Source organism: Streptomyces sp. NPDC002144, assembly GCF_053593695.1.
Genome location: NZ_JBSFDB010000016.1, coordinates 1 through 114001, shown reverse-complemented (window position 1 = coordinate 114001; position 114001 = coordinate 1). Strand labels below are relative to the sequence as shown.

Sequence of the window (114001 nt, the reverse complement as noted above, 5' to 3'; positions counted from 1 at the left end):
GACTGAGGAGCCGCCATGCCGCACCACCCCGCCGGAATGTCCCGCCGTGCCGTCACCAGGGCAGCGGCCGTCACGGGACTGGCCGCCCTGTTCGGCGTCACGGCCACCACCGGACGTGCCCGGGCCGCGACCCAGGTGGGGCCGCGCACCTTCGACGTGTCCGTCTCCTCCGCCGCGCTCGGCCGCAGCGCGCCGGTCCGGCTGATCCTGCCGTCGGACTTCGCCACGCAGACCACCCGGACCTACCCCGTCCTGTACCTCCTGCACGGCGCCCACGACGACTACACGTCCTGGACGCGGGAGACGGACATCGTGGCGTTCACCGAGGGCCGTGAGCTGATCGTGGCCATGCCGGACGCGGGCCCCACCGGCATCCCGAGTGTCTGGCGCAGCGGTCCGGACTACGAGACCTTCCAGTTGCAGGAGGTTCCGGCCATGCTGGCCCGCGACTACCGGGCGTCCGGCGTGCGGGCCGTCGCGGGTGTCTCCACCGGGGGTTACGGGGCGATGGCGCACGCGGCCCGGCATCCGGGCGCGTTCAAAGCGGCCGCCTCCTACAGCGGCATCCTGGACACCACGGCGATCGGTGTGCCGCCCCTGGTGGACGCGATCGTGGCCCGCGAGAACCTGACGCCGGGCTCGCTGTGGGGCAATCCGATCCTCGACGCGCTGGTCTGGCGCGACTTCAATCCGCGCGCCCGCGCCACCGGGCTGCGCGGCACACCGCTGTACGTGTCGCAGGGCAGCGGTGTCGCGGGCGGAGGAGTGGGGGACTGGCTGCCCCAGGCGCTGGAGAGCCTGCTGTGGCCCTCGGCGCACCTGTTCACCAACGCCCTCGCCCTGCTGGGCATCCCGGTCACCGCGCACTACTACGCGGGAGGAGGGCACAGCTGGGCCTACTGGAAGGCGGAGTTCGCCGCCTCGTGGCCGATGCTCGCCGGTGCGCTGGGGGTTCCGGAGTGATGTCGGCGCAGCCGGGGCACGGAACGGAGCGCAGGGGACGCCCGTCCAACGGGCGCCCCTCTCGTCCCACGGGCAACGGCCCGTGGGTGAGCCGTCTCCGGGTGAAAGGAGTGTCCGTCGTGGCCGTCCCCACACCCCGCGGCGTTCCCACCGACCCCGCCACCACCCAGGTTCCGCCCGAACTGGCCGAGTTGCTGCGCGCCCAGCTGGAGCACGTCGCCGACGAGGTGGAGGAGGAGGTCCGCAGACAGGTCCCCGAGTACGCGCGTCCCGCCGACGGCGCCTACCGGGAGAACCTCCGGGCCGGGGTCGTGCAGGCCCTGACCCTCTTCGTCGACCACATCGCCGACCCGCGCGGACAGGGAGCGGCGATCGCGGCGACGTACTACGAACTCGGGCGCGGGGAGGCGCTGGAGGGCCGCAGCCTGGACGCGCTGCAGTCCGCGTTACGGGTCGGCGGCCTGCACGCCTGGCGGCTGATGGGACGTACGGCGGAGCAACTCGGGCTGGACTCGACGGTGGTGGCCGCGCTGGGCGAACTGGCGTTCCGTACCGTGCACGAGGTCGCCGAGGCGGCCGCCGCCGGGTACTCCGAGGCGCAGTTGCGCAGCACGCACGAGCTGGAGCGGCGGCGCAGGCGGCTGCTCGATCTGCTGCTCGGCGAGGGGCCGGTGGCCCTGGAGGCCGTGCAGGACCTGGCGCACGGGGCACGCTGGCGGGTGCCCGCGCGGGTCGCGGTGGTGGCGCTGGCGGCCACGGCGGAGCCGTACCCGGCGGATCAGCCGCCGGTGATGCCGGGGGCGCTGGCGGACATGGAGGCCCGGCCGCCGCGGGTGCTCGTGCCCGACCCGGAGGGCTCCGGCCGGTTCGGCGGCCGGTCCTTCGTCCTGGGCCTGCGCGGACGCCCGGCGGCGATCGGGCCGACGGTCGCGGTGACCGAGGCCGCGCAGTCGCTGCGCTGGGCGACACGGGCGCTGGGGCTGATGGGCCGCGGGGTGTTGCCCCGGCAGGGCGTGGTGCGCTGCGCCGACCATCTCTCGACGCTGCTGCTGCACGCCGACGAGCCGCTGCTCGCCCAACTGGAGGCGCAGGCCCTGGCCCCGCTGGAGGCCGCGTCCGAGGGGCAGCGCCCGCGTCTCGCCGAGACCCTGCTGGCCTGGCTCCTCAGCGGCAGCAACGTCCCGGACGTGGCCGCCCGCCTCCACGTCCATCCTCAGACGGTCCGCTACCGTCTGCGCCAGTTGGAGAAGCTCTTCGGGGACGCCCTGCACGACCCCGACACCCGCCTCGATCTGATCGTCGCCCTGCGTTCGGCGGCCACCGGCTCCCGGCTTTCCGCGGCGGACTCACCTCAGAACAAAAACGGCGCGCATTCCTGAATTACCGTCCATAACACCTCGCCAGAAAACGCGAATACCTTCGGGATCGTCCTTTTCCCCAGGCGCTGCACGCGCCCGACCCGCAAAGGATCCCCATGCGTATTCGCTTGTGTCTCGCCGCGCTCTCGTTGGCCGGCGGGGCCGGACTGGCCACTCTCTCGCAGCCTGCGGCTTCCGCTGCCACCTGCTCGGACATCGACGTCGTGGCGGCTCGCGGCACCTTCGAACCGGGCACGCTCGGGCTGATCGTCGGCGACCCGGTGTACTCCGCACTGCAGAAGAAACTGACGGGCAAAAGCCTCTCCAGCTATGCGGTGAATTACCCGGCCGACCTTTCCCCGACATCGGCCGCCCAGGGAAACGCCGATCTGGTGAACCATGTCGACGCGCAGGCCGCCGCCTGCCCGAATCAGCGTTTCGTTCTTGTCGGCTATTCGCAGGGCGCGAACGTCGTCGACAACTCGATCGGCATCAGCAGCGCCGGAGCGGTGGTCGGCAGTCCCATCGTGGCGACCCTCCCCGCAGCGGTCGAGCCGCGAGTCGCCGCGGTGCTCCTGTTCGGCAACCCGATCCGGGCCCTCGGCAAGAGCGTCACCGGCACCTACCAGAGCCGCACCATCGACTTCTGCGCCAAGGGCGACCCCATCTGTGAGAACGGCGGCGGCGACGTCCTGGCCCACCTCGGCTACACCGCCGACGCGGACGCGGCGGCCGACTTCGCCGCGGGCAAGGTCTGAGCGAGGGCGACCAAGCGCCGATCGGCCCGGGAGGTTCTCCTCCCGGGCCGATCGGGTGTGTGTTTTTCGGGGGGGATCTCTACCGGGGATCCGCGGCGAAACCCGCGAGGCTGGTGGAGACCACCTCGGGCCTGCCGTCGTTCTGCACGGGCGCCGCGGTCAGCACGTCGAGGTGCTGGTAGCCGGGGGCGACCACCGGGTGCAGGCCGGCCGGGACGCGGCCCGCGAGGAGCCCGTCGCCGGCGAGGACGGTGAGCGTCGGGTTCGCCTTCAACCCGTCGGGGTGCACGACGAGTTGCTCGATCTGCGGGGAGCCGGCGAGCTCGATGTCGGTGACCAGCTTGGTGGGGAAGTACTGCTCGGTGAAGTCCAGCGGCTGCTCGGCCAGACTGCGGGCCAGCTCCCGGATGTCGGTGACCTCCTTGGAGGCGCTGGTGAAGGGGGTGCCGTCGGCGGAGCGGTGTCCGGGGTCGTCCGCGGCGCCGACACGGTCGTAGTCGCGCCAGGTGTACAGCGGTCCGTGCGGCTCGGCGGGAATGGCCTTGTACTCGACGCCGAACAGCTGCGGCTGCGACGAACTGCCGTTGGCGGCCGGGAAGTTCTTGTCCGTGATCGGCCCGCCGTCGAAGAAGCCGACGCTGCTCTGCAGGAACGCCAGCGGTACGGAGTTGTCGTCCAGCAGCGCGCCGAGCACGGCGTCGTTGGTGAGCCGGAAGTCCTTCACGGCCGGTGAGCCGGTGAGGAAGGTGGCGGTGTCCTTGGAGAACAGGAAGCGGTTGGTGGCTTCGATGTTGACGTTGGACGGCAGAGAGGAGGGCAGGTCCGCCTCCGCGTCGGGGGCCTTCACCGCGCCCAGTCCGGCGATGCCGAGCAGGGTCATGGTCTCGGGGTTGAGGAGCACGGGCGCGGACAGCGAGCGGGGCAGCACCCCGCTGTCGAGTCCGGCCTGCACGGCGGTGTAACCGATGCCGACGTCGGGCAGGTTGGTGTCGCCGGGCACGCTGCCGCTGAGGTCGGCGAGGGACGTGGAGATCGTGGTGTCGAGGGCGAAGTACCCGGCGCACTGGTTCTGTCCGGCGTCCGCCGTGGTCGCCGGATCGCCATCGAAGTCGGCGGCCGCGAAGTAGCCGGTGATCACCCCGCCCAGGGAGTGCCCGCCGCACAGCACCTTGCGCCCCCGCAGCGTCCGGTCGGGCAGCTCGGCGGTGAGCAGGTCGTACTCGTCCCGCACGGTCTGCCGGATGCCGAGGCTGGCCAGCCACCCCAGCCGGCCGTTGCCGACGTACCCGGCGAAGGTGCGGCCGGCGACCTGCTTGCCGCGGTAGTAGTAGTCGACGGCCGTGTGCTCGTCGCCGGAGGCGATGCCCGTCCGGTCCTCCAGACAGTTCGAGCGGCGGTCCAGGGCCCAGAACTCGATGTGCCGGCTCTCTTCCGCGGCCCGTGCGACGGTGTCGCGGGCGACGCTGTCGAACGCTCCGGCACCCTCAAGGATGCCCGGCTGGGCGACCAGGATCCGGTCCGCGTCGGCCGGCTGGCTCGGCCCGTCGGCGGAGCGGTAGCGCAGGTACGACAGCCAGTCGCAGGCCTCCGGGTGGGCCCCGAACGACTGCGGCAGCGGCACCTTCACCCGCACCACCGTCTCCACGACACCGTCGGCCGGGTGCGTCGACGCCACGGCCGTCTCGGTCCGGGCCGCGCCGTCCCCCTGGGCCCGCGGGGCCGCGGCGGTGAGCGCGCCCGCGGTCAGCAGCGCCGCCAGCGCGGCGCCGCGCCATGTCCTTCCTGTTCTCCGACTCGTCTTCATAGCCGGACCGTAGGACCGCGACACCCACGCGATCCGGAAGTGCTCACAACAACGCAGCACGCGACGCCCCACTTGTCACCGGCACGCAGCGAGCCGGATCCTTCTGAACGATCTAGGCGTCCTCGACCACCGCCATGACCGGCGTGCCGAGCTCGACGGTGCGGCTGACGGTGCACAGGCGGTCGTGGGAGACGCCGACCGCCCGGGGCAGGATCGCGCGGGCCCGGTCGCCCAAGGCGCCGTCCGGGAAGGTGACCGAGAATCTGACCTCGAGGTCGGTCATCCGGTTGCCCAGCTCGTCGCCGACCTTGTTGCCGCTCACGGTGACGGTGAAGGCCTCGGGCTCCGCATGCCGGCTGGTGGCGACGTCCACGTCGACCGCCGTGCAGCCGCCGAGCGCGGCGAGCAGCAGCTCGACGGGGGTGAAGTCCGTACCGTCCCCGGTACCGAAGTCGATCGTGGCGCCGTGGGCGTTCGTCGCGGTGAACCGGCCGGGACCGGTGCGCTCGACGGTGACGGCGCGCAGAGAGCCCTCGCTCATGGACCAACCAATCTCTCGGAGTCTTTCGACCCCGTCATGCTCTCCGCAGCGACCGGCCCGGTTCAAACAGCCACGGCGTCGGACGGCTACACACCGTCGGCCGCCGCGGCGCTCGGGGCCTGGGTGCCCGTGGTGCCGAAGCGGATGCCCTTGGCCTCCTTGCCGACGGCGCTCAGCACGACCACCGCGGCCAGCGCGGGGACCACGGTCCACGCGATCGCCGGCGGATAGCCGTGCCGCTCGGCGATGGCCTCCTGGATGGGCAGGTTGAGGGCGGCGATGAGATTGCCGAGCTGGTAGGTGACACCGGGGTAGAAGCCGCGGATCGCGTCGGGGCTCATCTCGGTCAGATGCGCGGGGATGACGCCCCAGGCCCCCTGGACGCAGACCTGCATCAGGAAGGAGGAGAGCATCAGCCAGCCGACGGTGGTGGACAGCACGAAGAAGGGCACGACGACCAGGCCCCCGGTCGCCGCGATCATGATCGTACGGCGGCGTCCCAGCTGCTCGGACAGGGCGCCGAGCAGGGAGCCCCCGATGATGGCGCCGACGTTGTAGACGATCGCGATGGCGATGGAGGTGTCCGCGGACAGGCCGAGGCCCTTCTTCACGAAGGTCGGATAGACGTCCTGGGTGCCGTGCGACATCCAGTTGAAGGCGGTCATCAGCGCGACCAGGTACACGAAGCGCTTCAGCACCGCCGGGTTCCTGAAGACCTGGTGGGCGGGGGTGCGGTTGACGGCGACGCTCTTCTCCCACACCTCGCTCTCCTCCACCCGGGTGCGCACCCAGAGGGCGACCAGGGCGGGCACCAGGCTGAAGGCGAACAACCCCCGCCAGCCGAAGGCGGGTTCGATGCCGAGGAAGGCCACGGCGGCGAGCAGATAGCCCAGCGAGTAGCCGCTCTGCAGCAGCCCCGACCAGAATCCGCGCCGCTCCGCCGGGATCTTCTCCATGGCGAGCGCCGCGCCCAGGCCCCACTCGCCGCCCATGCCGATGCCGTACAGCAGGCGCAGTACCAGCAGCACGGCGTAGTTGGGGGCGAAGGCGCAGGCGAAGCCGACGACCGAGTAGAAGACGACGTCGACCATGAGCGGCAGCCGGCGGCCCCGGCGGTCGGCCCACAGGCCGAAGAGGAAGGCACCGACCGGCCGCATCACCAGCGTGGCGGTGGTCAGGAACGCCATGTCGGTGAGGGAGACGTCGAAATCGTCGGCGATCTCGCTGTAGACGAGGACCACCAGGAAGTAGTCGAAGGCGTCCATCGCCCAGCCCAGGTAGGCGGCGACGAAGGCGTTGCGCTGATCCCTGGTGAGACCTGTTGCCTGTTCCCGGACGGTCTTCAGCATGCCGGTCCTTCCCACGGCTCCGCGGGTCAGGCTAGGTGGGGGTGAATGGGCGGGCAATGCAAGAACCGGCAAAACAAGCGCCACGATCGCCTCGGGCATCACCGCACCAACGGGACTGACCCGACGTCAACAAACAAACAGGTCAAGGTGATTGGGCCCGATGATGCACATGATCCGCGCCTGGGAGAATAACGTGGACGCCGACGACCGGCGTTCGACCATCCGTGGTTCCACCATCCCGTACCCACAGGAGCGTCCATGGCTGAGCAGGCGGAGAACTCCGAGCGAGAGCCGTTGCCCAAGATCGACACCTCTGTGCCGCAGTCGGCCCGGATCTGGAACTACTGGCTGGGAGGGAAGGACAACTACGAAGTCGACCGGGTGGCCGGTGACGCGTTCCGGGAGATCTTCCCCGGTATCGAGACCGGTGCCCGCGCCGCCCGTTACTTCCTCGCCCGCGCCGTCCGCCACCTGGCCGGCGAGGAGGGCGTCCGCCAGTTCCTGGACATAGGAACCGGACTGCCCAACGTGGACAACACCCACCAGATCGCCCAGCGGGTGGCCCCGGAGTCCCGGATCGTCTACGTCGACAACGACCCGCTGGTCCTGGCCCACGCGCGGGCCCTGCTCACCAGCACCCCGGAGGGCGTCACCAACTACGTCGACGCCGACCTGCGCGATCCGGAGACGATCCTGCGGGAGGCCGCGAAGACGCTGGACTTCGACAAGCCGGTCGCCCTCATGCTGATGGGCATCCTGGGCCATGTCGAGGACCACGACAAGGCGTGCTCGATCGTCCGCCGGCTGGTGGCCGGGCTGCCGTCGGGCAGCTTTCTGGTGCAGTACGACAGCACCGACACCAGCAAGGCCTACCTCGAGGCGATCCAGCAGTACAACGAGGGCGGATCGATCCCCTACATCCTCCGCAGCCCCGAGCAGATCGCCCGCTACTTCGACGGCCTGGAACTGCTCGAACCGGGCGTGGCCTCGTGTTCGCGCTGGCGCCCCGACGACGGCGCCTGGGGTCTGCCCGCGGAGGTGCACCAGTACGGCGGTGTCGCCCGCAAGCCCTGACGGCCGAGGCGCCCGCCGGGTCAGGTCTCCTGGAGGATGCGGTGGAGGATCGTCGGGGTCTCGTCCGGCGATTCGGCCTCCACCACCAGGCGGTTCATGGCGTCCCAGTAGCACTCGACGTCGGCGGGCCGGTCGGGATAGAGCGCGGTGGCGAGTCGTTCGAGGTGGACCACGTCGGGCAACTCGCTGCCGGGCAGCCGCACGATGGTCATGGGACCGCTCTCCGCGGAGTGACCGCCGGCGAGGAACGGCAGGACCTGTACGGAGACCCGCGGGTGCCCGCACATCTCGATGAGATGCCTGAGCTGGGCGCGCATCGTGGGCAGGCCGCCCACCGGGCGGCGCAGCGCCGCCTCGTCGATGACGGCCCAGAGCCGGGTCGCCGACCGGCCGTCGAGGATCCGCTGCCGGGTCATCCGTAAGGCGAGGTGCCGGTCGATCTCGCCCTCGGAGGCGTCCGCGTGGGCGAGCCGGATGGCGGCACGGGCGTAGTCGCGGGTCTGCAACAGGGCCGGGACGCGCTGGACTTCGTAGCAGCGGATGAGGGCCGCCGCCTGCTCCGCCGCGAGGTAGGCCTGCGACCAGGCGGGCACCACGTCGTGGTAGTCCTGCCACAACGCGGGAGTGTTGGCCGCCTCGGCCAGTGTCAGCAGGGTGGCTCGCTCCGCCTCGTCCGTGACGCCGTAGAGGGTGAGCAGATCGGCCACGTCGCGCAGCTTGAACCCGTGCCGCCCGGCCTCCATCCGGCTGATCTTCGACCGGGAGCCGCGGATGACCTGCCCCGCCTCCTCTCGGGAGACACCCCGCCCCTCCCGCAGCCTCCGCAGCCGCGCCCCCAGGAGCAGTCTCGGCACCATGGGCCCGGCGGACGGACCACCCAGAACCCCCGTGACGGACGGTGTGCTTGCGGTCTCTTCGACGCCCATGGGCATGCTCCTCGCGGTGAACTCCACCATCGTAGGGCCCGGTTGACACCAGGACCCGGCTTCACCGAACCGACATGGCTCGATTCCGGCGAACGTTCACGGCGCCCCGTCGCCCCACCTCCGGAACCCTCCACCGCGGGCGCCCCGGTCCGACTCAAACCGCCTAAAATGGGATAAGCACTCCACGGATGATCGAGGTCAGCGTGTCGGCCAACGGTATGGCATCGATCTCGTACCCGCTCGGCGCCGCGGGTGTCGGCGAGGCGCCCGAACGCGACGACGCGTTGGTCAGGGCCGTGATCCATGCCGTGGAGGTCACCGGAGCACACACCGGAAGCGTGTTCCTGCTCTCCGGCGACCATCGCTCGCTCATGGTGGCCGCGTCCTGCGGGTCACCGCCCTCCCTGCTCACCGGGTGGCGTCGGATCCCGGTGAGCAGCCGTATACCGGTGGCGGAGGCGTACCGCTCCGGGCGCATGGTCCACCTGGCCGGCGCGGAGGAGACGATGCGGCGCTTCCCCCAGCTCTCGATCGCCCTGCCCTACCCGTTCGGCTCCGCGTCGGTCCCCGTACGGGCGGGCGGGCGCACCTTCGGTGCCATCGCCGTGGTGTGGACGGCCAAGCGGGACGGGACGGGCCTGTCGAGGGCGCAGCGCCGGCAGCTGCGCGCCACCGCCGACCGGCTGGGCACCGCCCTCGCCGGGCTGCGGGCCCATGGCGGACTCGGTGAGTACGACGAGCGGGCCGCCCCGGTACTGGTCCCGCTGCCGTCCGCCCCGATGATCCGGGTGGGCCTGTTCGACTGGAATCTCGGCACCGGTGCCCTCACCGCCGACGACGAACTGTGCGCGATCCTCGGGATCGAGCCCCGCGAGTTCGACGGGCAGGCGGCCACGCTGGCGGCCCGTGTCGAGCCGGCGGATCTGCCCGGTTTCCGCTCCGCCGCCCGTGCAGCGGTCGAGGAGGGGCACGTACTGGCGCACGGGCTGCGCATCCTGGACGGCCGTGGTGGGCACCGCGTCATCGAGCTGTGGGGCCGGGTGCCGGAGAGCCCCGACGACCCGGATGCCTCGTGCCACCTGGTCGGCGCCGTGCTCGACTCCGGGAGCGGCATGGCCGCCGTCGCGGCGATCGAGCGGCTCGCGGACGGTTTCTTCGCGCTCTCTCCGGACGGACGCATCGCCTACGCCAACCACAGCCTGGAGGAACTGCTGCGGGTCCGCCAGGACGAACTCCTCGGCCGGCGCCCCTGGGACGTCCTGCCCTGGCTGGCCGATCCCGTGTACGAGGACCGCTACCGGGCCGCCGTCGTCTCCCAGCAGCCGGTCTCCTTCCTGGTCCGCCGCCCACCGGACGAGTGGCTGGTCTTCTCCCTCCACCCGGGCGCCCAGGGCATGACGGGATGGGCCTCACGCGTGCGACAGCCCGTACCGGCCGGCACCGGACCCGGTACACCGGTCACCGAGGAGGTACCGCCCATCTCGCCGGCGGCTCCGCCCGCGGTCCCCCGCCTGGGTGCCCTCTACCGGGTGCTCTCGCTGGGCAGCGCCCTCACCGAGGCGGTCACCGCGCACGAGGTGTTCGATGCCGTCGCCGATCAGCTGCTGCCCGCTTTCGGCGGCCAGAAGCTGGCGATCGCCGTGGTCGAGGAGCGGCGCCTGCACCTGCTCGCCCAGCGCGGCTACTCGAAACGCTTCCTCGCCCGGTTCGAGGGCACCCCGCTGCACGCCCGGCTGCCCGTGACGGACGCGCTGACCTCCGGCGCCCCGCTCTTCGTCGAGTCCCGGGAGCAGCTGCGCGCCATGTACCCCGGGATCATGGTGGGCCACACCAACTCCTGGGCGTTCCTTCCGTTGATCGCCTCGAACCGCCCGGTGGGCGGCTGCATGCTCGGCTTCGACGACGTCCACCGGTTCCCCGACGAGGAGCGCGGCGTCCTCACCGCACTGGGCGGCCTGATCGGCCAGGCCCTGGAACGCGCCAGGCTCTACGACGCCGAATTCGCCCTCGCCCGCGGCCTGCAGGACGCGCTGCTGCCGCACCGGCTGCCCTCCGTGCCGGGTCTGCGCGTCACCGGACGCTACCTTCCGGGCACCCGGGGGATGGAGATCGGCGGCGACTGGTACGACGTCATCCCGACCGGCGACGACGTCTCACTGATCGTCGGGGACGTCGAGGGGCACAACGTCCCCGCCGCGGCCGCCATGGGCCAACTGCGCAGCGCCATGCGGGCCTTCGTCGCCGCAGGTCACCGACCGGGCGAGGTCGTCGCCGGCACCAACCGGCTCCACATGGACCTCGACCCGGCGCTCCTCGCCAGCTGCTGCTACGCCCGGCTCCATCCCCGCTCGGGGACGGTGCGCATCGTCCGCGCGGGCCATCTCCCGCCCCTGCTGCGCCTGTCCGACGGCCACACCAGGATCCTGGACGTGCCCGGCGGCCCACTGCTCGGCATCGACGCGGCGGCACACTTCCCGGAATCGGAGCTGCGTCTGGCTCCCGGGTCGGTCCTCGCCCTGTACACGGACGGGTTGATCGAGAGGCGCGACTCGGACATCGGCTCCGACGTCGAGCGGCTCCGGGCGTCGCTGGCCCGTCTGGGCGGGGGCCGCCTGGACGATCTGGCGGACGGGTTGCTGCGGGACGCCTGCCAGGTCCTCCCCGACCGGGCGGACGACATCGCCCTCCTGCTCACCGAGTACGCACCGCCGCGTTGACCGGTCCCCGCCGCCACCGTCACCTGCCCCAGATCTTCCGGTACGCCTCCCGGTATCCCACCGGATCCCAGCTCGTGGCGCCCTGACTGTTGTCCGCCGTGCTGATGTGGACGGGGGCGACATAACCACTGGCCGGTCGGCCCGAGAAGGCGCGGTTGAACTCGTCGACGATCTGCCAGCCCTGCAGGGACAGCGGCTCGGGCACGGTGGCCGCCTGATACTGCCCGCTGTTGATGCGCTCGAACGCGGAGGGGTCCCCGTCGCCCGCGCCGATGTTGAAGGGCGGCCCTGCGCCGTTCTTGCCGGCCGCGCGGAAGGCCGGGGCGGCGTCGGCGAAGTACAGGTCGTTGATGGCCACCGAGTGGGTCCATCTGCCCTGGAAGCGGGAGAGGAGTGAGGAGATCTCCCGGGGCGTGCGGCTGCTCGCGTCCGGGAGCGGGATGTTCTCGTACGCCAGCAGCCGCACGCCCGCGCAGGTGGCCAGCTCCTTCCTGATCAGGTCGGACTTGTACTTGGCGAAGGGGATGGAGGCGTCGGTGAAGACCACGGCCCCGGCGGTGCCGTGGGAACTCGCGATGACCCACTGCCCACTGGCTCTGGCGACGTCCTCGACCTTGGTGGTGACGTTGGTGAAGAGCCTGGGGCGCCGGCTGGGGCCGGGGGCGGCGACCGCGTGCCAGCCGACGAGCGGGATGCCCGCCGCATTCGCGCGCGCCACCTGCTGCGAGGTCGAGCCGGGGTCGAAGCCCCCGATGACGATGCCCGAGGGCCTGACGTCGACGGCCTCGCTCATCGCCGCCTGGATGCCGGCGGGGGTGCCGCCGCCGTCGATCACCCGGACGTCCCAGCCGATGACCCGTGCGGCCTTCCGCACGCCGTCCGCGGCGCCCGCGACTCCGGGATTGGTCATGGTCTGGGCGACGTAGACGATGGTCCTGCCGGCCACGGCGGTGGGGCCGCGGGTCGGTCCGTTCCAGGGGATGTCGGTCCGCTCCGCCCGGCTGACGGCTGCCCGGGCCCTGGCCTGGACCGTGGGGCAGCCGCTCGGGCCCGAGGCGGAGTGCGCCGGGCCGCCCGACGAGCCGCGTTCACAGCCGGCCAGCACGACGACCGCGGCCGCCAGAGCGATGGCGGTGGACCGCGCGTTGCGGACGGTGGGGGTGGTGTTGCGGTTGCGGTTGCGGTGCACGGAAGTTCCTTGCCGAGGATTCCGCCCGGGCCCGACGGCGGTGCCCGTGGCGTGGGTCATGGAGGGCTGCCCGGTGGGCCGTCTTCCTGCGCCACGGCCGGCGAGTCGCGGGCGACGACCGCGCCGGTGCGCAGCCGGCGACGGGCGGAGTAACCGGCCAGCCCGACGGCGAGGAGCAGCGTGCCGCCGTAGAACAGCGGGACCGTCCAGAAATCACCGCCCATCTGGGCGATGCCGGTGAGACCGACGGCGAGGACGGCGACGGCGACGAGGGTGCCGAGGGCGTTGGGGCGGCCGGGTTTGATGGCGGTGGAGCCGAGGAGGGCGCCGACGAATGCGGGCAGCAGGTAGTCGAGGCCGACGCTCGGATTGCCGATCTCCTGCTGGGCCGCGAGCAGCACGCCGGCGAAGCCGACGATCAGCCCCGACGCGGCGAAGGCGAAGACGGTGTATCTGCGGGTCGGGATGCCGACCAGGTCGGCGGCGCGCGGGTTCGACCCGACGACGTACAGGTACCTGCCGACCGGCAGCCGCTCCAGAACCAGCCAGAGGGCGGCCGCGAGGGCGAGAACGTAGAAGGCGGGAACCGGCAGGCCGAGGAACCTGGAGTCGTAGAGGTCGGTGAAGGCGGGCGGGAGTCCCTGCGGGCCGGGGACGATCCGGCTGCCGCCGGTGATCCAGCCGGTCACCGCGTACATCATGCTGCCGGTTCCGAGGGTGGCGATGAACGAGTCGATCCGTCCGAATTCGACGACGACACCGTTGAGGACGCCCACGACGCCGCCTCCGGCGATCACCGTGAGGCAGGCGAGCGGCCAGGGCCACCCGTCGCCCACGACGAGCTGCATCACCATGACGTGCGCCAGGCCGAGACCGTAGCCGATGGAGAGGTCGAACGCGCCGGTCACGATGGGGACCATGGCGGCGAGCGCGAGGACGGCCGGGATCGACTGGTTGGACAGGATCGAGTCGACGGTGTCCCGCGTGGGAAAGGTGCGGGGCAGGGTGAGGGAGAAGATCAGGAAGAGCAGGGCGGTGAGGGCCAGGAGGCCGTAGGCGCCGACGAGTTGCCCGCTCCGCCCGTGCGGTCGGGCCGGTCGCCTAGGTGGACCCGGGCGACGCCGCCGTGGCGGGGGCGCGGACGGAAGGGGGGCGCCGGTCACGAGGTCGCCGTGGTTCCGGAGGAGGGCAGGGCCGACGCCGCCCTGGTGAGCTCGCTGACCGTGAGAGCCGAACCGGTCAGCTCGGCCGTCACGGATCCGCGGACGAAGACCAGAGCGCGTCGGCACACGCCGGCGACCTCCTCGAAGTCGCTGGAGACGAGGAGGACCGCGAGACCGGCTGCGCGGGCCTCGTCGAGCAGGCGGTGGATCGCGGCCTTGGCACCGATGTCCACGCTCGCCGTCGGGTCCTCGAGGATCAGCAGGCGCAGACCCAGCCGCAGCCACCGGCCGATCATGACCTTCTGCTGGTTCCCCCCGGACAGGGTGGCGATGGCGGCCTCGCTGTCACGGGGACGCACCGAGAAGCGTTCGATCAGCGCGCCGGCCTCGGCGCGTTCGCGGCGGGGGCTGATCCAGCGCGGCGCCGACAGGCCTCCCGCGCGAGGATTGGCCAGGAGGTTCTCCCGTACGGTCAGCCCGGCGAGGCAGCCCTCCCGCTGTCTGTCGCCGGGCACGAGGGCGACGCCGTGCCCGACGGCCTGAGCGACCGTACGGGGACGGTACGGGCGACCGCCGAGGAGGGCCCGTCCGGCGAGGAGGGGGCGGCTGCCCGCGAGGGCTCGGGCGAGGTCCATGTGTCCGGCGCCCGTGAGTCCCACCAGGCCGAGCACTTCCCCCTGTCCGAGCTCCAGCGCGACCGGTCCCGTGGCGGCGGTGCGCACCCCCTCCAGGGTCAGCACGGCCGCGCCGCCCGGCGGGGCGGTGAAGGGGTGGTGGCCGGCCGGTTCCCCGCCGGTGATGTCGCGCACCAGGCGGGCGGGACCGTGGCTCGCCGACGAGCCGTGGCTGACCAGGCGTCCGTCGCGCAGCACGGCGACGGTGTCGGCGACCTCGTACACCTCGTCCAGGCGATGGGTGACGTAGAGGATGGCGTGGCCCCGCTCGCGCAGGGTGTGCAGGACGTGGAACAGCCGGGCGCAGTCCGCGGCGGGCAGGCGGGCGGTCGGCTCGTCGAGGACGATGAGTTCCGCCCGTGCCGCCAGGGCTCGTGCCACGGCGACGAGCGATCGCTCGGCCGGGGCGAGGCCGGCGATCGGCGCGTCGGGGTCGAGATGCCCGGCGACGACCCGCAGGGCCTCGGCGCAGTGCTCCCGGGTGCGCCGCCAGGAGATCAGTCCGGCGCGGCGCGGGTACCCGGCGGTCAGGGCGATGTTCTCGGCCACCGTCATCCAGTCCACCAGGCCGAGGTCCTGGTGGATGAAGGACATGTGCCGGGAGGCGGCGTGGGTTCCGAGCGGGTGACCGGCCACGGTGACCCGCCCCGAGTCGGCGTGGTGGACGCCGGCGAGCACCTTGATGAGGGTGGACTTCCCCGCGCCGTTGGGACCGAGGAGCGCGAGGACGCTGCCGGCGTGGACATCGAGGTCGACCCCGGCGAGCGCGACGGTCGCCCCGAAGCGCTTGGTGAGTCCGCGGACACGGACCAGAGGTTCCGCCCCGTGGGGCGGAACCGCGGGCGCAGAGGTGTCGTGGGCCTCGTGCACGGACCTCTCCGGGGTTGGACCTGGTGTGCTCTGCCCGATGTGCATCAGTGATATTAGCCGCACATACCAGATATTTTCCGATACCTTGCCCGGTCTGTGACCCCAACGGAGCACTCGATCGCCGGGCGGGGCTCATGGCCCGTCGAGCCCGCATTCGGCCCAGATGACCTTGCCCTGCCGGGTGTAGCGCGTGCCCCAGCTCCGTGTCAGCTGCGCGACGAGGAACAGGCCGCGGCCCCCCTCGTCGGTGCCGGCCGCCTGCCTCAGGTGCGGGGCGGTGTTGCTGGTGTCGGAGACCTCGCAGATCAGGGAGCGGTCGTGGAGCAGACGTACCCGGATCGGCCCGGCACCGTGCCGGATCGCGTTGGTGACCAGCTCGCTGAGCACCAGTTCGGCGGCGAACGCGGCCTCGTCGAGTCCCCAGTCGGCCAGTTGCCGAGTGGCGGCAGCACGGACGTCGCTGACCCGGGCCGGATCCGCGGGCAGGTCCCAGGTGGCGATCCGTCGGGGATCCAGGGCGTGGGTGCGGGCGACGAGCACGGCGATGTCGTCGTAGGGATGGGCGGGGGCCACGGTGTCGAGCACCGCCTCGCAGGTCTCGTCGGGCGTGCCCGCCGCCCGGGCCAGGGTGGCGCGCAGCTCTTCGAGGACCACGTCGACGTCGCGGTGCCGGTCCTCGATGAGCCCGTCGGTGTAGAGGACCACCTGGCTGTTCTCGGGGAGCTCGAACTCGGTGGCTTCGAACGGCAGGCCGCCGAGACCGAGCGGGGGCCCGGCGGGCAGGTCGGGGAACCACACGGTGCCGTCGGGCCGGACCAGAGCGGGCGGAGGATGGCCGGCGCGGGCCATGGTGCACTGCTGTGTGGTCGGGTCGTAGACGGCGTAGAGACAGGTCGCGCCGATGATGCCCGCGTCCACCGCGCGGGGGTCCTCGCGGTCCAGGCGTGCCACGAGTCTGTCGAGGTGGGTGAGGACCTCGTCCGGGGGGAAGTCGAGTTCGGCGAAACTGCGGGCGGCGGTGCGCAGCCGCCCCATGGTGGCGGCCGAGAGCATTCCGTGGCCGACGACGTCACCGACGAAGAGCCCGACCCGGGTGCCGGACAGGGGTATGACGTCGTACCAGTCCCCTCCGACGTCGGATTCGGCGGGCAGGTAGCGGTGGGCGACCTCGACGGCGTCCTGGTCCGGCACCATCTGCGGGAGCAGGCTGCGCTGCAGGGCCAGGACCATGGTGCGTTCGCGGGTGTAGCGCCGGGCGTTGTCGATGGACAGCGCGGCACGGGCGGCCAGTTCCTGGGCCAGCGACCGGTCGTCGTCCCCGAACGGCGGCGAGCCCTGCGCGCGGTAGAGGCCGGCCACGCCCAGCACGACGCCGCGGGCGACCAGGGGCACCGCGATGAGGGAGTGGACGTGGCTCAGCAGCTGAGCGGAGTGCTCCGCGTCCTGCGTGAGCCAGCCCGCGGCGGCCTTCAGGTCCGGTTCCAGCACGGCCCGGCCGCTCGCCAGACAGTGCGACTGCGGCATCGCCGGACCGTAGTCGATCTGCTTGCCGACCGGCTGGAAGGGAGCGTCGTCACGGATGCCGTGGACCACCGTCCGGCGCAGGTCGCTGCGGGGATCGGCGGACTCCTCGCCGCGCAGCACGGCCTCGGGCAGGTCGACGGTGACGAAGTCGGCCAGGTGGGGCACGGCCGCCTCGGCGAGTTCCCGGGCGGTACCGCGCACGTCCAGCGTGGTGCCGATACGGACACCGGCCTCGGACAGCAGTTCCAGACGGCGGCGCGCGGCGAGGGCGTACGTCCCCACGTGCGGCTCCCCCACCATCACGAGGCCTCTCGCCGCGGGCGTGGGGCCGGAGTTCACGTCCGTCGTGCCGTCACGGCCCGTGACGCCCTCGACGCCCACGGCCATGGGCCCGTGCGCCGTGCCGGCGAGAAGCCCCGACGACGCGGGTGCGGACGGCCGCGCGGGCGCCACGGCGGGAACGGCCGCGGAGCGCGGGAGGGACGTCGCGACGGCGGTCTCGGCAGAGAGGCCCAGCGGCTCGTGGATCTGACGCGGGAGGGCGAGGGGCGCACGCGGTGAGGGACCGGGGAGAACGGCTTCGATGACGAAGCCCTCCACTCCGGAGGCACTCGTCACCGGCCGGCTCACGAGCGTGACCCGACCGCCGTCGGGCAGGGGCACGTCGACACAGGCCCGCTGCGCCCGGGCGATCAGCTCGGCGGCCTTCTCCATGACGATTCCCCGGTCGCGGGGCCTCATCTCCACGGCCAGTTCCCGTATCCCGACGCGGTGCCGTGTGCCCGCGGCAGCCTGCGCCCCGCTGTCCTGGTACGCCTGCAGCAGGGCACGCTCACGCGCGGAACTCTGCGCCAGCAACCCCCGCTCGATGGTCTCGGCCGCCTTGCGGATCACGGCGTCCAGCGCCGGGTTCTCGACGCTGCGCGGATATCCCAGGCACAGGACGCCCTCGATGCGGCCACTGAGCGGGTCGCGGACGGGCAGCGCGCGACAGGCACTTGCCTGGGAGCGCTCGGCGAAGTGCTCGGCGCCGTAGACCCGGATGGGCCGGCGCTCCGCCAGGGCGAGACCGATGCCGTTGGTGCCGGCGACCTGCTCGGCGAAGACGAATCCGGGGACGCTCTGGATGGGCGGAAGGGCTCTGGCCAGGGACGCCTCTCCGAAACGGCGCATCAGCACCGTCCCGTCGGCATCGGCGAGGGAGATGTTCATCGCGCTGCCGGCGAACGTCGCCTGCAGCCGGTCGAGCACCGGAGCGGCCGCGCGGACGATCCGTCCGTCCGGCTCGAAGTCCTCCCGGAAGGGAAGGTCGGTCTGGTCCGGCGACAGCCCCAGCAGCCGGCAGCGCCGCCAGGAAGCCAGGATCGACGCGCGCACCCCCGTGTCGACCGGCTCACCCTGCAGGAAGCGCTCACGGAAACCGGCGGGCCCCGTGCCGCCTGACGCACGCCCTGTCGGTATCGGATCTCCGCCGGACCGAACCACGCTCCGCCTCACTCGCGCCTTCGACAGTCGGATCTTCCGACATGTCGGATATGGACGAGGATACGAGCATCGGAAGCGCGCGTCACTGTGCGCTGAGCGCTCCGCTGGAAGTGCCGCGCTGTGCCGTCGGTCGTCTGCGGCACCGTCGTGGCCGGTCGCGCAGTTCCCCGCGCCCCTTGAGGGGCGCTACCGAACCGCTGCGGACTTCACCGTGTCCGCTTGGGTCCCGCCCACACCGACCGGACCTGATCGGTTCAGAGGACCGCGACCGGGTTGACGGGCGAGCCCGTCCCGCCCGGGACGTTCAGCGGCGCCACGACGAGCAGGAAGTCGTGCCGGCCCGCCTTCGCGGTCGCGGCGGAGAGCGCTTCCAGGTCGAGGTTGTCCAGCAGCGGCACCCCCATGGCGGCGACGGCCAGGGCATGGACCGGCGAGTGCACACCGTCCACGGGGGAGGGCCGTACGTCACTGTCGCCGTCCCCGCCGAGCAGCGCGATGCCGCGCTCGGCCAGCAGCGGCACGGCGTCCACATGAAAGCCCGCGCTGGCCGTGTCCGGGTCCCAGGCACCGAGTTCCTCGCGGCGCCGGACGTGTCCGGAGCGCAGCAGTACCGCGTCGCCCTCGCCGATCGTCACACCGAGCGCCTGCTCCGCGGCGAGGATGTCCTCGGCGTGCACCGCTCGCCCCGGCTCCAGCCAGCGGGTTCTGAGGACGGCGGGCAGATCGAGGAGGACCCCCCTCGTGACGAGGGGTCCGAGCGCCGACACCGCGCCGAAGCGGGCGCCCGCGGCATCGACGACCTCGTGCGCCGTGCGGCCGTCGTACAGCCGCCCCCGGTAGGCGACGTGGCACAGGGCGTCGAGATGGCTGATGCCCTTGCCGTGGTAGTCGGCGGCGATGAAGTCCTTGTGGGTGGAGGGTTCCGGCGCCTCCACGTCACCGAGATCGGTCATGTGGTGCAGCGCGGGCTTGCGGTTGTCGGGGCCGGGCCGGGTGTTCCAGGGCAGCCCCAGCGGGACGACCGTGCCCGTCCCCACCCGCGCCGCGGCCCGCAGCACGTGGTCCGGGGTGACCCGGTTGAAGGCGCCGCGGTCGGCCGGGGACCAGCGGCCCCACGTGCGGAGCGCATCGAAGAGTGCGTCGAACTCCCGACGGGAGACGGCGGGCCCGTCGCCGGAACCTGGACTCATCCGGCCCTCCTTGATCACTGGGCGGTCAGGAGCCCCCGAGGAAGGACAGGCGCACCTTCCGCTGAGAATTGTCCCTGTTCGTGTCCACCAGGCACACCGACTGCCAGGTCCCCAGCTCCAGCTCCCCGCCCACCACCGGCAGCGTCGCGTGCGGCGGCACGAAAGCCGGCAACACGTGGTCCCGGCCGTGCCCGGGGCTGCCGTGGCGGTGCTGCCAGCGGTCGTCGGCCGGGAGGAGGGTGTGGAGGGCGGCGAGGAGGTCGTCGTCGCTGCCCGCCCCCGTCTCGATGACGGCGATTCCGGCGGTCGCGTGCGGCACGAAGATGTTGAGCAGGCCGTCACGGCCTGCGGCCGCCTCCCGCAGGAAGGCCTCGCAGTCGCGGGTCAGGTCGACCACCCTCTCCGTGGAGCCGGTGGTGATGTTCAGGACTCGGGTGGTGAAGGCATCCGACATGACCCCATCCTGACCCCTGCGCCGGGTTTCACACGTGCGTCACGGCCCGCCCGCCGCACGCGGACGGGAAGATCCACGGCCTGCCCACCGTTAGTGGAAACGTGAACAACACGCGCGAGGTCGAGGTAGTCGTCATAGGCGCCGGTCAGGCGGGTCTGTCCAGCGCCTATCACCTGCGCCGCACCGGTTTCGAGCCGGAGCGCGACTTCGTGGTCCTCGACCACTCCCCCGGCCCGGGCGGCGCCTGGCAGTTCCGCTGGCCCTCCCTGACCTACGGCAAGGTCCACGGCATGCACTCCCTGCCCGGCATGGAGCTGACGGACGCCGACCCCGAGCGGCCCTCGTCCGAGGTGATCGCCGAGTACTTCGCCACCTACGAGCGCACCTTCGACCTGCGCGTACGGCGGCCCGTAGATGTCCGTGCCGTGCGGGAGGGGGACGGCGGGCGGCTGCTCGTCGAGACCTCGGACGGCACCTGGTCGACCCGGGCGCTGATCAACGCCACCGGCACCTGGGACCGGCCGTTCTGGCCGCGCTATCGCGGCCAGGAGACCTTCCGGGGGCGGCAGTTGCACACCGCGCAGTACCCCGGGCCCGAGGCGTTCGCGGGTCAGCGGGTGGTCGTGGTGGGCGGGGGTGCCTCCGGTACGCAGCACCTGCTGGAGATCGCCCGGTACGCGGCCGCCACCACCTGGGTCACCCGGCGCCCGCCCGTCTACCACGAGGGCCCCTTCAGCGAGGAGTACGGCCGGGCGGCCGTCGCGCTGGTGGAGGAACGGGTGCGGCAGGGACTGCCGCCGCAGAGCGTCGTGACCGTGACCGGACTGCCGCTCAACGACGCGATCCGGCAGGGCATCGAGGACGGGATCCTCGACCGGCGGCCCATGTTCGACCGGATCACCCCCGACGGCGTGGAGTGGACCGACGGGCGGCGCGTCGACGCCGACGTCATCCTGTGGGCCACCGGCTTCCGGGCGGCCATCGACCATCTCGCGCCGCTGCGGCTGCGCGAGCCCGGCGGCGGGATCCGTGTCGACGGCACCCGCGCGGTCACCGATCCGCGCATCCACCTGGTCGGCTACGGCCCGTCGGCCAGCACCATCGGCGCCAACCGGGCCGGCCGGGCGGCCGTACGGGACATCAGGCGCCTGCTGGCCACGCGGCCGGCCGAGCCGGTCGCCGCGTGAGCCACCGCCGGGTCACTTGGCCGGGCTCGCGCTCTTCTGGTTGGCGTTGAACTCGGCGACGTTGCGCTGGTGCTGGGCGAAGTCGGCGGTGAACCGGGTGTCGCCCGGCTTCACGGTGACGAAGTACAGCCAGTCCCCCGGCGGCGGGTTGATCGCGGCGCGCATCGCGTCCTCGCCCGGGTTGTCGATCGGCGTGGGCGGCAGGCCCATGCGCTGGTACGAGTTGTAGGGGCTGTCGATGCGCGTGTCGCCGGCGCTGGTCCTGAGCGAGGCGCGGTTGAGGGCGTAGTTGACGGTGGAGTCCATCTGCAGCGGCATCCCGTGTTCCAGCCGGTTGAAGATGACCCGTGCCACCTTGCCCATGTCCGCCTTCGAGGCGGCCTCGGCCTGCACGATGCTCGCGATGGTGACCGCCTGGTACACGTTCATGGCGTTGCGCTGGGCGCCGGCCGCGACCGGGGCGCCGTTGAACTTCTTGTTCGCGGTGTCGACCATGTACGCCAGCAGGGACTCGGGGGTCGCCTTCCTGCCGTTGCTCTCCAGCGGATACGTCGCCGGGAAGAGATAGCCCTCCGGGTTGCCGTCGGCGTCGTTCGGCAGCTTCAGGCCGGCCTTGGCGATCGACCTCCTGGTACTGCCGGCGGGCAGCGCCAGGGCCTTGTCGACGGCGTCGTAGACCTGCCCCGCGCGCCAGCCCTCCGGGATGACCAGGGACGTCGGCCTGGCGTGCTGCTCCCTCTCCAGGGTCAGCAGCGGCACCGCCACGGCGGTGCCGGCCACGACGGCTCCGGTCGCGATGAGGGCGAACCGGCCCCTGCGCGTCAGTCGAATCGCGCTCCGAGTGCTCGGTGGCGGAGTGTTCTGGTCCATGCGGGCACGGTAACCCGCATATCGTCATAAACCCGGCATATTTTCAGCTTGTCGGTTCCAGTTGGGCATCCCGGCGTACGAGGGCCGCGTACCGCCCGTCGCGCTCCAGGAGTTCCTCGTGCGTGCCCCGCTCGGCCACCCGCCCGGAGTCGAGGACCACGATCTGGTCGGCACCCCGGATGGTGGACAGGCGGTGGGCGATGGTGAGCGTGGTGCGGTTGGCCGAGAGGGCGTCGATGGCGTCCTGGACGGCCGCCTCGGTACGGGTGTCCAGGGCGCTGGTCGCCTCGTCGAGGATGAGGACCGGCGGGTCGCGCAGGATGGTGCGGGCGATGGCCAGGCGCTGCTTCTCACCTCCGGAGAAGCGGTGGCCGCGCTCGCCGACGACCGTGTCGTAGCCGTCGGGCAGGGACGCGATGTGCTCGTGGATCTGGGCCGCCCTGGCCGCCGCCTCGAGTTCCGCGTCGGTGGCGTCCGGCTTGGCGAAGCGCAGGTTCTCGGCGACCGAGGCGTGGAAGAGGTACGTCTCCTGGGAGACGACGCCGACCGCACGGGCGAGGGTGTCGAAGTCGAGGTCGCGGACGTCGACGCCGTCGAGGGTGACTCGGCCGCCGGTGACGTCGTAGAGGCGCGGGACGAGATAGCCGAGCGTCGATTTTCCGGCGCCGGTCGGACCGACGACGGCGAGGCTGCTGCCGGCCGGGACGGTGACGTCGATGCCGTCGAGGATGGGCCCGCCCTTGTCGTCGTAGCGGAACTCGACGTCCTCGAAGCGGACCTCGCCCTTGATCTGGTCGAGGTGCACCGGGTTCTCGCGCTCGGTGATGTCGATGGGCAGGTCGAGGTACTCGAAGATGCGCTGGAAGAGCGCGAGCGAGGTCTGGATCTGGACACCGGTCGCCAGCAGGCTCACGGCCGGGCGGAACAGGCCCTGCTGGAGCGAGACGAAGGCGACGATCGTGCCGATGGAGACCTTGGGGCCGCCGAGTTGCAGGGCCATGCCCGCCGTCCAGTAGATGATCGCCGGCATGGCGGCCATGACGATGGTGATGACGGCCATCCGCCAGCGCCCGGCCATGTTGGAGCGCACCTCGAGGTCGACCAGCCCCTCGGACTCCTCGGCGAAGGACTTGGTCAGCGAGTCGGAACGGCCCATGGTGCGCCCGAGCAGGATCCCGCTGACGGAGAGCGACTCGGTGACGGTCGCGGCCATCGCGGCCATCTGCTTCTGGCGCTGGGTGGTGATCTTCTTGCGTTCGTTGCCGACACGGCGGCTGATCCACACGAACACCGGGAGCAGCAGGAGGGAGACGACGGTCAGCCGCCAGTCGAGGGCGATCATCGCGACGATGGTGGCGACCACGCTGGTCAGGTTGGAGACCAGGGAGGTGGCGGTGGAGGTGACGGTGGCCTGCATGCCACCGATGTCGTTGGCGATGCGGGACTGGACCTCACCGGTGCGGGTGCGGGTGAAGAACGCCAGCGACATACGCTGCAGACGGCCGTAGACCGCGGTGCGCAGGTCGTGCATGACGCGCTGGCCGACGGTGGTCGAGATCAGGGTCTGCAGCACACCGAAGACGCTGGTGAGGACCGCGCTGACGATCATGCCGAGCGCGAGCAGGCTGAGCAGTCCGGTGCGGCCCTGGGGGATGGCGACGTCCAGGGTCTCCTTGAGGAGGAAGGGCGTGGCCACGGACACCAGGGACGCGGCACCGACCAGCAGTCCGACGACCCCGAGGCGGCCGCGGTAGGGACGGAAGAGCTTCAGGATGCGGCGCACCTGCCGGGGCTGCTGCTTGGCGTCGGCCGGCGGTGTCCAACTGGGTTGGCGATCGGGATGCAATGGACTCCTACGGGAGTGGGACGACGAAGACTGGCGGAGCTTAGCTCATTGTTACCTATACTCACAATGAATGTCGTCCTGATATTGTTCCCGTATGACCACGCCCGATCCAGACGGCCTGCTCGCCGAGCAGTTGCTGCGGTTCACCCGCCGTGTGCACCGCATCCAGAAGCGGCACATCGAGCAGTGCGGCCTGGGGGTCACCCCGGCCCAGTCCCGGCTGTTGCGCACCCTGGCGCACTACGGCTCACCGCCGCGCATGGCCGATCTCGCCGAGCGCCTGGAAGTGGTCCCGCGGGCCGTGACCTCCCTGGTCGACGGACTGGAGGCGAACGGCAAGGTGCGCCGGGTGCCGGATCCGACGAATCGCCGGGTGATCCGGATCGAACTCACGGACGAGGGCCGCAAGGCGCTGAGCGAGGTACGGAGCGCTCGGCGCGCGGCCGCGGCGGAGATTCTGGCGCCGTTGAGCGATGAGCAGCGGGAGGTTCTGGGCGTATTGCTGGACACGTTGGTGGGCGGGGGGACGGAGTCGGGGGCGCGCTGCGGGTAGGTCGCACCCCTGAAGGTGGGTCCACCGGTCCGATCCAACGGGGCACGGGGAACTGCGCGAACAGCCCCCACACACCCGCAGCCGCCCACGAATCAGAACCCACCGAGCTACCGGGCGACAGAACCCTGCCGCTCCGGGGTCTCCACCTCGACGGCCACCTCCACGGCCGTCTCCCCGCCCAGCACCCGCCTCGCCCGCTCCAGATCCAGCGCCCCCTCCCAGCGGGACACGGCGAACACCGCGACGCAGTTGCCGAGCAGGTTCGTGACGACCCGCATCGAGTCCATGATCCGGTCCACGCCCAGCAGCAGCGCCACCGCCCCCGCGGGGATCGCCCCCAGCGAGGAAGCCGTCGCGGACAGCGCGAGGAAGGCGGAGCCGGGGATGCCCGCCATGCCTTTGCTGGTCAGCATCAGCACCAGGACCACGGTGATCTGCTGCCCCACCCCGAGGTCGACGCCCACCGCCTGCGCGATGAACAGCGTGCCGATGGAGAGGTAGAGCGAGGCGCCGTCGAGGTTGAAGGAGTACCCGGTGGGCAGCACCAGCCCCACCGCGTCGTCCCGTGCCCCGGCTGCGCGCAGCTTCTGCATCACGCGCGGCATCACGGACTCCGTGGACGCCGTACCGAGGGCGAGCAGCATCTCCTCACGGATGTAGCGCAGGAACTTCCACAGGCTCAGCCCGGTGACGATCCGCAGGGCGACGGCCAGCAGCACGATGAACAGCGCGGCGGCGACGTAGCACAGGACGATCAGCTTGGCGTACGTCTCGATCACGCCCAGCCCGTACTGGCCGATCAGGACGGCCATCGCGCCGAACACCGCGATCGGGGCCAGCCGCATCACGAAGCCGACGACCGCGAAGATGATCTCCTGCGCCTGTTCGACGGCGGGCAGCACCTGCGGCACCTTCGTGTGCCCGAGGTGCAGCAGCGCGGCGCCCACCAGACAGGCCAGGACGAGGACTTGGAGCAGGGAGTTCTCGGCGAAGGCGCCGATGAAACTGGTCGGCAGCGCGTTCAGGACGAACTCCGTGGTCGACGGCAGCGCACCGCCGCCGGTCTTCGCGTCGACCGCCTTCGCACTGAGCGTGGCCGGGTCCACGTGCATCCCGGCACCGGGCTGCACGACATTGGCCGCGAGCAGCCCGATGAGCAGGGCGAACGTGCTCGCCACCTCGAACCAGACCAGCGCCTTCAGGCCGATCCGGCCGAACGCCTTGAGGTCACCGGCCTTGGCGATGCCGACGACGACCACACAGAACACGAGCGGGGAGATGATCGTCTTGATGAGCCGCGTGAAACCGTCGCCGAGGGGCTGCAGATCGGCGGCGAAGCCGGGCCACAGCCTCCCGACGACGATTCCGAGCACGAGCGCGCAGAGGACCTGCGCGAACAGAGAGGTACGCAGTATGTGTGCGACGCGTCGTGGGGCGGACGTGACGGACGACGGCACGGGCACTCCTTGTGGGGGGACGTCAACCTCGCAGCAGCCGGAGAGACTTCTGCGATACGGAAAGCGGCTTCCGTGACGATCACTTTCGGGGCGCCGTTGATCCCGTCAGAAACCTCCGTGTTGCGCACACGTAAATCCCGTCCCATGTGACCCATCGCACACACTCGGCTCAGCAGCGCGAGCGGTCCTCCGTGAGCACCCCCTGAACGGTCGTCAGGGAGCGGTCGTAGCACCCTCCGGCCCCGTACAGCCGGTACCGCTCGCTCGTCGTGCCGACCGCGTGCCGCTGGTCGCGTGGAACCCCGGTCGTGTACGTGGCGTCACCGCTGACCGTGTCGTCCAGTCGCGACCAGCCGGTGCGCCGGCCGCCCCGCGTCTGGCTCACCGCAGCCCTGTCGCCGAGGGTCAGCACGGTGCGCAGCCGGGCGTCGTCGCCGATCGTGGTCGAGCCGTCCATCGTGTACGTCCGGTGCGAGGCCGTCGTCACGGCCGGTCCGCGCCCGTCGACGGTGACGGACTCGTCGTCGGTCCAGGTGGCGTCGAGGCCGTCGACGTTCTCGCCGTCGGTCCAGCGGTGCACGGAGGTGTTGGCCAGTGCGCGGCGGACGGTGGTCGTCACCCGGCCGTGCGAGGTGTCGACATATCCGGAGACGGTCAGCGCGTGGCCGGCCACGGTGTCCACCCGTTCCGGCGAACCGGCGGTGTAGGTGGAGGAGTTCGTGAGGGTCCCCGACCGGTTCTCGATCAGCTTGCCCGTCACCTGCGCCCTCTTGGCGTCCTGCCACACCAGCACATTGACCGGTGCGCTCCAGCCGCTCTGCCCCTCGGGCACGCCCACGACCGAGACCTCGAGCTTGTGCGGACGGCCGTCGTCGAGAAGGCCGGCGAAGGGGGTGAGGTCGTACTCGATCGGCTTGACGTCGAAGGCGCGGGGGCCCGGAATCACGTACCAGAGGAAGGGGTTGGACCAGCCTCCGGTCCACACGTGCGGGAACGGCGCGGCGATTCCGGCCAGTTGGCCGTCGACCTTGATCCGGACCTCCCGGTAGGGGCCGCCGTCGGCCTGGCAGGAGTACGGCGCCTTGTCGGGCACCGCCAGGTACCAGAACTCCTCGCAGCCGCCGCCCGATCCGGTGGCGTAGACCTCGGCGAGGACGCGTTCGCTGTTGCGCGGGGTGGTGAGGGTGTTGCCGTCGCCGAGGGTGAGGACCTTGTCGGGGGTCGCGGCGGCGGTCGGTCTCCCGGCGTAGAAGGTGAGCGTGACCTTGACGTCGATCACGCCGGTGTAGGTGTCGTCGACGACGTTCCCGATGAGCATCTCGACGTCCTGGCTGCGGCGGAAGGTGTCGCTGTACCGCGTGACGTCCTTCTCCACGGACCAGGCGATGCCGTCGGGCGAGGGCTCGGGGGTGGAGGTACGGAGGATCTCGACGCCGCCGACGTGCAGATAGCCGAGCCGGTCGTACTGCCGCCCCTTGACCTTGCCCTCGAGGCGCAGCACGACCTTGCTCCAGCGGTCGCCGCAGCCCGAGGGCGGGGTGTAGGTGCCCTTGTAGGGGGTGAAGTCCCGGAACTGCGCCTCGGCGAGGGTGACCTGGCAGGACGTGCCGTGCGGCTTCGCCACGGGCGGGGCCGCGGTGACCGGGTCGTGCCAGTCGGTGCCGAACTCGGCGGGTACGTCGGCGGACTGGGCCGGCCCCGCCCCGAGGAGGACACTCGCCAGGAGGGTGGCCCAGGCGAGCATGAACATGACGATCCGTCTCTTCATGGCCGGTGTTCTACGGCGAGTCACCCCCTTATGGCAATGAGGCCTCAGGCCTCCGTCAGCAGGAGGACCGGAGCTCCTCCGGGCGGAAAACCGTTTGCCAGCGCCCACGCTGCGAGGCGAACCTGTCACGGTTTGCTGCCGCCGCGAGCGGTTCCCTCCACCCCCCTGACACGAGCCACCGGGACGTCAGTCGTCATGCAGATTCAAGACCTTCCCTATCCCGATCCCGGCGTTCCGGACGCGCGTTCGGGTCCCCGATTCCTGTGGTGGCTGGGCCGCAATCAGCTGGGCGGACAGGTCAAGTCGCTCGCCTGGGGGCTGTTGCACTTCGTGGCGGTCTCCGGGCTGCCGTTCTGCGTGGGCCTGAGTGTGCAGGCCGTGGTGGACCGTTCCGGCACCCGGCTGGCCCTGACGGGCGGGCTGCTGGCGCTGTGCGGTTTCTGCATCGCGCTGGGCGACACCTTCCTGCACCGCACGGCCGTCACCAACTGGATCACCGCCGCCGCCCGGGTGCAGCAACTGCTCGCCCGCAAGGCTGCCGTGCTGGGCTCCGCGCTGACCCGGCGCGTGGCGGCCGGTGAGGTCGTGGCCGTCTCCACCGGTGACGTGGAGAAGATCGGCTGGTTCGTGGAGGCGGTCTCCCGGTTCACCGCGGCGGCCCTCACCGTGGTCGTGGTCTGCGTCGCCCTCGTCCTCTACCAGCCGGCGCTCGGCGTGGTCGTCGCCGTGGGCGTACCGGTGGTGGCGCTGGCCGTGCTGCCGCTGCTGCCCCGGGCCACCCGGCGGGCCGACTTCCAGCGCGAGAAGGCCGGCCGCGCCACCGAGCTGGCCTCGGACACGGTCGCCGGCCTGCGCGTACTGCGCGGCATCGGCGGCGAGGACCTGTTCCTCGACCGCTACCGCCGTGCCTCCCAGGAGGTCCGCCACGCCGCCGTGCGCAGCGCCCGCATGTGGTCCCTGATCGCCGCCGTCCAGGTCCTGCTGCCGGGCGTGCTGATGATCGTCGTGGTCTGGTACGGCGTCCATCTGGCCCAGCAGGGGCGCATCACCATCGGCGAACTGGTCACCGTCTACAGCTCGGTGATGGTGCTGAGCTATCCGCTCCAGCACTTCCACGAGATCGCCATGGCCTACTCCTTCTCGCGCCCCTCGGCCAAGCGGGCCGCGCGGGTGCTGTCGCTGGAGCGGGCCACGGACACCGAGGGCGTGCGCGGGGCCGACGTGCCGAGCGGGGATCTGTACGACCCCGCGACCGGTCTGCTGGCCCCCGCCGGCCGGCTCACCGCGGTGGTGTGCGGCGACCCGGACGCGGCGGGCCTGCTCGCCGAACGGCTGGGCGGCCACCCGGCGGACCAGGCCACGTCCGTCCTGCTGGGCGGGGTGCCCCTCGACGAGCTGCCGCTGGACACGGCCCGCACGGCCGTCCTCGTCCAGGACAAGGACCCGGTCCTGCTGTCCGGTTCGCTGCGCGAACTGCTCGACGTGCCCGCCTCGGGGAACGTCAGCGCCCAGGACGCGCTGGCGGCCGCGCAGTGCGAGGACGTGCTGGAGGCGCTGGCCCAGGCGTCGCTGGACGCAGAGGACCCCATGGACACGCGGATCACCGAGCGCGGACGGTCGCTGTCCGGCGGGCAGCGGCAGCGGCTCGCGCTGGCCCGGTCGCTGATCACCGACCCGGAGGTGCTGGTGCTGGACGAGCCGACCTCGGCCGTCGACTCGCACACCGAGGCACGGATCGCGCAGGGCGTACGCGGGCTGCGGGAGGGGCGCACGACCGTGGTGTTCACCTCCTCGCCGCTGCTGCTGGACCACGCCGACCGGGTCGTGCTGGTGCACGAGGGCCAGGTCATGGCGGTCGGCGTGCACCGCGAACTGGTGCACGACGAGCCCCGCTACCGGGCCGTGGTGACCCGGGAGACCGACGAAGAGGCCGTGCTGAGCGGCGTACTGAAGGAACTCGAAGAGATCGAGGAGACAGCATGATCGGCGTGGCGCCACCGGCCTACGACCCGGCGGCCCCGAAGACGGCGAACACCCTGCCGATCGGCGCCCCCGCGACCGTACGCGCGTATGTGGCCGAGCTGTTCCGCCGGCACCGGCGTGCCTTCCTGGTCCTGATCGGCGTCAACACGGCGTCCGTCATGGCCTCGTTGGTGGGCCCGTGGCTGCTCGGCGACCTCGTGCAGCGGGTGTCGGACGGCGCGCGGGAGCTTCATCTCCCGCTCGTCCTGTCGCTGTTCGCGCTGGCGCTGGCGGTCCAGGCGGTGTTCGTGCGCGAGGTGCGGCTGCGCGGGGCGATGCTCGGCGAACGGATGCTGGCCGACCTGCGCGAGGACTTCCTCGTCCGGTCGGTCGGACTGCCCCCGGGTGTCCTGGAACGGGCCGGAACCGGCGATCTGCTGTCCCGGATCACCACCGACATCGACCGGCTGGCCAACGCGATGCGCGAGGCCGTACCGCAGCTGGCGATCGGCGTGGTGTGGGTGGTACTGCTGCTCGGCGGTCTCGTGATCACGGTGCCGCCGCTGGCTCCGGCCGTACTGGTCGCCGTGCCGCTGCTGGTGGCCGGCTGTCGCTGGTACTACAAGCGGGCACCGTCCGCCTACCGCTCCGAGGCGGCGGGATACGCCGCCGTGGCCGCCGCCCTCGCCGAGACCGTGGACGCCGGACGCACCGTCGAGGCCCACCGCCTCGGCGACCGCCGGATCGAGCTGTCGGAGCGCCGGGTCAGGGAGTGGACGGCCTGGGAGCGCTACACGCTGTGGCTGCGCTCGGTCCTCTTCCCGGTCATCAACCTCACCCACGCCACCGTGCTCGGCTCGGTGCTGATGATCGGCGGCGTGTTCGTGCTCCGGGGCTGGATCGAGGTCGGCCAGCTGACGACGGGCGCCCTGATCGCCCAGATGCTCGTGGACCCGGTCAATCTCATCCTGCGCTGGTACGACGAGCTGCAGGTGGCCCAGGTGTCGCTGGCCCGGCTGGTGGGTGTGCGGGACATCGAACCGGGCGCCGGGGACGAGTCCCTGGCACCCGACGGACGCGACGTGCGCGCCGAGCGGGTGCACTTCGGCTACCGCGAGGGCGTCGACGTGCTGCGCCAGGTCTCCCTGGAGGTCGCCCCGGGCACCCGGCTGGCGCTGGTCGGCCCCTCGGGCGCGGGCAAGTCCACTCTGGGCCGGCTGCTCGCCGGGATCTATGCACCCCGGGACGGCCGCATCACCCTCGGCGGCGCGGAACTGTCCCGGATGCCCGCCGAACGCGTCCGCTCGCATGTGGCCCTGGTCAACCAGGAGCACCACGTCTTCGTGGGCTCTCTGCGCGACAACCTGCTGCTCGCGCGGACCGACGCGGTGGACGCCGAGCTGTGGGCGGCCCTCGGGGCGGTCGACGCCGACGGCTGGGCGCGGGCTCTGGACGACGGCCTGGACACCGAGGTCGGCTCCGGCGGGACCGCGCTCACCCCGGCGCAGGCCCAGCAGATCGCGCTGGCCCGGCTGGTGCTGGCCGACCCGCACACGCTGGTCCTCGACGAGGCGACCTCGCTGCTGGACCCGCGAGCGGCACGTCACCTCGAACGCTCCCTCGCCCGGGTCCTCGACGGCCGCACCGTCGTCGCCATCGCCCACCGCCTGCACACCGCCCACGACGCCGATGTCATCGCCGTCGTGGAGAACGGCCGCATCAGCGAACTGGGCAGCCACGACGACCTGGTCGCAGCCGAGGGCGCGTACGCGGCACTGTGGCACTCCTGGCACGGGTGATCCGGGGAGCGCGGGACCGAGTGGGCCGGGAGACGCGGGTTCGGGTGGGCCGGGAGGCACGGGTTCGGGTGGGCCCGAAGCCGCGGGGCCGGGAGCGCGGAGGCGCGAGCCCGGAAGCCCGGAGGCGCGAGCCCGGAGGCCCGAGCCCGGAAGCCCGGAGGCCCGAGCCCGGAGGCGCGAGGCCGGGAGGCCGGAGGCGCGAGGCCGGGAGGCCGGTGCGGCGCAGGGGTGAGGTGGGGAGCGCGGGAGCGGGCGGGCCGGGGCCGCCCCGGACCGGCGCACGGGTGAGCCGGGGAGGCGCGGGGATCGAGTGGGCTCATGGGCGCACCGGTGAGCCGGGAGACGCCGGAGCGGAGTGGGCCCATGGGGCGCACCGGTGAGCCCGCGCCCGTCGGCACGGACCCGACCCGGCCACCGGCGTGCAGGCCCACGGGCCTTCCTCACGGTCCCCGGCGTCTCCTCGCCCCGTGCCGTTGCGCGGTGCCGAACGGGGGTGGAAGTCTGGATACCGGCACCGGCTCGGGGAGTGCCCGGGGACCGTGGACGCGTCCCCGGCACGGCCTGTGCTCCGCGCCCGGTGGCGACACCCGGCGTGGTGAGGGCCGGTCCCCACCACCTGGAGGTACCCGTGAACAGCGCCGACGGATGGGGAGACGACGTCTACCAGCCCGACGGAGACGACCAGCGTGAGGACACGGGGCTGCTCGACTCCGAGGACACCCTGGAGTACGACGGTGTGGGAGACCCCCTCGACCGCGGCTGGTCCCCTCCGGAGCGGCCCTGGGCCGTGGAGCACCTCGGTGTGACGGCCGCCGAACGGCGGGTCGGGGAGACGCTGGACCAACGGCTCGCCGAGGAACTGCCCGACCTCACCAACAGCGAGGGCGACGGTCTGGGCGACTGCGACGGCACCGACGGGGAACTCCTGGACAACGAGGTCGGCGCGGTCCGCTCCGGCCGGCTCGTGGCCCCCGACGAGGGCGCGCACGAGGACGAGGAGAGCGCGCTGGTCGCCACCGACGTGGGCATCGACGGCGCGGCGGCCTCCGCCGAGGAAGCCGCCATGCACATCGTCGACGAGGACGCGCTGTCCGGCTGATCCACCTTTACCGCTGACGGCAAGGAGCAGGCATGCAGCAGGACAAGCACCCCGACTACCACCCCGTCGTCTTCCGCGACCGCGCCGCCGGCTACGCCTTCCTCACCCGGTCCACCGCGAGCAGCGACCAGACCATCGAGTGGGACGACGGCGAGACCTACCCGGTGGTGGACGTGGAGATCTCCTCGGAGAGCCACCCCTTCTACACCGGCAAGGCCCGCACCGTGGACTCGGAGGGCCGCATCGCCCAGTTCGAACGCCGCTACGGCTCGGGCGCGGGCCAGGGGACCTGAGCGGGGCCGGGCTGCTGGGGGACGGCCGCTGCGGCGGAGGGAGCCTGGGCGGAGGGCGCCTTCTTCTACATCCCGCTCGCCGTGATGGGCCGCCCGTCGGCCGGGGTGTCCCCGGCCCAGCAGTGGAGGCGCCGACCGGGTCGGCCGGGCTGGGGCCGGTTTTCGGGGCCCGCTCAGATGAAGTTCAGTGCCGCCGCGCAGCCCACCCCGCCCAGCAGCATGAACGCCGGCATCAGCACCTTCAGCTCGACCCAGCTGCCCGCCCGGAACCGCATGATCTTGGGCGGGCCCACGGGGTACCAGCGCTTGCGGCCCACCGGGATCGGCCACAGGATCGGGCAGCCGGAGACGGTCAGCGCGTCGCCGATGTCGTGCACTATCGCCCCCAGCACGATCGGCAGCCCCAGCCACAGGTACTGCTGGCCCGGCTGCGTGAACAGCCAGTCCGAGCCGTTGCCCGGCTTGTCCAGTATCCCGGCGAGGATCCAGGCGCTGGTCCCCGCCAGCAGCCACACCAGGACATCGCTGCTGGAGCCGCGGGCCGCCCGCCACAGCAGGCCCTCGATGGCCAGCACCATGTGGACGAAGAGGATGGCGAGGACCGCCCAACGGCCACCCGTCACGGCCGCGGCCGCCGTACCCCCACCGATCAGGACGGCCCACAGCCAGGTGTGAGTGAGCGTGCGGTGGCCGCCGGACCGGCGCGGGTCGCCCTGCTTCCTCGTCGCCTTGTAGACGGCGTAGGAGAGCTTGTCGACGATCTCGCACAGCCCGCGCGAGAGCGGACCGAACGCCCTGGAGATGGTGGCCGCCTTGTGGTCGAGGTCCGGGGCGAGGGCCGCTCCGGCGCAGATCAGGGCACCGACCAGGAGGACCGGCCAGGGCATCGGGTGTCCCGCCGCGGCGGCCGCGGCACCGACGCCGAGCCAGGCCGCGGCCCCCGACAGTGAGTGTGCTGGTCCCATCATGGCCGTTCCCCGCCCCATTCCTCGTGTACCGCTGTCCAGTTGACCGGGTGCGCTGACGCTCCGTCGGCGACACAGCGTACTGGTCGTGATCTTCGACCTCGCATCCGATTCCCCTATGGAGGAGGACGCCAGGCAAGATGGGTCCGTGACACTCATCGATCAGCTTCCTTCGACCGCCGACCCCGACGCCCTCTACGAAGCCTTCGACTCGTGGGCCCAGGAGCGCGGTCTGACGCTCTACCCCCACCAGGAGGAGGCGCTGATCGAGGTGGTCTCCGGCGCGAACGTGATCGTGTCGACACCCACCGGCTCCGGCAAGAGCATGATCGCGGCGGGTGCCCACTTCGCCGCGCTGGCCCGCGACGAGGTCACCTTCTACACGGCGCCGATCAAGGCGCTGGTCTCGGAGAAGTTCTTCGAGCTGTGCAAGATGTTCGGCACCGAGAACGTGGGCATGCTGACCGGCGACGCGTCCGTCAACGCCGACGCACCCGTCATCTGCTGCACCGCCGAGGTGCTGGCGTCGATCGCGCTGCGCGACGGCAAGGACGCGGACGTCGGCCAGGTGGTCATGGACGAGTTCCACTTCTACGCGGAGGGCGACCGCGGCTGGGCCTGGCAGATCCCGATCCTGGAACTCCCCCAGGCGCAGTTCATCCTGATGTCGGCGACGCTCGGCGACGTGTCCTTCTTCGAGAAGGACCTCACGCGCCGCACCGGCCGCCCCACGTCGGTGGTCCGCTCGGCCACCCGCCCGGTGCCCCTCTCCTACGAGTACCGGCTCACCCCGCTCACCGAGACCCTCACCGATCTGCTGGAGACCAGGCAGGCGCCGGTCTACATCGTGCACTTCACGCAGGCCCAGGCCGTGGAGCGGGCGCAGGCGCTGATGAGCATCAACATGTGCTCGAAGGAGGAGAAGGAGCAGATCGCCGAGCTGATCGGCAACTTCCGCTTCACCACCAAGTTCGGCCGCAACCTCTCCCGCTACGTCCGACACGGCATCGGCGTCCACCACGCCGGCATGCTGCCCAAGTACCGGCGCCTGGTGGAGAAGCTCGCGCAGGCCGGCCTGCTGAAGGTCATCTGCGGTACCGACACCCTCGGCGTGGGCGTCAACGTCCCCATCCGCACCGTGCTCTTCACGGCGCTGACCAAGTACGACGGCAACCGGGTGCGCACGCTGCGGGCGCGCGAGTTCCACCAGATCGCGGGCCGGGCCGGGCGGGCGGGCTTCGACACGGCGGGCTTCGTCGTCGCGCAGGCGCCCGAGCACGTCATCGAGAACGAGAAGGCCCTCGCGAAGGCGGGCGACGACCCGAAGAAGCGTCGCAAGGTCGTGCGCAAGAAGGCGCCGGAGGGCTTCGTCGGGTGGACGGAGAACACCTTCGAGAAGCTCATCGCCTCCGAGCCGGAGCCGCTGACCTCGCGGTTCCGGGTGACGCACACGATGCTGCTGTCGGTGATCGCCCGCCCGGGCAACGCCTTCGAGGCGATGCGGCATCTGCTGGAGGACAACCACGAGCCGCGCAAGCAGCAGCTGCGGCACATCCGCCGGGCCATCGCGATCTACCGCTCGCTGCTGGACGGCGGCATCGTCGAGAAGCTCGACACGCCGGACGCCAGCGGCCGCATCGTCCGTCTCACCGTGGACCTTCAGCAGGACTTCGCGCTCAACCAGCCGCTGTCCACCTTCGCGCTCGCCGCGTTCGAACTCCTCGACCCCGAGTCGCCGTCCTACGCCCTGGACATGGTCTCCGTGGTCGAGTCGACGCTGGACGACCCCCGGCAGATCCTCGTCGCCCAGCTCAACAAGGCGAAGGGCGAGGCCGTGGCCGCGATGAAGGCGGACGGCGTCGAGTACGAGGAGCGCATGGAGCGCCTCCAGGACATCAGCTACCCCAAGCCCCTGGAGGAACTGCTCTTCCACGCGTACAACACGTACCGCAAGAGCCATCCGTGGGTCGGTGACCATCCGCTGTCGCCGAAGTCCGTCATCCGCGACATGTACGAACGGGCGCTGTCCTTCACGGAGTTGGTGTCCTTCTACGAGCTGGCCCGCACCGAGGGCATCGTGCTGCGCTACCTCGCCAGCGCCTACAAGGCCCTCGACCACAACATCCCCGACGACCTGAAGTCCGAGGACCTGCAGGACCTCATCGAGTGGCTCGGCGAGACGGTCCGCCAGGTCGACTCCAGCCTGCTGGACGAGTGGGAGCAGCTGGCGAACCCGGAGGAGATGACCGCCGAGGAGGCCCAGGAGAAGGCGGACGAGGTCAAGCCCGTCACCGCCAACGCGCGTGCCTTCCGCGTCCTGGTCCGCAACGCCCTGTTCCGCCGCGTCGAGCTCGCCGCCCTGGACCAGGTGGAGGAGCTGGGCGAGATGGACGCCGACTCCGGCTGGGACGCGGAGGCGTGGGGCGAGGCGATGGACAAGTACTGGGACGAGTACGACGACCTCGGCACCGGCCCCGACGCCCGCGGCCCGAAACTGCTGGTGATCCAGGAGGAGCCGCAGAACGGTCTGTGGCGGGTCCGGCAGATCTTCGACGACCCGAACGACGACCACGACTGGGGCATCAGCGCGGAGATCGACCTCGCGGCCTCCGACGCGGAGGGCCGTGCGGTCGTCCGTGTCACCGACGTCGGACAGCTGTGAGCCAAGGAGCGACGCACCCATGACGAACCCGGCCGAGAGACTGGTGGACCTGCTCGACCTGGAGCAGATCGAGGTCAACATCTTCCGTGGCCTGAGCCCCCACGAGTCCCTGCAACGGGTCTTCGGCGGCCAGGTGGCGGGCCAGGCGCTGGTCGCCGCCGCCCGCACCACGGACGGCGACCGCCCTGTGCACTCGCTGCACGCGTACTTCCTGCGCCCGGGGCGGCCGGGCGTGCCGATCGTGTACCAGGTCGAGCGGGTCCGCGACGGCAGGTCGTTCACCACGCGCCGGGTCACCGCCGTGCAGCAGGGCCGCACGATCTTCAATCTCACCGCCTCCTTTCACAAGCCTGAGGAAGGTCCCTTCGAGCACCAGCTGCCGCCGGCCCGCAAGGTCCCGGACCCGGAGTCCCTGCCGACGGTCGTGCAGGAGATCCAGGAGCATCACGGCGCGCTGCCGGAGCAGTTGGAGCGAATGGCGCGCCGTCAGCCCTTCGACATCCGCTACGTGGACCGTCTGCGCTGGACCCCGGAGGAGATCAAGGAAGCCGAGCCGCGCAGTGCCGTGTGGATGCGCGCGGTCGGACCGCTGGGCGACGACCCGGTGGTGCACACCTGCGCGCTGACCTACGCCAGCGACATGACCCTGCTGGACGCCGTGCGCATCCCGGTCCAGCCCCTGTGGGGTCCGCGGAGCTTCGACATCGCGTCGCTGGACCACGCCATGTGGTTCCACCGGCCGTTCCGCGCGGACGAGTGGTTCCTGTACGACCAGGAGTCGCCGATCATGACGGGCGGCCGGGGCCTGGCCCGTGGGCGGATCTACGACGTGGAGGGACGCCTGCTGGTGTCCGTGGTCCAGGAGGGCCTGTTCCGGCCGCTGTAGGTCAGGGGTTTCTGCGGCGCAGCCAGCCGAGCAGCCCCCGGAAGCGCTCGCCGGCGTCGACAGTGGGCGGGGCCGGCTCCGCCGACGCTGGTACTCGGTGCATCCGTTCCTCCCGCGTCTGGGGAGCCGGCCGCGTCGGTTCCTCTGCCGCTGCGGGCGTCGGCCTCGGCTCCTCCGCGGCCGTCTGCGCCTGCCGGGGCCGTGGTGCCGGGTGCTGTGTGCGGGCGATGTCCAGTGCGTGCGCGAGGTCGGCGCGGAACCAGCCGATCTCGTCCGGTTCGTCGGCCTTGAGGATCCGCTCGGCGAGCTCCGCGGTGGGTGAGCCGGGGGCGCCGTAGGACACGGGCTTGGGCAGGAACCGGCTCAAGTGGGCGTGCTCGTACGGGTCCTTGACGATGTCCGCGACCTGGACGGGGTCGAGCAGCGAGGCCACCGCCGCCGCCCTGGCCCAGGGGTGGCCCGCGGCCTGCCGGGTCAGGAACCCGAGCCGGCGACCGCGCCAGTTGCGCCGCCGCGCGTCCATGCCCTCCTCCAGCTTCTGGCGCAGATCGGCATGCGTACGGCCGCTCAGGAGGGGCGTGTTGTCCTCGTCGGCCGCGAACTGCCGTAGCTCGTCGGCCAGATAGAGCCAGACCACGGCCCGATAGCGATTGAGGTAGAAGCGCACCGGCACGATCATGCCCAGCCGGGCGAGCCGGGTGAACCTGCCGGTGGAGACCTCCAGCAGAGCCGCGGCCGCCGTGGTGCCGACGACCTCGACGCGTTTCAGCAGTGTCTCGGGAAATTCGTCCTGGGCACGCAGCCGGTCGATCTCGGCGCGGGTGACGCGCCGTCCGCCCCCGCCCTCGTCGGGGACGGTACGGACGAGTCCGAGATCGGCCGCGAGGTCGAACTCGCCTCGTTTCAGCCCCAGTTCCCGCGCGGCGCGGCTGGGTGTGTACGCCTGGGCGGTCGATGGCGTGACGATGTTGCCCGACATGATCTCTCCCCCGTGGAGTAGGCGGCCGCCGCCGTTCGTGCGGCCTGGGAAAAACCGTAGCCGCTGGGGCGGATCTCGTGGCGGGCCTGTGGATAACTCCACGGGAGAGGGAGAATCAGCAGGTCAGGCGTCTGGGAACGGGGATCGGTCGGGCTGTCGGGCCTCCACGTCGAGGTGTTCGCCTACGCGGTTGACGAGCAGGGTCATCTCGTAGGCGATCTGCCCGATGTCGGCCTCCGCGGCGCTGAGGACGCACAGACAGCTGCCGGTCCCGGCGGCGGTGACGAACAGCACCGCGTCGTCGAACTCGACCATCGTCTGCCGTACTCTGCCCGCGCCGAAGTGGCGTCCCGAGCCCTTGGCCAGGCTGTGCAGCCCGGACGAGACGGCGGCGAGATGCTCGGCGTCCTCGCGCCGCAGGCCCGTGCTCGCTCCCGTCACCAGCCCGTCGTTGGACAGGACCAGCGCATGTCGCACATGTTCGACGCGCTCGGTCAGGTCGTCCAGCAGCCAGCCAAGTGTCTGGTTCTGCGCCATGTTCCGGATCTCCCCGTGTGACGACTCCCCCTGGCCGGAGGATCTCTCGTCAGCCTTCCCCACCATTGCGCCCGCGGGCAAGGAGGATGGGGGCATGGCACAGAAGATGACCGATGAGGAATGGCGGGCGTTCGTCTCGGACGGCACCCGCACCGCGAAATTGTCGACCGTCCGGGCCGACGGGAGTCCGCACGTGACGCCCATCTGGTTCGTCCTGGACGGCGACGACCTGGTGTTCAACACCGCCAAGACCAGCGTGAAGGGGCGGAACCTGGCCCGGGACGGGCGGGCGGCGCTGTGTGTGGACGCCGACCGGCCGCCGTACGACTTCGTCGTGCTGCAAGGGCGCGCCCACATCTCGGAGGACCTCGAGGAGGTGCGGTACTGGGCCACCCGCATCGGCGCGCGGTACATGGGCGAGGACCGGGCCGAGGAGTTCGGGGCGCGCAACGGCGTGCCGGGCGAACTCCTCGTGCGCGTCACGATCGACAAGGTCCTGGCGGAGAAGGCCGTCGCGAACTGACGTCGGTCAGCCGACCGAGTCCAGCAGCCGGGCGGTGTGCATCCGCCCGGCGTACTCGACGAGCCGGATCAGCACCTCCTTCCCGGAGTCGCGGTCCCGGGCGTCGCAGAGCACCACCGGAGTCCCCTGGTCGAGGTCGAGGGCGCGTGAAACGTCCTGTGCGTTGTAACGGCGGGCGCCGGAGAAGCAGTTGACGGCCACCACGAACGGGATGTGCCGGTGCTCGAAGTAGTCCACGGCGGGGAAGCAGTCCTCGAGGCGCCGGGTGTCGGCGAGGACCACGGCACCGAGGGCCCCTTGTGACAGTTCGTCCCACAGGAACCAGAAGCGGTCCTGGCCCGGGGTGCCGAAGAGGTAGAGCGACAGGCCGGAACGGATGGTGATGCGGCCGAAGTCCATGGCGACGGTGGTCGTGACCTTCTGGTCCACGCCGTCGGTGTCGTCCACCCACTGCCCGGCCTCGCTGAGCAGCTCCTCCGTGCGCAGCGGCCGGATCTCGCTGACCGCGCCCACCAGGGTGGTCTTGCCCACGCCGAATCCGCCGGCGACCAGTATCTTCAGCGCCAGCGCGGCCGTCTCGCCGCCGTCGGCGTCGGAGTGCTCGGAGACCATGGATCACTTCTCTCGGGAGTGCCGACAACGGTCGGCATCGGTCGAAATCAGCATCATGACAACTGCGTCCCTTCTCCGTGGGATTGGACCGCTTTTTGCCCGATGCGACCGACCGGTACCTGTTCGGTGTCCGGGTGGGTGCACAAGTCGGGACCGTCCGTGCCCGGGTGGTTGTGAACTGTCGTCTACAGCGCGCGCAGCCCCTCGATCACCTCGCGCAGAATCCGTTCGTCGGGAAGCTGGGCGGGCGGTACCGGGCGGCTGACGGTGACGCAGCCCAGTTCGAGCAGGTCGCCCAGAAGCACCCGGACCACGCCGACGGGCAGGTCGGCTCCCGCGGCGAGCTCGGCGACCGACTGGGTCTCGGTGCGGCACAGGTCGAGCAGGGCCCGGTGCTCCGGACCGAGCCCGCCCACCTCGTCGGGGCCGGGCGCGCCGGCGTCCAGCGTGACCAGGGCGATCAGGTCGAAGCGGACCCCCGTGGGGCCAGGCCTGGTGCGTCCGCCGGTCATGGCGTACGGCCGTACGAGAGGCCCGGCCTCGCCGTCGTACCACTGGCTGCCCGGCTGCTGCTGCCCGGCGCCGGTCCTGTCGTCGCTCATGTCGCGCGGACCGCCTCTCGCGTCAACCGGCGGCCGGGGGCCGCGCGGCGACGCGCGGCGCCGTGTACAGGTGCTCGCCGACCCGTTTGACCAGCCGGGCCATCTCGTAGGCGACCAGGCCGATGTCGGCGGTCACGGCGGTGAGCACGGCGAGGCAGGAGCCGTCGCCTGCCGCGGCCACGAACAGGAAGCCGTCGTCCATCTCCACCATGGTCTGGCGCACCCCGCCCGCGCCGAAGTGCCGTCCCGCCCCCTTGGCCAGGCTGTGGAAGCCCGAGGCGACCGCGGCGAGGTGTTCTGCGTCCTCGCGGCGCAGGTCGGTGGACGCGCCCACGGCGAGCCCGTCGTTGGACAGGACCACCGCGTGCCGCACCTCGGTCACGCGCAGCACCAGGTCGTCCAGCAGCCAGTCGAGTTCGCCGGACTTTCCCCACTCCCGGCTTCGCTCGTGCGGGGGGACCCCCATGTCTGCCCTCGTGTTCGGATCCTGGATCATGCGCGATCTCCTTCGCTGCTGTCGCTGCGCGCTGTGTGGTCGGGTGTGGCACCGCGGCCGAGCTGCCTGCCGCCGCCGCGCGCCCAGCCGTCGCGGTAGGCCGCCATGCGGTCGCGCACGACCTCGGGGGTGCGCTGGTCCTCGTGGCGGGGGCCGGAGTTCTGGGTGGCCGGTTTCTCGGTGCGTCGCTCGCGCAGTTGGGGGGCGAGGCTGGCCTGGCGTACCCGGCGGGGCAGGTCGTCGTTGTCCTCGGCGTCGTCCTGGGGTCGGTGCAGGCGCAAGGTGGTGACTCCGGGAGGTGGGGGTTCGGCCGCCCTGTTCGCCGCCGCCGCTGCGGGGGCCGCGAGGGCGGGCCGCTCGGCCAGGGCCGGTACGGACTCCTGCCGCTCGGCGCCGGGTACGCGCGCGTACTCGCGTTCCTCGTGGCGTTCCGCCTCGGCGGCGGCCCTGCGGGGGGAACGTTCCGCCGCGCCGCCGTGCAAAAGGGCGGTGGGCAGCAGTACGACCGCGGTGGTGCCTCCGTAGGGGGAGGTGCGCAGGTGCACCTTGATGCCGTGACGGGCGGCGAGCCGGCTGACCACGAACAGCCCGAGCCGGTCGCTGTCGAAGAGGTCGAGGGCCTCGGACTGTTCGATGCGGCGGTTGGCCTCGGCGAGGGTCTCGCCGCCCATGCCCAGACCCCGGTCCTCGACCTCCACGACGTAGCCGTTGCCGACGGGTTCGCCGGTGATGCGCACGCGCGTGTGCGGCGGCGAGAACTGGGCGGCGTTCTCGACGAGTTCGGCGAGCAGATGGGTGAGGTCGGCGACGGCCGCGCCGATGACGGCCGCCTCGGGGAGCTGGCGTACCTCCACGCGCGCGTAGTCCTCGACCTCGGACACGGCCGCGCGCACCACGTTGGTCAGGGAGACCGGCATGCGCCAGGCCCGGCCGGGTGCGGCGCCGGAGAGGATGATCAGGCTCTCGGCGTGGCGCCGCATACGGGTGGTGAGGTGGTCGAGGCGGAACAGGTCGCTGAGTTCGTTGGGGTCGTCGGAGCGGCGCTCCATGCTGTCCAGGAGGCTGAGCTGGCGGTGGACGAGGATCTGGCTGCGGCGGGCGAGGTTGACGAACACCCCGGAGATGCCACTGGCGAGCTCCGCGCGCTCGATGGCGGCCCGCAGGGCGGCACGGTGCACGGTGCCGAGCGCTTCGGCGACCTGTCCGGTCTCGTCCTCGGCGGGTGGTCCCGGCGGGGCCTCGGCCTCGACGTCGATCTCCTCGCCGGCGCGCAGCTTGCGCATCGCCTCGGGCAGGTTGCGGCGGGCGATCTCCAGGGCGCTGTTGCGCAGGCTGACCAGTTCGACGACGAGACCGCGGCCGATGCGTACGGAGATGACGAGCGAGGCGGCCACGGCTGCGAGGCCGAAGAGAACGGCGGCGCCGGCCGGGGTGAGCAGTCCGCGCGTGAACGGGTCGGCGCGCTCGGCGACTCCGTGTCCCGCGTCGGCCTCGATCATGCGCATGCCGTCCTGCACGCGCGTGTGTGCCTTGTCCCAGGTGTCCTCCGGTGCCGCTGCCTGCAGCGGGCCCGGGGCGCCGTCGACGATCCGGTCCTCCGCGTCGCCGAGGGCGGTGTAGGCGCTGTCGGCGGCGAGAGTGTGCCAGGCGTCGCGCTCGGAGCCGCTCAGGTCGGCGACGGCGGCCTCGGTGAGGGTGCGTCGGGTCTGCGCGGCACCGGTGAACAGACGCAGCCGTTGCCCGCTCAGGCCCTCGGCAGGGCGCGCACCGGCGAGGATCGCGTCCTCCTGGGCCAGTGACTCGCCCGCGCGGGAGAACTCGAGCAGTACGCGCGCGTCGGAGCCGAGGTCGGCGTCCTGGATGCCGGTGAGGGCGCCGTCCACCGCGAAGGCGTCGGCGACGGTCCTGGTGTACCGGCGGTACGTTTCAGCCCAGTCGGCGCGGCGGTCGAGAACCTGGCTGCGCAGGGCACGCAGCTGCTCGGCGCCGGTGACGAAGGCCCGCAGCCGCCGGGCCACTCCGGTGGGCAGCTCGGTGCTGTCGGCGACGGTGTGGTCGTCACCGAGGCGCAGCCTGGCCACGGCGTCGTCGGTGCGCTCGGTGAGTTTCATGTAGCCGCCGCGCTGCCCCACGGACGGGGCGGAGGCGTATCCCACGGCGGCCGTTCGTTCGGCCTGCAGCGCGGCGACGGCCGTGCCGACGGGTGAGCGGATCTCGGTGTCGACGCGTTGCAGCTGACGCAGCCGGGAGACGTCCTGGGCGGTGGTGACGGTGGCGTAGGCCCACAGGGCGAGCAGCGAGACGACCGGCACCATCAGCAGACAGACGATCTTGGCGCGGACGGTGCGGGGGCGTATTCGCCAGGGCCCCCCGCGCGCGGGCGGATCCTGCGGCACCGCGCCGAGGGGTTCCTCCGTGCTTTCGTCGGCCGGCGGTCCCGCGTGGGCGCGACGGCCGCGCACGGGAGGCGAGGGCGGCGCCTCGGCGCCGGTGGTGGGGCTCCTACGGGGTGTACGCATGGACTCCTCGCTCAGGAGTGGTTCGTGGGCGTGCCGTCGGCGCCGGATCCGGCACTAGCCGGGGACGCTCTCGACCGGCCGTTGCGCCGAGGCGGAGGCCTCGCGCTCCCCCGTCGTCGGTGACAGCGCGACGAAGGCGGAGGTCAGGAACAGGTAGGACCCGAGGCCGACGGCGAGGGGGAAGATGAACTGCATCGCCGTGGCCCCGGGCAGGGGCTGGCTCGAGGGGGTGACCCGGACGCTCACCGCGAACATCCCGGTGTAGTGCATGCTGCTCACGGCGGCGCCCATGATCAGGGAGGCGACGGTGACGGCGACGGGCGACTTGATGTTGAGTGCCGCCCACAGGGCCGCCGTGGCGGCGACGACGGCGATCAGCACGGAGAGGCCGACGAGGGCCGGGTCGTAGCTGACGTGTCCGTGCAGCCGTACCGCCGCCATGCCCAGGTAGTGCATGCTCGCGACGCCGAGTCCGGTGGTGAGTCCGCCGAGGAACAGCGCCCGGTTGCGGTCCCGGCTGTAGCCGACGGCGAAGACACCGGCACACACGACCAGGACGGCGACGAGCAGGCTGGCGATGGTGAGCGGCACGTCGTAGCGGATCTCGGTGCCGCTCACGCCGAAACCGAGCATGGCCACGAAGTGCATGGTCCAGATGCCGGTGCCGATCGCGGATGCGGCGGTGATCAGCCAGTTGCGGCGCGAGCGGCCGGTGGCGCCGAGGGCGCGAACGGTGCAGCGCAGCCCGAGCGCGGCGCCTATGCAGGCCATCACGTACGACAGTACGGGGGTCAGCCAGCCGAAGGTGGCGTGGTCCAGGTGTCCCATGGCCCCGGGACGGTAGCCCCGTCACGGGTGCACAAAGGGGGCGCATTTCGAAAAGTGTTGGAATATGACGCAGAGAGGTAGCTGAGCGACCGCGTCGCGCTCGAACGTGTGCGCAGCGGCGTCATCCCTGTCGGTGAGAGATCATGCGGTCATGAGTGAGGAGCACACCCACGTCCAGGACTTCTTCGGCACCCGCGCCGCCGGCTGGGACAGCAGGTTCCCCGACGACGGTCCCGCCTACACGGCGGCGGTGGCCGAGCTCGGGCTGCGCGAGGGCGACCGGGTGCTCGACGCGGGCTGCGGCACCGGGAGGGCACTGACGCCGCTGCGCGCGGCCGTGGGGGCCTCGGGGGTGGTCGTAGGAGCCGATCTGACACCGGAGATGCTCCAGGCCGCCGTGCGGGCCGGCAGGGACCGTGACGGGCGGCTGCTGCTCGCCGACGTGGCCGCGCTGCCGCTGCGGTCGGCCGCGCTGGACGCGGTGTTCGCCGCGGGGCTGATCGCGCACCTTCCTCAGCCGGGCGAGAATCTGCGGGAGTTGCGGCGCGTGACGCGTCCCGGCGGCACGCTCGCGCTGTTCCATCCCATCGGCCGCGCCGCGCTCGCGGCCCGCCAGGGGCGGCAGATCACCCCGGACGACCTGCGCGCCGAGCCCAACCTCGGCCCTCTGCTGGCCGGTTCGGGCTGGCGGATGACCTCGTACGTCGACGAGGACAGCCGCTTCCTCGCCCTGGCCGTGCGCGTGGACTGACGGTCACAGCCGGCCCGCGACCGCCGCCACGACGGCGTCGGGGTTGTCGAACATGACGACCGGCCGCTGCGCGCCGAGGAACTGCCCGATCATTTTCGGCATGGCCTGCTGACCATCGCCCGGGCCACCTCGCGGGCCGAGCTCAGCCGGCTGCGGGACACCATCGCCTCACTCGGCGGATGACCCCTCCTGGCGCCGCACCGGGCATCCTCCGAAGCCGGGGACAGGACGTGTGCCCAACCGATTCAGCTCGTAGCCGTTCGGGTAGCCCCTGACCTCCCGATTCTGGCGCGCGTAGTGGGGTGCCCTGCGTGGCGGCAACAGCCGGACGAGGCGGCCACGCGCGCGTACCGCACGACGTACGCACGCGCGCGTGACGGCGCCCGGAGGCGGGTAGCGGAAGGCCCGAAGGAGGTGGTCATCGAGCAGGGAGAGCGTGACGGTGCGCAGGAGGGGTGCGAGGGGACGCGGGTACCAGGAGGCCATCAGGGCCAGGGTGGCGTCCGAGACACGGCGCGCGTTCTCGTCCCAGGCGAAGTGGGCCTCCTCGTAGGCGTCGAGACAGGCCTCGAACTCCTCGTAGGACCCGGGGATGTCCTTGATGCCCATGTGCCGCCCCAGGGTGCGGTAGTGCTCGGCGGCGGCCACGGTCTCGTGCCGCGACAGCCGGCGCCAGCCGTAGGCGTCGATCCACCGCTTGGGCATGACCACGAAGGTGCACAGGACGTAGCGCATGTCGTCGTCGGCGATGTCGTAGGCGCGGTGCATCTGGTTGATCCGGCGGATCGCGGTGCGGCCCTGTTCGCCGGCGAAGCCGTGCTCGACGACCGCGTCCAGGAGCAGCGTGGTGTCGTCGTACCGCTTCTGAGAGCGCTCCGTCAGCTCCGCCGTCTCCGCCAGGAGCCGCCCGATGCTGGGTACCGCATAGGTGCGGTAGAGGGCCAGTTCGAGGGAGCGGGTGAAGTCCCACGGGAACTCGTGGGCCGCGCTGAGCCGGTAGATCTCGGAGGCGTCCCGGTACGGGTCCAGGCGCCGGATCTGTTCGAGGCGTTCGAAGCGGTTCACCGGGCCGTCCCCCTTCTGCCGCCGGAGCTCCAACTCTACGTTGAATGGCAGGAGATGGACGATCAGCGAGGGCAACCACGCAGGGGGAAGGCGGTCAGCATGTTGGGCAGGGTGCGCAAGTCCTGTGCCAGATTCCTCACCGCGGTGCGGGCGGAGATGAACCACGGCCGGGACAAACGTACACACAATCTTTTCGAAGCGGCCGCCGCGTACGTCTCGGCCTGCGCGGAGGACGACCAGGACCGCATCGACGAGGCGGCCGGCTGGGTGTCGCCGGAGGCGCTGTCCTTCGGGGTCAACGAGCTGGCGTGCAGGGCCGTCATCGCGCTGGCGCGGGAGCGCGACGAGTCGCCGCGGACCGTGGCGCGTGCGCTGCTGGGGCTTCCGGCGGCCTGAGGCGCCCCACGACGGATGGTCGATTCGCCCCGTCCAGCCGGAAAACAGCAGCTCCGGGTGGGCTTGCCAGTCGTGACAAGGAGCTTCCACGCGCATTAGGGTGCGCGCCGTTGGACGAACCGATGGGGAGGCTGGGATGGCCGGGACGGACGAGGACGCCGTCGCCGCCGCGGACGAGGCGCTCTATGTGCTCACGGCGGTACTGCTGACGCCGGCGAAGTTTCCGAGCGTGCTGGGCGACGACTATCCGGAGGCCTGCGCGGCGCTCGGCCTCGCGCCGCTCGCCGACGGATACGGCCTGGTGCTGGGCCAGGACGGGGACGGCGCCCGGTGGACGGTCGTCGTCGACGACGTCTCCCTGGTCGCCGTCGCCATCGCGTCCTGGGACTGCGGCATGGAGTACGACCTGTCGCCCGACGAACGTTCGGTCGTCGCCGCCCTGCCGGGCTGGCCCCTGGCGGTCGCCGTAGCGGCTCCCGGCGTGCCCGCACCGCATGACCCGGATCCCGAGACCGCGGACGGTCCGCCGCTGTCGCCGCCGGACACGGCGACCTGGGGACCCGCTCAGCGGCGCCTGGGCGCGGACGAGATAGCGCTGCAATGGGCCCTGTGGCGGGAGCAGATCGACGACGCCGACTTCGCCCCCCGCCCGGATCCGGCCGCCGCCGGGACGGCGGAGGAGACGGGGACCGCTGCCGGCCCGGCGGGCGGCGAGAAGGCGGCGGAGAGCGGTACGGCCGCCCGGAGCGAGGACGACGAGAAGGGCAAGGGGCACAGCGGCATCCGCCGTGTGCTCGCCGAGGCACGCGCGTACGTGGACTCGCCGCCGCCGCTCGGGCGGGTCCGGTCGTCCTTCGCCTCGGGGGACGCACGCACCCTGCGGGCCGACGGTCCGGGCTGGTCACTGGTGGCCAGGACCGACGACATCGCGTTCGTGCTGCTGGACGCGGAGCCCGGCGAGGTGCTGCCGGTGGGCCGTGGGCCGGAACTGCCCGGACTCCTCGAAGCGCTCGACAAGATGGCCGTCCGCCCGAGTTGAGCCCACCCGCACCACGATTCACCCGTCTGTTTCCAGCACCCATGTCGCGGCACCGTTCCGTGTGCTCCCACCCCATGGATGCCGCACGGCACGGATCGCAGCATGAGGCAGCCACAGGCGCCCCGCCCTGCCGGGACGCCCTTCCTCCCGTGCTGCCCTGGAGGCCGTCATGCGTCCGTCCCGTGCCGTTCCGCTCGCCGCCGTCACACTGGTGGCGGCGGCCCTGACCTGGCCGGCTGCCGCTACGGCCACGGCCGTCGGTGAGGGGCACTGCGCCCGGCAGGAGCGCGTCCAGGTGCCCGGTGCGGCCTTCCAGCGCGGCGCCTGTCTGCCGGACCTCACGACGACCGGGCTCGCCGGCACGCTATACACCGACATGGCCGACCAGGCGGGACTGACGGCCAAGGGCACCATCACCCCCTCCGGGGTGCCCGGGACACAGATCGACGGCTACTTCCCGGACTCCTCGCACTTCAACGCCACCCACGGCTGGCATCACGACGCGCAGTTCGTGATCCGGCTTCCGGACCAGTGGAACGGCGGCCTGGTGGTCACGGGCGCCCCGGGCACCCGCCGGCAGTACGCGACGGACACGGCGATCTCCGACCGGGTGATCGCCCGGGGTTACGCGTACGCGGCCACCGACAAGGGCAACAGCGGTGCCGACTTCTATCGCGACGGCACCCGGCCCGGCGACGCCGTCGCCGAATGGAACGCGCGCACCACCCAGCTCACCCGGGCGGCCAGGCGTGCGGTGGCCCAGCGTTACGGGCACGCCCCGCGCCGCACGTACATCACCGGCATCTCCAACGGCGGCTATGTCACCCGCTGGCAGCTGGAGCACCATCCGGAGCTGTACGACGGCGGTGTGGACTGGGAGGGCGCCCTGTGGACCGCCGACGGTCCGAACCTGCTGACCTCGCTGCCCACCGCGGTGGCGCGGATGCTGGGCTCGGCGCGGGACGAGGACATGTACGCGGTGGGTTTCGCGCGCGGCTCGGAGTTCCTGTGGCCCTACCATGAGAGCGCCTACTGGGGGGTCACCCAGAAGATCTATCGCGCCGAGTTCGACCCGGCCTACGACCCCGGCTGCCCCGGTCCGTCCGCCGGCGGCACGGCCGAGCGGATCCTGGCCCCCTGTGCGAGCGACGCTCACTACGACTACGCGTCTCGCCCCGCCTCCGTCCGTCGCGCCGTGGCCAGGGTGGCGCTGACCGGGCGCATCGGCAGGCCGTTGATCACGCTGCACGGCGACCTGGACGCCCTGTTGCCCAAGGCCGCCGACTCGGACGTGTACGCGCGCATGGTCGACGCGCGCGGGCGGGGCGTACTGCACCGCTCCTACACCATCGAGGGCGGCACGCATGTCGACGGGCTGTACGACACCTATCCGGACCGGCTGCGGCCGATCCTGCCGTGTTACCGGTCGGCGTTCGACGCGCTGGTCTCCTGGGTGGAGGAGGGCGTGCGGCCGCCCGCGGACCACACCGTCGCGCGGCCCGCGAGCGGCGATGTGGTCGACTCGTGCGCCCTGGACGACCGGGACGCTCTCGCGCGGTAGTGCCTCAGCGGCCGAGCTCCTTGCGGGTGACGCGGCGCAGCCTGCGCCGCTGGGAGGGGTCCAGGGTGAGGTAGGCGGCGGCCGGGACTCCCAGGACTATCAGGAGCGACACCCACCAGGGCAGCCAGAACAGCAGGATGATTCCGACCGCCACACCCCCCACGGCGATCTTCGCGTTCTTCGACATGTACGTCGCCTCCTTCGCGGCCACTGCCGCTCTCTGTCCTGAAAACGGGCCCGCGCTTCCCGCGGTTCCGAGTCGCGACCCTGAGACGTCCCTGAGCCGCGACCCCGAGTCGTCCCTGAGAGCCCCCGGGACATCACGTCCTGAGGGGCTCCCCGACCTCGTGCAGGTGACGCAGGGCCTGCCGATAGGAGTCGACGAGCCCGGTCTCCGCATAGGGAATACCCAACTCCCGGCAGCGCGCCCGCACCAGAGGCCGGGCAAGACGCAAATGGGGCCGGGGCATGCTGGGGAAGAGGTGGTGCTCGATCTGGTAGTTGAGGCCACCGAGGAACCAGTCGGTCAGGGGGCCGCCGCGGACGTTGCGCGAGGTGAGCACCTGCCGGCGCAGATGGCCCCAGCGCTCGCCGTCCGGGTCGGGCATCTCCATGCCCTTGTGATTGGGGGCGAAAGCCATCCCGAGGTGCAGGCCGAACAGCGCCTGGTGAAGGGCGGCGAACGCGAGTGCCCTGCCCGGCGACAGCGAGGTCAGCAGCAGTGTCGCGTACCCGGCGACGTGCAGAGCGAGGAGGGCGCCTTCCACGGCGCCCCGGCCGGCGGGCTGCCGGCGCAGATACCGGAAGCCGTGCACCTTCAGAGCGACGCCTTCGAGGAGCGTGAGCGGGAAGAAGAGCCAGGCCTGGTTGCGGGTCAGCCAGCGCCGGAAGCCGGATCGGGACCTCGCCTGTTCTCCGGTGAAGACGAGGACGTCGGCGACGACGTCAGGATCCTTGTCGATGTGGTTGGGGTTGGCGTGGTGACGGTTGTGCTTGTCGTTCCACCAGGCGTAGCTCATGCCCAGCAGCAGGTTGCCGTGGATCAGTCCGATCGCACGGGCTGCCCTTCTGTCGCCGGTGATCTGGTAGTGGCCGGCGTCGTGGCCCATGAAGGCCGTGCGGGCGGAGAACAGGGCGAGCAGCGGGGCCAGCAGCAGCGACCACCAGGTGTCGCCGGCGAGGACGATGCCCGTGACGACTCCGGCCAGCGCCAGCGCGTTGACGGCGATGCCGAGCGCGTACCAGCCCAGGCGCCGTTCCAGAAGTCCCTGCTCCTTGACCGTGCGCAGGAGGGGTGCGAACTCGCTTCCGGTCGGCGCGTCCCGCGCCTTGTGCAGGGGTTCGGCGACGGCTGTGGTGGGCTCGGGCATGTCGGGTCTCCGGCTCCCTCGGCAACGGGCTGACCTGAGGAAACGTACGTAGAAGACCGCTGCCGCGACCATGAGGCGGCCCCCCGGGTACGGGCGGGGGGCAGCCCCTGTGACGCAGGGGGGTTGACGACACCTCGGCATGCCGGGACCGCGGTGGGCCGTCCCGTCGGCTCGTGTCGACGGCCGGCCGAATGCTGTACCCTCGGCGGCGCCGAAGCGGTAGTCAAATTTGAGGAGTACGGTCAGCTGTGCAGAGGAACCTCGCGGCAACACCGGCAGAGACTTCCGAACTGGCCCGCTGCTGTGCCGTGTTCGTGCCGGGCGATCCGGCCCGAAGCGGCACGGTGGCCTTCTGGAGGCCCGACGGCGGTGTCCCACCGCTGATGGCTGCCGGCTCCCTCGGAAACCTGACGGTCATCCGGCCCGGCGGCGAGGGCGTCGAACCGGCCGAGGTGCCCGCCCTCCTGCTGCCGGTGCGGGCGGCGCTGCCGGTCCTCACGCGTGCGCGTGCCCACGCGCACGGACACCGGGCACCGTCGTTCTGGGGCACGGCCGCCGTACTGGCCCTGCAGATCCTGGCACGGGGGCTGCTGCTGCCCGGGCTGTCACCCGGCGAGCACGACGCCTGGCGCGTCGGCCCCCTGTCCGTGGCGGACCTCGACCGTGTCCGGGAACTCGCCGCCGCCATGCCGCCGGAGGCATACGCCGTGCCGTTGGACGGCAGCGCTCCACCGCGGCTGCCCGCACCGGAGCGACTGCTGCGAGCCTTCCTGGACGCGGTGGCCGACGCCCTGCCCCGCTCCCCCGCCGCCCCACTGGTGACCGGTGGCCCCGCGTACGCGGCCCAGGAACCGCAGCACCTGCCCGAGCAACGCGCCTGGGCCGCCGAGGTCGCCGCCGGGCACGACGCGGGCGTACGGCTGTCCCTGCGCGTCGAGGCGCCCGGGATCGCGGGATCGGCGGACGAGGACTGGGCGATCACGTTCCGGGCCGTGGTACAGGTGCACAGCGTGAGTGACCCCCGGCTCGTCGTGGATGCCGCCGGCATCTGGGACGACTCGCCGAACACGGCCGCCGGTTTCGGCCCGCACGCGCGGATGGACGCGCTTCTCGCGCTCCGCCGCGCCTGCAGGGCCTGGCCGCCGCTCAGACCGCTCCTCGCGACCAGTGTGCCGGGCGCCCTCGACCTCGCGGACGAGGACGTCACCGAGCTCCTGGGCGAGGGCGCCCGAGCTCTCGCCACGGCTGGTGTGGAGGTGCACTGGCCGAAGGAGCTCACCCGCGACCTGACGGCCCGCGCGGTGATCGGCCCGCCCGAGGACGCGCCCAGGACCGCTTCCGGCACTCCGTCGTTCCTGTCCACGGAGGCGCTTCTCGCTTTCGACTGGTGGTTCGCACTGGGTGGAGACAGGCTCACCCGTGAGGAACTGGACCGGCTCGCCGAGGCCCACCGGCCCGTCGTACGGCTGCGCGACCGGTGGGTCCTGGTCGACCCTCAGGAGGTACGCCGGGCCCGTGCCCTGGAGGATCGCAAGATCACACCCGTCGACGCCCTGGGTGCCGCGCTGACGGGTTCCACGGAGGTCGACGGCCGCCGGGTCGACGTACAGCCCACGGGGTGGCTGGCGGCCCTGCGAGAGCGGCTGACGACACCGGAGGCGCAGGAGCCTGTCGACCAGCCCGCCGCGCTGACCGCGACGCTGCGGGACTACCAACGGCGAGGCCTGAGCCGGCTGGCACGGATGACCTCCCTGGGGCTGGGCTGCTGCCTGGCCGACGACATGGGGCTCGGCAAGACGATCACGCTGATCGCGCTGCATCTGCACCGTCAGTCCGACACCGCCACCGCCGGGCCCACCCTCGTGGTGTGTCCGACGTCCTTGCTGGGCAACTGGCAGCGGGAGATCGAGAGGTTCGCGCCCGGTACGCGCGTGCGCCGCTTCCACGGTCCGCAGCGCGACCTCGACTGCCTGGACGACGGAGAGTTCGTGCTCACCACGTACGGCACGATGCGCCTGGACGCGCCCCGCCTCGCGGACGTGCCCTGGGGCCTGGTCGTGGCCGACGAGGCGCAGCACGTGAAGAACCCGTACTCGGCGACCGCGCGGGAGCTGCGTTCCATCGGCGCACGCGCGCGCGTGGCGCTCACCGGCACCCCGGTGGAGAACAACCTGTCGGAGCTGTGGGCGATCCTCGACTGGACGACCCCGGGGCTGCTGGGCCGCCTCGGCACCTTCCGCACCCGGTATGCGCGGGCCGTCGAGGGCGGGCGTGATCCCGCCGCCGCGGAGCGGCTCGCGCGGCTGGTAGGGCCGTTCCTGCTGCGCCGCCGCAAGTCGGATCCGGGGATCGCGCCGGAACTCCCGCCGAAGACGGAGACCGACCGAGCGGTGTCCCTGACCCCCGAACAAGCCGCCCTCTACGAGGCGGTGGTGCGCGAGACGCTCGCGGAGATCTCCGGGGCCGGCGCCATGGCCCGGCGCGGACTGATCGTGAAGCTGCTGACGGGCCTTAAGCAGATCTGCAACCACCCGGCGCAGTTCCTCAAAGAGGAGCGGCCGAGGATCGCCGGCCGCTCCGGGAAGCTCGAGCTGCTGGACGAACTGCTCGACACGATCCTCTCCGAGGGGGCGAGCGTTCTGGTCTTCACCCAGTACGTGCGCATGGCGCGGCTGCTCGAACGGCATCTGACGGCCCGTGGCATCACCGCGCAGTTCCTGCACGGAGGGACGCCGGTCGAGGAACGCGAGGCGATGGTGCGGCGTTTCCAGGACGGTGAAGTCCCGGTCTTCCTGCTGTCGTTGAAGGCGGCGGGCACCGGGCTGAACCTCACCCGGGCCGAGCACGTCGTGCACTACGACCGCTGGTGGAACCCCGCCGTCGAGGCCCAGGCCACCGACCGCGCCCACCGACTCGGCCAGAGCCGCCCCGTGCAGGTGCACCGGCTGATCGCGGAGGGAACCGTCGAGGACCGCATCGCCGACATGCTCGCCCGCAAGCAGAAGCTGGCCGACGCGGTGCTGGGCTCCGGCGAGGCGGCCTTGACGGAGCTGACGGACGCGGAACTGGCCGACCTGGTGGAGCTGCGAGGGGGCACGCGATGAACGATCATCACGACGACGGGGCGCGTACGTTCGCCGCCCTTCCGCCCGCGCATGGGCGGGGTTTCGCACATACGTGGTGGGGCCAGGCCTGGCTGAAGGCGCTGGAGGACACGGCCCTGGACGCCCGGCAGCTGAAAGCGGGGCGCCGGCTCGCCCGCACCGGTGCCGTGGGCGCGATGTCCGTGCGCCCCGGACGCGTCACGGCCGTGGTCAGGGGACGTGACGGTACGGCGCACCGGGCGGATGTGCTGCTGGAGGAGCTGAACGGCGAGCAGTGGGACCGCTTTCTGGGCATGGCGGTCGAGCGGGCCGGACACGTGGCCGCGCTGCTGGACCGCGTGATGCCGCCCCACCTGGTCGAGGACGCGGCGACGGCGGGCGTCGACCTGCTGCCCGGCCTCGGTGACCTGGAACCGGAGTGCGACTGCGGAGCCTGGGACCACTGCGCGCACACGGCGGCCCTCTGTTACCAGCTGGCGCGACTGCTGGACCAGGATCCCTTCGTCCTGCTGCTGATGCGCGGACGGGGCGAACAGGCCCTGCTGGAGGGCCTCCAGAACCGCGAGGCACCGGTCGCCGGGCCGGAGGGGGTGGACGCCGCCGAGGCGTACACCGCGGTCGATCTTCTGCCACCGCTGCCCGCCCTGGCGGATCTTCCCGCCGAGCCCGGTTTGCCCCCGTCCCTGGACACCGAGGCCCCGCCCGCACCCGGCGTGGATCCGGGCGCCGTCCGGTACCTGGCCGCCCGCACCGCCGTGGAGGCCCATCGATTGCTGGCCGAGGCGCTCTCCCCTGAACCCGTCGATTCCGAAGCGGAGTTGACGATGGCTCAGGACGCGGTACGCCTTGCCATGGGGATGCCGGAACAGCAGGTCATGGATCGCCTGGCGGCGGGATCGGGGCGTGACCGGGCGGGGTTGGCGCACGCCACGCGCGCGTGGGGCCTCGGCGGTGCGGCCGCGCTTGCCGTGCTGGAGGAGGAGTGGGCCGTGACGGGGGAAACGCTCGCACGCGCGCGTGCCGCTCTGGAGTCGGCCTGGGACGAGGGTGAGCAACCGTCGTTGCGGGCGAGCGGCAACCGTTGGACGGTGCTGGGCTCACCGGTCCAGCTGCGCCTGGGACGGGACGGCCAGTGGTGGCCGTACCGCAAGGAGCGCGGTCGCTGGGCACCGGCCGGCGGGCCGTCCCCGGATCCGGCGACAGCGCTGGCCTCTGTGGAGTCGGCTCCAGAGGACGACACCGCCTGAGTGAGGCCTGTGTGCTAGGACAGTGGACGCATGCCGTTCACCGTGCCTTCGCGGCGCGTTCTCGCTTGCCGCCAAATCTGGCCGCTGTCACCGTAGTTGCCCCTGAGGAGGCCCGATGTCCCCGCACGCCACCGGTCGGCTCCGCGTTCGACGCCCCGTCACGGTGGGCGTTCCGCTCGCCGTGATCGCCACCCTCGTGACGGCCGCTCCGGCCGTGAGCGCACCGGCGCAGAAGGACGCGCGTGTCGTCCGCACGGCAACGCTCGGGGACATTCCGCTGGGGGCGTTCAGCAACACGCTGCTGCCCGGTTCGGTGGGCGACGACCACGGCATCGACCTGGGCGGGATCGGCAGCGACATCTATCCGGCCGGCCACAAGGGCGAGTTCTGGACGGTGACCGACCGGGGGCCCAACGGACAGATCAAGGTCAGCGGCATCAAGCGCCGGACCTTTCCGGTCCCCGGTTTCGATCCGGCGATCGTGAGGATCCGGGTGAGTGGCGACACCGTGAAGGTTCTGGACGCGATCCCGGTCACCACGTCCTCCGGGAAGGCCGTCACCGGGCTGTCGAACCAGCAGGGGCGCGACGAGGCGCCGTACTCCTACGACGCGAAGAGCCCGCTGTCGTACAACCCGAACGGGCTGGACACCGAGGGCATCGTGCGGGCCGCGGACGGGACCTTCTGGCTGATCGACGAGTACAGCCCCTCGCTCGTGCACGTCTCCGCGCGCGGGAAGGTGCTCGCGCGCTACGTCCCCAAGGGCCTGAACCTCACGGGCGCCGACTACCCCGTGGTGGAGGCGCTGCCCGCCGTCCTGCTGCACCGGAAGACGAACCGCGGTTTCGAGGGGCTCGCACAGCTGCCCGACGGCGATCTGGTGATCGCGCTGCAGAGCCCGCTGTCGCTGCCCGACACGGCCGCGGGCGAGGCGTCGCGCACCACGCGCCTGCTGCGGTTCTCACCGAAGAAGAAAGCGGTCACCGGCGAGTACGCCTACCGCTTCGATCCGGTCGACGTCGTCGACCCGAGCGAGGACGACACCTCGGAGCTGAAGATCTCCTCGGTGGTCGCCGTGGGCGGGGACCGGCTGCTGGTCGAGGAGCGCACGGACAAGGCCGCGCGGCTGCAGCTGGTGAAGCTGGGGCGCAAGGCGAACATCCTCGGCGGCCCCTACGACGACGACACGACCTCGCCCTCCCTGGAGCAGCTCGACGATCCGGCGGCCGCCGGTGTCCCGGTGCTCGACAAGCGGCTGGTCGTCGACCTGGGCAAGGTCACCGGTGTGCCGGGGAAGATCGAGGGCGTCGCGCCCGTGGATCACGACACGCTCGCCCTGATCAACGACAACGACTTCGGGATGACCGACGGCGCGGGCGCGTTCGACGCGCAGGGCCGGCTGGTCGACAGCGGTGTCGAGACGACGGTGGTGTACGTGCGGCTGCCGCACGGCGTCTGAGCGTCAGGGCAGGTCCACATCCCCGAGCGAGGGGATCAGCGACTCCAGACCGCTCGGGATTCCGCTCGGCAGTCCGCTGGGCAGCTTCGACGGCAGCCGGCTGGGCAGCTCGCTCGGCAATGCGGTCGGGATGCCCAGCGGCCGGGACGGGGAGGGACTGGAACTGCCGCTGCCGGCAGGTGACTTCTTGTCCGGCGAGTCGTGGCGGCCGGTGGCCATCAGCACGATGACGACCACGACCGCCACCGCCGCGACACCGGCCAGGAGGACCAGCAGCGGGCTCCGGCGCCTTCTGGGCGGCAGCGGCGGAGGCTGCCAATCCGTATAAGTGGGCGGCTCGTTGCTCCCCGGAGGAGGGCCGTAGGCCCCTCCGGGCCCATAGCCCCCTCCCGCTCCGTGGCCGGAGCCGGGAGGGTCGGTGGGTGGTCCGAAGCCGCCACCCGGCGGCCCGGGTGGCTGAGGCGGTACGGGCGGCATGGCCATACTGTCCAGAGTCGCCGCGAACCGGGCGCGCGGCGACCCCCGTACGGAACTTGATACGGATCCATGCCGTGGACCGCATGATTCCGAAGCATTCCGCACGGAGATCACTCAGCCACGGAGGTCGGCGAGCACCCGCACGCGTGTGTGCCGGTGCTCAGCCGCGCGCGCCCAGCAGGTGGTCCATCGCCAGCTGGTCGAGCCGCTCGAAGGCCATCCCGCTCGCGGCGGCCGCCTCGACGTCGAACTCCTCGAAGGCGCTCCGGTCGGCGAGCAGGGCCTGCAGCCCCTCGGCCGCGGTCGGCTCGGCGAGTTGGTCCAGGCGCGAGGCACGCAGCGCCTCCTGCACCTCCGGGTCGGCGCGGAAGGCGGCCGCGCGCTCCTTGAGGATGAGGTAGTTGCGCATGCAGCCGGCGGCCGAGGCCCACACCCCGTCGAGGTCCTCGGTCCGCGGCGGCTTGAAGTCGAAGTGGCGCGGGCCGTCGTAGCCGGCGCTCTCCAGGAGGTCGACCAGCCAGAACGCGGCCCGCAGGTCACCGGCGCCGAAGCGCAGGTCCTGGTCGTACTTGATGCCGGACTGGCCGTTGAGGTCGATGTGGAAGAGCTTGCCCGCCCACAGGGCCTGCGCGATGCCGTGCGGGAAGTTCAGGCCGGCCATCTGCTCGTGGCCGACCTCGGGGTTGACGCCGTACAGCTCCGGGCGCTCCAGGCGCTCGATGAAGGCCAGGGCGTGGCCGACGGTGGGCAGCAGGATGTCGCCGCGCGGCTCGTTCGGCTTGGGCTCGATCGCGAAGCGCAGGTCGTAGCCCTGGGAGGTGACGTACTCGCCGAGGAGGTCGAAGGCCTCCTTCATGCGGTCCAGGGCGGCGCGGACGTCCTTGGCGGCGCCGGACTCGGCGCCCTCACGGCCGCCCCAGGCGACATAGGTCCTGGCGCCGAGTTCGACCGCGAGGTCGATGTTGCGGATGGTCTTGCGCAGGGCGTAGCGGCGCACGTCACGGTCGTTGGCGGTGAACGCACCGTCCTTGAAGACGGGGTGCGTGAAGAGGTTGGTGGTGGCCATCGGCACGGTCATGCCGGTCGCGTCGAGGGCCTGGCGGAAGCGCTTGATGTGCGACTCGCGCTCGGTGTCGGAGGATCCGAAGGGGATCAGGTCGTCGTCGTGGAAGGTGACTCCGTGGGCGCCGAGCTCGCTCAGGCGCTGCACGGTCTCGACCGGGTCGAGGGCACGCCGCGTGGCGTCGCCGAACGGGTCCCTTCCCTGCCAGCCGACGGTCCACAGGCCGAAGGTGAACCTGTCGTCGGGGGTGGGCTGGTAGCTCATGCCGCGGCTCCTTGCTTGATTGCGACGCGTGCTCACGCCTATTTCGTCATGGCCGTTTACAAATTAGTATGCGGAGGCAGCCCTGGGAAGAGGTGCAGGGTGTGTGTGCCGGAACATCCCCGCTGAGCCGCGGAAAAAGGGAGAGACCGATGTCAGCAGCCGAGGGTCCGCTCGTCGTCGGCGTGGACACGTCCACCCAGTCCACCAAGGTGCTCGTCGTCGACGCGGCCACAGGGCAGGTCGTCGCGAGCGGCCAGGCACCGCACACCGTCTCCTCCGGAGCGGGCCGGGAAAGCGACCCGCGCCAGTGGTGGGACGCCCTGTGCGAGGCGCTGCGCCAGTGCGGCGACGCGGCGCACGAGGCGGCCGCGGTGTCGGTCGGCGGACAGCAGCACGGCCTGGTCACCCTGGACGAGCGGGGCGAGCCCGTGCGTCCGGCGCTGCTGTGGAACGACGTCCGTTCGGCACCGCAGGCCCGCCGTCTGATCGAGGAGCTGGGCGGCCCGAAGGCGTGGGCGGAGCGCACCGGCAGCGTGCCCGGCCCGTCGTTCACGGTCACGAAGTGGGCCTGGCTGGCGGAGAACGAGCCGGAGGCGGTGCGTGCGACCAAGGCCGTGCGCCTGCCCCACGACTACCTCACCGAACGTCTGACCGGCCAGGGCACGACCGACCGGGGCGACGCCTCCGGCACCGGCTGGTGGGCGTCGGGCACGGAGGCGTACGACGAGGAGACCCTGGCGCACGTGGGACTCGACCCGGCGCTGCTGCCCCGGGTGGTGCGGCCCGGCGAGGTGGCGGGCACCGTGCGCGACAGTCACGACCTGCCGTTCTCCAAGGGCACCCTGGTCGCCCCCGGTACCGGCGACAACGCGGCCGCCGCACTGGGCCTGGGTCTGCGCCCCGGCACGCCGGTGCTCAGTCTCGGCACGTCGGGCACGGTGTACGCCGTCTCCAGGCGGCGCCCGGCCGACCCGACCGGCACGGTGGCGGGCTTCGCCGACGCGCACGGCGACTGGCTGCCGCTGGCCTGCACCCTGAACTGCACCCTCGCCGTCGACCGGGTCGCGACCCTGCTGGGCCTGGACCGCGAGGCCGTGGAACCCGCCACCGGCGTCACCCTCCTGCCCTACCTGGACGGCGAGCGCACCCCGAACCTGCCGTCCGCCTCGGGCCTGCTGCACGGCCTGCGCCACGACACGACCGCCGGCCAGGTGCTGCAGGCCGCCTACGACGGCGCCGTGCACTCGCTGCTCGGCGCACTCGACCTGGTCCTGGACGCGGACGCGGACCGCTCGGCTCCGCTCCTGCTCATCGGCGGCGGCGCCCGGGGCGCGGCCTGGCAGCAGACCGTACGGCGGCTGTCGGGCCGCGCGGTGCAGGTGCCCGAGGCCAGGGAACTGGTCGCGCTCGGCGCCGCGGCACAGGCGGCGGGCCTGCTGACCGGCGAGGATCCGGCCGCGGTCGCCCGCCGCTGGAACACCGCCGCGGGCCCGGTGCTGGAGCCCGTGCAACGGGACGAGGAGACGCTGGCCAGGATCGCCGGGGTACTCTCCGACGCGGCCCCGCTGCTGGAGCGGACCACCGACAGCCGTTGAGGACGGGGTATGACCGCACCGCTGCACGAGGCGCACCCGTCCGGACCCGGCCGGGTGCTGCCGGACACCCAGCAGGGCATGCGCCGGCGCAATCTCGCCCGGGTCATGCACGCCGTCAACGCCGAGGGACAGCTCTCCCGGGCCGCCGTCGCCTCCCGCATCGGGCTGACCCGGGCCGCGGTGTCGACCCTCGTCGACGAGCTCATACGCTCCGGCCTGCTGGAGGAGCTGGGCCCGGAGCGACCCGGCCGGGTGGGACGACCCGGCTCCGCGCTCGCCGTCAGCGGTCACGGCCCCGCCGGGATCGGCGCCGAGATCGGCGTGGACCATCTCGCGGTGTGCGCGGTCGACCTGCGCGGACAGGTGCGGGCCCGGGCGATACGCCACGGCGCGAACCGCGGCCGCTCCCCCGAACCCGTGATCGACGAGCTCACCGAGTTGCTGCGCCAGGTCGTCGCCGAGGCCAAGGGCGAAGGACTGTGGCCCGCGGGACTCGCGGTGGCCGTCCCCGGCCTGGTCGCCCGCGACGCCCGCACCGTCGTCCGCGCCCCGAACCTGGACTGGCACGACACCGACCTCGGCGCCCTGCTCCCGGCGGACTTCCCGCTGACCGTCGACAACGAGGCCAACTTCGGCGCGCTCGCCGAACTCTGGCTCGGCGAGGGTACGGGAGGTGACTTCCTGCACGTGTCGGCGGAGATCGGCATCGGCGCGGCGGTGGTCGTGGCCGGCGGGCTGCTGCGCGGGACGCGGGGTTTCGCCGGCGAGCTGGGTCATGTGCCGGTGCGTCCGGAGGGGCCCAGGTGTGCGTGCGGCGGGCGGGGGTGTCTGGAGCAGTACGCCGGTGAGGAGGCGGTGCTGCGGGCCGCGGGACTGGAGCCGGGCGAGGACCGGGTGGGGCTCCTCGCGGGCCGGGCGGCCGAGGGTGACGCGGCGGTACGACGGGCACTGCGCGACGCGGGCAAGGCGCTCGGCATCGCGCTGACCGGCGCGGTCAATCTGCTGGACCCCGAGAGCGTGGTGCTGGGCGGTGCGCTGGCGGGCCTGGCGCCATGGCTGCTGCCGTCACTGGAGGCCGAGCTGGACCGGCGCACCGCGGGGCCTGCCTGCCCCGTGTCGGTGTCACGGCTGGGCCCGGAGGGGCCGTTGCTGGGGGCGGCGCACTCGGTGGTACGAGCGGTCCTCGACGACCCCGCCGCCGTGGCCGAGCGGAACTGAGACCTGCCGCACCGGGTCGCCGTGGCCCTCGCTCACGCCCCTGATCACCCGTCCGGGTGACGGAGTTTTCCACATACGGACCCCCGTCCACCGAAGCACACCGCGCCCTTCTGCCCAACCCGCAAGCGCCGTACCGTGATTCACGCGAGGCCCATCCGCAGGATCGACGGACGGCCCGCGTGTCGACGTGAATTGAGGGGGATTCACATGGCGGGGGATGTGACGACAGGGGATGTGACGGCGGGACTCAGGCGGGACGCGATCGGGCTCCGCGAGGTGCTGTTCCAGAGCATCACGGCCATGGCACCGGCCGCGGCGGTCGCCGCGTCCATCCCGTCCGGTGCGGCCTTCGCGGGCGGAAGTCTGCCCCTGGCGGTGCTGATCGCGCTGGTGGCCTGTCTGTTCACCGCGTCCAGCGTGGCCGAGCTGGCACGGGAACTGCCGGCCGCGGGCTCTGTGGCCACGTACACGGCCCAGGGTCTGCATCCCGCCGTCGGCTTCCTCGTCGGCTGGGGCTATGTGTTCGTGGAAGCGCTGGTGCCACCGCTGCTGCTCCTGCAGCTCGGGTTCACCACGGCGGGCACGCTGCACGACGAGTGGTCCTCGTATCCGGCGGACCTGTGGTGGCCGTGGGCGCTCGCGGGGGCCGCGATCATCGCCGCGGCCGGATACCTCGGTGTGCGCGCCTCGGCCCGCTTCGGAACGGTCCTCGGTGTCTTCGAGATCCTCGTCTTCCTGGTCTTCGCCCTCTGGCTGATCGGCAAGGCGGGAGGGCACAACACCCTGTCGGTGTTCGGCACGTCCCACACGGCCCACGGACACGGCGGGGTCAGCGGGGTCTTCGCGGGATCGGTGTACACGGTGCTGGCCTTCGCCGGGTTCGAGGCCGCGGCGCCGCTCGCCGAGGAGACCCGGGATCCGCGCCGGACGATGCATCGCGCGGTCCTCGGCGCCGCGCTCGCGATCGGGCTGTTCTACGTCGTCACGACCTACGCCATGACGGTGTACTTCGGGCCGGACCGGTTCGCCGGGTTCGGGGCGTCCGGCGAGGCGTCCTGGGAGGGAGTGGCCAGGGCGTCCTTCGGTCTGTTCTGGGTGCTGGTCTTCCTCGCCGTGGTCAACTCCACGATCGCCAACGCCAACGCGTGCTCCAACGTCTCCACGCGTACGGCCTTCGCCCTGGCCCGGATCCGGGTGCTGCCCCGGATGTTCACGGCGCTCCATCCCCGCCACCGCTCCCCCGTCGCCGGGATCGCCGTGCAGAGCGTGGTGGCAATCGGCGCGGTGCTGGGACTGGGGCTCGGCTACGACCCGGTGACGGCCTTCCTCCTGCTGGCCACGGTGATCGTGACGGTCGTGATCGGCGTGTACATCGTCGTGAACCTCGCCTGTGCCGGATACTTCCTGCGCCGCAGGCGTCAGGCGCTGAAGCCGATACGGCATCTGCTGCTGCCGCTGCTCGGCATCGTCGCCTTCGTGCCGGCGCTGCTGACCGCGGCAGGGCTGCCCGTCTTCGACTTCGTCACCGAGCTGACGGCCCCCGTGTCGTACGCAGGTCCGATCGTCGGGGTGTGGATGGCCGCGGGGCTCGTGGTGCTGGCCGTGCTGTTGCGGCGGCATCCCGAGCGCATAGCCGAGACCGCCCGTGTCCACCTGGACGAACCTGCCCTGACCGGCACCTCGCAGAACGGAGCAGCACAGCGATGAACGACCCGAGGATCCTGACCGTCCGGCCCGAACCGGGCGAGTACGCCTGGACGTTCGGCGGTGCACCTCCCGTGGCGCGGATCGCGCCCGGCACGGTCCTGGACCTGTACACGGAGGACTGCTTCGCCGGGCGGGTGCGGTCCGAGAAGGACCTGGTGTCCGAGGTGTGCGAGTTCCCGTTCCTCAACCCGCAGACCGGCCCCTTCCACGTGGAGGGCGCCGAGCCGGGCGACACGGTCGCCGTGCACTTCGTGTCGATCGAACCGGCCCGCGACTGGGCCGCGTCGACCACGGTCCCCCTGTTCGGCGCGCTCACCTCCACGCACACCACGGCCACCCTGCAGCCGCCGCTGCCGGAGACCGTGTGGATCTGGCAGCTCGACCGGACCCGGCGCACGGCGCTGTTCCGGGCCCACGACAGCGACATCGAGGCGGAGCTGCCCATCGACCCGATGCACGGCACGGTGGGCGTGGCCCCGGCCAACCTGGAGGTCCGCTCGGCCTTGGTGCCGGACGCGCACGGCGGGAACATGGACACGCCCGAGATGCGGGCCGGGGTGACGGCCTACTTCGGGGTGAACGTCGAGGGCGCGCTGCTCAGTCTGGGCGACGGACACGCCCGGCAGGGTGAGGGAGAGACCTGTGGGGTCGCCGTCGAGTGCGCGATGAACACCGTGGTGATCGTCGAACTGCTGAAGGGGCTGGCCACTCCGTGGCCGCGCATCGAGTCGGACACGCACATCATCTCGACGGGTTCCGCACGGCCGTTGGAGGACGCGTTCCGGATATCCCAGCTCGACCTGGTGCAGTGGCTGGTGCGCGACTACGGGTTCAGTGAGCTGGACGCGTACCAGTTCGCAACCCAGGCCGTCGAGTCGCCGTTGGCCAACGTGTGCGACACCAACTACACGTGCGTGGCCAAGATCCGCAAGCAGTGGCTGCCCGCGCGCGAGACCCATCGCGGCACGCACGACCGGCTGCGCGAGACCGCGGCGGCCCTGCGGCGCTGAGCGGCCGGATCCCTGCCCGGTCGCACGCCTTGTCGTCGCATCCCTTCTCGTGGCACCCCTTCTCTTCGCCCCCCACCTCTACTCGTGACCCCCAACGTCTATTCGTCACCCTCCACGCCTACTCGTCACCCCCCACGTACGAAAGGCACGGCTCCATGGAGCGAGCAAGACCCAGCACCACCCGGCGACGGTTCCTGAAGGGCGCCGCCCTCGCCGCCGTCCCCTACGCGCTGCTTCCCGACCCGCAGGCCGACGCTCAGGTCCAGGCCCCCGACTACCCGTCCGCCGAGTGGCAGCCGGCGAACACCGCCAACTACACGGTCTCCGACCGCCCCTCGTCCTATCCGCTGGACTACGTGGTCATCCACGTCACGCAGGAGACCTACTCCGACACGCTCGCCATTTTCGAGAACGCGCACAAGAACGTGTCCGCGCACTACCTGGTGCGCTCGGCCGACGGCCATGTGGCGCAGTGCGTGCGCGAGGCCGACGTCGCCTGGCATGCGGGGAACTGGGACTACAACACCCGCAGCATCGGCATCGAACACGAAGGGTGGGTGGACAAACCGGCGTACTTCACCGACGCCCTCTACGAGCAGTCGGCCCGGCTGACGGCGCGGGTCTGCGACAAGTACGGCATCCCCAAGGACCGGGCGCACATCATCGGTCACTACGAGGTGCCGGGGACGGACCACACGGATCCCGGGCCGAACTGGGACTGGTCGCGCTACATCAGACTGGTCAACTTCGCCTGACCGTGCGACGGGGCCACCGTTCGTGGTGAGCGCGGTCGAAACGGTTGTCCGAGCGCGCACGGGGAGTGACGATGTCCCCAACCGCATCACCAGCCGGGGAGGCCCAGTTGACCGATCCGTGGGTGGCCCTGGAGCCGGGGGCCGACCCTGCCGAACACGCGCGGATGCTGCGCCGTGCGCACGAGACGTTCACCGAGGCGGGCACGGTGACCCGCCCGGTGCGTTCGGTGGTGGCCGAGTCGTGGCGGCGTTCCGCGCGGGCCGGGGTGGGGCCCGACGGCACGGCGAACGTGGAGCTGGTCGACGGCGATCTCGGCGCCTACCGGGCCGAGCATCCGCTGGCGCGGGTGATGCCCCTGTTCCGGGAGCTGCTGGGGACCTTCGCCGCCGACGGCGAGCATCTGCTGGCGGTGTGCGACGCGCACGGCAGGCTGCTGTGGGTGGAGGGGCATTCGACGACCCGGCAGCGGGCGGGACGGATGAACTTCGTGCCGGGTGCCCGCTGGGCGGAGTCGGCGATGGGCACCAACGCGCCGGGCACCGCGGTCGCCGTCGACCGGCCGGTGCAGGTGTTCGCGGCCGAGCACTTCAGCCGGCGCGTGCAGCCGTGGACGTGCGCGGCGGCGCCGGTGCACGATCCGCGCACCGGGCGGGTGCTCGGCGCCGTGGACATCACCGGCGGGGACGGGCTCGCGCATCCGCACAGCCTGGGGTTCGTACAGGCGGTCGCGCGGGCCGCGGAGTCCCAGCTGGCGCTGCTCCTCCCCGAGCGGTCCGCCGACGGCACGCCGGAGCTGACGGCCCTCGGCCGGGACGAGGCGCAACTCCTCGTCGAGGGGCGCCGGATCAGGCTCAGCCGGCGGCACAGCGAGATCCTCGTACTGCTGTCCCGGCATCCCGAGGGGCTGACCGGGGACGAGCTGCTGTGCGCGCTGTACGAGGACGAGTCGGTGACACCGGTGACGCTGCGGGCCGAGATGGCGCGGCTGCGCCGGGTACTGGGCCCGGTGCTGCTGGGTTCGCGGCCGTACCGGCTGACCGTGCCGGTGGAGTCCGACGTCGCCGTCGTCGAGCGGCGTCTGGAGACGGGCGCGATCACGGCGGCCGCCAAGGGGTACGGCGGTCCGCTGCTGCCGGGTTCCCAGGCCCCGGCGGTGGTGCGGCTCAGGCACCGCCTCGCCGACGGTCTGCGCTCGGCGCTGATAGCCCGCCGCGATCCCGACCTGCTGGCGGACTGGGCGCACGCGCCGTGGGGTGAGGACGATCTGGAGGTGTGGCGGGCGCTGGCGGCGGTGCGGCCCACGGCGGCGGTCCGTTCGCGCCTCACTGCACTGGAGTCCGAGCTGGGGGCACCGGCCGACTGGACCGGAGTCGCCGTCCGCCGCCCGGGCCGGCCGTCCTGACCATCGGGGCCACGGTCCCGCGCACGGCAACGTGGTTGCAACGTAGGCGTTCCTAGCCTCCTCGCGAAAGCTGCCCAACGGCGGGCAGCGCTTCTGAAGGAGGCCCACCGCATGACCCGTTACGCTGCGCCCGGCACCGAGGGCGCGATCGTCTCCTACCAGGCGCGCTACGACCACTTCATCGGGGGCGAGTACGTACCGCCGGCCCGCGGGCAGTACTTCGAGAACCCGTCGCCGGTGAACGGGCAGCCGTTCACCGAGATCGCGCGGGGCACGGCGGAGGACGTGGAGCGAGCGCTCGACGCGGCGCACGCGGCGGCGCCGGCCTGGGGCCGTACGTCGGTGACCGAGCGCTCCGACATCCTGCTGAAGATCGCCGACCGGATGGAGGCCAGCCTCGAACAGCTCGCGGTCGCGGAGAGCTGGGAGAACGGCAAGCCGGTGCGCGAGACGCTGGCCGCCGACATCCCGCTGGCCATCGACCACTTCCGCTACTTCGCGGGCGCGATCCGGGCGCAGGAGGGCTCGCTCGGCGAGGTCGACGACGACACGGTGGCCTACCACTTCCACGAGCCGCTCGGTGTGGTCGCGCAGATCATCCCGTGGAACTTCCCGATCCTGATGGCGACCTGGAAGCTGGCGCCGGCGCTGGCCGCGGGCAACGCGGTCGTGCTCAAGCCGGCCGAGCAGACCCCGGCGTCCATCCACTACTGGATGAGCCTGGTCGCCGACCTGCTGCCGCCGGGTGTCGTCAACATCGTCAACGGCTTCGGCGTGGAGGCGGGCAAGCCGCTCGCGTCCAGCCCGCGGGTGGCGAAGGTGGCGTTCACCGGCGAGACCACGACCGGCCGGCTGATCATGCAGTACGCCTCCGAGAACATCACCCCCGTCACGCTGGAACTCGGCGGCAAGTCCCCGAACATCTTCTTCGAGGACGTCTGGGGCGCTGACGACGACTTCCGGGACAAGGCGCTCGAGGGCTTCACGATGTTCGCCCTCAACCAGGGCGAGGTCTGCACCTGCCCGTCGCGGGCGCTGGTCCAGCGGGGCCACTACGCCGAGTTCATGGAGGCGGCGGTCGCCCGCACCGAGCTCATCAAGACCGGCCACCCGCTCGACACGGACACGATGATCGGCGCGCAGGCCTCCAACGACCAGCTGGAGAAGATCCTCTCCTACCTCGACATCGGCCGGCAGGAGGGCGCCAAGGTGCTCACCGGCGGCGAACGCATCGAGCACGACGGCGAGTTGAAGGGCGGCTACTACGTCCAGCCGACCATCTTCGAGGGCCACAACCGTATGCGGATCTTCCAGGAGGAGATCTTCGGGCCGGTCGTCTCGGTGACGTCGTTCGACGACTTCGACGACGCCATCAAGATCGCCAACGACACGCTGTACGGCCTCGGGGCGGGCGTGTGGACACGGGACGTCAACACCGCCTACCGCGCCGGCCGCGCGATCCAGGCGGGCCGCGTCTGGACGAACTGTTACCACGCCTACCCGGCACACGCGGCGTTCGGCGGCTACAAGGGGTCGGGCATCGGCCGCGAGACCCACAAGATGATGCTGGAGCACTACCAGCAGACGAAGAACCTTCTGGTGTCGTACTCGCCGAAGAAGCTGGGCTTCTTCTAGAGGCACGAAAAAGGCGCCTGACCTGGTCTTTTGCCCGTCAGGCGCCTTCCTCTCGGCCCGCCAAGCGCAGGGACCGACTTACGTCATAACTCCCAGTTCATCCCACCGCTGTCCCGCTCCTGACCAGTACTTCCGGACCAGTCACGGACCAAACCCCGACTCACCCTTCAGACTCCGCGCCCTGGCTGACGCGGTCCCACTCCTGCATGGACTGCTCGATGAGGCGGTTGGCCTGCTCTCGGACGCCGTCCAGGAACTTGGCGTAGTGACGGAAGAGGACCTCAATGCTCTGGCCCGCGCGACGAGCGCACTCGGCGGGGTCCACACCGGAGTACAGCCAGAACGAGATCCCGGCGTGGCGGAGATCGTAGGGCCGCTTGGCCAGCTTGGAGGCGAGTTCTGTACGGGTCAGGGCGTACTTCCGTGCCCGCGACCACGTTGTGCCATATGCAGCCGCGTCCACGTAGTTGCCGGCCTGGTTCCGGAACAGTCGGCCGTCCGGCGCCACACCGACGCGTTCGATGTGTGCGCGGAGCATGCGTACGAACTGCGGCGAGATGGGCACAGGCCGAGTCGCGGTGGCCGCGCGGCGCTTGAGGGAGTGCACTTCGTGCACCGCGCCACCGTCCGTCCAGTCTTTGCCTGCGATGACGACGCCACCCGACAGGTTGAGCATCCCCCAGCCGGAGTCGGGCAGATGGCACTGTTCGAGCCTGAGATGGATGACCTCAGCAGGCCGCATCGCCGTGTGGTACATGCAGCCGAAGAACGCCTCCAGGTGAGGGCCGCGCCCGCGCTGCTGGGCAACCGCTGCGAGCAGCCGGGCGACCTGGGCGGTGAAATAACCCTTCTCTACAGCGATGTTGAGGACTTCGTTGAATGCAGCCCGCTTGCGTCGTGCCGGGTCCAGCGCCTGCCGCCATTCCTCAACGGGCTCCTTCTCCCACGCCTTCTTGATGAACGCCCAGGAGTACAACGCTCGCCGCAGCACACGCGGCTCCGGATAGGTCGCGCCAGAGCGCACAAGGGCAGGCGTGATGGTGGCGAATGCATCGGCCAGTGTGCGGCGGGTGTTTCCCGGCGTGCGGTCCCAACGCTGGTCGAGGTATTCGTGCGCAAGGTCATACCATGTCGTCCGCTGCTTGATAGCTCGCAGCTCGGACGCTGGCAGCCCTGTGTGCTCATCGAAGGGCTCACCATCGCTCGCTGCGGTCATCAGCTTTGACCGCCTGCTGTCGGCGAGCCCGACGGTCATGAATGACTCTGATTTCTCGCGCCCATTGACCGTCCACCGGACCATACCCGTACAGTCGGGGCGCCGATCACCGAAGGCTGCCCGTCAGAGTGTCGTCCTGCCAAGTTGCCAGCTGGTCGGCGATCGGGGTGCTGCCGGGTAAGTGCCCCGATCCGGTGGGGCGATCCGAGTGGGGACTTCAATGTCCAGGGACCACATCGGTCGGTGGGCGGGCCGTCGCCGGGTGCTCCGACTGCGTTCAGAGGGGGGATGGGGGCGAGTCGGCCAGGCGCCGTGCCCAGAAGGGGCGGTGGATCCAGCGGACTTCCTGGGCGTGGACGAGTCGGTGGCCCCGCAGATACGCAGTCCGCGCGGCCTCGACCTCGTGCGCATAGGCGGCGAGGCGGGAGTCCGCGCCGCGGTGCATACGACTCAGGTGGGTGTCGACGGCCAGGCCCGCGCTCATCCCGGTGTAGAGGGCGGTGAGGACGCCCTGGGAGGAGAGCGGGTCGAAGGCGATCGCCGCGTCCCCGGCGGCGGTCCAGCTGTCCCCGTACACCCGGTCCAGGTGCGCTGTGTGCGCGGCGGCCCGGCGTGGCGCGACTGGTGGCGCAGGCGGGGGCCCGTGCCTGTGGGTCCACCGGGACACGTGACTGGTGGCCGACAACCGTCGGTGGAAGTGGCGGGCGGTGTACGGGGCGGCAGACAGGTCGGTGTCGGTGAAGTAGGCGACGAGGCGCCCGCCGGAGGGCTGTGGGGCGGTGTACCACCAGCCGTCTTCGTCTGACTCGACGAGGGAGCGGCGGTCGGTGTCCCGCGAGTCCGTCTCCAGGTGCGCGTAAAGGGCTGTGAGCCGGTCCCGGACCCATCGCCGGGCCCCGCACCGGACGGCGATCGCGGCAGCGCGGCCGGTGGCGTCGATCACCCAGCGGCAGCACACCGTGCGCTCCCCACCCGCCCCAGGGGCATCGGCAGGGCCCGTCCCGCCGCGCAGAGCCAGAGTCCAACCGCCCTCCGGCCTCCGGGTCGTGCCGCGTACGGCCGTGCCCTCGGCGACCTCGGCTCCCGCCGCGCGGGAGGCGTCGCGCAGTCGCCGGTCGAAGAGCCGGCGGTCGAGATGCCAGCCGTGGCCGTGGGGATCGTTGATGAAGTCCATGGCGTGCAGGTCGGCCGAACCCCACGCCGAGAGGCTCCCGTAGCAGGGCAGATGGCCGGACCCGAGGACATGGTCAGCGACGCCGAGGTCACCCAGCAGGACCCGTGCGGCGGGGACGAGGGTCTCGCCGATCTTCGGCGGCCCGGTGCCGGCGTCCGCCAGCAGGACCGTACGGCCGGCCCGGGCGAGGGTGATCGCGGCGGCGGAGCCGGCCGGGCCACCGCCCGCCACCACCACGTCGTACGTTTCCGCGCCTTCCGATGCGGAATCGGCGCTCACTGGTTCTCGCGGAATGGGTCGAGTCTCTCCAGGTATCCGGCCGCGATCTCCTCCTCGGAGTAGCCGGTCGCCTGCGCCGCCGCCCTGACCGCCTGTGCCACGTGGTCGGCCTCGACGGTCTCGGGGGCGAGCCTGTCGGTGGGCCAGGTTCCGGCCGCTGCGGCCAGCACGGACGGACCCGCCTCGGGTACCTGGAGGTTGACGAGGTTCGCCGTGTCCAGTGCCTGGTCGAGCGGGGCTGCCGGGCGCGACTCGACCTGGATCCGTGCGGGGAACCTGCCGTCGCCCACGGTGTAGTCGCGCACCTCGACGATGCCGAGCTTCGGCCAGTCCTTGATCATCTGTGTGCGCTGCTCGTTCATGTCGCCCGTGAGACCGCGCAGCCAGGTCGCCCGCCGCTCGAACGCCTCCTCCCGGGCGCTGTCGTCGGCGTCGGCCGACGGCGCGTTGACCTTCTCGAAGTCCTCCAGCTTCAGCACGTGGTTCGGTACCTGGGCGGGCCAGAAGGTCGGCAGGTACGGGCTGTAGCGGGGGCCGAGGTTGGCCAGCACCTCGTAGCCGGAGCGGCAGCTCGCGGTGTCCGTCTGCCAGGGGGCGGCCATCCAACGGGTGAGGTCGCCGGGCCCCTGCGCGAACAGCGGGCCGTTCGCGGCGGTCGCCTCCTGCGGAGTGAGGGTGGGCCCGTAGTCGGGTTCCGCGGTGTTCGGGGATCGGTGCTTGATGCGGAAGGGCGCGCTGTACATGCTCGGGGTTCTGATCGGCCAGGTGACTTCGATCCCCGGGTGGAACGCGTCGGCGGCGCAGCTCTCCAGGGCGGCCCGGTCCAGCAGTCCCGGCTGCTCGGCGACGGGGGCGGCGTCCACGTTCGGTCGGGAAGGCCGAAGCGGTCCGGCCTGGAAGGCGCCGTCGGCCCAACGGCTCAGCATCCAGTCCTGGGTTGGTGACAGTTTGCTGTGCTGACGCACGGACTTGGGCTTGCTGGCCATGGCGTCGCCGTAGAGCCACGGCCACGGCACCGGGGACGTGCCGTCGCGGTCGTAGTCGCGCAGGGAGACGTACGTCTGGCGGCGCAGTTCCCGGTTGCGTGGGGACGGATCGGCGAGCCGCTTCCGCATCTCCGGGGAGAGGAAGAAGTTGGGGCCGTTCCACCCGAACTGTGTGGCGAAGCCGTGGTTCACCCATTGCAGATCGCAAAACCGGCGCAGTATCGGTTCAATATGGTCGGTGAACGAGATCTGCGACGGGCGAGTCAGTGAACGGGCCGTGACGAAGACATCGAAAAGCAGGTCGTAGAGGGTGCGGACGGATTTCACACCGGGGGCGTAATGGGGAGGTCCCACCACGACCCAGGCAGAGGTGGCGGTGAGATCTCTGCCGTCGATACGAACCTTCGCCGTGACCGGGCCGTCGGACACGTCGTCGTACCAGGTGTCGTTGTTCGTGACTCCGGTGATCGGCTTGTTCTTGTAGGAGGCGGAATTTCCTCTTCCGCCGAGCACCAGCAGGCGGCCGTCGGATTGGGTGGAAATCTCTCCGAGATATACCGCCTTGTCCATGATCTTGCCGGAATCGAATTTCTGCGTCTCGGTCATCGAGCCGCGAACGGTGCGGCTTCCGGGGTCGATGACCAGCTTCTTCCGGTTGGCGCCCGTGACGTCGGCGTTTCGCAGGCCGTACTGCTCCGGCGCGAGTGTCTTGCCCTCGGGGGTGTCGAGCGGCAGATGGAACTGGTACCAGGCGGCCTTCTTGTTGGCCAGGTGCACGGTCCACTGAATCTCGGAAACACCCGCTTCGCCCGGCTTCAGCTCCCGTACGACCTCTCCTGCGGCGTTGTAGCCGTATACCCGGAAGCGGGCGGCCTGCCTCCGGATCGCCCCGGAAGCGTCCTTGTACGCGCCGGCGTCCGCGGGTTTCTGGTCCGGTGATTCCGGGCCGATGAAGGGTGCTTCTTTGCTGTTGCCGACCCGGGCGACACCAATGGCAGGGTGAATTTTCACCTGCACGATTTCAACGTCCATCGAACACCCTTCCGTTGCAGGACCGCCGGTTCGATCTTAAACGGAAGACCTCGCGATTTCGGCCGAACATCGAGATTGCCGAACGGCTGTGCGGATGCATCCTGGGGCGCCAAGCTGGCGCCACCCCCGGCTTCAGCCAGGGCAGGAAACGTGACTCCTGTGCAGCAGGGCGGGGGTCTGCGATACGCCGACAAGGTGGATCGCAGTGCTCTGACCCGCAGGTTTGATCACTACCTAAGGACATCCTGCCTCCCCGGCTCCGTACGGCCGGGCGCGCAAGCCGATCTTTGCGGGACTGCCCTCACGACCTCGTGCACGGTTGACTGTGTCACGTCGGAGGCCGCGGAGCCGCCCCGGTCACACCCGCGAGCCACTGGGCCGGGTGTGTCGCTCATCTGCTCGCGGCGGAGCGTCCGCGAGGATCTCCACGAACGGGCCGTGGGCCAGGAGTTCGACCAGGCCGAGTCGCCGGGCCTGGGTGATGTCAGCCCAGTTGCCCGGCCGGACCGGGCTGCAGAACAGCACGCGCCCCTCGGTGTCCGTGAGGACCATGGACTTCACGGCGTTCTGCTTGGTCTTGCCGGAGACGAACCTGTCTCCCGGTCTGACCGCTGGCGCCCAGGAACTCGACGACCTCGGCGAGAGTACGCAGCCGGACGTCCGGCGCGACGGTCCAGCCCCCGCTGCGCCAGCAGCGGCCGGACCTCGCCGATGGCGCGGATAATGGTGGAGCGGTGCACGCCGAACCAGCAGGCCGTCACGTCATGAGTGGTGCCATGGCGCGGACTCACCAGCGTGGCCAGCAGCCGGTCGACGAAGACGAATCTGTGCTTCGCCCTGCGCCTACAGCCCGTCACCGCAGGCGAGCCGTCAGGCGTGCCTGATGCTGCTCGTGCCACAACGGCCCTACCTCGGCAACGAGTTCAGCGATTATATCCGGCGACAGTCCAGTGACCCGGTACTCCGCCACGATCAACCCACGGGCGCCAGCCCCCATCACGCACAGCTCAACGAGCCACCCGGGCGCCGAGCTACGGCCAATTGTGCACGAGATCGTTAAAGCGTGTTGCGACCGCGAGCGAGCGCGGACGTCGGCGGAAGCGTTGAGATCGAGCGTCCATCGCCGTCAAAGGGCCGCGGCCCGGGCCGGTCGCCGGTGAGGTGCGTGCGGCCTCCGCTCGGCCTTGAGCGAGCCAGGAACGGTCCGGGGCAAGCAACGGTTCGCGTCACACGGACGCATCGATTTTCGGATCAGTGCCAACAAGTTTCCTTGCCGCCGTCCCTCTCGGTGCCGACCGATACCGAGTAGGCGAGGCCCGTGCCGACCTCGGGCTCGGGCGAGAAGCCTTTGGGACGGAGGTCGACGTCGAGCAGCAGATGCCGGCCCTGCTCGGTCCTGGTCCAGCAGGCACCCTCCACGGTGGCGGGCGGTGCCCCGGCGGCGGGGTCCTCCTCGAACTTCCAGCCGGCCGCGGCGGCTGTCTTGGTGTAGTAGGCGATGACGTCGTCGGGTTTGCCCGGGAACGCGTACAGGCGGTCCGCGTGCAGCCAGGGCGCTCCGCTGCTGTCGTCGTCGCATCCGGTGGTCACGCCCACCCCGCGGTAGTTGGCGGGTGCCGAGGCATCGGCGGGTGGTGAGTCGAGGAGTGGCTGCTTGGCCAGTCGCTTGAGTTCGGCGGCCGTGTCGTGACAGCCGTCGCCGCCGCCGAGGGCGGAGCACGCACTGAGGAAGGCGGTCGGCAGCAGGAGAGCCGCCGCCAGTATGACGCGGGTGCCGACGGACGATGGTGTGGGGAACAACATGGCTCCTGCGAGTACGGGTGGACGTGGGTGCGAGGACTGGTGACCGGGCGCGGTCCCTTGGGGGCCGCGCCCGGTTTGTCGTTCGTTTGGATCACTGCTGATCGCCGACGGCTGCTAGCCCCAGAGGGGGCCGTAGCGGTACAGGTAGCTGCCGACCGAGTAGAGATACTGGAGCAGTAGCCCCCTGTTCAGCCAGTAGCGGGTTTGTCTGCGGTTGTAGCTGCTGCTCTCGAAGATCCGTGCCGTACGGTTGTTGTGCTGGTCCACCTTGGTGTCGCAGCGTCCGTGCCGTGGACACTTCTCTCCCCACTCGTGCGCGTTTCCTATCCGTTTGGCGGCGGCCGCACCGAAGAAATAGGTGAGGCTGGCCTGCCAGATGAAGTGACGGATGGCGTTGCGCCGGCCGTGGTTGCCCTTGATGTTCAAGGACAGGATGCCGGACAGGTAGATCACGAACATGCAGTTCGAATAGCCCAGGCTCATGCATGCCTTGGCCTCGTGACATTCCTTGCCGCACCGTCCGTCGAGGTCGTAGTTGTTGACGGGGTCGCCGTTGCCGTATTCGTAGGCGTTGGCACTGCCGCCGTGTACCGGGTCCGTGGACAGGAATCGGCCGGTGGTGGGGTCGTAGACCCGTACTCCCAGCAGGGTGAGTCCGGTGACGGTCTCGTCGGAGCGCTGCTTGCCGCCCAGCCACGCGTACCGCGTCGACGGCTGGCCCGTCCTGGGATTGCCGTACTCGTCGGCGTCCAGGACGGTCGGCGCGACGGAGGTGTCTGCGGGCAGCTGCAGGGTGATGTCCCCGTGCAGGTTCGCCATCTGCAGGACCAGGCCGCCGGTCTTGGTGGTGGTGGTGGTGGCGGCGAGGTTGCCGTCGGCGCCCTGGATGTTGCGGGTGACGGTGCCGGCGGTGTCCTCACTGATCCACTGGGGGTTGTCGTCGTCCGAGCCGTAGTGGTTGACCTTGGCCGAGGTCTGGGTCCAGGTGCCCGAGGAGTTGCTCTCGGTGGTCCAGGACCGCAGGCGCAGCATGGAGTCCAGGTTCCAGGACTGCCGTCGGCTGTCGGTGGTCTCCTGCTGGATCAGGTCGTTGGCGTAGTAGGCCAACGTGGCGCCGGGCCGGCTGGTAGTGCGGCCGAACGCGTCGTAGACGTAACCCGAGTTCACCAGACGGTCGGCGGTGTCGTAGGCGTAGGTCGTGGTGGTGGCGCCGGTCGTGGCGCAGTCCGCGCCCACCGCCGCAGTGGCCGTCGCCAGGGACTTGCGGTTGCTGTTCTTGTCGTAGGCGTAGGTGCGAGTGGTGCAGTATGCGTCGGTGCTGGTGTCCTGGACCTGAGTGAGGCGGCCCGCCGCGTCGTAGCCGTAGGTCTGGGACGCGGTGACGCCGGGTGTTCCGGTATGCGTGGCCCGCTGGCCGTGCACGGTCAGGGTGATGCTGTCGGAGACCAGGACGGTGCCATCCGACGTACGGGTATAGAGCCGGCTGGTCATCGCTCCTGTGGTGTCGGCGGTCTGGGCCATGGTGTAACCGCCGGGCAGAGTCTGGCCGGTGACGGCGCCGTCGGCGTCGTAGCGGGCCGTGAACGTGCCAGCCACGGAGTCGGTGACCGACGTGGCCAGACCGCGCGGATCGATCACGGTGTCGTAGGTGTAGGTGGTGGTGGACGGGACGCTGTCGGTCACCTTGAGCGGCCGGTCCAGCGCATCGTAGGACGTGGTGGTGGTACCGCCGTCGGCGTCGGTGTAGGAGATCTCCCGGCCAAGGGCGTCGTAGGCCTTGCTGATGGTGCCGCCGGCCGCCGAGGTCACCTTGAGCGGCAACCCGGTGGCAGGGTCGTACGTCGTCGTGCCCGCTGGCACCGCGGCGCCGAGCCCTCCGCTGGTGGTGAAGACGGTCGCCCGGCCCGCGGAGTCGAAGCCCGAGCTCGTAGTACGGGTGACTCCGTTGGCTGTCTCGGTCACCTTCGTCGGCTGGCCGTACAGGCCGTACTCGAAGGTCTTCGTAGGCAGGCCGGTCGGATTGCTGCCGCCGCCGCTGATCGCGGCCACAGGCGCGGTCTGGCAGACCAGGTCGGCCCATTCGGGCCGGTTGCCGCAGGTCCCGGTGGAGCCGGCGGTGTAGTACGTGGTCCTGGTGGTGCCGGCGTCGCTCCCGCCGGAGGCGGGCTGGGACGTCGTTGCGACCCGGCTCTGGCTGTCGTACGAGGTCGCGGAGGTGAGGCCCAAGCCGCTCGGATCCTGGGTGGTGCCGGTGGGCTGGCCCTTGGTCCAGTCGATGGTGTGGGCCGTGACGCGGGGGTCGGCCAGCAGGGTGGGCCAGGAGCGCGGCTGTGCACCCTCGGTGACCTTGGTGACCTGGTCCTGGATGGTCGCCGTGCCGTCGGTGGGACGGCCGGTGTCGTACTCCTGGACGGTGTGCACGCGGGCCGCGAGCTGACTGCCGGCGCCGGCGAGCGTGGTGGTGCCGCTCGTCAGCTTCGCCTCGAGGGTGACCGGGTGCAGCGGGCCGTAGGTGTCGGTCTCGCGGACGCCGTCGGCGCTGTAGACCGAGACGGTGGACAGCAGTTGGGCGCGCTCGGCGGACGACAGGGCATTGATGCCCAGGTTCGTCAGCTGGGTGCGCTGGGCCGCGGTGGTGCCGAGCGCCAGTTCGCGGTTGGCCGCGGTCAGAGTGCGGGTGGTGTTGCCGAACCCGTCGTACTCGGTGACGTCGATGTGGTGACCGGGCGCGGCCTGGTCCACCTCGCGACCGGAGGCGTCCAGGTAGTGGATGGCCGCCCGCTGGTACCCGCCTGAGGCGAGGGCGGGGCCGTCGTGGCCCGAGGGCACCTGGTCGGCCGGGAAGACGGCGGTGCCGTCGGTGGGCACGTGGCTCTGCCCCCAGGACGCGATGGCCGTCGCGCCGAGGTCCTCCGGCGCGGAGCCGCCGCTGAGCGGGACGCCGTAGACGATGTTCGTCTCTGCGGTGCCGTTGGTCTGGGTGGCACTTCCTGGAGTGAGGGAGGGACGGGACACCTTCAGCAGCATCCGGTCGCCGGCCGCCGGATTGGAGCCGGCCTGACCGTAGCCGAAGGTCCACGGCAGCTGTCCGGGTGGTGTCTGGGTGGTGACGCGCCCGTCGGAGTCGTAGCCGTACGTGGTCTTCAGCGCCGGGGAGATCCGCGGGTCCCAGGATTCGGCGAGACGGTCCGAGACGTCGTACCGGTAGGCCGCCACGGCCGTTGCGGTCGCGGCAGCGGCCCCGGGCGCGGTGGACCACAGCCGGATGGCCGAGACCTGGTCCTTCACGTCACCGAACGCCGAAGCGGTCGCGGTGGTGGTGGTCGCGTAGACGAACTCCAGGACGCGGCAACCCTTGACCGAGGGGTCGGCCTGGCAGGTTGCGGCCGGGACGGCGGAGGTGGCTGCGATGAGGTACTTGGGCCGTGCCGTCTGCACGCCGCCCACGGTGACCGGCTCGGAGACGGTCGTGGTGGTGGAGTCCGCGACCCCGTCGGTGTACGAGGTCTTCGCCTGCCAGGTACTACTGGTCGACGTGGTCCGGACAAAGGTGGTGACCTCGCCGAGGCTGCTCTCGATGGTGAAGGTGCCGGCGAAGGAACCGGTGAGCGTGTAGTCCTCCGAGCCGGGTTCGGGTACCCAGCCCTTGCCGTCCCCGGTCGCGGTGAAGCGGATCTCGGAGTTGTCGGCGGCCGTGACGACGCTCAGCGAGGTGGCCGAGGTCTTGCGCAGATAGGAGAAGGGCGTGTCCACCTGGTCGGACGCCGCGCCGTATGTCCATTCCTCACCGAAGATGGGTGCCTGGTCGTCGTGGGCGCCGGCCTGAGGGGACCGGGATGAGGCCGTGCGGTCCACCGTCAGGCCGAAGTAGGAGGCGTCGGTGGCCGACAGGTTGTAGTCACCGGTAAGCAGGTTGAGCTTACCGGGGCCGACATCCGTGGTGGCGGCGCCGTCGGCGCCGCGGTCCACCACGACACTGATCGCGTCGGACGACGCCGAGGCGCCGGAGCCGGTGAAGTCGGCGCGCAGCTGGATGTCGCCGTCGGGGTTGACGGTCGAGGTGGCGTTCCAGGTGAGCTTGGCGCTCTTGCCCGCGGTGAGCGGGGCCGGCCACGAGGACAGGGGCTGACCGCCCGCGGTCACGTCCGCGGCGGGCACGGGGGTCCAGGCGTCGGCGTCGCCGCGCCGCCAGTCGAAGGAGACGCCGGTGTATTTACCGCTGTCCGCCTCGGCGGTCAGCGGCACCCGGGCCGCGGTGCGGGTGCCGTCGCGGGGGCTGGTGACGCCGCCCGGCCCTACGTGGAAGGTGTAGACGACCGGGTCGGACTTGTTCTCCGCCTTGTCGGTGCTGCGGACGGACAGGATGTTGGTGCCCGCGGTATCGGGCTTGATGGTGATCTTCAAGGTCGTTGTGAAGTTACCTTGGCTCCGAAGGAGATGATTGCCTGCAAGAGACAACAATGAGGATCTTTCCGTCTGTCGGCGATCGAAGCCTTTGTGCATTCTTGACGCACCGAGAAGCGGGTGAACGGCCCCACGGACGGGCCCAGTTGCGTGTTTGGGCGATATGACGCCGCACCTGACATCCCCTCAGATGAAGCAGTGAGGCACAGGAGCTCCCGAGGCAACAGCGGAACTTGTCGGCCCAACGCATCCCCGTGGTCGTCACGATGCTGTTCTGCCTGCCACAGGCCTGCCCGAACACCATCGACACGTTCAACTACGCGCCGCTCGCCCTCGGCGCGGTGCCGGCACTGGCCGACGCACTGTGGGCGGCCGAGGGCCGACGCACTTGCGGCGTCCCCGAGCGGCGCCCTTGTCGAGACCGGAACTTGATCGAACCCGTTGAGCGCCAGCTGCTGCAGACGTTGGAGTCGCTCTACGAGCGTGCTGTCGATCACGCACCAGGCGGAGCACGTTGACCGCGGGTGGTCCGGATGGCACAGCCTTGCGTCCTTGAGCCAGTCGCGGACGATCCTTGTAGTTCTTCAGCCGACCGATCGAATGCTCGACCCGCGCACGGACCCGACGACGCTCCGCGTTGTCGGCTTCCTCGCCGGCCGGCAGGGGCCGGCCGGGTCGTTTGCGGTGCGGACGACCAGGCCGGTGTTGATGCAGGCGCCGTCGCCGAGCACGGTGACGCGCTGGCACTGGTGCGGCAGGCCGGAGTTGCGCCACACATGGGCACCGGCCTTCTTGCCTGGGGCCGGACGAGCGGTGGCCACGACCAGGCGCGTAGGCGATGCCGAAGAGCCGGGGCCGCACCGCCATGAACACCTTCGCCGCCTCGTCGAGGGAGTCCGTGCCGTCCAGCGCGTCAGTGTCGTCGGGGGAGTCCGTGCCCTCCAGGGAGTCCGTGTCGTCGCCCCGAGTCATGCGTGCCGCCTTCACTTCCGACCCGTTCACGCAAGCGCTCGCCCATCGTACGGCGGCCGTTGGCACAACGATCAGCCGTCGCGGGTGGCCGAGGCAGCGGCACCCCGATCGCGGCCCATGCCGAGGTCGACCGGATACAGTGCGCGAAAGGGCAGCCCGGTCAGGAGGGGAAGCGTGACCGACACCAGCGAGACCCGGCCCGCCGAGGGCGAGGCGCAGGCGCCGCGGCGGAGCCGACTGTACCGCCTGATGCGCTACATACCCCTGATCGCCCCCGTCCTGCTGTGGACGGTGCCGTGCGGGGTGCTCCTGTACGCCGGCCAGCACTGGCCGCTGCCCGTCACGCTGGCCGGCACCGCCCTGTTCGCCCTCGGCCTGGTCGGTATGCCGCTCGCGATGGTGCGCGGTCACGGCCGGCGCCAGCAGGACCGGATGGCGATCGTCGGGGACACCCTGCTGGGCAGCAGCTGGGTCCTGTTCACCTGGTCGGTGCTGCTCGGCATCCTCCTGCGGCTCGCCCTGACCGTGGCGGGCGTCGGCGAGAGCCAGGACCGGGCCCGGATCGTCACCTGGGCCGTCCTCGCCGTGACCGTGGTCCTTCTCGCCTGGGGGTACGCCGAGGCCCGCCGCGTGCCACGCGTGCGCCGACTCGACGTGCCGCTCCCTCGGCTGGGTGCCGGGTTGGACGGGCTCCGGGTCGTCCTGATCACCGACACCCACTACGGCCCTCTCGATCGTGCCCGCTGGTCGGCTCGGGTGTGCGAGACGGTGAACGCCCTGGAGGCCGACGTGGTCTGCCACACCGGCGACATCGCGGACGGCACGGCCGAACGCCGCCGCGCCCAGGCCCTCCCCCTCGGCACCGTGAAGGCCACCCGGGCCCGTGTGTACGTCACCGGCAACCACGAGTACTACAGCGAGGCCCAGGGCTGGGTCGACCTGATGGACGAACTGGGCTGGGAGCCGCTGCGCAACCGTCATCTACTGCTCGAACGCGGAGGCGACACCCTCGTGGTCGCCGGCGTGGACGACGTCACCGCCGAGTCCTCCGGCCTGGCCGGCCACCGGGCCCACCTCGCCGGAGCCCTCGACGGCGCCGACCCCGACCTGCCCGTCCTGCTCCTGGCCCACCAGCCCAAGTTCGTCGACCGGGCGGCAGCCGCCGGCATCGACCTCCAGCTCTCCGGCCACACCCACGGCGGCCAGATCTGGCCCTTCCACCACCTGGTCCGCCTCGACCAGCCCGCCCTCGCCGGCCTCACCCACCACGGCCCCCGCACCCTCCTCTACACCAGCCGCGGCACCGGCTTCTGGGGCCCTCCGTTCCGCGTCTTCGCCCCCAGCGAGATCACCCTGCTGGTACTGCGCTCCCCGCACCAGCCCACCGCTCCGTAGCACCGCACTGCGACACTTCACGCAGCTCGGCGACGCGCGGCTCGCGAGCTCGCGGCCCGTGACGGGGCGCTGTCAGTGGTGGGTGGCAGCATCGGGCGTATGACGGACACCGCGGCATTCGACCGGCAGTCCTTTCTGCTGATCCCGATGGCCCGGTACGACAGGCCGCCTCGCGCGCCGAAGACCACGGTCACCGATCCGGCGCCCCGCACGTCCCCGGCCGTAGCACCGCTCGCGCCGACGACCAGGTCCGCATGACCGTCCCCGTCCATGTCGCCGAGCGCCAGGGCGGAACCGAACCGGTCGCCGGCCCGCGGCTCGCCCGGGACACCGGGGTACGCCCGGCTGAGGACCTGGTGTCTGGCGACATGGACCCCCGTCTTGGAGCCGAAGGCCACCCCCACATACCCCGCACCGTTCTTGCCCCGGACAGTCGCGCCGGGCGCCCCGACGGCGAGGTCGTCGTAGCCGTCACCGTCGATGTCGGCGGCCCTGCCGGAGCCACCGTGGCCGCCACGCTCACCCCGCCGGGCGTCCCCATTCCCGCCGCCCCCTACTCCACGAGCGACACCCCGAGCGGCTCCCAGTCCACCCGTGTCCGTGCCCCGTCCCGTGCCCAGGTGACCTCCACGCGGGAGTCGTCGGCCTGCACACCGGAAACGGCTTCCGACAGGGCGACCGGCTCGGCGGTGAGGGCGGCCAGGGACACATGGACGGTCGTGCCGCCCGAGCGGCCGGCCAGGCGAGGGACCTGGGCCCATGGGGTGTAGGCCGTTCCCTGGGGGGCGCGGATCAGGGTGGGCTCCTCGTCCCAGCCGTGCAGGGCGTGCAGGGCCGAGACGAGGGGGCCGTCCGGGCCGGTGGCCCAACCGGTCTGTGTGACACGGGAGTCGGCGGGCGCGCCGAGGACACGGTGGATGCGGAGTTCGTACGGCCCCCGGGCCACCGTCACGCTCTCCACCCGCAGCCCGGGCACCATCGGCGGGCCCCCGGTGTAGACCGGTCGGTGCCAGGATGCGGCCCAGCCCCAGCCGGCGCCACCGCCCGCTCCCAGCGGATGGACACGGCACCGGACGCTCCCCCGGCCGCCCACCACGACGGACAGGTGGTTGTCGGCAGCATTGCCCTTCGCGGTCGGTCCGGTGTGCGTCGAGTACGCCAGCCGTCCGTAGTGCGGATCGTCCGCGTCCGCCGAGTCGCCCTCGTGCGGCCGTACATGGTCGGTGCCGTGGTTGTGCAGTCGTACGATCCCGTCGGCGCGGGTCGACTGGAGCAGCAGCCCGGGTGCCGGCAGGGCGAGTACACGGTCGGCCGTCTCGACCGGCGCGGGCTCCTCGGGGGCGGTCCACAGCGGGTGGTCCGGCGGGGCGAGCAGGGCGACGAAGGCCTTCGAGGCCCAGTACGGCGAGGAAGGGCCGGAGTAGGTCTGCAGGGTCGCCTCGTGCGGGCCGTACCAGCCCAGGCTCAGCAGTCCGTCCTCGGTGAGGGCGTCCCGGTCCAAGAAGTGGCGCAGGCTGCCGCTGATCAGGCGGCGGGAGGTGCCCGGGATGAGCGGGGTGTGGCCGGTGACGGCGCCGAGGCCGACGGCGGCCGAGGCGGCGAAGCGGTAGGTCAGTGAGCGCCCGTAGTGCAGCGGCGCGCCGTTCGCGGCGAAGGACAGGGAGAAGGCGTCGAGGTGTTCGCGCAGGCGGGCGCCGTACACGCCGTCGTCCGTACCGGCCAGATGCGCGTCCAGGACCGGATACAGGTGCAGGGCCCAGCCGTTGTAGTGGTCGAAGGCGCGGGCGTCACCGTCGGTGTACCAGCCGTCGCCGACGTACCAGCCCTCCAGAAGGTCCCGTGCGCGCTGCCGTACGGCGGCCGTTTCGGCGTCGCCGCGGCCCACCGACTCCAGGAACCCGGCGACGGTGTAGGGGAAGAGGTACCAGTTGTTCGGCGCGGGCGTGTGCCGCAGGGCGCCGCGCAGCCATTCCTCGGCGCGGTCCTGGACGTCGGTGTCGAGGTTCTTCCACAGCCAGGGCGCGGTCAGACGCAGGCCGAGGGCCACGGATGCCGATTCGACCATGGGCTGGCCCTGGACGTGGTGGTCCAGGATGAGCGGCCAGGACTCGGTGTCGTCGCGGCCGGGGGTGCGGGTGCCGGCGGTGAGGCCGCTCGCGTAGCGCTCCAGCCAGCCGTGCGGGTCGGCGCCACCCGCCCCGGCGACGCGGAAGGCGGCGGCGAGGAAGGTACGGGCGTAGCCCTCCAGGCCGTCGGAGCGCACGCCCGAGCGGGAGGGCCGTCCGGGCAGGTCGAGCAGGGCGCTGCCCGGGGTGCTCCAGCGCCAGGCGGCGGCCAGCAGACCGTCGGCGACGGCCTCCCAGTGGGCTCGGGTGTATCCGGTGTACGGGCTCGACTCCCGGTCCTCCGGGGGAAGTGGGAAGGGAAGGGTCATGCCGTGTACGCCAGCCTTTCGCGTTGTACGGGATGCAGGAAACCGGCGCCCGCGGCCCAGCGGGCCGTCTCGGCGACGGCGAGTTCGGCCAGGCGGCCCCACTCGTTGCCCTGGGAGCCGGCCAGGTGCGGGGTGATGAGCACGTTGTCGCAGTCCCACAACGGGTGGTCGGGCGGCAGGACTTCGGGGTCGGTGACGTCGAGGACGGCGCGGATGCGGCCGGCCCGGGCGGCGTCGGTCAGCGCGTCCTGGTCGATGACCGCGCCGCGTGCGGTGTTGATCAGGGCGGAGCCGGGGCGCATCGACTCGATCAGGGATCGGCTGACCAGGCCGCGCGTGGCGGGCAGCAGCGGAGTGTGCACGCTGACGGTGTCGCTGCGCACGAACAGCTCCTCCAACCCGACGCGTGCAGCGCCGAGTTCGGCGGCATCGGCGTCGGTGACGTAGGGGTCGTGCAGGAGGACGTCGAGGTCGTGGGAGCGCAGCAGTTCCATCACGCGGCGGCCGGTGAGGGAGGCAGAGAGGATGCCGACGGTACGGCGGTGGTTGCCGACGGTGCGCGGAGTGCGCAGCCAGGGGGCGCGGACCCGCGTGGCGTGGTACTCACGGGCGCGCTCCAGGACGTGTTTGCCGGTCAGCAGGATCATGGCGAGGGTGTACTCGGCGACCGGCAGGGCGTTGGCGGCGGCGGCCGAGGAGACCACGATGCCGCGGTCCCAGCAGGCGTCGGTGACGTGCGCGCGGACGCTGCCCGCGGTGTGGACCACCGCACGCAGCCGGGGGGCAGCCGCCAGCGCGGCCGCATCCAGCGGCGGACAGCCCCAGCCGGTGATCAACAGGTCGACGTCGGCGAGGACTTCGCGAGCGCGCGGGGTGGTGAGGTCGTCGAGCGCCGGGGGTGGGGCGAGGTCGCAGATCGCGGCGAGGGCTTCGAGGGACTCGGGGTCGAGGACGGCCGCGGCCGCGTCCCGGGACATGGCGAGGGCGGCGCGTGGACGGAACGTCGAGTCGGTCATGGGGGTGCGTGAACTCCTCAGCGAGCCTGGCTACTTGACGGAGCCCGCCGTCAGTCCGCTGCGCCAGAAGCGCTGCAGCAGGACGAAGGCGAGGATGAGCGGGAGGACGGCCAGCAGGGAGCCCATGATCACCACCGGGTAGTAGTCGGGCTCGACGGTGGCCTGACTGTTCCACGTGTACAGGCCGAGGCTGACGGGATACAGGTCCTGGTTGGAGAGCATCACCATCGGGAGGAAGAAGTTGTTCCAGATGGCGGTGAGCTGGAAGAGGAAGACGGTCACCAGGCCGGGGCCGAGCATGCGCAGCGCCACCCGGGCGTACATGGTCAGCTCCCCCGCACCGTCGATGCGTGCGGCCTCCAGGACCTCGTCGGGGACGTAGCCCTGGCTGAAGATGCGGCCGAGGTAGACGCCGAAGGGATTGAACAGGACCGGGATGAACACCGCCCAGAAGGTGTTGACGAGTCCGGTGCCGGAGGCCATCAGGTACAGCGGCAGGGCGAGGACGGTCTGCGGGACCATGACGGCCGCCAGGACCAGCCCGAACAGCTTCTCCTTGTGCCGGAAGCGGTACTTGTCGAACGCGTAGCCGCAGGCCACGCTCACCAGGGCGCCCAGCGCGGCGCCGAGGACGGCGTACAGCAGGCTGTTGAGGTACCAGCGGCCGTACTGACCGCCGTCCATGGCGAACAGGTCGTGCAGGTTCTGACCGAAGGAGAAGTCCTTCAGGGACAGGATGTTGCTGCCGAACAACGCGTCGCGGGTCTTGCCGGCCGCGAGCACCAGCCAGAGCACGGGCAGCAGGGTGTAGAGGACGGAGAGGGCGACCACGACGTTGACGGTGGCCCGGCCCAGCGTCCTCGGGCGCAGCAGGGTGGTGTCGGCGGCGCTCATCGGGCCTCCTCCGTGCGGTCGAGCCGGCTGGTCCAGCGGGTGACGGCGTAGGACAGGGCGATGGTGCACAGCAGCAGGACGACCGAGGCGGCGGCGGCCAGGCTGTAGTTGTTGCGGGTGAAGGCGGCGTCGTAGATGTACATGCTCGGTGAGAAGCGGGAGCTGATCATCGGGGAGGACTGGCTGAGCAGCATCGGCTCGGTGAACAGCTGCAGGCCCCAGATCAGGGTGAACATGGCGACCATGACGACCGAGGCGCGCACCAGCGGGGTCTTGACCTGCAGTGCCGTGCGCACGGGTCCCGCGCCGTCGACGACGGACGCCTCGATCACCTCGCGGGGCACGGCCTGCAGGGCGGCGTAGAAGACCACCATGTTGTAGCCGAGGTTGCTCCACAGGGCGATGTTCACGATCGACGGGAGCACGGTGTGCAGCCCCAGGAAGTCGACCGTGATGTCGGCCTTGGCGAACAGTTCGACGACCGGGCTGATGCCGGGCGTGTAGAGGTAGAGCCAGATCAGGGCGGCGATGATGCCGGGCACGGCGTGTGGCAGGAACAGGCCGAGCTGGGCCGAGGCCCGCAGCCGTACGACGCCGGAGTCCAGGAGCAGCGCCAGGACGAGGGAGCCGATCACCATGAGCGGAATGTAGAGCAGGCAGTACAGGGCGACCGTGCCGAGCCCGGACAGGAACGTCGGGTCGGTCAGGACGGCCGTGTAGCTGCGGAACCCGACGAAGATGGTGCGGGCGGTGCCGAAGCCGAGGCCCGGATGATCGTCGCCGTAGAAGCTGAGGTAGACGGCGGTGCCGACGGGGATCAGGAAGACGGTCACCAGCAGGGCGAAGAAGGGCGCCATCAGGACGCCGCAGGCGCCGAGTTGACGGCGCCGGGCCGCCTTGCGGGTGCGGTGGGCGGGGGCCGGCGCGGTGCCGGGGGGTGCGGCGGGCGGGGCGTGCTGGGTGGTCGCGGCCACGGGGTTCACCTGCCTTTCGGGCGGCTCAGGTGGGGTGCGGGGGCCTTGCCGGTGGATCAGGTGGGGTGCGGGGGCCTTGCCGGTGGCTCGGATGCGGGCGGGTGCCTTGCCGGTGGCTCAGGTGCTGTGCTGGGTGGTGGACAGGCCCAGGGCCTTCAGGTCGGGCATCGTGCCGTCCTGGGCCGCGCGCACCGCGTCGATGAGGCTGCCCTGGCCGCCGCCGACGCGCGCGAAGCCGTCCTGCATCACCTTGCCGGTGGCGGTCATCCGCGGGCCCCACACCCAGCCGTCGCGGATCTTGCGGGCCTCCTGGTCGTAGAGGGTGTAGATGTCCTGTCCGCCGTAGTACGAGCGGTCGAAGGCCTTGCGGTCGACGGGGACCAGGCCGGGCACGGCCGGGTACTGGCTGCTCGCGCCGCTGGAGAGCCGGGCGCGCAGGGCGTCGGGGTGGGAGACCTGCCACTCGATGAACTCCATGGCGGCCTCGGGATGCCGGCTGTCCTTGGTGACGGCGAAGGTGGAGCCGCCGTGGGTGCCGATGGCCGGGTGGCTCTCGTCCCACTGCGGCAGCGGCGCGATCCGCCACTTGCCCTTCAGCCCGGGCTGCGCCTTCATCTGTGCGCCGGCGTCCCAGGCGCCGGTGAGCCGGGTCAGCACCAGCCCGTCGGCGACCTGGGCGTCGTACTGGCGGCTGTCCATGGCGTTGACGAACACGACGTCCTCGTCCATGAGTTTCTGCCAGTACGACGCCACACGCCGGGTGGGCGCGTCGGCGAGGGAGACGTTCCAGGCACCGTGTGAGGTGTCGAACCACTGGGCGCCGGCCTGCCAGCAGTAGGCCGCGAACGGGGTGGCGAGGCTGTCTGTGGGGAACAGCGCCAGCCGGCGTTCGGGCGCCTTGCGTTTGACCGTGTGCGCGAGTTCGGCGAACTCGTCCCAGGTGCGCGGGACATGGAGGCCGTAGTGCTCGAACAGGTCGGTGCGGTAGTGCATGACCATCGGCTCGACGTCCAGCGGGACGCTGAAGGTGTGGCCCTGGAAGGTGGTGAGACCGAGGGCCTGCGGCAGGAGCTTTGCCTTGAGGGTGTCGCTGATCATGCCGCTGATGTCGCGGGCGACGCCGTCGATGGCGAAGCCGGGTATCTGCGGGTACTCGATGGTGGCCACGTCCGGCGCGTTGCCGGCCCGGGCGGCGTTGGAGAGCTTGGCGTAGCCGCCCTGGGTGCCGGACGGGATCTGCTGGAAGTCGACCTGGATTCGGTCGTGGGTGCGGTTGAACGCGTCCACCACCTGCTGGCTACCCCGCAGGGCGGACCAGAAGGTGATGTGCGTGGTCCCGCTGGTGCTGCCCGCCGAGGTGGCACCCTGTCCGCTGCAGGCGCTCACGGCACCGGTCAGCGGCAGGGCGGCCATCGCGGCGAGCACGGATCGACGGCTGCGTCGACCAGGCATCGGGCCTCCCGAGGCTCCTGCGTGCCCGGGTGGGCACGACCTGTTCGAGTCACCGGAATCCTCCGTGGCCCACGAGAAACGGTCAATAGAGCGATCAGAAGAAAATAAAGCGGTCAAACGCTCATCAGGTGGAAAACGGCTCCTCGGGCTCCCGTCTCACAGGGCCCGCGTCGAGCCGCGCACCGTGAGGGTCGGCAGCAGTTCGACGCGCTGCACCGAGCGCGTCCCCTCGCCGTGGGTGCCGTCCAGGCGCCGCAGCAGGAGTTCCGCGGCCACCCGGCCGACCTCGCCCTTGGGCGGTGACACCGCCGTCAGCGGCGGGCTGCCGAGACCGGCCACCACGTCGTCGTAGGCGACGACCGAGCAGTCCTCGGGGACGCGCACACCGTTCTCGGCGAGCTGCTGCACCAGCATCAGCGCGTCCACGTCGCCGTGCAGGACGGCGGCCGTCGCGCCCGCCTTGCGCAGCAGCGCGGCCAGGTCCGTCACATCGGTGGGCTGCTGGTCGAGGGCGCCGCGGGAGGAACTCAGCGCCCAGGCCCACTCCTCGACCAGGGGATGATCGCCGGCGATCTCGGTGAGCGCGGCGCGCAGGGTGCGGGCGGTGGGGCTGTCGTCGCGGGTCGCGAAGACCAGGCGCCGGTGGCCGAGGCCGACCAGGTGCTCGACGGCGAGGTGGGCGCCGTACCAGTGGTCGGAGCAGACCGAGTCCATGGCGTGCAGGGCGCTGCCCTTAGGAGGGCGGCGCTCCATCAGCACGGTCGGCACGTCCAGCGCGGCGAGCCAGCGGTAGTCGTCCTCCTCCGCCGCCGGACTGCGCCAGCGGGGCGCGAGCAGCACTGCGCGGGCCCCGTCGGCGAGCGCCCGCTCCACCTGGGGGCGTTCGGCGCCGGGCACCTGCGGGGCGATGTGCAGGGCGACCCGCAGACCGGCGGCGTCCAGGACGGTGCGGGCGCCGTGCAGGGCCTCGTAGAGGTAGGAGTGCCGCTCGGGCACCACCACGGCCACGGTGTCGCCCTCACCGGCGGCGCGCTCGGGCAGTTCCTGGGCGGGCAGGGTGGAGCGGACCACACCGTGGCCGCGCCTCAGTCTGCCCTCGCGGGTCAGCTCCTCGACGTCCCTGCGGACGGTCACCACGGACACCTGCAGTTCGGCGGCGAGGTCGGCGACCCGTGCCGTACCGCGCGCCTGCACGGCGGCGAGAATCCGCCGCCGCCTGAGATCGACCGGCTCACGCATACGGCCTCCGCCCCGGGAATGTTCGTTTGAGCGATCCGGCCACCATCATACGATCGCCCGCGCCGGCCACCATCCCTGAAGTGGATATCCGCTTGCCCGTCCGCCCCCCCCGCCCGCGAGGCTCGACGAATGCGACACCAAAGACCGGAGACACAGCCACGACAAGGGAGCGGCATGTGAAGGTCGCGTTCTTCGGGGACGTCCACGGATGCGTGCTGCACGCGCTGGGCGCCGCGGTGCTGTTGCGGAAGCGGCGCGGGATCCGGCTCGACGCGCTGATCCAGGTCGGCGATCTGGGCGCGTTTCCCGCGCCGGAACGGTGGGACGAGGCCAGTCGGCGGTTCGGCGCGGACCAGCCGGCGCAGAGCGACTTCTTCCGGCTGCTCGAGCCGTCACCCCGACTGGCAGACGCGGTACGCAGAGCGCTGGACCAGGTCCCCGCGTTCCACTTCGTCAGCGGCAACCACGAGGACCACGAGTGGCTGGCCACCCTGCATCACAACAGCCTGTCGGCCGTGACTGCGGTGGACCCGCTCGGCGCCTACCGCCACATCGCCTGCGGCAACGTCGTCGAGATCGCCGGCCTGCGCACCGCCTTCCTCGGACTGATCGAGTCGGAGGCGATGGACGTCGACCCCGACGCCTACGCCCGGCTGCTGGACGCCGAACCGGGCAGCGTGGACCTCCTGATCACCCACGACGGCCCCTACGGCATGTCCGAGTGGCGCGGCACCGTCCAGGGTTCCCCCAAGCTGACCCGGCTCATCGAGCATCTGCGGCCGCCCCTGCACGTCAGCGGCCACTACCACCACCCCAACGGGCCGCGTCGGTACGGTCCGACGACCTCGTACGCCCTCGCGCAGCTGGTGCGCCCGAAGGCCGACGGCAGAAGCGGTGCGCCGGTCAACCCGCGGCAGCAGGTCACACCCGGGAGCATCGGTCTGCTCGACACCGGCACCGGCGGCTTCGAGTACGTCCACGACCCGTGGCTCGCCGACGTCAGCGGCGACGACCTCGGCCTGGACGCCTTGGTCGCCGCCCGCTGAACACCTGAGGTCAGCCGTCCTTGCCCATCGCCTTGCGGACGGCGTCACGGGTGCGGTCGATCACCGCGGCGACGGGGCCCAGGGTGAGGTTCTTCGCCGCGGACTCGGTGCCGGGGTGCGGGTGGGTCGGAGCCATGGCCTCGGCGGCGCGCAGCGCCGTCGCCATGGACGCGAGCCGTGCCTTGTCCGCGCTGCGGCGGATGTGGATGAACTCGTAGCGCTCCTCGGAGCGCGCGTGGGCCATCACGTCCTTGCGCAGCGCGTCGAGTCCGGGCAGGAACTTGGGGTCGTCGGTGTCCATGCCGTCGAGCCGGCTGAGCACCTCCTTCGCCTCGCGTTCCTCGGCGAGCCGGGCCTCCACCACGGCCTCGCCGTCCGGCACCGAGGTGCGGGTGAAGGGGTGGACGACCTCCTCCTCCGCCGTCTCGTGCACGGCGAGCAGCCGGACCAGCCGGCGGAACGCGGCCCGGCGTTCCTCCCCGCCGGCCTTCTCGACCTCGTCGAACAGGTTGCGGATGTCGCCGTGCCGGCGCATGAGGAGGGCGACGACGTCGGCGTCGTCGGCGGCGATGCCGGCCATGTCAGTCCTTCTCCCGTGAGGCGGCATCGGGGTGCTCCCCCTCGGTCTGGTGGCGGTACTCCCGCCCGAACATCTCCCGGTGCTGCGCCATGACCCGCTCGCTCGGCGGCTCCTCGCCACCGTGGATCTGCTCCTGCATCCGCTCGAACCGCTCATGCGCGTCACGCACATAACCGGCGCCCAGCGTGGTCAGGTCCATCTGGGTGTCGAGGAGTCCGCGCAGGTAGGCCTTGTTGGGCTCGAAGGTGAGCACGTTGGGCAGCTCCGGTGCGAGGATCTCCTGCGGGTCGCGGCCGCCGTGACGGCGCATCAGATCGCAGGCGATACGGAGGTGTTCGAGCTCCATGTTGAGGTGCAGGTCCCAGATCGCCTTCACCTTGGGGTCGGACTCCTGCTCCAGGAAGGAGTGGTAGAGGTAGCACTCGTTGTACTCGTGGTTGACGAGCTGCTCCCACCACGTCTCGCCCGGGTCGACCAGCGACTCGTAGTGGGTGACGTGCTCCTCCTCGATCAGCCCGATCTCCTGGTAGAGCTGGCGGGCGATCGGCTCCATGTACTGCGGGCCGACGTTCAGGTAGAAGTTCATGGTCTGCTGCTCGGCGGACATGACGGTCAGCGCGTGCAGCTTGGACAGCGGGTTCACGGTCGTCCGGTCGTACGGCTCACGGACGTTGTCGGCCGGGTGACGGTGGTGGAACTTCGTCGGGCGGCCCGGCATGACCTCGGTGAGGTTCTCCACGATCGAGTCCGCCTTGCGGTGCTCGATCATCTCGTAGAGGTTGGCGTACCGGTACAGGTGGTCGAAGTCCTCCAGGACGCCGAACTCTTAGGCCTGCTTCAGGTAGGGGTCGGGTTCGTGCCGGGCGATCCAGCCGGTCAGGTCGACGGCGACCTGCTCGTAGGAGATCGTCGTCTCCAGCGCCGTGGCCAGTCCGGGCAGCAGCCAGTTGACGGCCTTCTGCTGCTGCGCCTCGGCGTAACGTACCTCCGCCAGCTGCCGTTTGACCTCCATGTCCGGACAGTGCCGGGCCAGCTGGTGGTTGAAGAGGATCGCCTCGACCTCGATGCCGTTCATCGTGATGATCCGGCACTTGGTGTACGGGTCGCCGCGGTCGGGGTCGACCGGTTCGACATCCCGCGCCAGCTGCGGATCTGACGTTCCAGCGGGATGCCGCGGTGTTCCAGAGGATTGAAGCCCATGAGGGCCTCCCGGGGGGTGAGAACCGTAACGGGTCGGCGCCGGGTACCCACCGCCGTCACGCTCACCGTGCCGATGGACCCACAGGGCGACTTCCGGCCACGGCGGTCCTCACTCGACGCTCTGCTGGGTCCAGGTCCAGGCGTACTGCAGCCAGTCCGCCAGGGTCACCGCGCCCAGGCCCGCGCAGACCAGCCGGGTGGCCCGGGGGACGGTGGTGTACCCGCAGACCAGGGCGCCGGCCGCCCAGACCGAGACGCAGAACGGGCAGGACACCAGGTCGCCCACGGCCCGGCGCACCCCCTTGCCCCGCGGCTCGTCCATGACCTCGGCGGCCTCGCCGTCCCCCTTGCGCTCGGTGAACGGCGCCCGCACAAAGCTGGTGATCTTGTCGTTGGCCAGCAGCCTGGAGGCCTTGTAGGTGGCCGCTCCCAGCAGGGCGACGTCCCACGGCGGCACGTCCCGGGGCGGCCGTACGCCGCGTGCCCGCACCGCCGCGGTGAAGGCCGCGAGTCCCGTCGCGAAGGTGCCGGCGAGCACGGCGTACCCCGTCAGGGGGGTGTCGTCCTGGTCGTCGTAGCGTGCGGTGTCGGCAGCAGTCATGGTGCCCTCTCCGGCGGTTCCGATGGGCCGTACCGGGTTTCCCGATACGGCCGTCGGAATCGTCGCGAAAAGGGGTTCAGCCGATCTCGACCAGCAGGTCGCCGCCCTCCACCTGCTGGATCCGGTTGATGGCGAGGCGGGTCACGCGGCCCGCCCTGGTGGCGGTGATCGCGGCCTCCATCTTCATCGCCTCGATGGTGGCCACGGTCGCCCCGGCGTCCACCTCGTCGCCCTCGGCGACCGCGAGGGTGACCACACCGGCGAACGGCGCGGCGACATGGCCGGCGTTGCCCCGGTCGGCCTTCTCGGTGACCGGGATGTCGGAGGCGGCGGCCGTGTCCCGCACCTGGATCGGGCGGAGCTGCCCGTTCAGGGTCGACATCACCGTGCGCATACCGCGCTCGTCGGCCTCGCCGACCGCCTCCAGCTCGATCAGGAGCCGCACGCCGGGTTCCAGGTCGACGGAGTACTCCTTGCCCGGGCGCAGGCCGTAGAAGAAGTCCTTGCTGTCCAGGACGCTGGTGTCGCCGTAGGCGGCGCGGTGGGCCTCGTACTCGCGGGTCGGGCCGGGGAACAGGAGGCGGTTGAGGGTGGCGCGGGGCTCCTTGGCCAGGCCCTCGCGGTCCTCCGGCGTCAGCTGCTGCACGGGCTTGGCCGGGCCGCGCCCCTCGAGCGCCTTGCTGCGGAACGGCTCGGGCCAGCCGCCGGGCGGGGTGCCCAGCTCACCGCGCAGGAAGCCGATGACCGAGTCGGGGATGTCGTAGCGGTTGGGCGCCGCCTCGAAGTCCTCGGGGGTGACCCCGGCACCGACCAGGTGCAGCGCGAGGTCGCCGACCACCTTGGAGGACGGGGTGACCTTGACCAGCCGGCCCAGGATGCGGTCGGCGGCCGCGTACAGGTCCTCGATGTCCTCGAAGCGGTCGCCGAGGCCCAGCGCGACGGCCTGCGTGCGCAGGTTCGAGAGCTGCCCGCCGGGGATCTCGTGGTGGTAGACGCGCCCGGTCGGGGAGGCGAGGCCCGCCTCGAAGGGGGCGTAGACCTTGCGGACGCTCTCCCAGTACGGCTCCAGGTCGCCGACCGCCTGCAGGTCCAGTCCGCTGGGCCGGTCGGAGTGGTCGGTCGCGGCGACGATCGCCGACAGGGAGGGCTGGGAGGTCGTACCGGCCATCGACGCGACCGCTCCGTCCACGGCGTCCGCGCCCGCCTGGATCGCGGCGAGGTAGGTGCCGAGCTGGCCGCCCGCCGTGTCATGGGTGTGCAGGTGCACCGGCAGGTCGAACTCGCGGCGCAGCGCCGAGACGAGCTTGGCGGCGGCCGGGGCGCGCAGCAGGCCGGCCATGTCCTTGACCGCCAGGACATGGGCGCCGGCCTCGACGATCTGCTCGGCGAGGCGCAGGTAGTAGTCGAGCGTGTACAGGCGCTCGTTCGGATCGGACAGGTCCGAGGTGTAGCAGAGGGCGACCTCGGCGATCGCGGTGCCGGTCTCGCGCACGGCGTCGATGGCGGGGCGCATCTGGCCGACGTCGTTGAGGGCGTCGAAGATGCGGAAGATGTCGATGCCGGTGGCGGCGGCCTCCTGCACGAAGGCGTCGGTCACCTCGGTCGGATACGGGGTGTAGCCGACGGTGTTGCGGCCGCGCAGCAGCATCTGCAGACAGATGTTGGGCACGGCCTCGCGCAGGGCGGCCAGCCGCTCCCAGGGGTCCTCGGCGAGGAAGCGCAGGGCGACGTCGTAGGTGGCGCCGCCCCAGCACTCCAGGGAGAGCAGCTCGGGCAGGGTGCGGGCGACGACGGGCGCGACGGCGAGCAGGTCCTTGGTGCGCACCCGGGTGGCGAGCAGGGACTGGTGGGCGTCGCGGAAGGTGGTGTCGGTGATGCCGATGGTCGGCGACTCGCGCAGCCGGCGGGCGAAGCCCTCCGGGCCGAGTTCGACGAGCTTCTGCCGGGAGCCGGCGCGCGGCTCGCCCTCGGGCAGCGGGGGCAGCTTGGTGACCGGCTCGATCAGCTCGGGGCGCTCGCCGTGCGGCTTGTTGACCGTGACGTCGGCGAGGTAGGTCAGCAGCTTGGTGCCCCGGTCCGCCGAGGAACGCGCCGTCAGCAGATGCGGGCGTTCCTCGATGAACGAGGTCGTCACCCGTCCCGCCTGGAAGTCCGGGTCGTCCAACACCGCTTGCAGGAAGGGGATGTTGGTGGCCACGCCCCGGATACGGAACTCGGCGACGGCCCGCCGGGCCCGCCCGATGGCGGCCTTGAAGTCCCGGCCCCGGCAGGTGAGTTTCACCAGCATGGAGTCGAAGTGCGCGCTGATCTCCGTACCGGCGTGGGTGGTTCCGCCGTCCAGACGGATGCCGGAGCCGCCGGGCGAGCGGTAGGCGCTGATGCGGCCGGTGTCCGGGCGGAAGCCGTTGGCGGGGTCCTCGGTGGTGATACGGCACTGCAGGGCCGCGCCGTGCAGCTTCACCGTCTCCTGGGACAGACCGAGGTCGGCGAGGGTCTGGCCGGAGGCGATCCGCAGCTGGGCCTGGACCAGGTCGACGTCGGTGACCTCCTCGGTGACCGTGTGCTCGACCTGGATGCGCGGGTTCATCTCGATGAAGACGTGGTTGCCGTCCCGGTCGAGCAGGAACTCGACGGTGCCGGCGTTGCGGTAGCCGATCTCGCGGGCGAAGCGGACGGCGTCGGCGCAGATGCGGTCGCGCAGGGCCGGGTCCAGGTTGGGCGCCGGGGCCAGCTCGATGACCTTCTGGTGGCGGCGCTGGAGAGAACAGTCGCGCTCGAAGAGGTGGATGACGTTGCCCTCGCCGTCGGCGAGGATCTGCACCTCGATGTGGCGGGGGTCGACGACCGCCTTCTCCAGGAAGACGGTCGGGTCGCCGAACGCGGACGCGGCCTCACGGGAGGCGGCCTCGATGGACTCGCGCAGCGCGGCCGGGTCCTCGACCCTGCGCATGCCACGTCCGCCACCGCCGGCGACGGCCTTCACGAACACCGGGAAGCCGATCTCCTCGGCCGCGCGCACCAGTTCGTCGACGTCGTTGGAGGGCTGGGAGGAGCCGAGCACCGGGACGCCGGCCGCGCGGGCGGCGGCCACGGCACGGGCCTTGTTGCCGGTCAGCTCCAGGGTCTGCGCGCTGGGCCCGACGAAGGTGATGCCCGCTTCCTCGCAGGCCTTGGCCAGCTCGGGGTTCTCCGACAGGAAGCCGTAGCCGGGGTAGACGGCGTCGGCGCCGGCCTTGCGGGCCGCGCGGACGATCTCCTCCACCGACAGATAGGCCCGTACGGGGTGGCCGGGCTGGCCGATCTCGTACGCCTCGTCGGCTTTGAGCCGGTGGAGCGAGTTGCGGTCCTCGTGCGGGAAGACGGCGACCGTCCTGGCACCCAGCTCGTAGCCGGCACGGAATGCCCTGATCGCGATCTCACCACGGTTGGCGACCAGCACCTTGCGGAACATCGCCGCTCCCTTCAGCCTGCCGATGACGTCCCCCATGGTGTCGGTGACATGCCCTCATGGCCATGTGAGCCGGGCCACTCAGGGGGTGATTTTCGGCGTCGCCGTGTTGATCTCCGCGGCGGCCTTCCCGATGGCCTCCCGGATCCGGCTGTAGGTGCCGCACCGGCAGACGTTCTCGATGCCGTCGATGTCGGCGTCCGTGGGGTGGGGTGTCCGCTTCAGCAGGGCGACCGCGGCCATGATCTGGCCCGGCTGGCAGAAGCCGCACTGGGCGACGTCGCGCTCCAGCCAGGCCTGCTGCACGGGGTGCAGGGTGTCGCCGTCGGCCAGGCCCTCGATGGTGGTGACCTTCCGGCCCGCGCAGTCCTCGACCTTGACGACGCAGGGCTGGATCTCGTCGCCGTCGAGGTGGCTGGTGCAGGCGCGGCAGACGCCGACCCCGCAGCCGTACTTGGGGCCGGTGACGTGCAGCAGGTCGCGCAGCACCCACAGCAGGGGCATGTCGGCGGGGGCCTCGACGGTGACCTTCTCGCCGTTGAGGGTGAAGGAGTAGGAGGGCATGGGGTCCTTCTCAGAAGCTCAGCGGGAAGCGGCGCGGCTTGGTGCCGGTCGCGCGGGCGTAGGCGTTGGCGACGGCCCCGGAGGCGGCCGGCACCCCCAGCTCCCCGGCGCCTCCCGGGTCCGCCGTGGACGGCATGACGTGCGCCTCGAAGTGCAGCGGGGCGTGGCGCTGCCGGGCCCAGTGGAAGTCGGCGAAGCTGCCCTCGCGCACGGCACCCCGGTCGATGTGCAGACCGGCCGACAGCACCGTGGAGATCCCGTCGATCGCCGTGCCCATGAGCTGGGCCTCGAGGCCCCGCGGATTGATCACCGTACCGACGTCGGCGGCCATCACCACCCGGGTCACCCGGGGCCGGCGCGGATCGGTCGCGTCGATCTCCGCGAGGCAGGCCACGCAGGAGCCGTACTCCTCGTGCACGGCCACGCCCTGCCCGTGCCCGGCGGGCAGGGCCCGCCCCCAGCCCCCGGCCCGGACGACCTTGTCCAGCACGGCCCGGACGGACCTGCTGCGCAGGGTCGTACGGCGGAAGGCGACCGCGTCCTCGCCGAGGCTCGCGGCGATCTCGTCGACCAGGATCTCCTCCGCGGTCCGCGCGGTTCCGGCGTCCACCGACCGCCAGGCGCCGAGCGGGATCGGGAGGTCGACCGAACCCGAATCCCCGGACAGACGGCCGAAGTTGTACAGACCGGAGTCACTGGGTGCCGGTCCGGACGCCCGCCGTACGAAGGAGGCCTGGTCGACCCCGCTCTTCCCGGACGACTCGTTGACCGAGGCCGTCGCGTGGGCGAAGGCGATCACCCGGCCGCCCTGGTGGCTGGCGCGGATGCGGTGGTGGCTTGCGGGGCGCATCCGGCCGTGCCGGGTGTCGTCGTTGCGGCTCCACATCAGCTTGACGGGCCGCCCCGCGGCCTTCGAGATCAGGGCCGCCTCGATCGCCGCGTCGAAGGTCAGCCGCCGCCCGAACGAGCCGCCGCCGCGGATCACATGGACCGTGACGGCGGAGGCGGGCAGTCCGACGGCGGACGCGATGGTGTCGCGCGCCTCCATCGGGGTCTGCGTGGAGAACCACAGCTCCGCCCGGTGGGCGCCCACGTCCGCGATCGCGGTCAGCACCTCCATCGGCGCGTGGCTGACGAACGCGAACTCGAACTCCCCCTCGACCTGCGTCGATCCGCGCGGCGCTGAGCCCAGCGCGGGGACCGCCGCCCGCAGCCGGGAGCGGATGCCGGCGTCGGACAGCGAGGCCATCGGGCCCGGCGCCCACCTGATCTTCAGGGCGTCTTGGGCGGTGAAGGCGTGGTGGAAGGAGTCGGCGACCACGGCGATCCCGCCGGGCACCCTCACCACGGCGTGGACGCCCGGCAGGGCGCGCGCCGCCCGGTCGTCGACCGAGACGACCCGGCCGCCGAGCGTCGGCGGCCTGGCCACCACGGTCGGCTTCGCCCCGGCCACGGCCAGGTCTCCGGTGAACTCGGCCTTTCCGGTGACGATGTCCCGGGCGTCGATCCGGTTCGTCGGCCGGCCGATCACCTTGTGCCGGGCGGCCGGGCGGGGCCGGGCGGAGACCTCGGTACGGCGGATGCGGGCCGCGTCCGCGCTGAGCGAGCCGAAGCTCGCCTTACGGCCGTCGGGGGCGACGACCATGGTGTCCCGGGTGTGCAGGGTCCGGGCGGGCAGGTGCCAGCGGTGCGCGGCCGCGGTCACCAGTCTGGCGCGGGCCGTGGCGGCGAGCCGGCGTGCGGGGTCGTACAGCGAGCGGACGGAACTGGAGCCGCCGGTGGACTGGTTGCCCTTGGTGCGGGCGTCGGCGAGGGGGATGTCGACGTCGGCGAGGCGGGCGTCCAGCTCCTCGGCGATCATCATGGCGACGGCGGTGGTGACGCCCTGGCCGACCTCGACCCGGGGCAGCCGTACGACCACCCGGTTCGCCTTGGTGACCTCCAGGACCAGCATCTCGTCGTCGTCGCCGGTGGCCACCGCGCCGGCGGACTCTGATCCCTGCGCCCTGGAGGTGTCGCAGGCGAGCGGGGCGGCGACGGTGAGGGTGGCGGCGGACAGGGAGTAGACCATGAACCTGCGGCGGGAGACCGCGCGCGGTCCGGGAGGGGAGGACTCGATGCCGTCCAACGGACACTCCTCGGGTGTGTCGCCCACTACGTCAACCGGTAGGAGGGTGCGGACCGTCCTGTGGGTTGCCTGAGAGGTACGTACGGGAGCCGAGACGGGTTCATGGCGGTTCGGACAGGTTGCGGTCGTCCGCCCGTTGTCGTCCGTAGGCTCTGGGGTGCACAGCTGTGCGGTAGACGCCCCGTCCCCACGTCCTAGGGAGAACCATGGCCGACGCCAGTCCCCCGGCCCGTGCCGTCACCCTGCTGGGCCGCCCCAAGCTGTGGCTGATGCCCACCCTGCTGACCGGGCTGCTCGCCCTGTTGCTGTCCCTCCTCTACATGGGCGGCATCGTCAACCCGCAGGGCGATCTGCACCATCTTCCGATCGCCCTGGTCAACGGTGACACGGGCAGACCGCCGGCCGGTCAGCAGCAGAACGCGGGCACGCAGATCGCCGCCGCCATCACCTCCGACACCTCCAGCGACAAGGCGGCGTGGCGCACCCTGACCCTCGCCCAGGCGCAGGACCAGCTCGACTCCGGGAAGGTGTACGGCGCCCTGGTCATCCCCGCGAACTTCACGGACTCCGTCACCGCGCTCGCCACCAGCGACGCCACCGAGCGGCCCACGATGACGGTGCTGACCAACCCCGGCAAGGGCAGCCTGGGTTCCTCCCTCGCCAGTCAGATCACCACGCAGGCCGCGCACCAGGCGTCACAGACCATCGGCAAGCAGCTCACCCGGGCGGACGCGCGGGCCGACGCCACGACCAAGCTGCTGCTGGCCGACCCGGTCAACGTCGTCACCCAGGTCGGCCATCCCCTCGGCAGCCACAGCGGCCTGGGCCTGAGCGCCTTCTACTACACCCTGTTGCTCGTGCTGGCCGGCTTCATCGGCGGCAACGTCATCAGCAACGCCGTCGACACCTCGCTCGGCTACGCCGACAACGAGATCGGCCCCTGGCACACCCGGCTGCCCACGGTCCCGATCAACCGCACGCAGACGCTGCTGCTGAAGATGGCCATGACCGCGGGCATCACGGTCCTCACCGTCTCCCTGATCATGCTCGCGACGATCAGCATCCTGGACATGGACGCGAGCCACCTGCCCCTGCTGTGGATCTACTCCTACTGTGCCTCCCTCGCCGTCGGCCTCGGCGTGCAGGCCATCAACGCCGCGTTCGGCGGGGTCGGCCAGCTGGTCTCCATGTTCGTCTTCATCGTGCTGGGCCTGCCGTCCTCCGGAGCCACCGTCCCCCTGCAGGCCGTCCCCGGCTTCTACCGCTTCCTCTCCAACTTCGAGCCCATGCGCCAGCTCAGCGACGGAGTGCGCGCCATCCTCTACTTCGACGCCCGCGGTGACGCCGGCCTGACCCGCTCCTGGATCATGATCGTCATCGGCGCGGCCCTCGCCCTGCTCTTCGGCTTCGCCATGACCCGCTACTACGACCGCAGGGGCCACGCCCGCCTCACGCCCCAGCCGGCCTGACCGATGTGCCTGAGCCGCAGCGCCCGTCACCGGAGGGGGCGCGGGAGTGTGCAACCCTCTCGCAACCTCCGGTGTGCTGCCCTGGCCCCATGGACGAGGAGACCCCGCGTGTCGAGCTCACCCCCGCGGCCGCCGAGTTGCTGCGCCGGCTGCGGGCCACGCACGGACCGCTGATGTTCCATCAGTCCGGCGGCTGCTGCGACGGCAGCGCGCCCATGTGCTACCCCGACGGCGAGTTCCGCACCGGCGGTTCGGACGTGCTGCTGGCGGAGCTCGAGGTCGAGGGCGTGCCGGAGCCGGTGACGTTCTGGATGGCGCGAAGCCAGTACGAGGCCTGGAGCCACACCCGGCTGATCGTGGACGTCGTGTCGGGCCGTGGCAGCGGTTTCTCGCTGGAGGCACCCGAGGGGGTGCGTTTTCTCACCCGTTCTCGTGTAGTCGACGCCTAGCCACCCCGCAGGTCCCCGTCTTCTGCTCCACTTCCCTTGGTACCCGGGACAGTTGACGAGACCTCAGGGGGCAGTGTGACGCATCGTCAGAGGCGTTTCCCGGCAGGCAGATCCAACAGATCCGTACTCGCTCTTCTCACGGCATTCGGCGCGCTGGCCGGTGCCGCCCTGGTGGGGGCGGCACCGGCCAGCGGCGTACCCGCCGTCACCGCGATAGCGAAGGGCGTCACCTACCGGCAGTTCGACGTCCAGGGGGCGAAGGGGCTCACCCATGCCCATCTGGTGACCGTCGACCTGCGCGACACGCACGTCCGGCTCGACCTGCTGTACCCGGGCGCGGTGGCCGCCCGGGCGCCCGTCTCCCGGCTCGCCGACGCCCAGCGCGCGGTCGCGGGCGTCAACGGCGACTTCTTCAACATCACCGAGACCCAGCACCCGGGCGTCGAGGCCACCGGCTCCACGGACGGACCGGCGATCGCGAGCGGTCACCCGCTGAAGGCGTCCGTGCCGGACGGCCAGCGCTTCGGCCCGGCGCTGCCGCCCGGCACCAGCACCGAGGACGTGCTCGGGGTGGGCATCGACCGCAGGGCCCGGCTGGACCACCTGGCCCTCCAGGGGACGGTCCGCACACCGGTGGGGCGCCTGCCCCTCGGCGGGTTCAACCAGTTCGCGCTGCCGGTGAACTCGGTGGGCGCGTTCACCTCGGACTGGGGCGGCGCCTCCCGGCTGCGTGCCACCTGCGGCACGGACACCGACCGGGCGGCCGCGTGCAGCAAGGACACCTATGAGGTGACGGTCCGGCACGGCCGGGTGGTGTCGGCGTCGGCCACACCGGGTGCCGGCGCGATCGCGACGGGCACCACGGTCCTCCTCGGCCGGGAGGCGGGCGCGGACCGGCTGCGCAGGCTCGTGAAGGGCGAGCGGGTGACGGTGACGCACCGTCTGGTCGCGGCCACCTCCAGGATCCCGTACCGCTTCGCCCTCGGCGGCTACCCGGTACTCAGGGGCGGACGGCCGCTGGCCGGGCTGGACAACGGCACGGCGGCGGTACGGACGGCCGTCGGCATCGCGCACGGCGGCAGACGCGTCCTGCTGTTCGCACTCGACGGCGCGCCCCAGTACCGCAAGGGCCTGACGATCGCCGAAGTGGCGGACGAGATGCGGGCGTTGGGCTCGGTGGACGCCTTCAGCCTGGACGGCGGCGGCTCGACCACGCTGGTCGCCCGGGCACCGGGCGCGAGCGGTGTGACCGTACGCAATCATCCGTCCGGGGACACGGAGCGCCCGGTCCCCAACGGCATCGGGGTCTTCGTCAAGCGGTGACCGCGCACGGCCTCACGGATGCAGGCTGCTGACGATGTCGGCGGTCGCCGTGAGGCCGCTGTGGATGGTGGGCGCCATGCTGGTGCCGGCCAGGAAGAAACCCAGCAGCATGCAGACCAGGGCGTGCGAGAACTTCAGCCCGCCGCTGCGCAGGAAGATCACCGCCAGGATCAGGAACAGCAGCACCACAGAGATGGAAATCGCCATCGTCAACCTCCTCCGCCACGCCGCACATGCGGTTCACGGCTTTCGGCCGTAAGTGTGGCGTAGCGGGGGGTTCGTCCGGGCGGCTGACCTGTCCTCCGAACGTGTGGTTCTCAGCTCGCCTTGTGCGAGTCCAGGAAGGACTCCAGTCCGGCGAGGTCGTCGGTGTTGAAGTAGTCGACGCCGGCGGCGAGCAGTTCGGTCCACAGCGCGTCCCGGGCGGGCCCGGCCACGTCGGGGGTGTTCCAGAACCGCACCTTCTGCCCGGTCTTGTGCGCCTGGCCGATGATGCCGCGCAGCTTCTGCCGCTCGGCGTCGGGGAAGGCGCCCACGCCCAGCCAGGTGAAGTTGAGCTGCCAGTTGTCGCTGATCAGCGGGACGAAGGAGGAGGGTGCCGCGGTGCCGAGGTCGGTGAGGCGGCCGTCGTAGAAGGCGCGGCGCACGCTCTGCGCCTCCATGGGGATGCGGGCGGCCCGGTCGCCGGAGATGACGTTGGTGACGGCGCCGGGGTGGACACGGCCGTGGGCGTAGGTCGTGAACAGGTGCTTGTAGCGCTGGAGATGGCGGTCGAGTTCGAGGTACGTCGAGGAGCCCTCGGTCTTGATGTCGATGAGCAGCTGCAGCGGCCGGTGCCAACCCCGGTACACGGAGCCGTGGTTGGCCTTGACGATGCGGGCCAGCGGGTCGAGGTAGAGGGACTCGAGGGTACGGGTCGGGTCGAGGTCGTCGACGGTGTGCCCGATCAGCAGCTGGTCGCCGACGAGGAAGATGTCGGCCTCGACGCTGCCGAACCGGTGGTCGAGCGCGTCGAAGAGGGGGCGCGGGTGCTCGTAGTCGTTGTGGGCGTGGGCGCGCCACAACGGGCGCCTGGTGTGCTTGCGTCCGTCCGCGAACGCGCTGCCGGCCGGCGGGGCGAGCACGGCGGCGAGCGTGGCGCCGAAGGTGGTGAGGGCTCTGCGGCGGGTGACGAGGGCCATGTTCTGCCTCCCTGTGGGGCGGGTCGGAACCACAGGGAGTATGAGGCGCGTTGGCACCCTATGAACCTGTACATGCCAGGAGTTGGCCGGACCGCCGTCACCCGTTCACTCCTTCGGCACGGGCGCACGAAGAAGCCCGCCCCAGGTGGGGCGGGCTTCACCAAGTGACCGTCAGGGGGCCTGCAGGTCGACGAGTTCGGCCACCGCGCCACGGTGGGCGCCGGCCGTGCCGTAGGCGATCGAGTCGGACTTGGCCCGCTTGAGGTAGAGGTGGACGGGGTGTTCCCAGGTCATGCCGATGCCGGCGTGCAACTGCAGCGCCTCCTCGGCGGCGTGGACGGCGACGGGCGACGCGTAGGCCTGGGCGACGGCCACCGCGAGGTCGGTGTCCTCGCCGGTGGTGAGCGCGTCGGCCGCGTTGCGGGCAGCGGCACGCAGGCTCGCGACCTCCAGCCACAGCTGGGCGAGCCGGTGCTTGAGCGCCTGGAAGCCGCCGACGGGCCGGTTGAACTGCTTGCGCTCCTTCAGGTAGCGCACGGTCTCCGTCAACATCCATTCCGCGAGCCCGAGTTGCTCGGAGGCGAGCAGTCCGGCACCGGCTCGCAGCGCCCGCCGGACGGCGGGTCCGGCGTCGCCGAGGCGTCGGCCCCGGGTGCCGTCGAGGGTGACGGTGGCCAGCGGCCGGGTGAGATCCAGGGACACCTGCGGGGTGACGGCCGCGTCGGCGGCCTCCACCGCGTACAGCCCGCCGTCCTCGGCCGGCACCAGCAGTACCTCCGCCACGGCGGCGTCCGCGATGCCGGTCAACTCCCCGTGCAGGGCGCCGCCTTCCAGCCGTACGGTGGGAAACGCGGTGCCCGGAGCGCGGTGCAGCCCGACCGCGAGCACCCCGATGTCCCGTCCGGAGGCCAGCCGGCCGAGCAGGTCCTCGTCCCCGCACTCCAGCAGGGCCTCTGTGGCGACGACGGCGCTGGCGAGGTAGGGCACCGGGGCGACCGCGCGGCCCAACTCCTCCAGGACAACGGCGACTTCGCGATGGGTGGCACCTTGGCCGCCGTGCGCCTCGGGCACCAGCAGGCCCGCGAGGCCCATGCCGTCGACGAGGGCCTTCCAGGCGGCGAGGTCGTGCGGGGCGTCAGACTCGGCGCGGGCGATGACGCCCGGTGCGTCGCAGTGGTCGGCGAGCAGGTCCCGTACGGCCGCCCGCAGAGCCTCTTCCTCCTCCGAGTACAGCAGGTCGGTCATCGGGCCAGGTCCTTCCAGGCGACGTCCTTGTCGGTGCGCGGCTCGGCGGGCAGGCCCAGGACCCGCTCGGCGACGATGTTCAGCAGGACCTCGCTGGTCCCGCCCTCGATGCTGTTGCCCTTGGAGCGCAGATAGCGGTAGCCGGCCTCGCGGCCCGTGAAGTCCACCAGCTCCGGGCGCCGCATGGTCCAGTCGTCGTACAACAGGCCCTCCTCGCCGAGGAGTTCGACCTCCAGGCCGCTGATCTCCTGGTTGAGGCGGGCGAAGGCGAGCTTCATGCCGGCGCCCTCGGGGCCGGGCTGGCCGGCGACCAGCTGCTGGCGCAGGCGCTCGGCGGTGAGGCGGGAGACCTCGGACTCGACCCAGAGCTTCAGCAGCCGCTGGTGCAGGTCGTGGGTGCGCAACTCGGGCCGCTCACGCCAGGTCTTCGAGACGGGGCCGATCATGCCGCCCTCGCGGGGCAGCCGCATGCCGCCGATGGCGACGCGCTCGTTGTTCAGCGTGGTCTGCGCCACCCGCCAGCCGTCGCCGACCTCGCCGAGGCGCCGCGAGTCCGGGATGCGGACGTCGGTCAGGAAGACCTCGTTGAACTCCGCCTCGCCGGTGATCTGCCGCAGCGGCCGAACCTCGACGCCGGGGTCGGTCATGTCGCAGATGAAGTACGTGATGCCCGCGTGCTTGGGCACGTCCGGGTCGGTGCGGGCGATGAGGATGGCCCAGCGGGCGACATGGGCGCTGGACGTCCACACCTTCTGCCCGTTGACCACCCAGTCGTCGCCCTCCCGGACGGCGCGCGTGCCGAGCGCGGCCAGGTCGGAGCCGGCGCCCGGCTCGCTGAAGAGCTGGCACCAGACCTCCTCCCCCACCCACAGGGGCCGCAGATAGCGCTGCTTCTGCTCCTCGGTCCCGTACTTCAGGATGGTCGGCGCGGCCATGCCCAGCCCGATGCCGATGCGCCGGGGATCGTTGTCGGGGGCCCCGGCGGCCTCCAGCTCGGCGTCCACGACGGTCTGCAGGGACCGGGGCGCGCCCAGGCCACCGAGGCCCTCGGGGTAGTGCACCCAGGCCAGCCCCGCGTCGAAGCGGGCCCTGAGGAAGTCCAGACGGTCGGTGCCGGCCGGCGGATACGCGGCCAGCAACTCCCTTGTGCGGCGCCGCAGTTCGGCTGCGTCGGTCATGCGGCGGCTCCCTTCTCCAGCGACGGGACGACGACCACCCGGCCGGTGGTCACACCGTCGGCGACGCGCTGCACGGCCGCCGCGCCCTCCTGCAGCGGCACCCGCTCGCTGACCAGCGGCTTGATGGCGCTCCGGGCGGCGAGTTCGGTGAGCTGTTCGTGGCAGTGCTGGACCAGCTTGGGGTTCTTGGTGTTGTACAGGCCCCAGTGCAGACCGAGGATCGAGTAGTTCTTCACCAGCGCGTGGTTGAGCCCGGGCGCGGGGATGTTCCCGCTGGCGAAGCCGACGACGACGATCCGGCCCTCGAAGGCGACGACCTTGGTCGACTGCGTGTAGGCCTCGCCGCCGACCGGGTCGTAGATCACGTCGGCGCCCCGGCCCCCGGTGGCCTCCTTGACCGCGCTCACGACGTCCTCACCGCGCCGGTCGATGACGACGTCACAGCCCAGCTCCCGGGCCACCACGGCCTTTTCGGCGCCGCCCACGACACCGATGACCCGCGCCCCGGCCGCCTTGCCGAGCTGTACGGCCGCGCTGCCGACCCCTCCTGCGGCAGCGTGGACCAGCAGCGTCTCCCCGGCCTCCAGGTGCGCCCGGCGGTGCAGGCCGAACCAGCCCGTCTGGTAGCCGATGTGCAGTGCGGCGGCCTCGGCGTCGTCCAACGAGTCCGGGGCGGCCAGTACGGCGGCGGCGTCCGCGACAGCGTACTCGGCGAAGCCGCCGTAGGGCAGCGCGGGGTTCGCGATCACGCGGCGCCCGTCCTCGGTCTCGCCGCAGATCTCCACGCCCGGCGTGAAGGGCAGCGGCGGGCGCACCTGGTACTGGCCGCGGGCCATCAGCACGTCCGGGAAGTTGATGTTGGCGGCACGCACCTTCAGCAGCACCTGGCCCTCGCCGGGCGTGGGCGGCGCGACCTCCGCGAGGCGCATCACCTCACTCGGCTCGCCGTTCTCGTGCACTTGCCATGCCTGCATGCGGTGCCTCCACGGGACTGCGTCGACTGCTTCGTCCGACCGGGTCACTCGCATACTAAGCGGTCGCTTGCCCACCTGGGAACCGCCTTCGGCCAAACCGCTCAGTGGCCCGCAGCACGGACCCGTCCGACCGCCCAGCGCTGGGCTTGCGACAGTTCGCCACCGAGGCCGAGCGGATCTGTTCCATGCCGCTGCCGCTGACGAGGGCACATCGATCGCGGCCGTCAGCGCCAAGTGCGGGCTGCCGGCCGGCTCGATCTACTGGCACTTCGAGGACAAGGACTACCTGATCGCCGCGGTCATCGAGCGCAGCTTCGAGACCTGGCTGCGGGCGGTCGAACCGCCGGGCGAGGACGCCGGGACCCCGCTGGAACGGGCCGCACTGATGGCCGCGAACGTGGCGCGATCCCTGGTCGACGCGCCGGACTTCCTCCGCCCGGGCCTGATCCTCGCGCTGGAGCGGCGCCCCACGGAACCCCGGGGCCGGGCGGTGTTCCTCCAGGTGCGCGCGGTCTCCCGGCAACGGATCGCCGGGTCATCTGCAAGCTGTTCCCGAGTCAGGGCAGAGGGGGCCGACGGCTCAGCCGCTCCCCCGCAGCAGCCGCGACAACCCCAGCGCCGCCGTTCTGACCGCGGGCGAGGAAGCGGCCACGGCACTCACCGCCTCCGGATCACGCCTGACCGTCTCCGAGGCCGCCGCGACACCGGCCCGGTTCGGCCGCCGACGGGTGTGACGACTCAGCTTCGGAGATCTTTGCGGCGGCGAGGCGTGGCCGAGCGGGGCGGTGTCGAGCGCATGTGGTCGCGCACCGGCGCCAGCAGGCCGGCGAGCGCCCTGACGTCGTCGCGCGAAAGCGGCTCGAAGAGAAGGCCGTTGACCACCTCGACGTGTCCCGGCAGCACCTTGCCGAGCAGCGCGCGCCCGGCCTCGGTGATGGTGACGGTGACGCCGCGCTCGTCGTCCGGCGAAGGAGCGCGGACGACCAGGCCGTCCTTCTCGAGCAGACCCACCTGGTAGGTCAGGCCGCTGCGGCTGTAGACGACGCCGTCGGCCAGGTCGGTCATGCGGTGGCTGCCCGTGGGTGAGTCGCCGAGGCGGGCCAGCAGCTGGAACTGCACGTAGCTGAGATCGCCGCTCTCGCGCAGCTGCTGCTCGACCGCGTGCCGGAGCAGGCTGGCGACCTCGATGAGGTCGAAGTAGGCGCCCAGCTGTTCGGGGTCGAGCGACGGCGGCGATTCAGGCATGACCGGAGTGTACTGCTTCGAATTCGAAGAGTGTGGAGCGACCAGCGTGGGCAGCACCGCATCACCTCCGATAAGGCGAGATCTCCCGCAGCTGCTGACCGAGGCCGCGGAACCGTCCGGCGACATCACGGGATCGCGGAGGCCGTGTGCCGGTCGCCGGCGTCGGGCGGTGCGCGCGCCGAGGTGGAGGTGGTGGAGCAGCTCGGATGCGCTCGCATCGCCGGTGACTGGCACCACTTGCTTCGAATTCGAAGCAGATGTATCGTCGTCAGCAGTTGCTTCGAATTCGAAGCACATCGGATCGCAGCGAAGGTGAGAACCGAAATGAAGGCTGTGCGTTTCCACGAGTACGGCGACCCGGGCGCCCTGCGCCACGAGGACGTGGAGCTTCCCGTCCCCGGGGCCGGCGAGGTCCGGATCCAGGTGGCCGCGACGTCGTTCAACTCCGTCGACGGCAACATCCGCGGCGGCTTCATGCAGGGCCCCATCCCGGTGGTCCTGCCGCACACCCCCGGCATCGACGTCTCCGGCACCGTCGACGCGCTCGGCGAGGGCGTGGACGGCATCGCGGTCGGCGACGACGTCATCGGCTTCCTGCCGATGGACAAGCCCGGAGCCGCCGCCCAGTACGTCCTTGCCCCGGCCGACATCCTCACGCCGGCCCCCAAGAGCCTCCCGCTGCCCGACGCCGCCGCGCTGCCGGTGGTGGGCCTCACCGCGTGGCAGGCGCTGTTCGACCACGGCAAGCTGACGGCGGGACAGCGGGTGCTGATCAACGGCGCCGGCGGAGCGGTCGGCGGCTACGCCGTGCAGCTGGCCAAGAACGCCGGCGCCCACGTCATCGCCACAGCCAGTCCCCGCAGCGGCGAGCAGGTCAGGACGGCGGGCGCCGACGAGGTCGTCGACCACACCTCCACGGAGGTGACCGCCTCGGTGACCGAGCCGGTCGACCTCGTCCTCAACCTCGCGCCGGTCGACCCGGCACAACTGGCCGCGCTCCCCGGCCTGATCCGCCCCGGCGGAGTACTGGTGAACACCACGGTGTGGATGCCCGCGCCCTCCGACGAGGAGCACGACGTGCGAGGCGTCGACCTGTTCGTCCGCAGCGACGCCGAGCAGCTGGCGCGGCTGGTGGCGCTGATCGACGGCGGACAGCTGCGCGTCGATGTCGCCGAGCGGGTGCCGCTGGCCGAACTGCGGGCGCTCCACGCCCGGGCCGCCGAAGGCGCGGTGCACGGCAAGGTCATCGTCCTCCCGCCCACTGCCTGACGCCGCTCCCCCACCGAAAGGGCGACGTCGGCGACATCATCGGCATCGGGGAACACCTGCTCAGGGAGGGGACCGTGGTCTCGGGGCGGATGACGGAGCGGGCGGCGAGGCGGAACTGGTTCAGCTTGTCGATGATGGTCTGCCCGACCGGCGTATGGCCCCTGATGCTGATGCCCTGGTGGGTGCTGAGGCGCCACAGGACGGCGGCGACGGCGATGGAGTGGTGGCGTTCGTTGACCCGCAGGAAGCGGATCTTCAGCTTGACGCCGCTGATCGTCTCGTCGATGCAGTCGGTGAGGCGGGCGTTGAAGACGGTGTCGACATAGCCGCGAACCTGCGATGGCCTTGGGACCGAGCGGGACGCCGTGGGCCCAGATGCGCGCCTCGATCCGCTCGAAGCGGAACCGCATCACACCGGTGTCGAGGTCGTCGCGGTGCATGCCGATGGCGTCGGTGCCGAAGCGGCGCCAGTCGGTGAACCGTTCGGTCTCGATGACGATGTAGCCGAGGTGGACGACTCCGAAGACGGAAGGGAAGGTCATCGGCGGCCGCCGGTGTTGGCCACCAGGTACAGATCGCAGTTGGGCATGCGGTCGGCGAGCACACGGCCTCCGGTGCCGTGTGCGCAGGTTCGAATCCTGCCGGGGGCACCGCAGATGAGGTGCCCAAAGATCCCGTCACCAGCGGAAACGCTGAGGCCGGGGTCTTCGCGTATGTGCAGGCGTATGCGGCCCGAAGCTGCTCTATGTCGAGGTCTGTGGACGAGGCGTGGACGGGATCTTGAGGCATCGCCGCAGGTGAGCCCGCAAAACGATGCGGCCCGGACCCGGGACAGGTGTGGGACCGCATCGCAAGGCTGCACCGACTCCCCTAATCGGCAGTGACCCCCCAATAGGCGATCTGCGCGGGCCTACCGTTGCGGTAGAGCACTGTGCAATTCCCCCGGGCGCGGCCTGGGAAGTCCAGTTGCTCGGAGTCGAGCGCGGCGTCCCACTCCTCGTAGGTGGGCCGGCCGTGAGGAGCCCACGCTCGCACCTCGTCATCGGTCAGCGGCCGCATGAACGGACCGTCATCGCTGTCCGCGGCCTCGATCATGAGAGGGAAGTCCAACACGGAGCCCGTGCCGCCGGTGAAGATGTACTCCTGCCACGCTGGGTCATGCCACAGTTCCTCGACGGACCGCCCCTCGAAGCCGTGATTGTCCCGTGCCAGCTCGTCTTCCTGCTCCTGCCGGAACGCGGCCGCCAAGTCACGCCGATACGGGCCCGTATGAGTCCATGCATTACCGCCCATCCGCGTCCCCTCTCAATTCGAACTGGATGTTCAAGAGCGGAGCGTAAGAGACGGCACTGACAAGCGCCTTGACGACGGCCGCAAGCTGGAGACCACCTACTGTAAGACGCACGCCGCGGGCCTGGAGGACATCGACCAGACTTTGACGGCGCACCTGTTTCAGGTCGTCCATCTGCTGGCGCGGGCACTGCGGCGCTCCGAGCTGCCGTGTGAGGGAGTGAACGTGTTTCTCGCCGATGGCGAGGTGGCCGATCAGACGGTCTTCCATCTTCACGTGCACGTTTTCCCCCGTACCGCGGACGACGGGTTCCGGTTGGAGGTCAGGTGGCTGGATCGGTCCCGAGCAGACCTGGATGACGACGCCGCACGGGTCAGAGATGGCCTTGCGCGCAGCGGATACCGCTACGGACATCCGTGAGGTGTGGTGGGCCGAAGGCCAGATCCTGTACGGCCGAGCTCCGTTCGAGTTCAACCGGCCCCGCATCCTCACCAGTCATGAGATTCATGGGTCAGGGCTGGATGTTCTTCAGGTCCTCCAGAGGCTTGGGTGCGTCTGCCGGGTGTAGGCGCTGGACCAGGGCTGGTCGCTCGCGAAGATCTGGCCTGTCGGCTCCTTACCATTGGCCGTACACTGCCAATTCATAAGCAAGCGGGCTGTATTGACGGGGGGAGCCCACCATGTCTGGGGATGTCTACGGGCAGAACAGATTCGTACCGCCCATGCCGTCGAGTCCTCCGCCCGCGCCGCCGGACGCAGGCCGGGCCGTCGCCGTCGCCCTGCTCAACCTCAGCGGTCTGGGCCTGGGTTACGCGCTGATGCGCCGCTGGGTCCTGGCCGCCGTGTGCTGGGCGGCGACCGTCGTCCTGCTGCTGATGGCGCTGCCTGCGGACGCCGACGGCGTGCCCGGGCTCGCGCTCGGCCTGTACGTCGTGTTCCTGGTGCTGACCGCCGTCCACGGCGCCGTCGTCGCACTGCGCACGCGCCTGGCCTGGCCGGGACGGTCGCCGATCGCGATCCTGCTGGGCGTGGCGCTGCTCGCCGTACCGGTGGGCGGATCCGTGCTGTACGACAACGCCCGCCAGGAGGCCATCGAGCAGGCCCTCCTCGACCGGCTCCAGAAGGCCGACGACCTGGTGACGGCGGCTGGCCGGGACTCGTTCGGCAGCGGCAAGTCCGACTACAGGTCGGCGCTCGAGACCTACCGGAACCTCGCGGTCCACCACTCGGGCTCCCGCGCGGCGGCCGAGGTCCCCGACCGGATGAGGACCTACTACGCGACGGTGGGCGCGGCCTACGGTCACAAGAACTACTGCGACGCCGTCGCACCGCTCGAGTACCTGCGCACGGTGCCCGACACCATGCCCAAGGACGCCATCGGCTCTCTGCGCACATGGCCCGACGACCGGCTCGCCACCTCGCTGTACGAGTGCGGTTCGCAGCGGATGTCCAATGGCGACTCGGACTGGGTCACGCAGTACGGCAACCTGCTGGACACCTTCCCCGACTCCGAGCCGGCCGCGAAGGTCGCCCCCGCGGTGAGTTCGGCCGTCGACGCCGCCGCCAAGGAGGTACAGGGCGACGACCCGTGCGCCGCCGTCTCCCAGCTGCGCGAGCTGAAGACCCAGATCGGCGACCTGTCCGGCAGCGCGGGCGAGCAGTCGAGCGACCTCGACAAGGACGCCGACCGGGCGGGCGCGAAGGCCGACGCCGGTGACTACGACTGCGGCGTCCACCAGTACAAGCACGGCGACTTCAATGGGGCTCAGCAGACCCTCACCGACTTCGCCTCCGCTCACAAGCACGACAAGAACCGGGCCCGCGCCCAGAAGATCGCCATAGCCGCCGAGATCGCCCAGACCATCCCGGCCGCCGGCAAGAAGCTGCCCACCACCGCCTCCGGCGGCGGCATCTCGGTGACGGTGAAGAACGACAGCCCCGACGACATCACCGTCCTCTACACCGGCCCCGTCACCGGCAGTTTCACCCTCAAGGCCTGCGGCAGTTGCAAGGCCTACTCCTTCACCGACACCATCACCCCCGGCTTCAAGCCCTGCTCCAGCGGCAAAAGCTACCCCCAGCGCACCATCAGCCTGCCAGCGGGCACCACCTACTTCGTCCACAAGCCCAAGAACCGCACCACCTCGTCGCCCGCCAAGGACACCGTCAAGATCAGCTCTGCCTACATCTACACCGAGTGCTCCTACACCACGCAGGGCCTCGGCAGTGGTTACTGACGGGCCGTTCCCTGCCGGTGGCGCCGAGCGTCACCGGCCGGGGCGAACCGCCGGGTGTGCCATGAGCATGTAGTGCCCTCCTTCATCACGGGCCACGGTGCGATCACGTGCAGATCCGCGAAAATCCAGGGATCGGGGCTCCATGCGTCCGGTGTCCGAGGCCGGCCGTCGAGGTGGTGCTCGCCGGCCGGCCACCGCACCGGCGCTCAGTCCTTGGTCTGCTCCAGTGTGGACTTGGTGTCCGACTTCAGCCAGTCACGGACCTCGCTGAGATCCGGCGGGCTCGTGTCACTGTCGTACGTCGTGCGGTACTCGGTGAACCCCATGGTGTACGTCATCCAGCCGTCCCGGACGGCGAGAGTGGCATAGATGGATCCGCTGGTTGTGCCGCTGGTGGTGTCGTTGCTGACGAGATACGCCTCGTCACCGATGCCCTTGACGATCTCCACGTCGTAACCCGAGTGGCTCTTGCGGTAGTTCTTCCACAGAGCGGTGAACTCCGCCGCCGGATCGGTCTTCTTGTGCAGGTCCATCTGCATGGTGAGATAGGCGTCCCCGTAGCTGGACGGGGTCTTCTTCAGGCTCAGGCTGCAGTAACTCTCGTCCAGCGCGTCGGACTTGAGGGAGTTGCGGAGCGGCGAGGAGTCGTCATCCGGGTACTCGTCCTTGAACGACGAGTAGTCCGCGCCGGTGCACAGGTTCGAGGGGGCGCTGTAGCCGCGCAGGTCGGCGCTGTCGCCCCGGCCGAGGAGGAACACGCCGCCCGCCCATGCGGCGGAGGCGACCACCGCGCCGACGACCGCCCACAGCACGGCCCGCCCGGCGCCGCCACCGCCCCCCGGGGCCGCTGGGACGGGCACGGGGCCGTAGTAGGGCTGCGCGGCATACGGGTTGCCCGGCTGGGGCTGGGCAGGCTGGCCCACCAGGGTGGGCTGGGCGTAGAAGTTCGGCTGGGCCGGTGTGGGCGCGGGAGCCGGCGGCGGGTCGGATCCCGGCGCACCCGGAGCCGCGGGCTGCGGATTCGGGGACTGCGGCTTGGGGTGCGGATACGCGCTCGGGGTCGCCGGCGTCTCCGGGACGCCTGGCTGATCAGATGGCTGCGAAGCCTCGGGTGGCGTGGACATGATGTGAAGATAGTCGCCGATAGGCGTCAAGTCCCATGATATCCAGGATCGTTATGGCCTGGGGACGGCTCTGGTACGGCGCAGAGGGAACCGAACGAAGGAACCGCGTTACTGACTTCCTCGGGTTGTTGTCGGCTGCGGGTGAGGGGCAGTCTGGTCATCGAGAACCCGGCCTCGCCCTCGAAGACGATGTACGCGCCCAGCGCCGCCGCAGTCGTTCCGCCTGCCAGGCCGGTTCCTGCGAAGACCCAGTGGGCGAGGACGTACGTCGTTTCGGGCTCGCGGCTGTTGGTGCTGGTGATTGCGGCTTGTGCGCGGCGCCATTCGGCGCGGGCGTTGCGGAGGGCGCCGAGGGTGGTGGAGTAGCGGCGCTCCACCTGGACGCCATGAACCACGCCTGCTCCACGGTGTGTCGGTCGACGGCGGACGGGATGGAAGCTGGGGTGAGTGGTGGTGAAGGAGTCGAACAGCCCGCAGGTCGGGGGTCACGTCCGCTGGAGTGGTGTATCGACGGCCACTCGGTGATCTCGTCTTTGAGGCTATGCGGTGAGTTCGGTGGGCAGGACGGTGTCGTCGGT

The 114001-nt window shown here is 71.4% G+C and carries 93 protein-coding genes, 1 tRNA gene and 6 pseudogenes (1 of these 100 cut by a window edge); 41 read left to right on the top strand and 59 right to left on the bottom strand.

Annotation, left to right across the window (positions count from 1 at the left end):
* The 4 genes from ACWCQ1_RS24480 to ACWCQ1_RS24465 form a co-directional block, all read left to right on the top strand.
* A protein-coding gene (locus ACWCQ1_RS24480; protein ID WP_358603614.1) for a type I polyketide synthase crosses the window boundary here: on the top strand, window positions 1-6 show its 3' end. It extends 3927 nt beyond the left edge of the window; the window shows 6 of its 3933 coding nt (coding positions 3928-3933); its start codon lies off the left edge, out of view; its stop codon occupies window positions 4-6.
* Window positions 7-15: 9 nt separating this feature from the next.
* Window positions 16-963, top strand: a complete 948-nt coding sequence (locus ACWCQ1_RS24475) for an alpha/beta hydrolase (protein ID WP_358603611.1) — start codon at window positions 16-18, stop codon at window positions 961-963.
* 119 nt (window positions 964-1082) lie between these two features.
* The gene (locus tag ACWCQ1_RS24470) at window positions 1083-2342 is read left to right on the top strand and encodes a helix-turn-helix domain-containing protein (protein WP_358603608.1); all 1260 of its coding nucleotides are present in this window, start codon (window positions 1083-1085) and stop codon (window positions 2340-2342) included.
* A 95-nt stretch (window positions 2343-2437) separates the two neighbouring features.
* Window positions 2438-3079 (top strand): cutinase family protein, encoded by a 642-nt coding sequence (locus tag ACWCQ1_RS24465; RefSeq protein ID WP_133046881.1) that lies wholly within the window; start codon window positions 2438-2440, stop codon window positions 3077-3079.
* A 79-nt stretch (window positions 3080-3158) separates the two neighbouring features.
* Here the strand turns inward: ACWCQ1_RS24465 and ACWCQ1_RS24460 are convergent, their stop codons facing one another.
* The 3 genes from ACWCQ1_RS24460 to ACWCQ1_RS24450 form a co-directional block, all read right to left on the bottom strand.
* Window positions 3159-4883, bottom strand: coding sequence for a hypothetical protein (locus tag ACWCQ1_RS24460; RefSeq protein ID WP_451027375.1), 1725 nt, complete (start codon window positions 4881-4883; stop codon window positions 3159-3161).
* A 112-nt stretch (window positions 4884-4995) separates the two neighbouring features.
* Entirely contained in the window at window positions 4996-5424 is a 429-nt protein-coding gene (locus ACWCQ1_RS24455) for an OsmC family protein (RefSeq protein WP_133046883.1), read from the bottom strand.
* Between the two features lie 86 nt (window positions 5425-5510).
* The gene (locus ACWCQ1_RS24450) at window positions 5511-6773 is read right to left on the bottom strand and encodes an MFS transporter (RefSeq protein ID WP_358603600.1); all 1263 of its coding nucleotides are present in this window, start codon (window positions 6771-6773) and stop codon (window positions 5511-5513) included.
* Between the two features lie 258 nt (window positions 6774-7031).
* Here ACWCQ1_RS24450 and ACWCQ1_RS24445 point away from each other — a divergent pair, with 258 nt between their 5' ends.
* Window positions 7032-7847: an SAM-dependent methyltransferase gene (locus ACWCQ1_RS24445; RefSeq protein WP_358603597.1), complete on the top strand. Its 816-nt coding sequence runs from the start codon at window positions 7032-7034 to the stop codon at window positions 7845-7847.
* A gap of 20 nt (window positions 7848-7867) precedes the next feature.
* On the opposite strand, the gene ACWCQ1_RS24440 is transcribed toward ACWCQ1_RS24445, so the two are convergent.
* Window positions 7868-8773 (bottom strand): helix-turn-helix domain-containing protein, encoded by a 906-nt coding sequence (locus ACWCQ1_RS24440; protein WP_451027374.1) that lies wholly within the window; start codon window positions 8771-8773, stop codon window positions 7868-7870.
* A gap of 218 nt (window positions 8774-8991) precedes the next feature.
* Between ACWCQ1_RS24440 and ACWCQ1_RS24435 the strand changes: the two genes are divergently transcribed.
* A complete protein-coding gene (locus tag ACWCQ1_RS24435) occupies window positions 8992-11490 on the top strand; it encodes a SpoIIE family protein phosphatase (protein WP_451027373.1) in 2499 nt (832 codons plus the stop codon).
* Between the two features lie 19 nt (window positions 11491-11509).
* Here the strand turns inward: ACWCQ1_RS24435 and ACWCQ1_RS24430 are convergent, their stop codons facing one another.
* The 6 genes from ACWCQ1_RS24430 to ACWCQ1_RS24405 all read right to left on the bottom strand — a co-directional run bounded on the left by ACWCQ1_RS24430 (window position 11510) and on the right by ACWCQ1_RS24405 (window position 20039).
* A complete protein-coding gene (locus ACWCQ1_RS24430; protein ID WP_358603588.1) occupies window positions 11510-12679 on the bottom strand; it encodes a substrate-binding domain-containing protein in 1170 nt (389 codons plus the stop codon).
* A gap of 56 nt (window positions 12680-12735) precedes the next feature.
* The gene (locus ACWCQ1_RS24425; RefSeq protein WP_358603585.1) at window positions 12736-13842 is read right to left on the bottom strand and encodes an ABC transporter permease; all 1107 of its coding nucleotides are present in this window, start codon (window positions 13840-13842) and stop codon (window positions 12736-12738) included.
* Complete coding sequence (locus ACWCQ1_RS24420; RefSeq protein ID WP_358603582.1) at window positions 13839-15386, bottom strand: sugar ABC transporter ATP-binding protein; 1548 nt, start codon at window positions 15384-15386, stop codon at window positions 13839-13841. Before ACWCQ1_RS24420 ends, ACWCQ1_RS24425 begins: the two co-directional genes overlap by 4 nt.
* A 132-nt stretch (window positions 15387-15518) precedes the next feature.
* The gene (locus tag ACWCQ1_RS24415; RefSeq protein WP_451027372.1) at window positions 15519-18395 is read right to left on the bottom strand and encodes a SpoIIE family protein phosphatase; all 2877 of its coding nucleotides are present in this window, start codon (window positions 18393-18395) and stop codon (window positions 15519-15521) included.
* A 254-nt stretch (window positions 18396-18649) separates the two neighbouring features.
* Complete coding sequence (locus tag ACWCQ1_RS24410) at window positions 18650-19585, bottom strand: cyclase family protein (RefSeq protein ID WP_358603576.1); 936 nt, start codon at window positions 19583-19585, stop codon at window positions 18650-18652.
* A 25-nt stretch (window positions 19586-19610) separates the two neighbouring features.
* Window positions 19611-20039, bottom strand: coding sequence for a YjbQ family protein (locus ACWCQ1_RS24405; protein ID WP_358603573.1), 429 nt, complete (start codon window positions 20037-20039; stop codon window positions 19611-19613).
* Between the two features lie 101 nt (window positions 20040-20140).
* On the opposite strand from ACWCQ1_RS24405, the gene ACWCQ1_RS24400 reads away from it, so the two are divergent.
* Window positions 20141-21226, top strand: a complete 1086-nt coding sequence (locus tag ACWCQ1_RS24400) for an NAD(P)-binding domain-containing protein (protein WP_451027371.1) — start codon at window positions 20141-20143, stop codon at window positions 21224-21226.
* 12 nt (window positions 21227-21238) lie between these two features.
* Here the strand turns inward: ACWCQ1_RS24400 and mltG are convergent, their stop codons facing one another.
* Complete coding sequence (gene mltG / locus ACWCQ1_RS24395) at window positions 21239-22096, bottom strand: endolytic transglycosylase MltG (protein ID WP_358603567.1); 858 nt, start codon at window positions 22094-22096, stop codon at window positions 21239-21241.
* Window positions 22097-22139: 43 nt separating this feature from the next.
* Window positions 22140-23942, bottom strand: a complete 1803-nt coding sequence (locus tag ACWCQ1_RS24390; RefSeq protein ID WP_133046895.1) for an ABC transporter ATP-binding protein — start codon at window positions 23940-23942, stop codon at window positions 22140-22142.
* A gap of 94 nt (window positions 23943-24036) precedes the next feature.
* Here ACWCQ1_RS24390 and ACWCQ1_RS24385 point away from each other — a divergent pair, with 94 nt between their 5' ends.
* Complete coding sequence (locus ACWCQ1_RS24385; RefSeq protein WP_358603564.1) at window positions 24037-24495, top strand: MarR family winged helix-turn-helix transcriptional regulator; 459 nt, start codon at window positions 24037-24039, stop codon at window positions 24493-24495.
* Between the two features lie 107 nt (window positions 24496-24602).
* Here the strand turns inward: ACWCQ1_RS24385 and ACWCQ1_RS24380 are convergent, their stop codons facing one another.
* Window positions 24603-25952, bottom strand: a complete 1350-nt coding sequence (locus ACWCQ1_RS24380; RefSeq protein WP_451027370.1) for a cation:dicarboxylate symporter family transporter — start codon at window positions 25950-25952, stop codon at window positions 24603-24605.
* Between the two features lie 169 nt (window positions 25953-26121).
* A complete protein-coding gene (locus ACWCQ1_RS24375) occupies window positions 26122-27720 on the bottom strand; it encodes a peptide-N4-asparagine amidase (protein ID WP_451027369.1) in 1599 nt (532 codons plus the stop codon).
* Between the two features lie 195 nt (window positions 27721-27915).
* On the opposite strand from ACWCQ1_RS24375, the gene ACWCQ1_RS24370 reads away from it, so the two are divergent.
* The 4 genes from ACWCQ1_RS24370 to ACWCQ1_RS24355 all read left to right on the top strand — a co-directional run bounded on the left by ACWCQ1_RS24370 (window position 27916) and on the right by ACWCQ1_RS24355 (window position 32873).
* Window positions 27916-29703: an ABC transporter ATP-binding protein gene (locus ACWCQ1_RS24370; RefSeq protein ID WP_358603555.1), complete on the top strand. Its 1788-nt coding sequence runs from the start codon at window positions 27916-27918 to the stop codon at window positions 29701-29703.
* The gene (locus tag ACWCQ1_RS24365) at window positions 29700-31481 is read left to right on the top strand and encodes an ABC transporter ATP-binding protein (protein WP_451027368.1); all 1782 of its coding nucleotides are present in this window, start codon (window positions 29700-29702) and stop codon (window positions 31479-31481) included. The genes ACWCQ1_RS24370 and ACWCQ1_RS24365 overlap by 4 nt, the downstream gene beginning before the upstream one ends.
* 628 nt (window positions 31482-32109) lie before the next feature.
* Entirely contained in the window at window positions 32110-32580 is a 471-nt protein-coding gene (locus tag ACWCQ1_RS24360) for a DUF5709 domain-containing protein (protein WP_358603549.1), read from the top strand.
* Between the two features lie 32 nt (window positions 32581-32612).
* Window positions 32613-32873: a type B 50S ribosomal protein L31 gene (locus ACWCQ1_RS24355; protein WP_133046901.1), complete on the top strand. Its 261-nt coding sequence runs from the start codon at window positions 32613-32615 to the stop codon at window positions 32871-32873.
* 173 nt (window positions 32874-33046) lie between these two features.
* Here ACWCQ1_RS24355 and ACWCQ1_RS24350 read toward each other — a convergent pair whose 3' ends face one another.
* Window positions 33047-33841: a metal-dependent hydrolase gene (locus ACWCQ1_RS24350; protein ID WP_133046902.1), complete on the bottom strand. Its 795-nt coding sequence runs from the start codon at window positions 33839-33841 to the stop codon at window positions 33047-33049.
* Between the two features lie 145 nt (window positions 33842-33986).
* On the opposite strand from ACWCQ1_RS24350, the gene ACWCQ1_RS24345 reads away from it, so the two are divergent.
* Window positions 33987-36500, top strand: a complete 2514-nt coding sequence (locus ACWCQ1_RS24345) for a DEAD/DEAH box helicase (RefSeq protein ID WP_451027367.1) — start codon at window positions 33987-33989, stop codon at window positions 36498-36500.
* Window positions 36501-36519: 19 nt separating this feature from the next.
* Window positions 36520-37386, top strand: coding sequence for an acyl-CoA thioesterase (locus ACWCQ1_RS24340; RefSeq protein ID WP_133046904.1), 867 nt, complete (start codon window positions 36520-36522; stop codon window positions 37384-37386).
* A gap of 1 nt (window position 37387) precedes the next feature.
* Here the strand turns inward: ACWCQ1_RS24340 and ACWCQ1_RS24335 are convergent, their stop codons facing one another.
* Window positions 37388-38365, bottom strand: a complete 978-nt coding sequence (locus ACWCQ1_RS24335) for a DUF6397 family protein (protein ID WP_358603541.1) — start codon at window positions 38363-38365, stop codon at window positions 37388-37390.
* 123 nt (window positions 38366-38488) lie between these two features.
* Complete coding sequence (locus ACWCQ1_RS24330; RefSeq protein ID WP_133046906.1) at window positions 38489-38902, bottom strand: roadblock/LC7 domain-containing protein; 414 nt, start codon at window positions 38900-38902, stop codon at window positions 38489-38491.
* Between the two features lie 94 nt (window positions 38903-38996).
* On the opposite strand from ACWCQ1_RS24330, the gene ACWCQ1_RS24325 reads away from it, so the two are divergent.
* A complete protein-coding gene (locus ACWCQ1_RS24325; protein ID WP_358603537.1) occupies window positions 38997-39425 on the top strand; it encodes a PPOX class F420-dependent oxidoreductase in 429 nt (142 codons plus the stop codon).
* Window positions 39426-39431: 6 nt separating this feature from the next.
* Here the strand turns inward: ACWCQ1_RS24325 and ACWCQ1_RS24320 are convergent, their stop codons facing one another.
* From ACWCQ1_RS24320 to ACWCQ1_RS24300, 5 genes are all read right to left on the bottom strand, one after another.
* Window positions 39432-40037, bottom strand: a complete 606-nt coding sequence (locus ACWCQ1_RS24320) for a GTP-binding protein (protein WP_133046908.1) — start codon at window positions 40035-40037, stop codon at window positions 39432-39434.
* A gap of 185 nt (window positions 40038-40222) precedes the next feature.
* The gene (locus ACWCQ1_RS24315) at window positions 40223-40639 is read right to left on the bottom strand and encodes a DUF742 domain-containing protein (RefSeq protein WP_133046909.1); all 417 of its coding nucleotides are present in this window, start codon (window positions 40637-40639) and stop codon (window positions 40223-40225) included.
* A gap of 22 nt (window positions 40640-40661) precedes the next feature.
* Window positions 40662-41135, bottom strand: a complete 474-nt coding sequence (locus tag ACWCQ1_RS24310; protein WP_451027366.1) for a roadblock/LC7 domain-containing protein — start codon at window positions 41133-41135, stop codon at window positions 40662-40664.
* Window positions 41132-43654 carry a nitrate- and nitrite sensing domain-containing protein gene (locus ACWCQ1_RS24305; protein WP_451027365.1) on the bottom strand — a complete coding sequence of 841 codons (2523 nt, stop codon included), beginning with the start codon at window positions 43652-43654 and terminating at the stop codon, window positions 41132-41134. Before ACWCQ1_RS24305 ends, ACWCQ1_RS24310 begins: the two co-directional genes overlap by 4 nt.
* A 54-nt stretch (window positions 43655-43708) precedes the next feature.
* On the bottom strand, window positions 43709-44482 hold the full coding sequence (locus ACWCQ1_RS24300; protein WP_133046911.1) for an MHYT domain-containing protein: 774 nt from the start codon (window positions 44480-44482) through the stop codon (window positions 43709-43711).
* A 151-nt stretch (window positions 44483-44633) separates the two neighbouring features.
* Here ACWCQ1_RS24300 and ACWCQ1_RS24295 point away from each other — a divergent pair, with 151 nt between their 5' ends.
* Both ACWCQ1_RS24295 and ACWCQ1_RS24290 read left to right on the top strand, forming a co-directional pair.
* A complete protein-coding gene (locus ACWCQ1_RS24295; RefSeq protein ID WP_451027364.1) occupies window positions 44634-45233 on the top strand; it encodes a class I SAM-dependent methyltransferase in 600 nt (199 codons plus the stop codon).
* Window positions 45234-45290: 57 nt separating this feature from the next.
* A pseudogene (locus ACWCQ1_RS24290) lies at window positions 45291-45416 on the top strand (PadR family transcriptional regulator); the annotation flags it as partial.
* Here ACWCQ1_RS24290 and ACWCQ1_RS24285 read toward each other — a convergent pair.
* Window positions 45402-46298: an oxygenase MpaB family protein gene (locus ACWCQ1_RS24285; RefSeq protein ID WP_451027363.1), complete on the bottom strand. Its 897-nt coding sequence runs from the start codon at window positions 46296-46298 to the stop codon at window positions 45402-45404. The pseudogene ACWCQ1_RS24290 and the gene ACWCQ1_RS24285 overlap by 15 nt on opposite strands.
* 99 nt (window positions 46299-46397) lie before the next feature.
* Between ACWCQ1_RS24285 and ACWCQ1_RS24280 the strand changes: the two genes are divergently transcribed.
* From ACWCQ1_RS24280 to ACWCQ1_RS24270, 3 genes are all read left to right on the top strand, one after another.
* Window positions 46398-46694 carry a hypothetical protein gene (locus ACWCQ1_RS24280; RefSeq protein WP_133046914.1) on the top strand — a complete coding sequence of 99 codons (297 nt, stop codon included), beginning with the start codon at window positions 46398-46400 and terminating at the stop codon, window positions 46692-46694.
* Between the two features lie 136 nt (window positions 46695-46830).
* Window positions 46831-47733, top strand: a complete 903-nt coding sequence (locus tag ACWCQ1_RS24275; RefSeq protein WP_133046915.1) for a hypothetical protein — start codon at window positions 46831-46833, stop codon at window positions 47731-47733.
* A gap of 169 nt (window positions 47734-47902) precedes the next feature.
* Window positions 47903-49294, top strand: coding sequence for a tannase/feruloyl esterase family alpha/beta hydrolase (locus tag ACWCQ1_RS24270; protein WP_451027362.1), 1392 nt, complete (start codon window positions 47903-47905; stop codon window positions 49292-49294).
* A 4-nt stretch (window positions 49295-49298) separates the two neighbouring features.
* Here the strand turns inward: ACWCQ1_RS24270 and ACWCQ1_RS24265 are convergent, their stop codons facing one another.
* Together ACWCQ1_RS24265 and ACWCQ1_RS24260 are read right to left on the bottom strand one after the other, a co-directional pair.
* Window positions 49299-49481 (bottom strand): hypothetical protein, encoded by a 183-nt coding sequence (locus tag ACWCQ1_RS24265; protein ID WP_133046917.1) that lies wholly within the window; start codon window positions 49479-49481, stop codon window positions 49299-49301.
* A gap of 133 nt (window positions 49482-49614) precedes the next feature.
* Window positions 49615-50664 carry an acyl-CoA desaturase gene (locus ACWCQ1_RS24260; RefSeq protein ID WP_358603520.1) on the bottom strand — a complete coding sequence of 350 codons (1050 nt, stop codon included), beginning with the start codon at window positions 50662-50664 and terminating at the stop codon, window positions 49615-49617.
* Between the two features lie 248 nt (window positions 50665-50912).
* Between ACWCQ1_RS24260 and ACWCQ1_RS24255 the strand changes: the two genes are divergently transcribed.
* The 3 genes from ACWCQ1_RS24255 (at window position 50913) to ACWCQ1_RS24245 (ending at window position 56474) form a co-directional block, all read left to right on the top strand.
* Window positions 50913-53768 carry an SNF2-related protein gene (locus ACWCQ1_RS24255; protein ID WP_451027361.1) on the top strand — a complete coding sequence of 952 codons (2856 nt, stop codon included), beginning with the start codon at window positions 50913-50915 and terminating at the stop codon, window positions 53766-53768.
* Window positions 53765-55015, top strand: coding sequence for an SWIM zinc finger family protein (locus tag ACWCQ1_RS24250; protein WP_451027360.1), 1251 nt, complete (start codon window positions 53765-53767; stop codon window positions 55013-55015). Before ACWCQ1_RS24255 ends, ACWCQ1_RS24250 begins: the two co-directional genes overlap by 4 nt.
* A gap of 115 nt (window positions 55016-55130) precedes the next feature.
* Window positions 55131-56474, top strand: coding sequence for an esterase-like activity of phytase family protein (locus ACWCQ1_RS24245; protein ID WP_358603511.1), 1344 nt, complete (start codon window positions 55131-55133; stop codon window positions 56472-56474).
* Window positions 56475-56477: 3 nt separating this feature from the next.
* Here the strand turns inward: ACWCQ1_RS24245 and ACWCQ1_RS24240 are convergent, their stop codons facing one another.
* Window positions 56478-56720 carry a hypothetical protein gene (locus tag ACWCQ1_RS24240; protein ID WP_358603508.1) on the bottom strand — a complete coding sequence of 81 codons (243 nt, stop codon included), beginning with the start codon at window positions 56718-56720 and terminating at the stop codon, window positions 56478-56480.
* A gap of 391 nt (window positions 56721-57111) precedes the next feature.
* Window positions 57112-58278, bottom strand: a complete 1167-nt coding sequence (xylA, locus tag ACWCQ1_RS24235; protein ID WP_358603505.1) for a xylose isomerase — start codon at window positions 58276-58278, stop codon at window positions 57112-57114.
* A gap of 149 nt (window positions 58279-58427) precedes the next feature.
* On the opposite strand from xylA, the gene xylB reads away from it, so the two are divergent.
* From xylB to adh, 7 genes are all read left to right on the top strand, one after another.
* Window positions 58428-59873 (top strand): xylulokinase, encoded by a 1446-nt coding sequence (xylB, locus tag ACWCQ1_RS24230; protein ID WP_133046923.1) that lies wholly within the window; start codon window positions 58428-58430, stop codon window positions 59871-59873.
* 9 nt (window positions 59874-59882) lie between these two features.
* Window positions 59883-61091, top strand: a complete 1209-nt coding sequence (locus ACWCQ1_RS24225) for an ROK family transcriptional regulator (RefSeq protein WP_358603502.1) — start codon at window positions 59883-59885, stop codon at window positions 61089-61091.
* A gap of 207 nt (window positions 61092-61298) precedes the next feature.
* Window positions 61299-62798, top strand: coding sequence for an APC family permease (locus ACWCQ1_RS24220; RefSeq protein WP_451027359.1), 1500 nt, complete (start codon window positions 61299-61301; stop codon window positions 62796-62798).
* Window positions 62795-63808: an acetamidase/formamidase family protein gene (locus ACWCQ1_RS24215; RefSeq protein ID WP_358603496.1), complete on the top strand. Its 1014-nt coding sequence runs from the start codon at window positions 62795-62797 to the stop codon at window positions 63806-63808. The genes ACWCQ1_RS24220 and ACWCQ1_RS24215 overlap by 4 nt, the downstream gene beginning before the upstream one ends.
* Before the next feature lie 155 nt (window positions 63809-63963).
* A complete protein-coding gene (locus ACWCQ1_RS24210; protein ID WP_133046927.1) occupies window positions 63964-64563 on the top strand; it encodes an N-acetylmuramoyl-L-alanine amidase in 600 nt (199 codons plus the stop codon).
* Between the two features lie 71 nt (window positions 64564-64634).
* Complete coding sequence (locus tag ACWCQ1_RS24205) at window positions 64635-65966, top strand: GAF domain-containing protein (RefSeq protein ID WP_207929906.1); 1332 nt, start codon at window positions 64635-64637, stop codon at window positions 65964-65966.
* A 111-nt stretch (window positions 65967-66077) separates the two neighbouring features.
* Window positions 66078-67601 carry an aldehyde dehydrogenase gene (gene adh / locus ACWCQ1_RS24200; RefSeq protein ID WP_358603489.1) on the top strand — a complete coding sequence of 508 codons (1524 nt, stop codon included), beginning with the start codon at window positions 66078-66080 and terminating at the stop codon, window positions 67599-67601.
* A gap of 160 nt (window positions 67602-67761) precedes the next feature.
* Here adh and ACWCQ1_RS24195 read toward each other — a convergent pair whose 3' ends face one another.
* The 7 genes from ACWCQ1_RS24195 to ACWCQ1_RS24165 all read right to left on the bottom strand — a co-directional run bounded on the left by ACWCQ1_RS24195 (window position 67762) and on the right by ACWCQ1_RS24165 (window position 78495).
* Window positions 67762-68856 (bottom strand): tyrosine-type recombinase/integrase, encoded by a 1095-nt coding sequence (locus ACWCQ1_RS24195; protein WP_451027358.1) that lies wholly within the window; start codon window positions 68854-68856, stop codon window positions 67762-67764.
* A gap of 238 nt (window positions 68857-69094) precedes the next feature.
* Window positions 69095-70270: an NAD(P)/FAD-dependent oxidoreductase gene (locus tag ACWCQ1_RS24190; protein WP_451027357.1), complete on the bottom strand. Its 1176-nt coding sequence runs from the start codon at window positions 70268-70270 to the stop codon at window positions 69095-69097.
* Window positions 70267-72288 (bottom strand): LodA/GoxA family CTQ-dependent oxidase, encoded by a 2022-nt coding sequence (locus tag ACWCQ1_RS24185; RefSeq protein ID WP_358608123.1) that lies wholly within the window; start codon window positions 72286-72288, stop codon window positions 70267-70269. The genes ACWCQ1_RS24190 and ACWCQ1_RS24185 overlap by 4 nt, the downstream gene beginning before the upstream one ends.
* A 357-nt stretch (window positions 72289-72645) precedes the next feature.
* A complete protein-coding gene (locus ACWCQ1_RS24180; protein ID WP_451027410.1) occupies window positions 72646-72840 on the bottom strand; it encodes a hypothetical protein in 195 nt (64 codons plus the stop codon).
* A 5-nt stretch (window positions 72841-72845) separates the two neighbouring features.
* Window positions 72846-73049, bottom strand: a complete 204-nt coding sequence (locus tag ACWCQ1_RS24175; protein ID WP_451027409.1) for a transposase family protein — start codon at window positions 73047-73049, stop codon at window positions 72846-72848.
* Between the two features lie 490 nt (window positions 73050-73539).
* Entirely contained in the window at window positions 73540-74091 is a 552-nt protein-coding gene (locus ACWCQ1_RS24170) for a hypothetical protein (RefSeq protein ID WP_451027356.1), read from the bottom strand.
* A 114-nt stretch (window positions 74092-74205) separates the two neighbouring features.
* Entirely contained in the window at window positions 74206-78495 is a 4290-nt protein-coding gene (locus ACWCQ1_RS24165) for an RHS repeat-associated core domain-containing protein (RefSeq protein WP_451027355.1), read from the bottom strand.
* 254 nt (window positions 78496-78749) lie between these two features.
* On the opposite strand from ACWCQ1_RS24165, the gene ACWCQ1_RS24160 reads away from it, so the two are divergent.
* Window positions 78750-79013: a hypothetical protein gene (locus ACWCQ1_RS24160; protein ID WP_451027354.1), complete on the top strand. Its 264-nt coding sequence runs from the start codon at window positions 78750-78752 to the stop codon at window positions 79011-79013.
* A gap of 55 nt (window positions 79014-79068) precedes the next feature.
* On the opposite strand, the pseudogene ACWCQ1_RS24155 reads toward ACWCQ1_RS24160, so the two are convergent.
* A pseudogene (locus ACWCQ1_RS24155) lies at window positions 79069-79328 on the bottom strand (transposase family protein); the annotation flags it as partial.
* Between the two features lie 313 nt (window positions 79329-79641).
* On the opposite strand from ACWCQ1_RS24155, the gene ACWCQ1_RS24150 reads away from it, so the two are divergent.
* Entirely contained in the window at window positions 79642-80862 is a 1221-nt protein-coding gene (locus ACWCQ1_RS24150) for a metallophosphoesterase (protein WP_451027353.1), read from the top strand.
* Window positions 80863-80879: 17 nt separating this feature from the next.
* Here ACWCQ1_RS24150 and ACWCQ1_RS24145 read toward each other — a convergent pair whose 3' ends face one another.
* The 7 genes from ACWCQ1_RS24145 to ACWCQ1_RS24115 form a co-directional block, all read right to left on the bottom strand.
* Window positions 80880-81266, bottom strand: a complete 387-nt coding sequence (locus tag ACWCQ1_RS24145) for an FG-GAP repeat protein (protein WP_451027408.1) — start codon at window positions 81264-81266, stop codon at window positions 80880-80882.
* 149 nt (window positions 81267-81415) lie between these two features.
* On the bottom strand, window positions 81416-83296 hold the full coding sequence (locus ACWCQ1_RS24140; RefSeq protein WP_451027352.1) for a DUF2264 domain-containing protein: 1881 nt from the start codon (window positions 83294-83296) through the stop codon (window positions 81416-81418).
* Window positions 83293-84312 (bottom strand): hydroxyacid dehydrogenase, encoded by a 1020-nt coding sequence (locus ACWCQ1_RS24135; RefSeq protein WP_358608106.1) that lies wholly within the window; start codon window positions 84310-84312, stop codon window positions 83293-83295. The genes ACWCQ1_RS24140 and ACWCQ1_RS24135 overlap by 4 nt, the downstream gene beginning before the upstream one ends.
* Before the next feature lie 30 nt (window positions 84313-84342).
* Window positions 84343-85206 carry a carbohydrate ABC transporter permease gene (locus ACWCQ1_RS24130; protein WP_451027351.1) on the bottom strand — a complete coding sequence of 288 codons (864 nt, stop codon included), beginning with the start codon at window positions 85204-85206 and terminating at the stop codon, window positions 84343-84345.
* Window positions 85203-86180, bottom strand: a complete 978-nt coding sequence (locus ACWCQ1_RS24125; RefSeq protein ID WP_358608104.1) for a carbohydrate ABC transporter permease — start codon at window positions 86178-86180, stop codon at window positions 85203-85205. Before ACWCQ1_RS24125 ends, ACWCQ1_RS24130 begins: the two co-directional genes overlap by 4 nt.
* A 117-nt stretch (window positions 86181-86297) precedes the next feature.
* Window positions 86298-87632: an ABC transporter substrate-binding protein gene (locus ACWCQ1_RS24120; RefSeq protein WP_451027350.1), complete on the bottom strand. Its 1335-nt coding sequence runs from the start codon at window positions 87630-87632 to the stop codon at window positions 86298-86300.
* Window positions 87633-87788: 156 nt separating this feature from the next.
* Window positions 87789-88871, bottom strand: a complete 1083-nt coding sequence (locus ACWCQ1_RS24115) for a substrate-binding domain-containing protein (RefSeq protein ID WP_358608101.1) — start codon at window positions 88869-88871, stop codon at window positions 87789-87791.
* Window positions 88872-89047: 176 nt separating this feature from the next.
* Between ACWCQ1_RS24115 and ACWCQ1_RS24110 the strand changes: the two genes are divergently transcribed.
* On the top strand, window positions 89048-89917 hold the full coding sequence (locus ACWCQ1_RS24110) for a metallophosphoesterase family protein (protein WP_451027349.1): 870 nt from the start codon (window positions 89048-89050) through the stop codon (window positions 89915-89917).
* Between the two features lie 10 nt (window positions 89918-89927).
* Here the strand turns inward: ACWCQ1_RS24110 and ACWCQ1_RS24105 are convergent, their stop codons facing one another.
* From ACWCQ1_RS24105 to ACWCQ1_RS24080, 6 genes and pseudogenes are all read right to left on the bottom strand, one after another.
* Entirely contained in the window at window positions 89928-90497 is a 570-nt protein-coding gene (locus tag ACWCQ1_RS24105) for a hemerythrin domain-containing protein (RefSeq protein WP_451027348.1), read from the bottom strand.
* A 1-nt stretch (window position 90498) separates the two neighbouring features.
* A pseudogene (locus ACWCQ1_RS24100) lies at window positions 90499-91697 on the bottom strand (hypothetical protein).
* Window positions 91698-91806: 109 nt separating this feature from the next.
* A complete protein-coding gene (locus ACWCQ1_RS24095) occupies window positions 91807-92298 on the bottom strand; it encodes a DUF1360 domain-containing protein (RefSeq protein WP_358608092.1) in 492 nt (163 codons plus the stop codon).
* Window positions 92299-92374: 76 nt separating this feature from the next.
* A complete protein-coding gene (locus ACWCQ1_RS24090; RefSeq protein WP_451027407.1) occupies window positions 92375-95749 on the bottom strand; it encodes a pyruvate carboxylase in 3375 nt (1124 codons plus the stop codon).
* A 78-nt stretch (window positions 95750-95827) separates the two neighbouring features.
* Window positions 95828-96310, bottom strand: coding sequence for a (2Fe-2S)-binding protein (locus ACWCQ1_RS24085; protein ID WP_358608089.1), 483 nt, complete (start codon window positions 96308-96310; stop codon window positions 95828-95830).
* 10 nt (window positions 96311-96320) lie between these two features.
* Window positions 96321-98381: a molybdopterin cofactor-binding domain-containing protein gene (locus ACWCQ1_RS24080; protein ID WP_451027406.1), complete on the bottom strand. Its 2061-nt coding sequence runs from the start codon at window positions 98379-98381 to the stop codon at window positions 96321-96323.
* A 263-nt stretch (window positions 98382-98644) separates the two neighbouring features.
* On the opposite strand from ACWCQ1_RS24080, the gene ACWCQ1_RS24075 reads away from it, so the two are divergent.
* From ACWCQ1_RS24075 to ACWCQ1_RS24065, 3 genes are all read left to right on the top strand, one after another.
* Window positions 98645-99907: a YhgE/Pip domain-containing protein gene (locus ACWCQ1_RS24075; RefSeq protein ID WP_358608086.1), complete on the top strand. Its 1263-nt coding sequence runs from the start codon at window positions 98645-98647 to the stop codon at window positions 99905-99907.
* Between the two features lie 89 nt (window positions 99908-99996).
* Window positions 99997-100356, top strand: coding sequence for a DUF779 domain-containing protein (locus ACWCQ1_RS24070; RefSeq protein ID WP_133046947.1), 360 nt, complete (start codon window positions 99997-99999; stop codon window positions 100354-100356).
* A gap of 75 nt (window positions 100357-100431) precedes the next feature.
* Window positions 100432-101679: a phosphodiester glycosidase family protein gene (locus tag ACWCQ1_RS24065; RefSeq protein WP_207929907.1), complete on the top strand. Its 1248-nt coding sequence runs from the start codon at window positions 100432-100434 to the stop codon at window positions 101677-101679.
* Window positions 101680-101691: 12 nt separating this feature from the next.
* Here the strand turns inward: ACWCQ1_RS24065 and ACWCQ1_RS24060 are convergent, their stop codons facing one another.
* The 5 genes from ACWCQ1_RS24060 to ACWCQ1_RS24040 form a co-directional block, all read right to left on the bottom strand.
* Window positions 101692-101886, bottom strand: a complete 195-nt coding sequence (locus ACWCQ1_RS24060; RefSeq protein WP_133046948.1) for a hypothetical protein — start codon at window positions 101884-101886, stop codon at window positions 101692-101694.
* Window positions 101887-101996: 110 nt separating this feature from the next.
* Window positions 101997-102860 carry a phosphatidylinositol-specific phospholipase C/glycerophosphodiester phosphodiesterase family protein gene (locus ACWCQ1_RS24055; protein ID WP_451027347.1) on the bottom strand — a complete coding sequence of 288 codons (864 nt, stop codon included), beginning with the start codon at window positions 102858-102860 and terminating at the stop codon, window positions 101997-101999.
* Window positions 102861-103031: 171 nt separating this feature from the next.
* Window positions 103032-104105, bottom strand: a complete 1074-nt coding sequence (locus ACWCQ1_RS24050; RefSeq protein ID WP_451027346.1) for an acyl-CoA dehydrogenase family protein — start codon at window positions 104103-104105, stop codon at window positions 103032-103034.
* Entirely contained in the window at window positions 104102-105283 is a 1182-nt protein-coding gene (locus ACWCQ1_RS24045) for an acyl-CoA dehydrogenase family protein (protein ID WP_133046951.1), read from the bottom strand. The genes ACWCQ1_RS24050 and ACWCQ1_RS24045 overlap by 4 nt, the downstream gene beginning before the upstream one ends.
* Window positions 105280-106257 (bottom strand): NADPH:quinone oxidoreductase family protein, encoded by a 978-nt coding sequence (locus ACWCQ1_RS24040; RefSeq protein WP_451027345.1) that lies wholly within the window; start codon window positions 106255-106257, stop codon window positions 105280-105282. The genes ACWCQ1_RS24045 and ACWCQ1_RS24040 overlap by 4 nt, the downstream gene beginning before the upstream one ends.
* A 202-nt stretch (window positions 106258-106459) precedes the next feature.
* Between ACWCQ1_RS24040 and ACWCQ1_RS24035 the strand changes: the two are divergent.
* Window positions 106460-106789, top strand: a pseudogene (locus ACWCQ1_RS24035) (TetR/AcrR family transcriptional regulator); the annotation flags it as partial.
* A gap of 206 nt (window positions 106790-106995) precedes the next feature.
* Here ACWCQ1_RS24035 and ACWCQ1_RS24030 read toward each other — a convergent pair.
* Entirely contained in the window at window positions 106996-107502 is a 507-nt protein-coding gene (locus ACWCQ1_RS24030) for a MarR family winged helix-turn-helix transcriptional regulator (protein ID WP_451027344.1), read from the bottom strand.
* A gap of 324 nt (window positions 107503-107826) precedes the next feature.
* Here ACWCQ1_RS24030 and ACWCQ1_RS24025 point away from each other — a divergent pair, with 324 nt between their 5' ends.
* Window positions 107827-108771: an NADP-dependent oxidoreductase gene (locus ACWCQ1_RS24025; RefSeq protein WP_451027343.1), complete on the top strand. Its 945-nt coding sequence runs from the start codon at window positions 107827-107829 to the stop codon at window positions 108769-108771.
* On the opposite strand, the pseudogene ACWCQ1_RS24020 reads toward ACWCQ1_RS24025, so the two are convergent.
* Window positions 108746-109313: pseudogene (locus tag ACWCQ1_RS24020) on the bottom strand (hypothetical protein). The gene ACWCQ1_RS24025 and the pseudogene ACWCQ1_RS24020 sit on opposite strands and share 26 nt — an antisense overlap.
* A gap of 32 nt (window positions 109314-109345) precedes the next feature.
* On the opposite strand from ACWCQ1_RS24020, the gene ACWCQ1_RS24015 reads away from it, so the two are divergent.
* Window positions 109346-109418: transfer RNA gene (locus ACWCQ1_RS24015), tRNA-Arg, on the top strand.
* Window positions 109419-109641: 223 nt separating this feature from the next.
* On the opposite strand, the gene ACWCQ1_RS24010 is transcribed toward ACWCQ1_RS24015, so the two are convergent.
* The gene (locus tag ACWCQ1_RS24010) at window positions 109642-110019 is read right to left on the bottom strand and encodes a hypothetical protein (RefSeq protein WP_358608065.1); all 378 of its coding nucleotides are present in this window, start codon (window positions 110017-110019) and stop codon (window positions 109642-109644) included.
* A 34-nt stretch (window positions 110020-110053) separates the two neighbouring features.
* Window positions 110054-110338, bottom strand: coding sequence for a hypothetical protein (locus tag ACWCQ1_RS24005; protein ID WP_451027412.1), 285 nt, complete (start codon window positions 110336-110338; stop codon window positions 110054-110056).
* Here ACWCQ1_RS24005 and ACWCQ1_RS24000 point away from each other — a divergent pair.
* Both ACWCQ1_RS24000 and ACWCQ1_RS23995 read left to right on the top strand, forming a co-directional pair.
* Complete coding sequence (locus ACWCQ1_RS24000; protein WP_451027405.1) at window positions 110219-110482, top strand: HIT family protein; 264 nt, start codon at window positions 110219-110221, stop codon at window positions 110480-110482. The two genes, ACWCQ1_RS24005 and ACWCQ1_RS24000, sit on opposite strands and share 120 nt — an antisense overlap.
* Before the next feature lie 260 nt (window positions 110483-110742).
* Window positions 110743-112299, top strand: coding sequence for a hypothetical protein (locus tag ACWCQ1_RS23995; RefSeq protein ID WP_451027342.1), 1557 nt, complete (start codon window positions 110743-110745; stop codon window positions 112297-112299).
* 206 nt (window positions 112300-112505) lie between these two features.
* Here ACWCQ1_RS23995 and ACWCQ1_RS23990 read toward each other — a convergent pair whose 3' ends face one another.
* Window positions 112506-113423 carry a hypothetical protein gene (locus tag ACWCQ1_RS23990; protein ID WP_451027341.1) on the bottom strand — a complete coding sequence of 306 codons (918 nt, stop codon included), beginning with the start codon at window positions 113421-113423 and terminating at the stop codon, window positions 112506-112508.
* A 224-nt stretch (window positions 113424-113647) separates the two neighbouring features.
* A pseudogene (locus tag ACWCQ1_RS23985) lies at window positions 113648-113893 on the bottom strand (replication initiator); the annotation flags it as partial.
* Between the last annotated feature and the right edge of the window lie 108 nt (window positions 113894-114001).

Bases quoted from the DNA above. Each gene is read 5' to 3' on its own strand.
- ACWCQ1_RS24475 (WP_358603611.1), top strand. From the start codon at position 16: ATGCCGCACCACCCCGCCGGAATGTCCCGCCGTGCCGTCACCAGGGCA.
- ACWCQ1_RS24465 (WP_133046881.1), top strand. From the start codon at position 2,438: ATGCGTATTCGCTTGTGTCTCGCCGCGCTCTCGTTGGCCGGCGGGGCC.
- ACWCQ1_RS24460 (WP_451027375.1), bottom strand. From the start codon at position 4,883: ATGAAGACGAGTCGGAGAACAGGAAGGACATGGCGCGGCGCCGCGCTG.
- ACWCQ1_RS24455 (WP_133046883.1), bottom strand. From the start codon at position 5,424: ATGAGCGAGGGCTCTCTGCGCGCCGTCACCGTCGAGCGCACCGGTCCC.
- ACWCQ1_RS24450 (WP_358603600.1), bottom strand. From the start codon at position 6,773: ATGCTGAAGACCGTCCGGGAACAGGCAACAGGTCTCACCAGGGATCAG.
- ACWCQ1_RS24445 (WP_358603597.1), top strand. From the start codon at position 7,032: ATGGCTGAGCAGGCGGAGAACTCCGAGCGAGAGCCGTTGCCCAAGATC.
- ACWCQ1_RS24440 (WP_451027374.1), bottom strand. From the start codon at position 8,773: ATGGGCGTCGAAGAGACCGCAAGCACACCGTCCGTCACGGGGGTTCTG.
- ACWCQ1_RS24435 (WP_451027373.1), top strand. From the start codon at position 8,992: ATGGCATCGATCTCGTACCCGCTCGGCGCCGCGGGTGTCGGCGAGGCG.
- ACWCQ1_RS24410 (WP_358603576.1), bottom strand. From the start codon at position 19,585: ATGAGTCCAGGTTCCGGCGACGGGCCCGCCGTCTCCCGTCGGGAGTTC.
- ACWCQ1_RS24405 (WP_358603573.1), bottom strand. From the start codon at position 20,039: ATGTCGGATGCCTTCACCACCCGAGTCCTGAACATCACCACCGGCTCC.
- mltG (WP_358603567.1), bottom strand. From the start codon at position 22,096: ATGGACCAGAACACTCCGCCACCGAGCACTCGGAGCGCGATTCGACTG.
- ACWCQ1_RS24385 (WP_358603564.1), top strand. From the start codon at position 24,037: ATGACCACGCCCGATCCAGACGGCCTGCTCGCCGAGCAGTTGCTGCGG.
- ACWCQ1_RS24375 (WP_451027369.1), bottom strand. From the start codon at position 27,720: ATGAAGAGACGGATCGTCATGTTCATGCTCGCCTGGGCCACCCTCCTG.
- ACWCQ1_RS24370 (WP_358603555.1), top strand. From the start codon at position 27,916: ATGCAGATTCAAGACCTTCCCTATCCCGATCCCGGCGTTCCGGACGCG.
- ACWCQ1_RS24365 (WP_451027368.1), top strand. From the start codon at position 29,700: ATGATCGGCGTGGCGCCACCGGCCTACGACCCGGCGGCCCCGAAGACG.
- ACWCQ1_RS24355 (WP_133046901.1), top strand. From the start codon at position 32,613: ATGCAGCAGGACAAGCACCCCGACTACCACCCCGTCGTCTTCCGCGAC.
- ACWCQ1_RS24350 (WP_133046902.1), bottom strand. From the start codon at position 33,841: ATGATGGGACCAGCACACTCACTGTCGGGGGCCGCGGCCTGGCTCGGC.
- ACWCQ1_RS24340 (WP_133046904.1), top strand. From the start codon at position 36,520: ATGACGAACCCGGCCGAGAGACTGGTGGACCTGCTCGACCTGGAGCAG.
- ACWCQ1_RS24335 (WP_358603541.1), bottom strand. From the start codon at position 38,365: ATGTCGGGCAACATCGTCACGCCATCGACCGCCCAGGCGTACACACCC.
- ACWCQ1_RS24330 (WP_133046906.1), bottom strand. From the start codon at position 38,902: ATGGCGCAGAACCAGACACTTGGCTGGCTGCTGGACGACCTGACCGAG.
- ACWCQ1_RS24325 (WP_358603537.1), top strand. From the start codon at position 38,997: ATGGCACAGAAGATGACCGATGAGGAATGGCGGGCGTTCGTCTCGGAC.
- ACWCQ1_RS24320 (WP_133046908.1), bottom strand. From the start codon at position 40,037: ATGGTCTCCGAGCACTCCGACGCCGACGGCGGCGAGACGGCCGCGCTG.
- ACWCQ1_RS24315 (WP_133046909.1), bottom strand. From the start codon at position 40,639: ATGAGCGACGACAGGACCGGCGCCGGGCAGCAGCAGCCGGGCAGCCAG.
- ACWCQ1_RS24310 (WP_451027366.1), bottom strand. From the start codon at position 41,135: ATGATCCAGGATCCGAACACGAGGGCAGACATGGGGGTCCCCCCGCAC.
- ACWCQ1_RS24305 (WP_451027365.1), bottom strand. From the start codon at position 43,654: ATGCGTACACCCCGTAGGAGCCCCACCACCGGCGCCGAGGCGCCGCCC.
- ACWCQ1_RS24300 (WP_133046911.1), bottom strand. From the start codon at position 44,482: ATGGGACACCTGGACCACGCCACCTTCGGCTGGCTGACCCCCGTACTG.
- ACWCQ1_RS24295 (WP_451027364.1), top strand. From the start codon at position 44,634: ATGAGTGAGGAGCACACCCACGTCCAGGACTTCTTCGGCACCCGCGCC.
- ACWCQ1_RS24280 (WP_133046914.1), top strand. From the start codon at position 46,398: ATGTTGGGCAGGGTGCGCAAGTCCTGTGCCAGATTCCTCACCGCGGTG.
- ACWCQ1_RS24275 (WP_133046915.1), top strand. From the start codon at position 46,831: ATGGCCGGGACGGACGAGGACGCCGTCGCCGCCGCGGACGAGGCGCTC.
- ACWCQ1_RS24270 (WP_451027362.1), top strand. From the start codon at position 47,903: ATGCGTCCGTCCCGTGCCGTTCCGCTCGCCGCCGTCACACTGGTGGCG.
- ACWCQ1_RS24265 (WP_133046917.1), bottom strand. From the start codon at position 49,481: ATGTCGAAGAACGCGAAGATCGCCGTGGGGGGTGTGGCGGTCGGAATC.
- ACWCQ1_RS24260 (WP_358603520.1), bottom strand. From the start codon at position 50,664: ATGCCCGAGCCCACCACAGCCGTCGCCGAACCCCTGCACAAGGCGCGG.
- ACWCQ1_RS24250 (WP_451027360.1), top strand. From the start codon at position 53,765: ATGAACGATCATCACGACGACGGGGCGCGTACGTTCGCCGCCCTTCCG.
- ACWCQ1_RS24245 (WP_358603511.1), top strand. From the start codon at position 55,131: ATGTCCCCGCACGCCACCGGTCGGCTCCGCGTTCGACGCCCCGTCACG.
- xylA (WP_358603505.1), bottom strand. From the start codon at position 58,278: ATGAGCTACCAGCCCACCCCCGACGACAGGTTCACCTTCGGCCTGTGG.
- xylB (WP_133046923.1), top strand. From the start codon at position 58,428: ATGTCAGCAGCCGAGGGTCCGCTCGTCGTCGGCGTGGACACGTCCACC.
- ACWCQ1_RS24225 (WP_358603502.1), top strand. From the start codon at position 59,883: ATGACCGCACCGCTGCACGAGGCGCACCCGTCCGGACCCGGCCGGGTG.
- ACWCQ1_RS24220 (WP_451027359.1), top strand. From the start codon at position 61,299: ATGGCGGGGGATGTGACGACAGGGGATGTGACGGCGGGACTCAGGCGG.
- ACWCQ1_RS24215 (WP_358603496.1), top strand. From the start codon at position 62,795: ATGAACGACCCGAGGATCCTGACCGTCCGGCCCGAACCGGGCGAGTAC.
- ACWCQ1_RS24210 (WP_133046927.1), top strand. From the start codon at position 63,964: ATGGAGCGAGCAAGACCCAGCACCACCCGGCGACGGTTCCTGAAGGGC.
- ACWCQ1_RS24205 (WP_207929906.1), top strand. From the start codon at position 64,635: ATGTCCCCAACCGCATCACCAGCCGGGGAGGCCCAGTTGACCGATCCG.
- adh (WP_358603489.1), top strand. From the start codon at position 66,078: ATGACCCGTTACGCTGCGCCCGGCACCGAGGGCGCGATCGTCTCCTAC.
- ACWCQ1_RS24195 (WP_451027358.1), bottom strand. From the start codon at position 68,856: ATGACCGTCGGGCTCGCCGACAGCAGGCGGTCAAAGCTGATGACCGCA.
- ACWCQ1_RS24185 (WP_358608123.1), bottom strand. From the start codon at position 72,288: ATGGACGTTGAAATCGTGCAGGTGAAAATTCACCCTGCCATTGGTGTC.
- ACWCQ1_RS24180 (WP_451027410.1), bottom strand. From the start codon at position 72,840: ATGGTCCTCACGGACACCGAGGGGCGCGTGCTGTTCTGCAGCCCGGTC.
- ACWCQ1_RS24170 (WP_451027356.1), bottom strand. From the start codon at position 74,091: ATGTTGTTCCCCACACCATCGTCCGTCGGCACCCGCGTCATACTGGCG.
- ACWCQ1_RS24140 (WP_451027352.1), bottom strand. From the start codon at position 83,296: ATGACCCTTCCCTTCCCACTTCCCCCGGAGGACCGGGAGTCGAGCCCG.
- ACWCQ1_RS24135 (WP_358608106.1), bottom strand. From the start codon at position 84,312: ATGACCGACTCGACGTTCCGTCCACGCGCCGCCCTCGCCATGTCCCGG.
- ACWCQ1_RS24130 (WP_451027351.1), bottom strand. From the start codon at position 85,206: ATGAGCGCCGCCGACACCACCCTGCTGCGCCCGAGGACGCTGGGCCGG.
- ACWCQ1_RS24120 (WP_451027350.1), bottom strand. From the start codon at position 87,632: ATGCCTGGTCGACGCAGCCGTCGATCCGTGCTCGCCGCGATGGCCGCC.
- ACWCQ1_RS24115 (WP_358608101.1), bottom strand. From the start codon at position 88,871: ATGCGTGAGCCGGTCGATCTCAGGCGGCGGCGGATTCTCGCCGCCGTG.
- ACWCQ1_RS24105 (WP_451027348.1), bottom strand. From the start codon at position 90,497: ATGGCCGGCATCGCCGCCGACGACGCCGACGTCGTCGCCCTCCTCATG.
- ACWCQ1_RS24095 (WP_358608092.1), bottom strand. From the start codon at position 92,298: ATGACTGCTGCCGACACCGCACGCTACGACGACCAGGACGACACCCCC.
- ACWCQ1_RS24090 (WP_451027407.1), bottom strand. From the start codon at position 95,749: ATGTTCCGCAAGGTGCTGGTCGCCAACCGTGGTGAGATCGCGATCAGG.
- ACWCQ1_RS24085 (WP_358608089.1), bottom strand. From the start codon at position 96,310: ATGCCCTCCTACTCCTTCACCCTCAACGGCGAGAAGGTCACCGTCGAG.
- ACWCQ1_RS24080 (WP_451027406.1), bottom strand. From the start codon at position 98,381: ATGGTCTACTCCCTGTCCGCCGCCACCCTCACCGTCGCCGCCCCGCTC.
- ACWCQ1_RS24075 (WP_358608086.1), top strand. From the start codon at position 98,645: ATGGCCGACGCCAGTCCCCCGGCCCGTGCCGTCACCCTGCTGGGCCGC.
- ACWCQ1_RS24070 (WP_133046947.1), top strand. From the start codon at position 99,997: ATGGACGAGGAGACCCCGCGTGTCGAGCTCACCCCCGCGGCCGCCGAG.
- ACWCQ1_RS24060 (WP_133046948.1), bottom strand. From the start codon at position 101,886: ATGGCGATTTCCATCTCTGTGGTGCTGCTGTTCCTGATCCTGGCGGTG.
- ACWCQ1_RS24055 (WP_451027347.1), bottom strand. From the start codon at position 102,860: ATGGCCCTCGTCACCCGCCGCAGAGCCCTCACCACCTTCGGCGCCACG.
- ACWCQ1_RS24050 (WP_451027346.1), bottom strand. From the start codon at position 104,105: ATGACCGACCTGCTGTACTCGGAGGAGGAAGAGGCTCTGCGGGCGGCC.
- ACWCQ1_RS24045 (WP_133046951.1), bottom strand. From the start codon at position 105,283: ATGACCGACGCAGCCGAACTGCGGCGCCGCACAAGGGAGTTGCTGGCC.
- ACWCQ1_RS24040 (WP_451027345.1), bottom strand. From the start codon at position 106,257: ATGCAGGCATGGCAAGTGCACGAGAACGGCGAGCCGAGTGAGGTGATG.
- ACWCQ1_RS24030 (WP_451027344.1), bottom strand. From the start codon at position 107,502: ATGCCTGAATCGCCGCCGTCGCTCGACCCCGAACAGCTGGGCGCCTAC.
- ACWCQ1_RS24025 (WP_451027343.1), top strand. From the start codon at position 107,827: ATGAAGGCTGTGCGTTTCCACGAGTACGGCGACCCGGGCGCCCTGCGC.
- ACWCQ1_RS23995 (WP_451027342.1), top strand. From the start codon at position 110,743: ATGTCTGGGGATGTCTACGGGCAGAACAGATTCGTACCGCCCATGCCG.
- ACWCQ1_RS23990 (WP_451027341.1), bottom strand. From the start codon at position 113,423: ATGTCCACGCCACCCGAGGCTTCGCAGCCATCTGATCAGCCAGGCGTC.